81 protein-coding genes and 1 pseudogene are annotated in these 95,627 nt (G+C 33.8%); 40 read left to right on the top strand and 42 right to left on the bottom strand.

The genetic code is table 11. The annotated features are described in order from the left end of the window. The 13 genes from QO200_RS14050 to QO200_RS13990 form a co-directional block, all read right to left on the bottom strand. Nucleotides 1-2,114, bottom strand: a 2,114-nt coding sequence (locus QO200_RS14050) for a hypothetical protein (RefSeq protein ID WP_371541085.1), incomplete at its 3' end; no start/stop codon positions are given. Nucleotides 2,115-2,344: 230 nt separating this feature from the next. Next, the gene (locus QO200_RS14045) at nucleotides 2,345-2,746 is read right to left on the bottom strand and encodes a hypothetical protein (protein WP_371541083.1); all 402 of its coding nucleotides are present in this window, start codon (nucleotides 2,744-2,746) and stop codon (nucleotides 2,345-2,347) included. Nucleotides 2,747-2,923: 177 nt separating this feature from the next. After that, a complete protein-coding gene (locus QO200_RS14040) occupies nucleotides 2,924-3,490 on the bottom strand; it encodes a TIR domain-containing protein (RefSeq protein ID WP_371541081.1) in 567 nt (188 codons plus the stop codon). A 760-nt stretch (nucleotides 3,491-4,250) separates the two neighbouring features. Next, complete coding sequence (locus QO200_RS14035) at nucleotides 4,251-4,910, bottom strand: hypothetical protein (RefSeq protein WP_371541080.1); 660 nt, start codon at nucleotides 4,908-4,910, stop codon at nucleotides 4,251-4,253. A gap of 148 nt (nucleotides 4,911-5,058) precedes the next feature. Next, on the bottom strand, nucleotides 5,059-5,451 hold the full coding sequence (locus QO200_RS14030) for a hypothetical protein (RefSeq protein ID WP_371541078.1): 393 nt from the start codon (nucleotides 5,449-5,451) through the stop codon (nucleotides 5,059-5,061). 4 nt (nucleotides 5,452-5,455) lie between these two features. Further along, nucleotides 5,456-6,013 (bottom strand): hypothetical protein, encoded by a 558-nt coding sequence (locus QO200_RS14025; RefSeq protein WP_371541076.1) that lies wholly within the window; start codon nucleotides 6,011-6,013, stop codon nucleotides 5,456-5,458. A 169-nt stretch (nucleotides 6,014-6,182) separates the two neighbouring features. Further along, nucleotides 6,183-6,893 (bottom strand): hypothetical protein, encoded by a 711-nt coding sequence (locus QO200_RS14020; RefSeq protein WP_371541074.1) that lies wholly within the window; start codon nucleotides 6,891-6,893, stop codon nucleotides 6,183-6,185. Nucleotides 6,894-7,090: 197 nt separating this feature from the next. Continuing rightward, a complete protein-coding gene (locus QO200_RS14015) occupies nucleotides 7,091-8,356 on the bottom strand; it encodes a hypothetical protein (RefSeq protein ID WP_371541072.1) in 1,266 nt (421 codons plus the stop codon). Then, nucleotides 8,356-9,369 (bottom strand): nucleoid-associated protein, encoded by a 1,014-nt coding sequence (locus tag QO200_RS14010; RefSeq protein ID WP_371541070.1) that lies wholly within the window; start codon nucleotides 9,367-9,369, stop codon nucleotides 8,356-8,358. Before QO200_RS14010 ends, QO200_RS14015 begins: the two co-directional genes overlap by 1 nt. An 846-nt stretch (nucleotides 9,370-10,215) precedes the next feature. Beyond that, the gene (locus tag QO200_RS14005) at nucleotides 10,216-10,830 is read right to left on the bottom strand and encodes an HNH endonuclease (protein WP_371541068.1); all 615 of its coding nucleotides are present in this window, start codon (nucleotides 10,828-10,830) and stop codon (nucleotides 10,216-10,218) included. Continuing rightward, nucleotides 10,831-11,988 (bottom strand): AAA family ATPase, encoded by a 1,158-nt coding sequence (locus QO200_RS14000; RefSeq protein WP_371541067.1) that lies wholly within the window; start codon nucleotides 11,986-11,988, stop codon nucleotides 10,831-10,833. A 172-nt stretch (nucleotides 11,989-12,160) separates the two neighbouring features. After that, nucleotides 12,161-12,715, bottom strand: coding sequence for a toxin-antitoxin system YwqK family antitoxin (locus tag QO200_RS13995; RefSeq protein ID WP_371541066.1), 555 nt, complete (start codon nucleotides 12,713-12,715; stop codon nucleotides 12,161-12,163). 168 nt (nucleotides 12,716-12,883) lie between these two features. Further along, a complete protein-coding gene (locus QO200_RS13990; RefSeq protein WP_371541065.1) occupies nucleotides 12,884-15,304 on the bottom strand; it encodes an RNA-binding domain-containing protein in 2,421 nt (806 codons plus the stop codon). Between the two features lie 322 nt (nucleotides 15,305-15,626). Here QO200_RS13990 and QO200_RS13985 point away from each other — a divergent pair, with 322 nt between their 5' ends. Further along, the gene (locus QO200_RS13985) at nucleotides 15,627-16,466 is read left to right on the top strand and encodes a tyrosine-type recombinase/integrase (protein WP_371541064.1); all 840 of its coding nucleotides are present in this window, start codon (nucleotides 15,627-15,629) and stop codon (nucleotides 16,464-16,466) included. Then, the gene (locus tag QO200_RS13980) at nucleotides 16,451-17,572 is read left to right on the top strand and encodes an IS91 family transposase (protein ID WP_371541063.1); all 1,122 of its coding nucleotides are present in this window, start codon (nucleotides 16,451-16,453) and stop codon (nucleotides 17,570-17,572) included. The genes QO200_RS13985 and QO200_RS13980 overlap by 16 nt, the downstream gene beginning before the upstream one ends. Nucleotides 17,573-17,806: 234 nt before the next feature. Here QO200_RS13980 and QO200_RS13975 read toward each other — a convergent pair whose 3' ends face one another. The 3 genes from QO200_RS13975 to QO200_RS13965 all read right to left on the bottom strand — a co-directional run bounded on the left by QO200_RS13975 (nucleotide 17,807) and on the right by QO200_RS13965 (nucleotide 19,666). After that, nucleotides 17,807-18,640, bottom strand: a complete 834-nt coding sequence (locus QO200_RS13975; RefSeq protein WP_371541062.1) for a TlpA family protein disulfide reductase — start codon at nucleotides 18,638-18,640, stop codon at nucleotides 17,807-17,809. Between the two features lie 456 nt (nucleotides 18,641-19,096). Further along, nucleotides 19,097-19,363, bottom strand: a complete 267-nt coding sequence (locus tag QO200_RS13970; protein ID WP_371541061.1) for a helix-turn-helix domain-containing protein — start codon at nucleotides 19,361-19,363, stop codon at nucleotides 19,097-19,099. 129 nt (nucleotides 19,364-19,492) lie between these two features. Beyond that, the gene (locus QO200_RS13965) at nucleotides 19,493-19,666 is read right to left on the bottom strand and encodes a hypothetical protein (protein ID WP_371541060.1); all 174 of its coding nucleotides are present in this window, start codon (nucleotides 19,664-19,666) and stop codon (nucleotides 19,493-19,495) included. A gap of 607 nt (nucleotides 19,667-20,273) precedes the next feature. Between QO200_RS13965 and QO200_RS13960 the strand changes: the two genes are divergently transcribed. From QO200_RS13960 to QO200_RS13950, 3 genes are read left to right on the top strand one after another with little or no spacing between them, the layout of a single operon-like run. Beyond that, nucleotides 20,274-23,357 (top strand): SusC/RagA family TonB-linked outer membrane protein, encoded by a 3,084-nt coding sequence (locus QO200_RS13960; RefSeq protein ID WP_371541059.1) that lies wholly within the window; start codon nucleotides 20,274-20,276, stop codon nucleotides 23,355-23,357. A gap of 18 nt (nucleotides 23,358-23,375) precedes the next feature. Further along, nucleotides 23,376-24,770, top strand: coding sequence for a RagB/SusD family nutrient uptake outer membrane protein (locus QO200_RS13955; protein ID WP_371541058.1), 1,395 nt, complete (start codon nucleotides 23,376-23,378; stop codon nucleotides 24,768-24,770). A gap of 1 nt (nucleotide 24,771) precedes the next feature. After that, a complete protein-coding gene (locus QO200_RS13950; protein WP_371541057.1) occupies nucleotides 24,772-27,441 on the top strand; it encodes an alpha/beta hydrolase family protein in 2,670 nt (889 codons plus the stop codon). 54 nt (nucleotides 27,442-27,495) lie between these two features. On the opposite strand, the gene QO200_RS13945 is transcribed toward QO200_RS13950, so the two are convergent. From QO200_RS13945 to QO200_RS13930, 4 genes are all read right to left on the bottom strand, one after another. After that, the gene (locus QO200_RS13945) at nucleotides 27,496-27,759 is read right to left on the bottom strand and encodes a DUF6520 family protein (RefSeq protein ID WP_132109417.1); all 264 of its coding nucleotides are present in this window, start codon (nucleotides 27,757-27,759) and stop codon (nucleotides 27,496-27,498) included. 90 nt (nucleotides 27,760-27,849) lie between these two features. After that, nucleotides 27,850-29,346, bottom strand: a complete 1,497-nt coding sequence (locus QO200_RS13940) for a MauE/DoxX family redox-associated membrane protein (protein ID WP_371541056.1) — start codon at nucleotides 29,344-29,346, stop codon at nucleotides 27,850-27,852. A 101-nt stretch (nucleotides 29,347-29,447) separates the two neighbouring features. Continuing rightward, the gene (locus QO200_RS13935; RefSeq protein ID WP_371541055.1) at nucleotides 29,448-30,353 is read right to left on the bottom strand and encodes a helix-turn-helix domain-containing protein; all 906 of its coding nucleotides are present in this window, start codon (nucleotides 30,351-30,353) and stop codon (nucleotides 29,448-29,450) included. A 280-nt stretch (nucleotides 30,354-30,633) separates the two neighbouring features. Further along, a complete protein-coding gene (locus QO200_RS13930) occupies nucleotides 30,634-31,506 on the bottom strand; it encodes a tyrosine-type recombinase/integrase (RefSeq protein ID WP_371541054.1) in 873 nt (290 codons plus the stop codon). Between the two features lie 374 nt (nucleotides 31,507-31,880). Between QO200_RS13930 and QO200_RS13925 the strand changes: the two genes are divergently transcribed. The 3 genes and pseudogenes from QO200_RS13925 to QO200_RS13915 all read left to right on the top strand — a co-directional run bounded on the left by QO200_RS13925 (nucleotide 31,881) and on the right by QO200_RS13915 (nucleotide 35,798). Beyond that, complete coding sequence (locus QO200_RS13925; protein ID WP_371541053.1) at nucleotides 31,881-32,204, top strand: helix-turn-helix domain-containing protein; 324 nt, start codon at nucleotides 31,881-31,883, stop codon at nucleotides 32,202-32,204. A gap of 68 nt (nucleotides 32,205-32,272) precedes the next feature. Then, a pseudogene (locus QO200_RS13920) lies at nucleotides 32,273-33,695 on the top strand (DUF3945 domain-containing protein). A 21-nt stretch (nucleotides 33,696-33,716) separates the two neighbouring features. Beyond that, nucleotides 33,717-35,798, top strand: coding sequence for a DNA topoisomerase (locus tag QO200_RS13915; protein ID WP_371541052.1), 2,082 nt, complete (start codon nucleotides 33,717-33,719; stop codon nucleotides 35,796-35,798). Between the two features lie 415 nt (nucleotides 35,799-36,213). Here the strand turns inward: QO200_RS13915 and QO200_RS13910 are convergent, their stop codons facing one another. The 5 genes from QO200_RS13910 to mobA all read right to left on the bottom strand — a co-directional run bounded on the left by QO200_RS13910 (nucleotide 36,214) and on the right by mobA (nucleotide 41,764). After that, nucleotides 36,214-37,464: a type II toxin-antitoxin system HipA family toxin gene (locus QO200_RS13910; RefSeq protein WP_371541051.1), complete on the bottom strand. Its 1,251-nt coding sequence runs from the start codon at nucleotides 37,462-37,464 to the stop codon at nucleotides 36,214-36,216. A gap of 49 nt (nucleotides 37,465-37,513) precedes the next feature. Then, nucleotides 37,514-37,804: a helix-turn-helix domain-containing protein gene (locus QO200_RS13905; RefSeq protein ID WP_371541050.1), complete on the bottom strand. Its 291-nt coding sequence runs from the start codon at nucleotides 37,802-37,804 to the stop codon at nucleotides 37,514-37,516. Between the two features lie 86 nt (nucleotides 37,805-37,890). Further along, nucleotides 37,891-39,900: a conjugal transfer protein MobC gene (mobC, locus tag QO200_RS13900; RefSeq protein WP_371541049.1), complete on the bottom strand. Its 2,010-nt coding sequence runs from the start codon at nucleotides 39,898-39,900 to the stop codon at nucleotides 37,891-37,893. A 104-nt stretch (nucleotides 39,901-40,004) separates the two neighbouring features. After that, nucleotides 40,005-41,321: a conjugal transfer protein MobB gene (gene mobB, locus QO200_RS13895; protein WP_371541048.1), complete on the bottom strand. Its 1,317-nt coding sequence runs from the start codon at nucleotides 41,319-41,321 to the stop codon at nucleotides 40,005-40,007. Beyond that, nucleotides 41,318-41,764 carry a conjugal transfer protein MobA gene (gene mobA, locus QO200_RS13890; RefSeq protein WP_371541047.1) on the bottom strand — a complete coding sequence of 149 codons (447 nt, stop codon included), beginning with the start codon at nucleotides 41,762-41,764 and terminating at the stop codon, nucleotides 41,318-41,320. The genes mobB and mobA overlap by 4 nt, the downstream gene beginning before the upstream one ends. 709 nt (nucleotides 41,765-42,473) lie before the next feature. Here mobA and QO200_RS13885 point away from each other — a divergent pair. From QO200_RS13885 to QO200_RS13875, 3 genes are read left to right on the top strand one after another with little or no spacing between them, the layout of a single operon-like run. Continuing rightward, entirely contained in the window at nucleotides 42,474-43,241 is a 768-nt protein-coding gene (locus QO200_RS13885) for a ParA family protein (RefSeq protein ID WP_371541046.1), read from the top strand. A gap of 12 nt (nucleotides 43,242-43,253) precedes the next feature. After that, complete coding sequence (locus QO200_RS13880; RefSeq protein WP_371541045.1) at nucleotides 43,254-43,658, top strand: DUF3408 domain-containing protein; 405 nt, start codon at nucleotides 43,254-43,256, stop codon at nucleotides 43,656-43,658. Between the two features lie 22 nt (nucleotides 43,659-43,680). Further along, complete coding sequence (locus QO200_RS13875; RefSeq protein WP_371541044.1) at nucleotides 43,681-44,313, top strand: conjugal transfer protein TraD; 633 nt, start codon at nucleotides 43,681-43,683, stop codon at nucleotides 44,311-44,313. A gap of 33 nt (nucleotides 44,314-44,346) precedes the next feature. Here QO200_RS13875 and QO200_RS13870 read toward each other — a convergent pair whose 3' ends face one another. Genes QO200_RS13870 through QO200_RS13855 form a run of 4 tightly spaced genes read right to left on the bottom strand, consistent with a single transcriptional unit; the run spans nucleotide 44,347 to nucleotide 49,060 of the window. After that, a complete protein-coding gene (locus tag QO200_RS13870; protein ID WP_371541043.1) occupies nucleotides 44,347-46,482 on the bottom strand; it encodes an AAA family ATPase in 2,136 nt (711 codons plus the stop codon). After that, the gene (locus QO200_RS13865) at nucleotides 46,467-46,922 is read right to left on the bottom strand and encodes a hypothetical protein (RefSeq protein WP_371541042.1); all 456 of its coding nucleotides are present in this window, start codon (nucleotides 46,920-46,922) and stop codon (nucleotides 46,467-46,469) included. Before QO200_RS13865 ends, QO200_RS13870 begins: the two co-directional genes overlap by 16 nt. Beyond that, complete coding sequence (locus QO200_RS13860; RefSeq protein WP_371541041.1) at nucleotides 46,915-48,009, bottom strand: trypsin-like serine protease; 1,095 nt, start codon at nucleotides 48,007-48,009, stop codon at nucleotides 46,915-46,917. The genes QO200_RS13865 and QO200_RS13860 overlap by 8 nt, the downstream gene beginning before the upstream one ends. 7 nt (nucleotides 48,010-48,016) lie before the next feature. Further along, nucleotides 48,017-49,060: a ComEC/Rec2 family competence protein gene (locus QO200_RS13855; protein WP_371541040.1), complete on the bottom strand. Its 1,044-nt coding sequence runs from the start codon at nucleotides 49,058-49,060 to the stop codon at nucleotides 48,017-48,019. A 423-nt stretch (nucleotides 49,061-49,483) separates the two neighbouring features. On the opposite strand from QO200_RS13855, the gene QO200_RS13850 reads away from it, so the two are divergent. The 20 genes from QO200_RS13850 (at nucleotide 49,484) to QO200_RS13755 (ending at nucleotide 69,103) form a co-directional block, all read left to right on the top strand. Then, the gene (locus QO200_RS13850; protein ID WP_371541039.1) at nucleotides 49,484-49,789 is read left to right on the top strand and encodes a DUF4134 domain-containing protein; all 306 of its coding nucleotides are present in this window, start codon (nucleotides 49,484-49,486) and stop codon (nucleotides 49,787-49,789) included. Nucleotides 49,790-49,799: 10 nt separating this feature from the next. Beyond that, nucleotides 49,800-50,132: a DUF4133 domain-containing protein gene (locus QO200_RS13845; RefSeq protein WP_371541038.1), complete on the top strand. Its 333-nt coding sequence runs from the start codon at nucleotides 49,800-49,802 to the stop codon at nucleotides 50,130-50,132. Further along, nucleotides 50,129-52,633 (top strand): TraG family conjugative transposon ATPase, encoded by a 2,505-nt coding sequence (locus QO200_RS13840; protein WP_371541037.1) that lies wholly within the window; start codon nucleotides 50,129-50,131, stop codon nucleotides 52,631-52,633. Before QO200_RS13845 ends, QO200_RS13840 begins: the two co-directional genes overlap by 4 nt. A gap of 24 nt (nucleotides 52,634-52,657) precedes the next feature. Continuing rightward, complete coding sequence (locus QO200_RS13835) at nucleotides 52,658-53,290, top strand: DUF4141 domain-containing protein (protein WP_371541036.1); 633 nt, start codon at nucleotides 52,658-52,660, stop codon at nucleotides 53,288-53,290. 2 nt (nucleotides 53,291-53,292) lie between these two features. After that, complete coding sequence (traJ, locus tag QO200_RS13830; protein ID WP_371541035.1) at nucleotides 53,293-54,288, top strand: conjugative transposon protein TraJ; 996 nt, start codon at nucleotides 53,293-53,295, stop codon at nucleotides 54,286-54,288. A 17-nt stretch (nucleotides 54,289-54,305) separates the two neighbouring features. Beyond that, complete coding sequence (gene traK / locus QO200_RS13825; RefSeq protein ID WP_007139561.1) at nucleotides 54,306-54,929, top strand: conjugative transposon protein TraK; 624 nt, start codon at nucleotides 54,306-54,308, stop codon at nucleotides 54,927-54,929. Nucleotides 54,930-54,940: 11 nt separating this feature from the next. Further along, the gene (locus QO200_RS13820) at nucleotides 54,941-55,096 is read left to right on the top strand and encodes a hypothetical protein (RefSeq protein ID WP_371541034.1); all 156 of its coding nucleotides are present in this window, start codon (nucleotides 54,941-54,943) and stop codon (nucleotides 55,094-55,096) included. A gap of 59 nt (nucleotides 55,097-55,155) precedes the next feature. After that, nucleotides 55,156-56,415: a conjugative transposon protein TraM gene (gene traM / locus QO200_RS13815; RefSeq protein ID WP_371541033.1), complete on the top strand. Its 1,260-nt coding sequence runs from the start codon at nucleotides 55,156-55,158 to the stop codon at nucleotides 56,413-56,415. Nucleotides 56,416-56,440: 25 nt separating this feature from the next. Further along, complete coding sequence (gene traN, locus QO200_RS13810) at nucleotides 56,441-57,376, top strand: conjugative transposon protein TraN (protein WP_371541032.1); 936 nt, start codon at nucleotides 56,441-56,443, stop codon at nucleotides 57,374-57,376. Nucleotides 57,377-57,555: 179 nt separating this feature from the next. Continuing rightward, complete coding sequence (locus QO200_RS13805) at nucleotides 57,556-57,840, top strand: molybdenum ABC transporter permease (protein ID WP_371541031.1); 285 nt, start codon at nucleotides 57,556-57,558, stop codon at nucleotides 57,838-57,840. A 92-nt stretch (nucleotides 57,841-57,932) separates the two neighbouring features. Next, nucleotides 57,933-59,273: a sigma-54-dependent transcriptional regulator gene (locus QO200_RS13800; RefSeq protein WP_371541030.1), complete on the top strand. Its 1,341-nt coding sequence runs from the start codon at nucleotides 57,933-57,935 to the stop codon at nucleotides 59,271-59,273. A 162-nt stretch (nucleotides 59,274-59,435) separates the two neighbouring features. Beyond that, the gene (locus QO200_RS13795; RefSeq protein ID WP_371541029.1) at nucleotides 59,436-59,720 is read left to right on the top strand and encodes a hypothetical protein; all 285 of its coding nucleotides are present in this window, start codon (nucleotides 59,436-59,438) and stop codon (nucleotides 59,718-59,720) included. 97 nt (nucleotides 59,721-59,817) lie between these two features. Next, nucleotides 59,818-59,895 (top strand): K(+)-transporting ATPase subunit F, encoded by a 78-nt coding sequence (gene kdpF / locus QO200_RS13790; RefSeq protein ID WP_157510391.1) that lies wholly within the window; start codon nucleotides 59,818-59,820, stop codon nucleotides 59,893-59,895. A gap of 120 nt (nucleotides 59,896-60,015) precedes the next feature. Then, a complete protein-coding gene (gene kdpA, locus QO200_RS13785) occupies nucleotides 60,016-61,704 on the top strand; it encodes a potassium-transporting ATPase subunit KdpA (protein WP_371541028.1) in 1,689 nt (562 codons plus the stop codon). Nucleotides 61,705-61,717: 13 nt separating this feature from the next. Further along, nucleotides 61,718-63,727 carry a potassium-transporting ATPase subunit KdpB gene (kdpB, locus tag QO200_RS13780; protein ID WP_371541027.1) on the top strand — a complete coding sequence of 670 codons (2,010 nt, stop codon included), beginning with the start codon at nucleotides 61,718-61,720 and terminating at the stop codon, nucleotides 63,725-63,727. A gap of 13 nt (nucleotides 63,728-63,740) precedes the next feature. Beyond that, entirely contained in the window at nucleotides 63,741-64,301 is a 561-nt protein-coding gene (locus tag QO200_RS13775) for a K(+)-transporting ATPase subunit C (protein ID WP_371541026.1), read from the top strand. Nucleotides 64,302-64,367: 66 nt separating this feature from the next. Further along, entirely contained in the window at nucleotides 64,368-65,450 is a 1,083-nt protein-coding gene (locus QO200_RS13770; RefSeq protein ID WP_371541025.1) for a porin, read from the top strand. A 112-nt stretch (nucleotides 65,451-65,562) separates the two neighbouring features. Then, entirely contained in the window at nucleotides 65,563-66,126 is a 564-nt protein-coding gene (locus QO200_RS13765; RefSeq protein ID WP_371541024.1) for a potassium-transporting ATPase subunit C, read from the top strand. A gap of 134 nt (nucleotides 66,127-66,260) precedes the next feature. Then, nucleotides 66,261-67,388, top strand: coding sequence for a histidine kinase (locus QO200_RS13760; RefSeq protein ID WP_026707080.1), 1,128 nt, complete (start codon nucleotides 66,261-66,263; stop codon nucleotides 67,386-67,388). After that, complete coding sequence (locus QO200_RS13755) at nucleotides 67,388-69,103, top strand: ATP-binding protein (protein WP_371541023.1); 1,716 nt, start codon at nucleotides 67,388-67,390, stop codon at nucleotides 69,101-69,103. Before QO200_RS13760 ends, QO200_RS13755 begins: the two co-directional genes overlap by 1 nt. 353 nt (nucleotides 69,104-69,456) lie before the next feature. On the opposite strand, the gene QO200_RS13750 is transcribed toward QO200_RS13755, so the two are convergent. The 5 genes from QO200_RS13750 to mnmE form a co-directional block, all read right to left on the bottom strand. After that, on the bottom strand, nucleotides 69,457-70,524 hold the full coding sequence (locus QO200_RS13750) for a DUF932 domain-containing protein (RefSeq protein ID WP_371541022.1): 1,068 nt from the start codon (nucleotides 70,522-70,524) through the stop codon (nucleotides 69,457-69,459). A gap of 68 nt (nucleotides 70,525-70,592) precedes the next feature. Next, nucleotides 70,593-70,961, bottom strand: coding sequence for a single-stranded DNA-binding protein (locus tag QO200_RS13745; RefSeq protein WP_371541021.1), 369 nt, complete (start codon nucleotides 70,959-70,961; stop codon nucleotides 70,593-70,595). Nucleotides 70,962-71,739: 778 nt separating this feature from the next. Then, complete coding sequence (locus QO200_RS13740) at nucleotides 71,740-72,882, bottom strand: tyrosine-type recombinase/integrase (RefSeq protein ID WP_371541020.1); 1,143 nt, start codon at nucleotides 72,880-72,882, stop codon at nucleotides 71,740-71,742. Then, nucleotides 72,879-73,442 (bottom strand): helix-turn-helix domain-containing protein, encoded by a 564-nt coding sequence (locus QO200_RS13735; protein WP_371541019.1) that lies wholly within the window; start codon nucleotides 73,440-73,442, stop codon nucleotides 72,879-72,881. Before QO200_RS13735 ends, QO200_RS13740 begins: the two co-directional genes overlap by 4 nt. Nucleotides 73,443-73,674: 232 nt before the next feature. Beyond that, the gene (gene mnmE, locus QO200_RS13730) at nucleotides 73,675-75,075 is read right to left on the bottom strand and encodes a tRNA uridine-5-carboxymethylaminomethyl(34) synthesis GTPase MnmE (RefSeq protein WP_371541018.1); all 1,401 of its coding nucleotides are present in this window, start codon (nucleotides 75,073-75,075) and stop codon (nucleotides 73,675-73,677) included. Between the two features lie 277 nt (nucleotides 75,076-75,352). Between mnmE and QO200_RS13725 the strand changes: the two genes are divergently transcribed. The 3 genes from QO200_RS13725 to QO200_RS13715 all read left to right on the top strand — a co-directional run bounded on the left by QO200_RS13725 (nucleotide 75,353) and on the right by QO200_RS13715 (nucleotide 79,095). Beyond that, nucleotides 75,353-76,186 carry a universal stress protein gene (locus QO200_RS13725; RefSeq protein WP_371541017.1) on the top strand — a complete coding sequence of 278 codons (834 nt, stop codon included), beginning with the start codon at nucleotides 75,353-75,355 and terminating at the stop codon, nucleotides 76,184-76,186. A 214-nt stretch (nucleotides 76,187-76,400) separates the two neighbouring features. After that, a complete protein-coding gene (locus QO200_RS13720; protein ID WP_371541016.1) occupies nucleotides 76,401-77,237 on the top strand; it encodes a universal stress protein in 837 nt (278 codons plus the stop codon). Between the two features lie 85 nt (nucleotides 77,238-77,322). Then, nucleotides 77,323-79,095, top strand: a complete 1,773-nt coding sequence (locus tag QO200_RS13715) for a DNA mismatch repair protein (protein WP_371541015.1) — start codon at nucleotides 77,323-77,325, stop codon at nucleotides 79,093-79,095. Nucleotides 79,096-79,517: 422 nt separating this feature from the next. Here QO200_RS13715 and dnaN read toward each other — a convergent pair whose 3' ends face one another. The 5 genes from dnaN to QO200_RS13690 form a co-directional block, all read right to left on the bottom strand. Then, nucleotides 79,518-80,636 carry a DNA polymerase III subunit beta gene (gene dnaN, locus QO200_RS13710; RefSeq protein ID WP_091093412.1) on the bottom strand — a complete coding sequence of 373 codons (1,119 nt, stop codon included), beginning with the start codon at nucleotides 80,634-80,636 and terminating at the stop codon, nucleotides 79,518-79,520. 109 nt (nucleotides 80,637-80,745) lie between these two features. Continuing rightward, nucleotides 80,746-82,431, bottom strand: a complete 1,686-nt coding sequence (gene gldG / locus QO200_RS13705) for a gliding motility-associated ABC transporter substrate-binding protein GldG (protein ID WP_371541014.1) — start codon at nucleotides 82,429-82,431, stop codon at nucleotides 80,746-80,748. Further along, nucleotides 82,431-83,156: a gliding motility-associated ABC transporter permease subunit GldF gene (gene gldF, locus QO200_RS13700; RefSeq protein ID WP_371541013.1), complete on the bottom strand. Its 726-nt coding sequence runs from the start codon at nucleotides 83,154-83,156 to the stop codon at nucleotides 82,431-82,433. The genes gldG and gldF overlap by 1 nt, the downstream gene beginning before the upstream one ends. Nucleotides 83,157-83,213: 57 nt before the next feature. Beyond that, nucleotides 83,214-83,510, bottom strand: coding sequence for a putative quinol monooxygenase (locus QO200_RS13695; RefSeq protein ID WP_371541012.1), 297 nt, complete (start codon nucleotides 83,508-83,510; stop codon nucleotides 83,214-83,216). A gap of 26 nt (nucleotides 83,511-83,536) precedes the next feature. Continuing rightward, nucleotides 83,537-84,367 carry an S-adenosyl-l-methionine hydroxide adenosyltransferase family protein gene (locus QO200_RS13690; protein ID WP_371541011.1) on the bottom strand — a complete coding sequence of 277 codons (831 nt, stop codon included), beginning with the start codon at nucleotides 84,365-84,367 and terminating at the stop codon, nucleotides 83,537-83,539. 195 nt (nucleotides 84,368-84,562) lie between these two features. Between QO200_RS13690 and QO200_RS13685 the strand changes: the two genes are divergently transcribed. Beyond that, nucleotides 84,563-85,513 (top strand): PhoH family protein, encoded by a 951-nt coding sequence (locus QO200_RS13685; protein WP_371541010.1) that lies wholly within the window; start codon nucleotides 84,563-84,565, stop codon nucleotides 85,511-85,513. A 150-nt stretch (nucleotides 85,514-85,663) separates the two neighbouring features. Further along, nucleotides 85,664-86,479 (top strand): SDR family NAD(P)-dependent oxidoreductase, encoded by an 816-nt coding sequence (locus QO200_RS13680; RefSeq protein ID WP_371541009.1) that lies wholly within the window; start codon nucleotides 85,664-85,666, stop codon nucleotides 86,477-86,479. Between the two features lie 79 nt (nucleotides 86,480-86,558). Here the strand turns inward: QO200_RS13680 and QO200_RS13675 are convergent, their stop codons facing one another. Both QO200_RS13675 and hmpA read right to left on the bottom strand, forming a co-directional pair. After that, nucleotides 86,559-87,008, bottom strand: coding sequence for an Rrf2 family transcriptional regulator (locus QO200_RS13675; RefSeq protein WP_371541008.1), 450 nt, complete (start codon nucleotides 87,006-87,008; stop codon nucleotides 86,559-86,561). A 9-nt stretch (nucleotides 87,009-87,017) separates the two neighbouring features. After that, nucleotides 87,018-88,217, bottom strand: coding sequence for an NO-inducible flavohemoprotein (gene hmpA, locus QO200_RS13670; RefSeq protein WP_371541007.1), 1,200 nt, complete (start codon nucleotides 88,215-88,217; stop codon nucleotides 87,018-87,020). A 241-nt stretch (nucleotides 88,218-88,458) separates the two neighbouring features. Here hmpA and QO200_RS13665 point away from each other — a divergent pair, with 241 nt between their 5' ends. The 3 genes from QO200_RS13665 (at nucleotide 88,459) to QO200_RS13655 (ending at nucleotide 92,777) form a co-directional block, all read left to right on the top strand. Continuing rightward, nucleotides 88,459-89,319, top strand: a complete 861-nt coding sequence (locus QO200_RS13665; RefSeq protein WP_371541006.1) for a Cof-type HAD-IIB family hydrolase — start codon at nucleotides 88,459-88,461, stop codon at nucleotides 89,317-89,319. Nucleotides 89,320-89,382: 63 nt separating this feature from the next. Further along, complete coding sequence (locus tag QO200_RS13660) at nucleotides 89,383-91,731, top strand: prolyl oligopeptidase family serine peptidase (protein WP_371541005.1); 2,349 nt, start codon at nucleotides 89,383-89,385, stop codon at nucleotides 91,729-91,731. A gap of 92 nt (nucleotides 91,732-91,823) precedes the next feature. Next, entirely contained in the window at nucleotides 91,824-92,777 is a 954-nt protein-coding gene (locus QO200_RS13655; RefSeq protein ID WP_371541087.1) for a phosphoribosylaminoimidazolesuccinocarboxamide synthase, read from the top strand. A gap of 146 nt (nucleotides 92,778-92,923) precedes the next feature. On the opposite strand, the gene QO200_RS13650 is transcribed toward QO200_RS13655, so the two are convergent. Continuing rightward, nucleotides 92,924-94,012 carry a M42 family metallopeptidase gene (locus tag QO200_RS13650; protein ID WP_371541004.1) on the bottom strand — a complete coding sequence of 363 codons (1,089 nt, stop codon included), beginning with the start codon at nucleotides 94,010-94,012 and terminating at the stop codon, nucleotides 92,924-92,926. A gap of 81 nt (nucleotides 94,013-94,093) precedes the next feature. Here QO200_RS13650 and QO200_RS13645 point away from each other — a divergent pair, with 81 nt between their 5' ends. Continuing rightward, complete coding sequence (locus QO200_RS13645; protein WP_371541003.1) at nucleotides 94,094-94,771, top strand: DUF4294 domain-containing protein; 678 nt, start codon at nucleotides 94,094-94,096, stop codon at nucleotides 94,769-94,771. The last annotated feature ends 856 nt before the right edge of the window (nucleotides 94,772-95,627 follow it).

Raw genomic sequence — 95,627 nt, 5'->3', positions numbered from 1 at the left:
ATGGATGGTGTACTTTGCAGCGGAATCGTGGTGCACTTTGTAGCGGAATCGTGGCGACCTTTGCAGCGGAATATCCATAATTCAGAAAACAGTCTCAATTTTGGTCTGGGGATATGAAATGCAGTATCATTACCACTTCCTATCATACCAACAAGAAGATTATATAATGTGTCAGGATACTTTTTTAAAATTATTTCTAATATTTTTTTTCTATCCTCAGCATTTGCATTAGTCTGGGGATACCAAACTCTATAAATACTTTTTAATGTTTCATAAGGAGTATTTGTGGTTGGAAATTTATCAGGAGATGAATTTATAAGTTCGCATAGAGCTAAAGTAACCCGCATTAAATTTTCTGGCATCCAGCCAATAATATTTAAGCACCATAATAAGGGAGCTAAATCATTTGAAGTATGCAAAAATCCTTGTTGTTCTTCAAAGAATGCTACAACTGATTTGTCTTTTATTATTCTTTCTAAATTATTTAGGAAAACTGGTGGAGATGCTTCTGCAAGTATCATAAGATTACTTGATAAAGACCTCCAAACAACTATATCTTTTTCGAGTATAAATTGGATTGTACTATCAACAAATTTGTCAGGGGTAATGCTACCAATTCCGTATTTTTCACCCAATATTGATATTATTGCCAAAGTCTCACATAAGCCTTCTTTAAGATTGGATGAATATATAGGGGCTACATCTGGAGTTTGAATAAAATTACCCCTGTCGTTTAATGGAATTGAATATTTATAGGCAATCTCACTTAAAACATCTAAACATATTTTTTGTAGTTTTTCAAAATCATCATTGGAAACATATTTTGCGATATAAAGCCAAATATCTGTTGGAGAAATTAATCTCCAAACTCCATTAATATGATAGACAGGTGTATCTTCTTGATTTAATAAACTCTTTAGGAATTTTTCATATTCAGAGTATGACTTCCCGCTTATTCTTTCTATTATCTCTTTATCTCCGTCTTTGTATTCTGAGAATCTATTTACTAAAAGAATTGCAATAATATCAGCAATACTTATGTTATCAAGCCATTTGGGTTGCATATAGTCCAACTCCAATGTTCTTCTAAGAACTGAAATATTTCGACCAGTATTCTTTGTTAGTAATCGAGCCTGTTCATAGTCAATTCCCATATTCTTTAATCCATTTTCAAAATCATCCAATGAAACGATAGGTAAATCGATTTTATCTGAATTTATCTCATCAGAAGGACTCAGCGGCACTATAAGTTTATGTCCTTTGTGTATTGCAGCACTAATATCTGTACTATCTGCTTGAAATTTGGTGATAATAATTAGAGGGCAGCTACTTTGTATTAATCTGCTAAATGAATCTCTATTATCAATTATAAGAGTCTTTGATGATAAATTATTTTTTTCGTGTGCATCAATTTGTTCTAAAATGGCCACGGGAAAAATTAATGCTTCATCTTTTGTAATGGATTTTATATATAAAACGCCACTTTCGCTATTTAAGAACTGTTTTACTTTTTCAACTGCTTTCTTTCGGCTCGATCCAGCAATTATTTCAGGTAGAATCTTAACTTTCTTATTATCGCTCCATCTTTTCCAATATTCCTCGGCAGTAAATATTCCATTAGTAGGTTTTCCTAGTTTTTCTGCAAGCCAAATTTCTACCTGTGGTGCCAATTCGAGCCATTGATCTATGTCAATTGCATCTAAATATTTTACATCCTTCCAAAAATTTTCTTCTTTTTTTTCAGCGACCCACTTTTTTTTATCACGATATTTTTTACCATTAATATTAATATAAGTAGTCTCACTCGGTACTTTATTTAATGGGTTTAATTTTCTTTTTTCATAGTCTTCGTCTGCTTTCGCTTTTTTATTATTGGTTGTTCCGAATTCCCATACAGTTTCTCCAAAGGGCACAAATAAATTTTCAGACTCTGTTAATAACTCGCCATCATAACCTCCAGTATTCACATCCTCTCCATAAGAGAATTCCAAATGTCTTATAGAATTAAAATCTATTGTTGCTACAATTAGTTTCCTTATCAGTTGCGGAAGATAATATTTGCATTCTATCGTGTCCGCCCAATTCTCAATTTCTCCTGTAGTAATAAGTCTCATAGTAGGTTTTATATATATTTATACTAATTTATTTAGGTTTATTGATTGCTATCAATTACAAAATAGTAAATTTTGATTTGTGAATAATTTACAACTTACTAAAAACAAATAACTTTTTCGTGCGGCGGTTAGTTATGGTTGTTTGATAATAAGTATTCTTTTATTTCATTATTTAATTCAAAAAATCCGGTTATTAATTCCTGTGAATTCTTCATTTTTAATTCACCATTTTAATTCATAACTTCCATTTGGCTTATTATTTTAGAAACTTCTGAACTTTTAAATTCACCATTTTTATCTTTAGTAATATTTATATGGACAAGTTCTGTAACCTGAAGATGCGCAAAATCTTTTCTTATTGAAGAAATTTTTTGAATTTTATCTATTACTTTTTTATCGAAGTATTTAATATTTCTCCTAATTTTGATTTTCCCACCAATAGAAATAATTGAAGAATTCAGTACTATTTTTTTAAACGCATTTTTATTTTTAGGATCAAAGTAATCACAAATTAAAAAATCTATTTGAGATTCAATATTATACATTTGATCGATAATCCAGCCTCTAATTTCTTCAATTGTGAATTCTGATAATTTTGATTTAGGGGTTTTATTTATTCTCTGATTTTCCATTGTTGCTCGAATGTTCTTGTCAATGTCAGTTCGCATAAAATCTCTAAATGGATTGATCTTGTTTAATTTGAATTTACACTATGATTTTTTTTTAAACTCATCTAATTCCGTGTAACACAGCTTTCATTATTCGTTCTGTGCACGCAGCGATACCTTTGCTGTTAGTTGTAGTATTTTTTACAACTTCCCGTCAGTATAAATATTATTGTATAGATGGTCTTGGTAAATTGAAGAAGAGTATGAAGGAATATTATTATGGTTATAATCTTGAATTGCTCTATTTAAAATTCTCTCTCTAAAAGGAATGTGAATTGTTTTAGCTGTCCCATTATCCATTCTATCTTTTAATGATTTTGGTAATAAATTCAGTAAATTCTGAGGAATATTATTAGAAATTCTTTTATCATAATTTACATAACACACAATTACAGGAAGCTTACATGTGTCAATTGCATATCGAATCTCATATGGGACAAAATCATCATCGAATCGTGTTGTGTTTCCCACTAATAATAATAATCTAGTACTATTGTCTAATCTTCCTCTCAATGTTCTTTTAATCGTTTCATCTAAACTTCCTTTTCTCAATATTGATCCTTTTTCGTGGGAATCGATAATATTAAAATCTTTACCCTTCATAAGTTTCCAACCTTGTAATAATCTGTAATACTTAATATCAGAAGTTAAAATATTTGTCGCTCCATCAGCGGCGAACGCAACATATGTTCCATTTCTATAAGCCATAGTTTAATTGTTGTTAGTTTTAGGAATTGAGTTTCCTAATATCATTGTTAGAAAAATAAAGCTAATTATTAATTGAGTTATCGTTAAATCGACACCATCCTTATTTATTGGTCTAACAAATTCATAATTTGCTGTCAGCGAGTTAGCGAAACTAAACCAAAGAGCTTTTGTTGTTAATGGTATTTTTTCGCTCCATTCAAAGTTTAGTAGATATGGAAAGCGGTACAAGTATGCAAAACAGAGATTTGAAAAACCTACTGAAGTTAGTAAATTAACAAATCTTCGTCTTATTCTTATTGGTGTATTGTGTTGGTCGTTAGCCGTATCATTAAACCAAATATGATAGTAGAAATATGTATACAAGTTAGAATAAAGCAAATACCAGACAATTACAGTTATTAAACAATTATTTATTTGAAATTTTATTAGAATAACTAATAGAATCCATTTCAATATTATGAATGAGTCAATTGCAATTCTATTAACTGACAATTTATCTCCTTTACGAAATATTTTCACAAGCAGTAGCTTATATAATTCAACTAAATTGAAATATTTTAGATTTGTAATTACAAAATTAATTATTGGATAAAGTAATCCGTTTTTCATTTGTGATTGTTTTTAATATTACAGTATAAAATTTCGCCACTTTGAGATGGCTGAAAAATCGTAAACGCTCAATTTTCGGCGTAACGAAAACGTGATGCGAAACGGTAATTCCACTAAATTCCAGCTAGCTCAAAGCTGTTATACACTGGTTTTATATTTTCCAACATAATAAAAAGTCTTTAATTTTAATTAATTTATCAAAATTATTCCTAGCATTCTTCCAATATTCAGAACTCTCTATACTTAGTTTAAGTAAATTAAAAAGTTCACTTGAGTTTTCTCTATTTTCATCTTTTACAGTACTTAAACTTTCAATTGCAGTTTTAATGATTTGTTTCATTTCAATAAATGCGTCTTCAATTCTATCTTCGCGGATTTGTGCAAAGGTATGGTCAGTAATAATATTATCAATTACTTGAAAGAATAAGATTGAGGGAGATGGAAGATTTTCTCTATTTAATAAATTTTGCACTAAATATTTTGGAGAATAATTGCCAGGAGCATCAACTCTCTCAATCCCAAATTCAAATCTGATAATATCCGATTTCCCTGCTTTATTAATCGTTTCATCTACATAATCATTATTCAGATAAAAAACCGTCAAGTATCTACTCGAAATTTTATTTAAAGCTTGAAGATAATCTTTATCTCTTAGTAATTTAATGATTTGTGGATCATCTAAATCAGATACAATAAAAGCAAAAGCCATTGCTCTATTTTCTGTTTTATGTTGATGACAAATCTGCAGGATATATTCTTCTAATGATTCTGAATGTCCGTCTTCTAAATTTGGATATATTATTTGATGCATAGTTTTTTTTTAGCTTGTGTACTACGTTATGCCACTTTGAGATGGCTGGAAGTTCGTAACCGCTCAATTTTCGGCTTAACGAAAACTTAATGCGAAACGATAATTCCACTAAATTCCAGCTATATCAAAGCTGTTGTGCGACGTACTATTATTTATTTCCAACTTTATTTAACTCGTATGAAAAGTCATTTAGGTCTCCAACTTTCTCCCTTAAAATTAATTTGGTATCTGAAATATATTCAATAAAATAATGGTCTTTTCTGGAATCTGAATCTATTGTTACTAATGAGTCACCTTTGATAATATAATCTTTTAACACAGCTTTATTTTTTTCTAAACGTTGTATATCTGAATTTATGTTAAAAAACTTACCTTCTTCTGTAAATTCCATTTCACAATAACGAGGTTCTATATTACTAAAAGCTTTATTTGTATTTGTTCCCTCCCAATTGCCAATAATTTTATTTTCATTTGGTGATTTACAATTTACAAATACTAATATGAATAATATAAATATTGATTTTAGATTTTTTCTTTCCATTATTTTAATTTTTATAAGTCCAACCAAATTCAGATTCGAATTTTCTACGTAAATCGGTTTCAATTTGTTTTGGTGCTCGTCTAATATATTCTTCTGCTCTTGATTTTTTATTTACGTCCAAATTATTTAGGTAATCAACGGCTTCTTCCAAGGAAGGTTCGTTATGACTCTTTTTATTAAATTTAGTTGGCAAATTTGTCCATATTACAGCATCTATCTTTAAATCTAAAGCCCAATCTCTAAGAACAATTTTTAATTTATCATTTGTTATTATTTCATCGCTTTTGACACATCCAATTAAACTTGAAATATTCTTTTCTGCAATTCCTTCACGAATTGATAAAGATTTTTTAGCTATTTCTAAATTGGTAGTTGACATTTCCGCCCATAAAGTTCTAATAGGTTTTGCAGATTTAGTAATTACAAGTGTTAATCTACCATCATTTGATTGTCTTGCGAATTCAATTGGCAAAAACGGACCATTTTCAAACCATTCGCGTTTAATTAATAAATCTTCAGGATTCCATATTAATGAACCCCAGCCTAAACATACAATTTTCATTTTTCTTCTGTTTTATTTTATCCCAGTTTTTTGTTAGTATGTCGCACAACGGAAGGCCTCTTTGAGATGGCTGGAGATTCGTAACCTTTCAGTTTTCGGTTAAACGAAAACTTGATGTGAAACGATAATTCCACTAAATTCCAGCTAGCTCAACTGTTATATGCCGTTTCTATTTTACTATAAATAGTTTTATCATTTCAAATAGTCCAGAAGAAGTTAGTCCAGTGAATATTGGTAATCCAACATTTTTTATAAGTTCTCCTATACTTAGCAATTGAGGTTGAATGTCTTTTTCTTTTGAAAGTTGCTTAACTGCGTAATTCATTTCTAACTCAAAATCTTCACGAATATCCTTGTCTAATTTCTCAATATCTTTCCTAATTAATGAGAACAATTCATTTACACTTTCTTTCGTTTGTTTTATTTTCTGTATTTGACTCGAGTAATTTGAATCTTGTTGAATTTGCAATGGAGCATTTATGTCACCTGTTGAAATTGTATAACTTTTTGACTCAGATTTAGGATTCTTAACATTGAGCCAATCTTGAATTATTTTTGCGTAAGATTTACGACTTCCACGGTCAACTAGGGGTAAAATAGTGTAATTTATTTGAGAAAAAAATTCAGTTGGATTTCCTAAATATCTTTCCAAGTGATAATCCAAAAATAGAGGAACTTTATAAATTGGTTTTAGAGAATACATTACCTTTCGAAACTTTATATCGTACTCTCGGTCAGTAGCTGTTTTAAATACTTTATTAATCTGAATGGAACCACCAGTAGGATTTATTTGATTTTGACTCATTACATCATCAAAATACGGAATTTCAAATTCATTTACTTCTTTTCCTTCTTTTGAAATTGCGTAAAATGTGTTCATTTTTTAATTTTTTATAATGAAAGTATAAATTATTTAAGTTCTATTTTCGCCAATTTTCATTTAAATGGCATATAACATTTTGCCACTTTGAGATGGCTGGAAGTTCGTAGACGCTTAGTTTTCGGATTAACGAAAACGTGATGCGAAACGGTAATTCCACTAAACTCCAGCTAGCTCAAAGCTGTTATGCGACGCTTTTATTTTTCTGTTTGTTCTAAAATAATATTTCTAGTAAATGCAAATATACCAAAGGAGATTACACTAATCATAAAAACAAGTCCTGTGGATAATTCTAATTTATTAAAAATCAATATATTTAATCCGATGTTTGTTATTCCAATAATCCAAAAATAAGTTTCGCAAATGTTTTTTAACTGCTTAACTCTCATATTTAATCTTGTTTTTATTTCTGTAAAATATGTTTTTTCTTCTGGGAAGACTGTAAAAAATTTATTTGAAATTAGTTTTTTATAATCTCTTTCAGAAACTGTTTTTATGTATGCTAAATCGTTGAAATTTATTTTTAATAGAAGAATTAAGTAAATGTTAGTTATTAGTATTGTTATGATAATCATTGCTGAAAATTGTACAGAAATTTGAATTTTTTCTAACGCAAATAATGTTGTTGCAATAACAATCGGCAAACCAATTATTTTTTGAGTTATGTTAGATAGTATTTCTGAAATTTCTTTGAAGTATTTAGTTTTATATTCATCATATTCCTTTTTAATTGAATCAATGGATAAATTATTCAAATAAATTTCAAAATTTATTTTTGCATTTTTTATTATTTTATCTAAATTTTCGAAGAACTCATTAACTCTTATTTCTTTTTTACTTTTTGAAGAAAATTCAATAATTGAGTTTTTTAAAAATTTCGGTAAATGCAAATTTTCTTTAATAAAACAAGATTTAAATTCTTCTAATGGAATACTATAATTATTATTACTATCGAAATTATGTATTTCATTAAAGTAATTTATGATTAACCGTCCTTTTTCACTCAAACTTGTAAATACAATTTTTCTGTTGGTTTTGTTTACATAATCTACAAAATGGAATGCTTCATCAGAATCCATTTCTTGTGATTTTATAAATTCAATGAATTCGTTGAATGATATTGAATTTGAAAAGAAAAAGTTATTTTCATCTTCAATAAAATTAGTAAAAGTTTTGCCATCAATTAAAGAGAGCGGAACGCTTTCTTTATTGATTATTAAAACGTTTCCCTTTTTTACTACTTCATTTAATTTTAGATAATCATTTGATTTTTCAAAAATATAAAAATCTAAATCGTTTTTTTCAACAGTTAGAGATTCTTCTCTAATTTTTAGAAAATTTAGATTTAAATCAGATAATTCTCTTTCAATATCTGCAGAATATTGAAAAACAATATCGTCTGGATTTATAGAAAATGCAGATTTTTTAAATATCTCAAATATATGTTTATGATTATCTATCATTAGTTGTTATCTATTTCAACTCTTAATGCATTTGCAAAACTTTCTGATTCAATTATAACAATATTTGGATCCTCTTCTGAAATTCTAATTTTATCGTTTAAAGTTCCTCGCGAAAATTTTAAATTTATTCCATCTCGATTAACTTCAAGTTTGATGAATTTTCTAAGCTGTCTTTTGTTATATCTAAATTCTGTATCTAATGATATATCGTTTTCATTTGCATAATCTGAAACTGTATTAGGATTTCCATAGAAATGTTGGCTCAAATCTCTAATGTTGACAGTGTTATTTGGACTTGAAGAAGTATAACTATAAACTAAATTTCTAAAAGTTTCAATTGGGTATTGCACATTAGTTTCTGGGTTAATTGGGGGAACAATTTGGCTGATTATTGTGTATAATGCTTTAGTATAATCACTACTACTTTCAAGTTGTTGAATAGAAACCCAAGTTTTAAAATATTCAGAAACTTCTTGTTGTCTTAATTGTGTAAAAGAAATGTAATTTATTTCTTCATCATCAATTCGATTTTCATTTATCCGACAAGCCATAGCAAGATTTTTGGTGTCTACATATTCAACCGTTTGAATTGAAAATGAATTTTGTGTTCTCCTTAAAATTCTACCTTCAACGTCACGAATTAAAAAAATTGAAACAAAGTTATAACCATTTTCACTATATTCTGCAAAAACAAAATACCCACCCGTTGCAAAAATAACGGGTCTTATAAATTCAACTAAATTACCCATGACAAGTCTCGTAAAAGTAATGAAATCATCATTATTTCTATGAGTTTCTCTGTATTCTGAAAATTTTTCTGGAAAATATTTGCCTTCTGAATTGTCAAAGATTGCATATAAAATTCTATCGCTTTTATAACTATCTGAAAGTGCTGACACCAAAGCTGTTGATTCTTCATTAATTGGAATTAATTCCTCTGACAGCTCTATTGCAACTTCTCTGCTTTCTTTTTCTTTTATTAATTCGTGAATTATTATTTTCCTTAATTCCATTTATTGTCTTTTTTGGTTATTTTGGTTTTTCGTAGGTTTATATCTTTTCGGTGGTTTTTTCGTATGTTTTTAGGTAAAGTGTCGCATAACATGTATATAGCATCAACAAGTAACGGTTTTTTTTAAAGTTTTACCATATTTCAAGCTATATATTCTAGTTCGTAAATAAAGTCTTTTTTAACTATTATTACAATACCTACATTTAGTGATATTTTGACTTAAATTGAATGTACAATAGAAAGCTAATTCTAGCACGTCATATCTTTCATTTCTGTCGTCTAGTTCACCAGATATTTTTATAAAAATGATCCTTAATGGACTCATAAAACCTACCTATCAGTTAAATAACTAAAATTTAGATCATAATAAGCCCAATTATTTCATAGCACTGAAGACCTTAAATCTATAATTTTACTGAGTTTGCGACAAAGAGTACAGCGTGTGATTCGCGAATTGAATAATTAAGTTTGAGTGATAACAGATATTTTAATCTTATGGATTAAAAACCCCAAGATATCCCTTAAAGCAACAAAAGCAGCCCAGTTAAGAGGTTGCTTTTTTTGTTTATATTGCAGTAAATACTGAGTTTGTGGGCACGAGCGGGACGCATCGCGCCAGCATCAGTGATATTTAATGCTCAAGCCAGCAGGGGAATTGGATTTGTAATAATATAAAAGAACCGTAAAAAGCTTTAAAAAGAGGCATTTTTGCCTCTTGTAACATCTCCAATAATTTTACGATAACTCCATAGTGTTGACAGCATGTAATCGGTTCCGTTCAACGCAGGCTTCATTGTTGGCTTTTCAAGTCCAACGAACCCTTACCTATTAGCGGCTGTTTTTTTTACTAGATTTTGGATAGAATTTTTATTATTTGATTTCTTAAATAATCTGGAATTTCACGGGATAATGTTGATAAATTTTTAATTCCTTGAGCTTCATTTAAATTATTCATCTCAAATTCTTTGAGTTCAAAATAATCATATGTAAATTGACCTTTATTCTTAGTTAAAATAACATATTTATTGAAAACAATATTTCCATTTCTCCCCGTAATTATTCTTAAATGTTCATCATATTTGTCAACATTTGGATGAACTAATTTATAATGCTGGGATTGATAATAATTTGTTCCTATTTTGGTTTCATCTACTATAAAATCTAACCTAGCTTTTTTAATTTCCATATTACATCTTTTGCAAGCAACATTTAAGTTTAGTTCTTCGAATCTAAGACTTGAATATTTACTTTGCGGTAAAATATGCTCAATGTCAATGACCATTCGAAATTCATCAACAAATAATCTACTACAATAGCAACATTTGGGCAATTCATTTTCAATATAGTAATCTTTTATTTTTCTTTTAACTTCCTTGAGAACTGGGTTTTTCCAAACGTTTCCACCTGCCGTAATGGCGGTTGCAATATTTTCATTATCTTGATTTTCAAAAATTATTGGCATCTATTCTAAATCATTAATTATTTTTCTTCCCATTACTAAAACTTCGTCTAGTAATTTTATCTGCTTATCATCGTATGAGTTATCCTGAATGTTTTTTATTTCTTCTGTAAATTTATCTAATCCAATATCTTTAGAAGCTAACAAATTCATTTTGTCTATTAAGTTTTCTGATAAATAGCGATTCTCTGGCGTTGTTACATCAAAATATTCTTGATAAATTTCTTCAACATTAATTTTTTCGTTTTCTTCAAGAATAAAATTACCATTCGCACCTTTAAAAATTTTTATATTTTGGATATTAATTTCTGCACCATTTATTATTAATGGAGAATGTGTCGCAACAATAATTTTTGGCTGATAAAAATAAAATAGCTCGTTAAGTCTTGTTATGTATTCTATTTGCCATTTTGGATGCAAGCTATTTTCAGGTTCATCTATTAATATAACACAATTTTCAGTAATCACAGAAGTCAAATAAATAAGAGATGTTACCAAAGTTAATTCTCCTGAACTTGCTTTGTTTAAAGGTATATGTTGATTATTTTTATGTAGATATATGTTTATTCCACTAATTAGCTTCAAAGACTTTAATTGTTTTTCATATAAAAACATTGTAAGTAGATAAGAGTTTTTGAGATCTTCAAACTTTTCATTAGTGAAATTTATATCTACAATGTTTTCTTTGTGAAACGCTCTGTCTATATATCTATTTAAATAATACAACAAGTGCTCTTTTTCTTCACTCGTCAATTCTGAATCTATTAATTTTTCTCGAAATTCTGGATTAACACCTTTTATTTTTAAACTTATTACAGGATCAAATCCAATATATACCAATGTATTTGCTACGTTTCGTAATCTTTTTAAATCATCTTTAGCTAAGATTTTAAATGCATTGACAATTGTATTTCTTGCTAATGTTTTGCCTGTAGATGATCTGAGTATTTTAAAGCGTGAATTCCGTGAATTGAATTTGTCATAAATTGTGTTTGCAATTGCAATTACTTTAGAATTTTGACTTAGATGAAATTTTGAAATGTCGTTTAATAAAGTACTTTTTCCGCTACCATTTTCGCCTATTAATATGTTAATATCCTCATCTGAATTAGAGGGGAATAATAATTGTGAAGGAATGTTTTTAATATTAAATATAGACATATTATTAATGATTTTTTATGTGCAATTTTTGACAGCTTGCCGCTAACGTTTCCCTCGCTTGTACTTGCTGTGGACTTCGTAACCTTTCAATTTTCTGCTTAACGAAAATATGATGCGAAACGGTAATTCCACTAAATTCCAGCTAGCTCAAAGCATCTCTGTTGGCAGATCGTTATTTTATAAATTTTCCATCTTTAAAGTTTTGTACTTCTAATAAATTCCCTTCTATATCATATACATTTAGTGTTCCATTTCCATCTTTTAGAGTGCCTTTATCTAATTGCTTTCCATTGCCATTAAAACAATTAATTATATTCATTAGTTTTCCATCAGTGTATAATCTTTCACTATAAATTTTTCCATTAGTATGGTACCAATTCCATTGACCAATTAATTTTCCATTATCTAATTTTCCAATTCCTTCTTTATTTCCGTTTTCGTGGAAAAACTTCCACTCTCCGTCTTGTTTTCCATTATTAAATTTACCGATCTGGTGTAAATTGCCATTTTCGTGAAAAATTTTCCAAAAACCAATTTCTGCTCCATCAAGGTATTTTCCTTTTTGAAATATCCTTCCGTTTTTATGATAAAATTTCCATTTTCCATTTTTTAAATCACTAGATGTTCTTCCGATTTTTTTTAATTCACCACTGTCATAAGTTTCTTTTGTCATTTTACAAGAAACTAGTAATAAAGTCGTAATAATTACGATAACAATTTTTTTCATTAATTCATTCTTAATTTTTCCACGTTTAGTTTTATAATGTTTGCAACGTTATGCCACTTTGAGATGGCTGGAAGTTCGTAACCGCTCAGTTTTCGGCTGAACGTAAACGTTATAAAAAACGTTAATTCCACTAAAACCACAATCTCGCTAAATGGCGGTTATGCCCAGTTATTTTACCCAGCCTTTTTCTTTAAATATTTCTTTAGCATAATTAGAAGGATTTAATTTAAATTCAAGTTCTTTTTCTAAACTTTGTAAAATTAAATTATCTGACTCATAATCTAAACCAACTTTACATAATTTTAAAGCATCCTCATCATTTCTAATATTGTTTTTGTAATTAAGAGCGTAACCATAGGCTGTAATGGCGTTCGAATGCTTCTCTGTATAAGTGAGGTCTTCACTAAGGTAAAAAGCTTTTTGAAAATACACATTAGCTTTCTCGGCAACTTGTTTTTTGGTTTCCTTGTGATGATAATAACTAATTGATGATGCTTGTTTAGAATACCCTTGCGCTAACCCTAAACAAACTCGTTGATCATCAGGTGCTATTTTATATGCTTTCTCAAAATAATTAATACTTGAATTGATAAATTCCTTGGCATTTTCTTTATTACCTATTCTACTTTTATATTCGATATATCCTAATTCTATAAGTGGTTCAAGATAATTTTCATTTAATTGTATTGCAAATAAAAATTCCTTTTTTGCTTTCTCAACAGAATCTTTAAAAATTCCATTTTCTTCTATTTTACCCTTAATCAGATATAGGAATGGGAATTTGTTGTTTTGTGTAATCAGATTGTTTATTAATGATATAGCTAGATCATAGTCATAACTTGCAACTGTAAGAGCTCTTAAAGCACCATCTGCTAAAACTTTTTCATTATGGTTTTTTGCTTGTGAACGATAAAATAGATTAATTACTGAATTATCAGAAGAACTAAATTTTAATTTTTCTTGAAGAAAGTTTTCATATTTAGATATGATTTCCTCTTCATTATCTATATTCAAAAATTGTTTTGAATATATTTTAGCTAAGTATGGTATTGAATACCCGATTATACCTGTTTCAGTTTTTTTCTTGAAACAAAGTGAAATAGTGGTTAATTTAGGAATTGCTTGTAATCCGATTTCATCATTAGAAAAACCGCTAATATAAATTAAATCATCAGTTGATAATAGCGATTCTTTTTCAGATAATGAAAAAATGAACAAAATGGTTTTCTCTATAATTGATAGTTTTTCGATAGAGCCTTTAAAACAGAATGTTAAAATATCTTCATAAGCTTTTCCATTTTTAAGATTTTCAATAACATTTTCAATAGGGGTTCCTTGTGCTAATTGGTGAGTGATTAGTTGACCTGCTAAAGGCATACCTTTTGTGTATAAAAATAACTCACCTATATATGTTTCGTAAAGCTCTAAGAAATTACCTTCACCATTAAAATTTTTGTATTGTGAAACTAAAAAATCAGGGAATTCTTTCTCCCGTGTAAAACCATTTAAGTTTATTCTTGACAAATAAAAATCACCTAGAGTTTCTCGTGTTGTTAGTATTGCTTTAGATTTAAGAGGAAAGTGTTCAAGAAAATCTATTAAATCAGCATCATTTAAAGTTTCTAAATTATCGACAATTAGTAAAGTTTTATTTTGGTTTAAAAAGTCTTTAACTACGTCAACTATATCTTTTTCTGTTTCGTGGTCTAAGCTAATAAGTTGATTGTTTATTATAAAATTATATATTTCTTGAATTAAATCTGAAAAATTAGAAATAAATTCTGACAGTTCTTTAATACCGCTTGGAGTGTATTTATTTCTTTTCGAACTTGTCCATATTATAAAATCAAAATTATTTTTAAAAACTTTATTCTCGATTAATTGAGAAACAAAGTAATGAACAAAACTTGTTTTTCCAATTCCACCAATTCCATCAATTTGAATAATTCTATTATTTTGATTTTCGATTTTTTGATGTAAATCAGTTAAATATTCATTTCTACCAATAAATTCAGAATACATAATTGGTTGAATTGATACATTTTCAATAATTTTAAAATTATTACTTTTAAGTTTATAAAATAAGTTATCTGCTTTTATAGATCGACTACCTCTTCTACAATAAACATCTCCAGATTTAAAAACTGTCACATTTGTATTTTTACCTCCTTTCCATTTATTTTTTGAATATTGTCCATCTTTCCTAAATGGAATTATTTGACTTGAAGGGAAAATATAAATAATAAAAAAGAAATCACCATCGATTTCAACAGTATTTGTAACAAATTCTATATGACCATCAGAATAAGTATCTAATATATTGGAAATATTTGCTTCATCCACGTCTGAATCACTTCTTTCATCTAAACCAATCCAATCATAGGATTTATTAACTCCAAAAATAATATATCCACCTTTTGAATTTGCAAAAGCTAGAATGTCTTTTACAAATTCGACTTTACTTATTGTATCGGATATTTTATAAATCTCCTTGAAGTCTAATTCTTCTGTTTCTGATTTAATTTCAATATCTTTTAAATTATGAATTAATTCCTTTCTAACAAAGCTGATTTTTTCAGTTACTGTCATATTTTTATATATAGGTTTTTATAATTGGGCATAACGTTATGCCACTTTGAGATGGCTGGAAGTTCGTAACCGCTCAATTTTCGGCTTAACGAAAACTTGATGCGAAACGGTAATTCCACTAAACTCCAGCTAGCTCAAAATGGTGGTTGAACTAAACCTTCGGTAGTGTATTGTGTAAAATATAGTTCTTTGTAAAAATAATTAAAAACCTTTACAATGATAAAAAAAAGAGGATGAAGTAGTAAAATACGTTACTATCATCAATCGAGCTATCGCAGAAGTTCCCGATTTCGGTAATTTATTTCATCGCTTTAAGCGAACAATGTCAGTTCTAGGTAGAAGTGAGAGTACCTGTAGAAACTACGGTCAGCATGTTGCCTCTATGGCGCTTCATTTTGGAAAACTCCCTACTGAGCTAGATGTAGAACAAGTGCAAGAATACTTATTTCTACTTCAAAAACGTTCTAAAACACCTTCTCAAACCTACTTTAAGCACTGTGTTTATGGACTTAGATTCTTACTTAAATCCGAAGGGTTGCCTTATGAGTACCTACATTTACCTTCGATAAAACACGACAAAAAACTACCTACAGTACTCAGTAAAGAAGAAGTTTGGCGATTACTTCAACATTGTCAACTGCTTAAACACAAAATACTCATTGGTTTGTTGTACGGTTGTGGTTTGCGTTGTATGGAAGTGCGAAGTGTACGCTTGCAAGATCTTGATTTTGACCGTGAACAACTCAAAGTAGTACAAGGAAAAGGTAAAAAAGACCGCTACGTTCCCTTATCAAAACATTTAATTCGAGGACTCAAAACCTACATTGAAGCCGAAAAGCCAAAAACGTATCTCTTCAACGGACAACCCCAAGGCATAGCAGGTGGTGATTTTGATAGTCGTTATTCCCAACGTGGCGTGCAATGGGCAGTCAAACAAGCCAGTAAGGCAGCTGGGATTACCAAGGAGGTTTGTGTGCATACGCTTCGGCACACTTTTGCTACGCATTTACTCGAAGACGGACTCGATATTATCACACTTAAAAATCTCTTAGGACATGAAAATATAGAGACGACGATGGACTATTTGCATATTGCCCAACTCGACACCATAAAAGCCTTTAGTCCACTTGATACTTTGTTTGCCAAGTGCAGCACGAAGTAGCTCATGTACTGGGTAAACTAGGGCAAAACATTGAAAATTTAGGATTCAATACTTGGCAATTACGCACCTTATCGGCAGTTAGAAGATGTCGGACATCCGCTTTGGGTGGGCATATTGATGGTTGTGATACATGTGGGAACATCAGCATTAGCTATAACTCCTGTCGCAATAGACACTGTCCCAAATGTCAGGGTAAAAACCGAGAAGATTGGATACAAGCTAGACAAAGCGAACTTTTACCAGTGCCCTATTTTCATGTGGTTTTTACCTTGCCCGATAGCATCAATGTTTTAGCCATGCAAGATCCTAGATTGGTTTATGATTTGCTTTTTGAGTCGGCCTGGGCAACTTTGAAAAGTTTTGGAAAAGCCAAAGAAATCCAAACTGGGATGATTGCGGTTTTGCACACTTGGGGACAGAACCTGTCCCTGCATCCGCACTTACACTGCATCGTACCGGGCGGCGGGGTTGATAAAAATGGCAATTGGAAGAATATAAGAGGCGATGGCAAATTCTTGTTTCCAGTCAAGGCGTTGTCCAAGGTTTTTAGGGCTAAATATTGTGCGGCTTTACAAGCGAAAAGCCCCGATAATTATACTAGAGTCAAGAAACAACTTTGGGAGAAACAGTGGGTATTTTTTGCCAAAAAGCCTTTCGGAAGTCCTAAATCGGTGGTGGAATATTTGGGAAGATACACCCACAAAATAGCCATTAGCAACCATAGAATAAAAAGCATCGATACCCAAAATGTAACTTTTGATTATAAGGATTATCGTGTGGCAGGAGTAAAGAAGCAAATGACACTCACACATCAGGAGTTTATCCGCCGGTTTTCATTGCATATATTGCCCAAACGGTTTGTGAAAATACGGCATTATGGCTTTTTGAGCAGTACTTGGAAACGTCAAAAGTTAAAGCTTTTACAAGAAAAACTAAAGGTAAAAGTACTAGATAAAGTAGAGAAAAAGCCTTTTTTACCCAAATGTCCCTGTTGTAAAACAGGGAATTTACATCGAATAGCGGTTTTTGATCAACGTGGTCCGCCTGCTTGGTATCTTGGCAATAGCCAAAACTCTCCCGATACGTATCGGCACTGTGAAAGTTAATTTTACGGGTAAGGGCACTTATGCTCAAAAGTGACCGAAAACACTCAAAAACAAAGCAGAAACTACTCCAAAAAAAAGAGGACCATAAATCCTCTTGATATTCTCTCTATTTTTTTTACGATAAGTGCATAGGTTGCGGAAGTGGAAACGGTTCCGTTCAACCGGAGTTTCATTGTTCGTGCTTCGCACGCAACGAAACTCTAGCTGTTATGCGTAGTTCTATCTGAGTCCAGTTTATAATTTAGATTTACGAATAAATGCAATTAAATCGTCAACATTATTTACAACCTTTTGAATTTTGCCATTTTCGTCTACAAAAAGATGTGTTGGATATAATTGAACCCCTAAAGACTGTTTCATATAAATATCCGAATTTGGTATTACAGCATAGTTAAACTGCTTTTTTTTAAGAAAATTTATTAAATCATTTTTGTTGTCACTTGCCAAGCTTAAAAATATAACATTCTTGTCTTGTTTATAGTCTTTTACTAATTGATTTAATTCGGGAAATTCTTTTACACAAGCTACACAATGTATAAACCAACACTTTAGAATAAGAATTTTTCCCTTTGTATTTGCCCTGTTATACACGACTCCATTCAAATCAGTAAAATTAAAATCTGGTAGCTTTTTACCTTCCATTTTATAATTTGAAATCTCGGATGAAGCCGATTGCATAATTGTTGAAGTAATAGCAGAATCTTTATTATTAAGTTTAAATAGCTTATAACTTGGGATACTGTCTTTAAGAGCTGTTTTGATAGCAAAAAATTTGCCAGTAAGTAACTTATTCAAAAATTGAGTCTTATATAAAACTGTAGAATTTGTGTCTAATGCAATAAAGTCTTGGGCTAATCGAATATTGTAATAATCGTAATCATACCATGTTATAAAATCCTTTAAGATGTCCTCAGGTTTGGTGTCATATGAGATGTCTTCAGGCTTGGTAACATCGTTTTTATTTTTTAGCTCTAGTTTTGCTTTTTTTTGGGTTTGTTTACTACTATTATTACACGCTGATGTGAATATCAGAGTGCCTAAAATTAATGACTTAATAATTGTTTTCATCTTATGATTTTTATTGTACTGCGTGCTGCGAATTACGCATAACTTGTATATAACATCAACAAGTAACGCTTTTTTTAAGTTTTACCATATTTCAAGCTATATATTCTAGTTCGTAAATAAAGACTTTTAAAACTATTGTTACAATACCCACATTTAGTGATATTTTGACTTTATTTAAATAGGATAATAGTAAGCTAATTCTATTGCGGCATTTTTTCATTTCTTTCTTCTAGTTCTCCAGCTATCATTATAATGCCTATTCCTCATACATTCATAAAACTTCCCTCTCAGATATAGACCTAAAACCCATACCACAACAAACCCAATGATTTCATACCATTCCATATTTTGAATCTTTAAGTAAGGTCAAAATAGGGGTTTAAATTTTTATATAATATGCATTTTGGAAAATTCAATATGCAATTTGGGAATATTTCTTAAATCAAAAAAAGATGCCTAAGCATCTTTTTTTATTTTTTCAAAATCAAATAATGAAATAATTTCTTCTCTGAATTCTTTAGCGATACCGTATAAAACGTCAACTGTTGTGTTTGTTTTACCACGTTCAATTAACCCAATGTGATTTTTCGCCAAACCAAGCCTGAGTGCTAGTTCCTCTTGAGAAATTTTCTTTCCCGTTATTTCATTTATACAATTATTTCTTAGCTGAGCAATTCTTTTCCCCAGTAGTTTTCGTTCCTTTAAAAAAACAAGCTTATCCATTTTATAAAATTCGTACTTTGAAAAAACAATAACGGCAACATATATATTGCTTTTAATAAAAAAATTATTATATTTGTTATTGAATACATATATTTGCGATTCTTCTTATAAAACATTTGAAGCATTCGCTTAGAATCTCGCGTTAGAAAACTGGTAATTTTGCAACGAGATAATAAGTAAGATGCTCACGTCCCATGGCGTGGGCTCACTTATTGTTGCTCGGTATACCAGTACCTCTAACGCAGTAAGCTGAGTTCCATGCCATTTTTTATGCTCGATATTTTGGTATTTACTCCACTTCATTCTTAGCGTTATATCTTCATTTTTATAGTCTCGCAGCAGTTTAACCCGCTAAAACTTGTATGCCTATGATTGAATAAATGAATACTCCCTATAAAACGCCTGCACCGAAAGGTCCATTGAATAATCGCCTAGTTAATTTATTTTGAATTTGTTAGTAAAAGGTGCAGGCTTGTTTTTTTGATGGTGAATTAAGACCAAAGGAAATAGATCCACTTATTTGAAATAACTCATAACCTAAAAAACAAAACCCATGACCCAAAACCCATTTTATAACCCCCATAAATTAATAAGATGAAATACTACAGACAAATTCAAGCTGCATTAATAGTGGCATTAATAGTATTGATATGTCTTTGGATTTATGGTTGCCACAGTTGTACCTAGTAAAGAAAAAATAACAAAATATAAATCCAATTAAAACCCTGCCTATGATAGAATAAAAAGTAAACACAAAAAGCCCTTCGACTGTACTTCGGCTTCGCTCAGTATAAACTAAATCAGGGTGACAAAAAGTAAGTGCAAAAAAAAGGCCCTCTAACCGTCTGGACAACTGAAAAGAGGACCAATGCTAACAAAAACATTCATTTACATTAACTAAACCAATATTATGAAAAATATTTCATTAAACAAGGGTAGGGCGGTATTGTGGTATCTGCTTATTTGCATACTACTGAATACTAGTGTTACTCTTGCTAATACGCCCATAATCCCTACGACTTTGCTCAAAGTGGGCAATAGCTTGCGAAAGGAGAATCTGAAACAAGTTCAGATTGAACAAGTTCAGATTAAACAAATTACGGGAACAGTAACGGATAAAGGAAATCCTTTACCTGGAGTTACCGTACATTTAAAGAGAAATAATACGACAGTCCTTACTGATTTTGATGGACACTACTCCATAAATGCTTTACCTACAGATGTACTTGTGTTCTCCTTTATAGGATACAAAACGATTGCTGTCGCTGTCAATAATCAAACAATACTTAATATCCAGCTTCAAGAGGACGCTACCAACTTACAGGAAGTTCGTGTCAATGCAGGTTATTACAGCGTAAAAGAAAGTGAGCGTACAGGAAGTATTGCTAGAATTACGGCGGCGGCTATTGAAACGCAACCGGTCACAAATGTGCTTGCGACTATGCAAGGAAGGATGGCGGGTGTGAATATTGTACAGGAAAGTGGGATTGCAGGTGGCGGATTCAGTATCAACATTCGGGGGTTAAACAGTCTTCGTGAGGGTGCGAATGCTCCACTCTTTATTATTGATGGCGTGCCCTATTCGTCTGATCCTATTAGCGACCGCCAAACGTCTACGTCTATTCCTGGGGATGGCAACCCATTAGGGAGTATTAATCCTGGCGATATTGAAAGCCTTGATATATTAAAGGATGCAGATGCCACAGCAATTTATGGTTCTCGTGGTGCCAACGGCGTAGTGCTGATTACCACTAAAAAAGGCAAAACGGGTAAGACAACCTTCACAATTAACAGCAATCACAGTAGCGGAACGGTCAGCAAGATGATGCCTATGATGAATACCTCGCAGTATTTAGCGATGCGTCAGGAAGCTTTTGCCAATGATGGCATTGTTAGCTATCCCGCAAATGCCTATGATGTGAACGGTACTTGGGATCCGAGCCGATATACCGATTGGCAAAAGAAACTGATAGGAGGGACGTCTGAAGTCATGGGATTGCAGGCTTCGGTTAGTGGTGGTTCTGAACAAACTAAATATCTCTTTAGTGGTAATTATCGAACGGAAAGCAGCGTATTCCCCGGAGATTTTTTATATAAAAGAGGAGGTGCTCGACTTAGTTTTGACCATGCTTCCGAGGACAAAAAGTTTCGCATTACTTTTTCGGGAAGCTATACCGCGCAGCACAACGACTTACCATGGATTGACTTTGTAACCTTATCGAGGCAAGTTGCACCGAATGCTCCCGCACTTTATGATGCGGATAACAAGCTGAACTGGGAGAACAGTACTTGGGAAAACCCATTGGCCAATTTAGAAAGCAAAAATATCGCTCAAACCACTGACCTTATAGTGAATAGTTTACTTTCTTATACAGTGGCCAAAAACTTGGAATTTAAGACGAGTCTTGGTTTTACCGACCTTCATAATGAGGACAATCGTTCTATACCCTCTACTGTGTATAATCCTGCTTATAATTTAGGCAGTCAGTATTCCTCCATTTATAGCAATATCTTGAGCAGGCGGTCTTGGATTATTGAGCCGCAATTGAACTGGTGGGGGGATTTTGGGAAATCAAAAATTGATGTATTGGTAGGAGCCAGCTATCAAAACCAAGATAGCAAAAAGCTACTTAGCCTCGCCAGTGGATTTACAAGTAATAGCTTGCTATCTGACTTGGCGTCGGCATCGGTGACACTGATTTTGAATAATAATGCTATACTTTATAAATATCAAGCTTTTTTTGGACGAGCTAATTACACCTTTGTCGACAAGTATATTGTAAATTTCACCGGTAGGAGGGATGGTTCTAGCCGTTTTGGACCAGGAAAGCAGTTTGCTACTTTTGGAGCCATAGGCGGGGCTTGGTTGTTTTATAAAGAGCCACTGCTAGCTGAAAATAGTTTATGGCTCAGTTTTGGAAAACTACGATCTAGTTATGGTACAACTGGAAATGATCAAATAGGGGATTACCAATTTCTAAACACCTACAGTTCCTCTGGATATCAATATGGAGGTACCAATGGTTTGCAGCCTGCGCGACTTTATAATGCTGATTTTGGTTGGGAAACTAATAAAAAATTTGAAGCTGCGCTAGAGCTTGGATTTTTTAATGATCGTATTTTTTTGACAACCGCTTGGTATCAAAATCGTTCCTCCAACCAGCTGGTTGGTTTACCTTTAGCAGGAACCACAGGTTTTAGTAGCATCCAAGCCAATTTAGACGCGACTGTTGAAAATACTGGTTTTGAAGCTACGCTGCGCTTAGTACCGATTAAAACTAATAATTTTTCGTGGACGACTAATTTTAATATAACCAGCGCGACCAATAGATTGGTTTCTTTTCCTGATTTAGAATCTTCTGGCTACAGAAGCGATTATGTAATAGGACAACCTACGACAATAAGAAAACTATTTCATTTTACTGGAGTCGATCCACAAACTGGACTGTATCAATTTAAAGATGTGAATGGCGATGGTGCTATATCGTATGAAAATGACCGTGAAACAGTTAGGGATTTTAACCCAAAATACTATGGTGGACTGCAAAACCTATTTGTTTTCAAAAGCTTACAATTGGATTTTCTATTCCAGTTTGTTAAACAAGAGAATTTCAATTTTGCCAATACGCAGCGCTTTGCTGGATTATTGAGTAATCAACCATCAGCTTATGTCAACAGCTGGCATCAGGCTGGGGATTTGGCTCCATATCAGAGGTATACTACTGGCACTGACCAACAAGTTATGCAGGCTAGTGAATATTTTGGTTTGAGTGACGGTGCTGTAAGTGATGCCTCTTATATACGGCTTAAAAACATTTCGCTCTCTTACGATTTTCCACGTGAATTGTTGCCACAGTTGGGGTGTCGTTTGTCACTACAGGCACAAAATCTCCTAACTATCACTTCTTACAAAGGTGGAGATCCTGAGTTTACCCAAGGCGGTACTTTACCTCCTTTACGTGTTATTTCAGCTGGAGTGCAACTTACTTTTTAATATTTAAAATCCAAACACATGAAAAATCAAATAAGAATTCGGAACTATTCTATAAAACTACTGGCTCTGTCTAGTTTTCTTTTCATTGTAAGCTGTGATGATTTTGTTGCAGTCGACCGACCTAATTCGCAGTTGACCACGGACGCGGTTTTTGAGAACGCGACCACGGCCAATGCAGCTATGGTTGATGTTTATGCACAAATGAGAGAGAACGGACTGTTAACCGGAAAGTCTTTTGGGATTTCTTGCCTGTTGGGTACGTATGCTGATGAACTAGTTTCTTATGAAAATGGTGCTTACACGACAGCCGATTTTTATAATAATTCTTTACTAGCTTCAGATGCTTTTGTTTCCCTATTATGGAACAGTTCCTATAATCAGATTTATGCTGCCAATGCTATTTTTGAAGGAGTAGGTAATTCTGCTTCATTAGCGCCAAGTGATAAAAATCAATTACAGGGTGAGGCACTTTTTGCAAGAGCCATAACGCACTTTTACCTCGTAAATCTTTTTGGGGATGTGCCTTATGTAAGTACAACCGATTATGTTTACAACAGTACAGTGCCGAGAATGGCGACCGAAGTCGTTTATAAAAACATCATTGCCGATCTTGAAGTCGCTATTACCTTACTACCTTCAGACTATAGTAAAGCAGACCGAACTCGCCCCAATAAGGCGACAGCTCAGGCATTGCTTGCACGCGTGTACTTGTACCATGGTGATTTTGCAGAAGCAGCGAATATGGCCTCAGCAGTATTGAATGATACTTCGCTTTATATATGGGATGATAATCTTGACTCCGTATTTCTAAAAGAAAGTACTAGCACTATATGGCAACTTGCTTCTGGAAGTGAAGGTGCGAATACAGATGAAGGCAGCACCTTTATTTTCTTTTCCGGTCCGCCAGAGTTGGTTGCCTTGTCAGATAATTTTGTATCCCAATTTGAGACCAACGATTTGAGAAAGAGTCATTGGATAAAGACGGTTACCGAAGGAGGTGGCCTTTGGTATCATCCTTATAAATACAAGCAAGACATTGCTAGCGGTTCCTCATTAGAATACTCCATTATTTTCAGACTAGCAGAGCAGTACCTGATTCGGTCAGAAGCACGTGCTAGGCAAGGAGACATGATAGGTGCCAAAGAAGATTTAAACAAGATAAGACATACGGCAGGCCTACCAGATACGGATGCTACTACTCAAACAACCTTACTCGAAGCCATCTTACAAGAACGCAAGGTTGAATTATTTACCGAGTACGGGCATCGTTTTTTTGATCTGAAGCGTTTTGGGAAGCTGGATGCTGTCTTGGGTACGAAACCTGGATGGAATGCAACCGACCAATTATGGCCTTTGCCACAGTCTGAATTACTAGTAAATCCATTTCTAAAACCTCAAAATACTGGATATTAATATGATCAATTATAACAACGGTACTCTACGGTTAATCGATAGAAAGACCAATACGACACTATTTGGCAGTATTTGCCGATGGGTTAATTTTTTAATTTTTTTGTTAGTTGCTTGCCCGAATTACGGGCAGGTACTACCAAAAAAAGCAGTTACAGAAAGCGATTATCATTTGTGGGGAACGCTTTATACTGACAAAATATCTGATAAAGGGAACTGGGTAAGCTATGCAATGCGCTATGACGAAAGCCCTGATACGCTTTTTGTGAAGCGAAGTGATGGAAAGAAGATGTATACTTTTGCAAAATCCAATGCGGGAGCATTTAGCGGGGAACGTCAATTTGTCTGCCTTGATACTGATGGACGACTATCTCTTCTTGATTTGGAAAAGGATAAGATCAACGTAATTGAAGAAGTGGAAACGTATTCCTTTTCGGGAAATGGTAACTATTTGATTACTGTGGAAGGAAAAGCGAAGCAGCGGGTATTACAGCTCAGGAATAGTGGAGGAGAGCTATTGCAAAGTATTGCTGGGATTGATCAATTCCGTATGAGTAGTTCCAAGGATGCGCTTGTCTGTACCATTGAAAACGGTGGCGTTTACCAAGTACTGATGGTGACCTTTGGGTCAACTATATCGAAATCAGTAGTAGCTGAAAGTGGTAGTGGGAAATTTTCGCAACTGATATGGAATGCTGATGGTCAATCTGTTGCTTTTCTAAGAGAAAATAAAGATAGTATCAGTGGAATTAATCGTCCGGCTGTTTTCTGTTTTTCTGTAAAGAATACTATATTATTTCAGTTGGAGCCCAATAAAATTCCAGATAGTTTCTATGTGGAAAGCGAATTCGCGAGTGGTTTGACGCTTTCTCCTGATGGTAAAAGGGTATTTTTTACTATTAGAAAGGAGGTTGCCATAGCAGAAAAATTTGATGGGGCACAGGTATGGAATGGCAATGATGCGGTTGTTTATTCTGAAAGGCAGACTGTGGAAGATCTCGAATTTAATACCAGAATCGCTGCATGGTGGCCGGAGCAAGATCGTTTTATGCTAATTACCGATCAAAGTAAACCCTTCGGTTTTCTGAATGCCAGTCAAGATTTTGCTATTACTTATAATAAAAACGATTTAGGACCGCAATATATAATGGAGCGGAATGTAAACTTCTTTGTTACTGATCTAGAAACGGGACAGAGAAATTTACTTTTAGAAAACCAGTCTACACAACTAGAAACATTAAGTTTGTCACCTGGCGGAAAATATTTTGCTTATTTTAAAGATAACGATTGGTGGGTTTATAATTTTTTGACTGGTGCCCATTCTAATGTTACAGGGCGGCACGAGCTTCAATTAGCGGACTGGGAAGATAAAATTTGGCCAATTAACTACCGGATTGTAGGCTGGGGTGTTCATGACGAATATATTCTACTTTATGATCAGTTTGATATTTGGCAAATAGATTTTAAAGGAAATAAAGCTGTTCGACTTACTAGAGGGAAGGAGTCGGGAATTACATTTCGGATAGCTCCGCCAGTTGATAGGGAATTTTTTGTACCCTATTTTACTGGACATATTGATGCAGCGATCAATACTAAAAATAAAATAATGTTAAGTGCGAAAAGGAATAATGAAAGTGGTTACTTTATTCTTGGTCCAAAAAAGAACGTAGAACCGATTTTTTTTGGTGATTTTCTTACTACAAAAATACTAAAAGCCAGCAAAGCGAATGTGTATGTTTATGAATCACAAAAATATAATAGTCCGCCAGAATTAAGCATAAGCATGGGCAAGGAAGAAACGAATACAAAACTCTATCAGAGTAATTTACAGCATTATAAATATGCGTGGGCAAAGCAGGAAAAGATCTATTATCGGGATTCAAAAAACTCTCTTTTAACTGGGATCTTGTACTACCCTGCAGCTTATAGTCCAGAAAAGAAGTATCCAATGATTGTACATATTTATGAAAAGCAATCCTATTTACTTCATTATTACATCAATCCATCGCTCCATAATATGGCAGGATTTAATACCTCTAACCTAACTGCTCAAGGTTATTTTGTGCTGCTCCCTGATATTGAATATGAGTTGGGAAATCCAGGGGTATCAGCTGCAGATTGTGTCATTGCTGCCACCAAAGCGGTTGTAAGTAAAGACTTAGTCGACAATTCTAAAATTGGCTTAATTGGACACTCTTTTGGAGGATATGAAACCAATTTTATACTGGGGCAGACCAATTTGTTTGCAAGTGCTATATCAGGGGCTTCTGTTTTTGATCTTGCTGGATGGTATCTTTCTATCGGTTGGACTTTTGGAAGACCAGAGATGTGGCGATTTGAGAGCCAGCAGTGGCGTATGGGAAAATCTTTGTTTGAAGATAGGAAAGGATACGAGCGTAATTCGCCGCTCAACTTTGTCGATAAAATAGAAACGCCTGTACTCATTTGGACAGGAGAAGAAGACAGGCAAATCCATTATTATCAAAGTATTGCTTTTTATCTTGCGATGCAACGATTGAAAAAAAGCGCCATCTTACTAGTGTATCGCGGAGATGGTCATGCATTGGTAAAAAAGGAGAATCAACAGAACTTTGCTCATCGAATAGAAGATTGGTTTGGCTATTATTTAAAAGGAGAATCACCCAAAAAATGGATTGCTGAAGGAGTACAATAAGAAATGCAGGTCATAAGAAATTATGACCTGCATTAATTTTACCTTAAATATTTTTTAAGGTTTGTGGGTCAATATCTCTGTACAGTCCGATGTTGGCGAAGGTTTCGCATACATTTGATCTGTTCCGTCAACACAAAGCACAGTTCCGATGTTATTACAGATTTTTTGTGGCTGACAATTGAATGGCGCCGTACGTTTAAAACCTTGCACGCTCGCGATTTCAGATTTAGTTGTCGAATCACTGGTGCTTACCGCACCTGCCGATGCCAACACAAAGGCGACAACGGGAAACATCATTTTAATTGCTAAAGATTTCATAATATTAAAATTTAAAAATTAACTAATGTGATCTACTCTTTTTTACAGGTTTTCGATCTGACCCCTGATACTGGCCGGTATGTCTTTCATTTAATTATTGTATTTATTTTTCAATGCTGCAGCTAGTTTGTAAGAAACAATGTTGGACCCTATTATTGCAAAAAAATGGGTATTGGTTACTATAAAATCATCAATTTTTTCACCGTCAATTTTGTAGATGTAAAAGCTCATTAAATAGGATTTCGTTAGAATGTCGTATACATCGATAACATTTGCATTTTTCCACATTTTTATTTCATCATATCTCCCAGGTAATGTTGAGTTTACGAACAACAGGTTATTATGGATTGCGCTAACTCTGTTTACCAATAATGGGGGTGCTGAAAATACCCTCTGCTTCTTCGCCTTTACATATGCAATTTTGATTTTAGCTTTAGAAGTGGTATCAATTGTGTTTCCGCGATGCACAAGGTTAAGATATTGATCTGTAACCGTATATTGATTGCGGTAGTAGTATAAGTAAACAAATTTTCTTTGCTGTTGACTGTACTGCATTATTCCATCTGTATCGAATAATCCATCAATTTGTTTCTGAAGAAGTTCATGAGCCGATTTTTTAATTTGGCCATCGTTGAGGTTTACAGTTGCTAAAAGATTTTCTCGAGTATTGCTGAGCGTTCGAATTATGATGGTTGCGGAATCAATGAGTACTGCTTTTGTGAAACCGGGGATTTTTCTGGATTGTAAAACGGCTTTTCCATCACTTAAATTTCCTTTAAAAATTATGGGAACTGTACCGTCGAATAAATAAAAGTGGGGTGGAAGTACTCGTAATTGAATATTATGGAATTTGAACAACGTATCCGTAATCTTGATGTGCTGGGTTATGATCACTTGAAGTGCTGTATCCAATGTAGTTATCAATGCTGGTGCCGAAGTATTTCCCAGAAATAGCTTACCATTGCTTTCGCCAGCAAAGTAAAAGGAATTGAATTTCAGGTTTTCTACAGTAATTCGTTTGGCAGGAAAGGGAGGAAACCTTCTCACAAAGTTATTGCGATGTTGCACCATGTCTTCAGAAACAAGAAACAGCCCAGCCATTAAAACTACACTTAGTAGCGATATTGCTACAAGACGTATGCTGATATAAAATCGCGGTTTATTCTGCCAATCATTGGAAAGATACAAAGCTGTCGCTGCAAGTATTACCATTGCAATATTGAAGATAAGATGCTCTGTCCAGTTCATGTTTTCAAGGATGCCTCCGCAAGAGCAGGGTACAAATGAGCTGTAATTGAGTATTATGTAGATATAAATTGTAAATAGTAGCATCAGTCCAAATGCCGAGAACAATCCGATTATTCTGGTGTTTGGTATTGATAGCAAAATAGCTATTGCAAATTCTACTGTTAGTACTGCATAAGAAATATATGTAGCAAAGGCAGTAAGTAAAGGAGATTGAGCAAGCTGTATCTGAAAGTTGTGAAAATCCAGTAGTTTACTGACTGCTGAATAGACGAAAAGCAGTATGAATAAGTAACTAATACTGATCGTGAATTTCTCTTTGAATGTAGCAGTTACTTTCATTGTACTGTTTTTTTTAGTACTGTAAAATTGTAAATAAAAAACATATAACATTATGCAAATCAGGCATTTCGTTATTCAAAAAATAAAACAGTGCAAAAGTATTAGGGTAGAAGATCTTCTTCGGGTCTTGATAGATCACTTGGTTTGTAGCCAAATCTTTTTTTGAAGGCTTTATAGAAGTTAAGATAGCCCTTAAAGCCGTTCAGATATGCAATTTCTTTTAAAGAAACAGCTGTTTGCCGGATCATTAGATTTGCTCTTTTCAAGCGTTCCTCTTGATAAAAGTTATAGACACTTGTTTTGAAAAAAGTTCTAAAACCATTTTTTAATATGTGTTCTTCAATAGCAAATATTTGTGCCAAGTGATGTAAAGTGGGTAAAGGTTCATCCAGATGACTTAGAATATAGTCATGTAAATTTTGTACCGCAGTCACTTCATTGTGTTTGCGAATTTTTGAACCAGAGAGACGGTCATTAATGTCACGCATCTCTTCAAGTATGGTTGATACTGAACTTACAATTATTTCATCGCTATATAGTAATCGTGATACTGTGCAAAATGATGGCAGTAGGTGATTATCACCAGTAATGAAAATTAATTGCAAAGTAGTGGTGTAATTGGAGTTTTTATCTAATTCATCAAGAATACCATTCCAAAGATCTTTCGATTGCTGATCAATCAATTTTCCAAAGTCGGTATTGACAATTATATCTGGTTTATATTTAAGAGTGTGTGGCACCTCATTATTAAAACTCAATAAAACAAAATCATTATCCAATACAAATGTTAATTGAATTAGATTTTGGTACGGATAGTAAGCACTGTTATGTCCTGATGCCAAATTTATTTTTTGGAGATCTTCTGCAATTTTATTTAATGCTGCGGCAATATTTTTTAATTCATCATTACTATTATCCTCGATGCGGAAGGTCATATTTCCAGTTGCCATTTCGAACAGCATTTGGTAAATACGTTTAATCCGGACCTGATTAAATTGGTCTGACATAAATATATAATTTGAAGTGATTTGCTGGTGGAAGAAAAGGAAAAAACTTTACAAACGTATCAAAATAAATTATTTGAAGCTAAAAGTATAGTGTTCAATTCGGGAATTGAATAGGTGTTTTTTAGAAAAAAGTGAGCGGTAAATCGTTTTTTAATTTCATAATTAAATAATAATATATCGTTGTGATCTTTTTATAAGGGCAAAAAGGAAGTTGTACTGAACCTTTATATCGTTGCTAATTTCCTTTAGCATTAGGAAAATCTAAAGGGGATAGAAAATATCAGATTGTTTTTTGTTCCTTTTTTGCTTTAATCGTACAGAATTTGTCTCTTAGAATTTTCATGTCTTCACCTACTTTTTTATCTAAAACTTTGGCATAATGTTGTGTGGTTCTCAAGTTTTTATGACCAAGCATTTTGCTAACACTTTCAATTGGGACGCCATTTGTAAGTGTTACAGTGGTTGCAAAAGTATGACGGGCAATATGGAAAGTGAGTTCTTTATCAATCCCGCAAACGCCCGCAATCTCTTTCAGATAGGAATTCATTTTCTGATTGCTCAAAATAGGGAGAAGTTTGTCTTGGTTACAGCATTCTGGATGATTTTCGTATTTATCGATAATCATTTGCGTAACCGGAAGAATTGGGATTTTGGATGCGGTTTCTGTTTTCTGTCTGTGAGTGAAGATCCATTTCTCCCCATCTATACCCAAGCTTATATGTGATTTTGTCAAGTTTTTGACATCAATGTACGCTAATCCCGTAAAGCAGCTGAAAAGAAAGATATCGCGTACGAGGGATAGTCGTTCCGTTTTGAAATCTTTGTTGATGACGGTCTCGATTTCGTCCTCTGATAAATACACACGTTCGACTTCTTTTACTTTGTAATTGCTGAAAGGGGTTCTATATAGCCAATGATTGGCTAAACAGATCTTGATTATTTTACTGAATTTCTTGATGTATTTCAGTGCGGTATTGTTTGTACAATTACGCACGCTTCGTAAAAAGAATTCATACTCCATTATAAAGGCATGATCTATTTGCTTGATGTTGATATCTGATACTTTGTATTTCCATTCCAGAAATTCGACCGTATGCTTTAAAGAAGTGTTGTAATGTTCGAATGTTCCAAGAGGATATTCCTTTCCTAGCAAGTCCAGGCTTATTTTTTTTAGAGGAAATATGTTTTATTACTTTTTTGATTTAAAATATTCTTTTCCGTCCTAAAATAAATCTATCACAACTTGTGAAGTGCTTGTGAAACTCATCCATTTTTTATAATAAAATTTGCTCCATCAAAAAAATATTGAAGCAGTTTAGAACCTAGTAGGTCATTAATATTTATCTAGAGAATTTTAAAATTTTAAGTTAATTAAAAGATGTTTTTTTTAATCAAATAAACATAGTTAAACAGCAAATTCAAATGTGATAGCTAATAATGATCTTGTTGCGAGTAAGAATATTTTTGAAATGCATCCTTCAAAAATATATTGGGATTTATAAGTTTTAACCTTTATAAGATAGGCTCATGAATATAGATAGAATGGAATTTATAGCGTGGATGGAACGAATCATGGATCGTTTTGATGTTTTGAATGAAAATATGAATGAAAATCAAAAGAAACGAAATAACATTGACGGAGAGGAATTGCTTGATAATCAGGACCTTTTGCAGATGCTGAAAATTAGTAGTCGTTCACTTCAACGTTACCGTTCATCAGGTAAGTTACCTTATTACACAATCAGTGGGAAGATTTATTATAAACTAAGTGATGTCCATCAATTTATAAGGGATAGTTTTAGTGCCCCTCTCAAAGAAAATAGACAAAACAGGACAAGTCAAGCCAGATGAAGTCATTATTTGATTAGAAGTTTCCTGTCTCATTATTTTCGGATAATGAAATTTTAAATAATGTTGTAATGAACGAACAACCAATTGATAAACCAAAATTTATAGGACAACTTTCAGATGTCTTATTAGTAATCGATACCAAAAAAAAAGAAAATTGAAGAGTCCAAGGATATTGGAAAGGATCAAGAGCGGCAAACGGTAGCGCCTAAAAAAAAGAATGAAAACCAGTTCGTGCGTATAGACAAACACGGAGATGTGTTTACTAATTTTTTCACCAATTTCTACCATCAATTTAAAGATCCTACTCATTTTTCCTTTTTTAGCTTTTCAGCACAGCAAGCAATTGCTGTAGCTAACGAGATAAAAAAAATGACTAAAAATCTTAGCAAAGATGTAGAAAAAATAAAACCCAAAAATGAAATAAAAATAAATTATAAACAAGAAAATAAGAATACTATGGAAACAACAAAATCAACAACGGAAACGGAAAACCGTTACAAATTAGAACAAATCGATTGGAAATCAATGGCTAATCTCGGATTAACTAAAGAACGACTTGAGAAAATGAATGTCCTTGAACCTTTACTAAAAGGCTACAAAACAAATGAATTAGTTCCTGTTACTCTTGATTTAGGGACATCAATTACTAAAATGGATGCTAGGCTTTCGCTACAAGCAAAAGAAGATGGGCAAGTAGTATTGGCAATCCACGGAATTCGAAAAGAACCTCAACTGCATTTTAAATTCTTTGGTCATGAATTTACAAAGGAAGACAAAGATAATTTGCTGAAAAATGGAAATATGGGGAGAGTTGTTGACTTGACAAATCCCAAAACTGGCGAGACAATTCCATCCATTATCAGCGTTGACAAGTTAACCAATGAGCTCATTGCGCTACGTACAACACTCATTAAAATTCCAGAAGAAATCAAGGGAATTAAGCTTGATGATCAACAAAAACATACATTGTCAGAAGGTAAATCGTTGTATCTAGAAGGTATGATTTCTAAAAAGGGAGAGCCATTTAATGCTTCAGTACAGTTTAATGCAGACAAGCGATATGTAGAGTTTTTGTTCGATAGAGGAAATAGCAACAAGCAAACAGAAAAGCAAGATATTGAAGCTCCAAAAGCTTTTCGAGGGAAAGAATTGGATACTGCGCAATTTGAAAAATTCAAAGAAGGACAGACCGTGTATGTAAACGGATTGGTTGATAAGAAAGGCAAAGAATACCAAGGTTATATCACATTCGATAAAGATACAGGAAAAACAGATTTTTCTTTTGACAATCCTAATAAATTAAAAGAGAAAGCACAACCAAAAGAGGAAAATAAAACACAAGTTGCTGTAAATTCAGAAGGTAAAACCAACGAGGCCACTAAAAATAGTAAAGAGCCTCTGAAAAGCAAACAGAGTAGCCCTGAAACTGAAAAGCAACAAGAACTGCAGGAGAAACCCAAAGAAGCCAAATCAAAAGTGCGAAAAATGTAATTACGCTAAAGACTTGTTCAGATGAAAGTAGTAATTGCAGAAAAACCAAGTGTTGCTCGGGAGATTGCTCTCTTGTTAGGAGCTACAGAAAAGGAAGAAGGTTACTTGATGGGAAATGGGTATCAGGTAACCTGGGCGTTCGGGCATTTAGTGGCTTTAGCTATGCCGGAAGATTATGGAATTAGTGGGTTTCAAAGAGAAGCTTTGCCTATACTGCCTAATCCATTCTTATTGACAGTACGTAAAGTAAAAAAAGACAAGACTTATACTCGTGATCTTGGGGCATTGAAACAACTCAAAACAATTGATCAACTATTTAAAAACTGCGATAGTATAATTGTGGCTACCGATGCAGGACGAGAGGGAGAGCTTATTTTTCGATACATCTATGAATATTTAAACTGCTCTAAACCTTTCGAACGATTATGGATTAGTTCGTTAACCGAAAAGGCAATTCTTAATGGATTTGAAAATCTAAAATCAGGAAAAGACTTTGATAGTTTGCATGATGCGGGAGTAGGAAGGAGTCGTGCAGATTGGTTAGTAGGAATCAATGCATCGCAAGCACTAACTGTTGCGAGTGGAAGTGGTATTTTTTCGCTGGGTCGGGTTCAAACTCCAACATTAGCATTAATTTGCAAACGTTTTTTAGAAAATCAGTCATTCAAAATTGAAGACTATTGGCAAATTGAATTGGAGCATAACAAAGAGTACGTTGATTTTAAAAGTCTTTCTACACTTAAATGGGATGAAGTTAAAAAGGCTGAGTATGTATTGAAAACAGTATTTAAGCATGGAAAGGCTTCAGTAATAGACACAGAAACCAAAACCATAAGTGAGCAGTCACCATTATTATTTGATCTTACTGCATTACAGAAAGAGGCTAACACAAGGTTAAGTCTAACAGCCGAAGAAACGCTCAATATCGCTCAAAGTCTTTATGAAAAGAAATTCATTAGTTACCCACGTACTGGGAGTAAATATATTCCTGAGGACATGTGGGAAGAAATTCCTAAGCTGATAAGGATAGTGGAAGAGCTGGAGAAATTCAAAGCTGTAGTTGCTAAGATGAAATTAAATCGTTTGAATAAACGGATCGTCAACGATTTAAAAGTGACCGATCATCATGGTATATTGATCACCGATAAAATACCATCGGCTTTATCAGCCAGAGAGAAGGCAATTTATGAAATGATTGTCTATCGATTGTTAGAGTCAGTTTCTCCTGTTTGTACTAAAGAAATAACAAACATTGTGCTACAGGTTGCACACTATGATTTTGGATTAAAAGGAATCAAAATTCTAGATGCTGGTTGGAGAGTTATCAAAGGTGATTTTAGCGATGAAGATAAAGATCCAATTCAAGAATTACCAACTCTAAAAATTGGTGATGAAGTAAAGATTAAGACAGCAAAAATAGTAGCAAAGAAAACCAAACCACCAGGTATTTATACGGAAGCAAGCTTATTATCTGCAATGGAGAACGCAGGGAATCAGATTGAAAATGAGCAGGAACGCAAAATAATACAAGGTGTAGGAATTGGTACTCCTGCCACTAGAGCAGCCATTATTGAAACACTTTTTAACAGGGAATATGTTAAACGCGATAAAAAATTACTACTGCCGACAGCAAAAGGATTAAAGGTCTATGAATTGGTAAAAGACAAAAATATTGCTAATGTGATGTTGACTGCAAACTGGGAACTAGCTTTGCAAAAGATAGAGAATAATGAATCTAATTTAGCAACCTTCCAAAAAGAAATAGAAACTTATACAAAGTCTTTAACTCATGAAATACTTGATTTAGCAATAGAAGTAGAGCGACAACCGGAGCTTATTTGTCCAAAATGTAAGGTCCAAAAATTGATTCTTCGAGACAAGTTGGTTAAATGCAAGGACGAAAACTGTAATTGGGTTCAGTTCAGAAATATATGCGGCATACAACTCAATCTTGTAGATTTGGAAGCATTGATAACTAAAGGAAAGACCAGTCTCTTAAAAGGAATGACAAGTAAATCAGGTAAGAAATTCGATGCTTTTATCGCTATGGATGAAGGAGGAGAGACCTCTTTTATATTTCCCCAAAAGAAGAAAGGAAAATAAACTGGTTGACAGATCTTTGGTTACTTTTTAGTAAAACTTACTTATAGAGAAAAATATGAATCTAAGAGATTTGAGTACCAACTCAAATTAATAAAAGGAAGGCTATAAGTAGGATAGGGCTGGAATGCAGTGGAGCGTAGGCACGGAGCGTAAAGTAATGAAGCTTTATCCTGCTTATATAAGCCTGACCGAACGCAAGGAATGAACATGTGGAGCTGAGGAACGGAACAGCCTAAAAATAACAGTTGCTTATTTTCAAGCTGCTGTTTTTTTTATGGGCTGTGAAGTGCCTGCGAAGGGTAGGGATGCCGAAAAACAGTTTTTCGCTTACACCTTAATCATTAAGGCATACCGACGGCAGCAGCCGAACGGAGCAAAGAGAATGATTGGAGTGAGACTGATTTTTAAAGTATCTCTAATAAATAAAAGCCTTTTCCATCATTTCCAACTCTGCTCTAGAAATTCCTATTTCGGTGGCTATTGTTTTCCAGTTGGTTGTAACTTGTATGATTTCTTGAATAATGTTTTCCATTTGTAAAGTATTCAATCTAAAATACTCCCCAACACTTTTAGCGAATTCAAAATCCAACGCATTATTATCCATATCAATATTTAGAGCCAAACCATCTTTGTCTATGGAAGGGTTAAGGTCGTAAGCCGGGGAGAGGATCCAGCCCTCTTTAGTTAAAATAAAACCATGGTTTCGCAAATGGTCATCGGTGTTTGAAATGGCTATATTAAAAACGATTCTGCGCCATAGTTGGTGTAGATTTTCTTCTACGTTGGCACCTTGATTGCTGATGAATTCAGCAATATCTAAATAACTTGCGGGATTGTCTCTTATAGTATCTTCATTGTTACCTGTCATAGTCATAGCCGAAGCAAAATGAATTCTTTTACCTTTTCCTCTATCAAAACGTTTGGTAAAGAAAGTATTGTGCTTGCCCATGATTTTTTCTATTCGACAGGGCGCCATATTAATACCAGCATTGGTAGCCAATTTATAGGCCAGAAACTCCCAAGCTGCTTTATCTCCAGTATCTGTTTTGGAGGGGAATTTAGCAATCCAAAGACTATTGTCATTGTCTAAAATATTAGCTTTGGGTCTAGCGCCTCCTAATGAGGATCCAGGCGCCATAAGAACCGATAGCCATTTGTTGACCTCTTCATTATCTTTGTCATTTTCGAAATTAGCTGCTGCATTTTGCAGTTCTCGAATAGAGGACCAGGGCGGAGTAGAAGTGTTTTTATTGTTATCTAAGAAATCTCCATTCGGATCGGTTTTAAATCGTAATGCTCCCATACGACTTTCATCATATACACCTAACAGAAAATCAATATCATAGAGTGTTTTTGACTTTTCGTTCCTTTCTCTAGCAAGTTGCGCTTCTCGACGTTTCATTAAGGTGCGTCCCCAAGTGTCAGGCATGCTGTCTAAAAAAATGCCAAAGTTTTCTTTTTGATTCGGGTATTGTGGTCCACTATATAATTGGATGTCTGGATCCAAAAGGAATTTTTGTTCAGTTTTGAGCCAGTTTCTATCGTATTCAAAACTAAATGCTTTTTTACCTTTGGCTTGTTGTGCAGATAAGACACCTATTAATTTTGGTTCCTGCATTTCTTGCCAATGGGCGTATACGTAGATGTCGGTTTTACTTTGTGACATGTTGTGTGTTTTGAATAAGAGATCAGTTTAATTTGCTTCTAGTAAGTCATTACTTTAATAGGTCGAGGTCTTGAAGTTTTCTTCCAAGTTCGTCGTCAGCAGCTAATTTTAAAAAATCGTCTTGCAAACCGAGTACTCTCAGTACATTAAAATAGGCACCTATTGCCACACTAGAATTTCCTTTTTCTATTTGGTATAAAGTGGTTCTAGCAATATCGGCTCTTTCAGCAATTTGTATTGCAGTGAGTTTTCTTCTTTTTCGAGCCAATTTAATATTCTCCCCCATTTGCTCTAAAAGGAGTTGGTGTTTAGGGAATAAGATTTGCTTTTTTGCACTCATATTTATAATATGTTCATTAATATGAACAAAAATAGCAAATATGTACATAATAACAAACACTAACTAAAGGTTTATTCTATTTAAGGTTATTGATTTCGCCCCTCTTGCACCAAATGTTGCAAATCAGGATCGTTTTTAATGCGTTCCAATTCACTTTCTATAATAAAAACAATATCTCGTTTTATCTGTTTATAATTAGCCTCAATTTCGATTTTCATATTATCTTGACCGTTTTCATCAACGAAAGGTAAAATAACGGGTATCTTTTTATAAGCTTTAGTTTCTGAAGCTACTTTTTCATTGTCTACCACAATTTCAGAATGGAAAATTTTCTGTTCTATGCGTTCGTCAAAGTTATCTGAAACAGCTCCCACAAACACACCCTGCGTAAGCGTGGAGATTTTTGATGATGGTATCAAGCTGTCTAATTGTGTAGAAATTGAGGTTGATTTGTCATTTCGATTGATAGTTAAACTCTGGCGTTTCTGTAATACTTTACCAAACCGTTCGGATAAGCTTTTGGCCGTTTCTCCTACAACCTGACCACTAAAGATGTTGCCCACCGTATTTTGAATGACCTTACTTTCCTTATCACCATAATCACGAGTCAATTGCGAATAATCTTGAAATCCCAAACATACCGCTACTTTATTGCTTCTAGCTGTGGCAATTAAATTATCTAAGCCTCTAAAATAAATCGTTGGTAACTCATCGATTATCACCGAACTTTTTAATTTTCCTTTCTTATTGATTAGTTTTATGATTCTCGAATTGTACAAACCCAAGGCAGCAGAATAAATATTTTGTCTGTCGGGATTGTTTCCTACGCAAAGAATTTTAGGTTCATCTGGATTATTGATGTCCAACGAAAAGTCATCTCCAGTCATCACCCAATAAAGTTGAGGTGAAATCATTCTAGACAACGGAATTTTTGCGGAAGCGATTTGTCCTTGCAATTGATCTTGAGCGCCACCTTGCCAAGCATCCATAAACGGTGACAAATAATTTTCGAGATCAGGGTAGGAAGTAAGGATAGTAAAAACATCAACATATTTCTTGTTTAGTAACTCTATGGCATGTGGAAACGTACAATGCTTTCCATTGTCATAAATTTTTAGAAACCAGATGATAGCGGCTAGTAATATAATGGGAGACTCCACAAAGAAATCGCCTTGTTTTTGTATCCAACTGCGGTTAAGATTCAACATAATGGTATAGGCAGATTCATAAGCATCTGAGATGTCTGTCATAAAATCTGGATTGATGGGATTGCAACGATGGCTTCTGCTAGGATCATCAAAGTTGATAATGTAGAATTTTGGTTTAACGGTATACTTGTCCGAATGCTTAAGTAAATGATTGTATGCAATGGTAGAAAGATCATCGAATTTGAAATCATAGATGTACATCGAAAATCCTTTCTCGATATGCTGCTTGATATAGTTGTTTATAATGGCATAACTCTTACCAGATCCTGGTGTTCCTAAAACTATGGAAGCTCGAAAAGGATTTACCACATTAATCCATCCTTCATTCCATTTGCCTTTGTAATAAAATTTGGTTGGCAGGTTAACGGAATATTCGTTTTGCATCAATTTGGTTTCTTGCATGAAGCTTTCATTCTCATTATTAAAAACATCGCTCATAAGATTGGTTCGTAGTATTCGACTGGTCCAAACTCCAGCCATCATTAGGGAAATGTAACCAACTGAAGTAGTAAGAATATACAACGAAATAGCTAAATCAGCAGATAACTTTAGCAATGGTGTGTTGAGGAAGAAAAGTATAAATCCAATGACTAAGGCAATGGATATTTTAGACCAGCTAATTTTTTCGTTTTTCACACCTTTTGTCCCCAAACAACTTAATGCTAACAATACCAAAGCAAAAATCTTGGTGTAGATGGTATGAGAGAATAGACTTGCAGTACGTTGAAAATTACCTAGAATCTTGTTAATGACTTGCAACGTCCAGCCCTTTTCTAAGAAAAAACTATAACAAAACCAGTAAAAGTGCATGAGTACTAGAAGGATACTCACAGCGCGCATGAAAGCCATTATTTTGGCGAGTCCTCTTAAATCATCTTCTCCTTGCATAATTAAAAAGTTAAAAATGTAACGAGCGAAAGTAGATCGAACGTAAAAGAACCTAAGTCAATTGACTTCCGTTGGCATCAGTTGGCGTTGGTTGTCTCGCTAAACTATTTCTTGCCTCGTTGATTGTTGCGTATTGTCCTTTTCTTTATTTGATTCGCAAATACTTGTTCTTCATAATCTTCACCTTGAGCATTTGGTAATAAAGTTCCAAGGCTTTCTATAAGTCCGAAATTAGTATTAGAATGGGTTGAATGATTTCCATTAAGAAAATCAAAAAGAGCATGCGGTTTTTCTGTTTGAGGTTTGGATTCAGTTTTATTGTTTTTTGATGAAATTGTTTTGGTATGCGGTCTCTCATTCTGAACTTTTTGAGTCCCTTCATTTTTCCATAAATCATTAAAAATGTTGGCAGATAAATTTTTACTTAATTGGGATCCATTCCACACAGTACGAGATTCATGGTCAATAAAAGTCATTCCGTATACACGGCCTTGATCATTTCTTCGAACAATTGTATTAACTCCTTGATCGACTAGTTGTTTTTTAAAATCAGTTTCATTATTCGTGGTATGCGTAGCCACCTCTATCGAATTTTTCAGGATGTCTTTAGAAGGTGCTGTTTTCATCTTCTCTTTAGCTTGTTCGAAATTCTTTTGCAAATTATCCATACCGGCCTGTTTTCCAAAAAGAGAGGATTTGAAAGGATTAGTTACCTTTTTTCCTTTCTCATTCACTGCAAAATAAACAAGTCCTTGCTTAGACTGACCGTGTATTTCTCCGGTTATTTGCTCAGCGGTAATATTAAAAAGAGAAAGTAGTGCATTATAAGCTCCTAAACTTTGATACTGATAATACCTTGGCAGATGTCGAATTACCGATGCTATTTGACTTTTTATATTGGCTACTTTGTAATCAACTGGTTTAAAAATTACTTCCTTCGGTTTTTGATTCTGTTCAGTTGCAGGAAGTAATTGATGTTTTTGCTCCAATGCACGGCACGCATTCATGGAACGTAATTTCTCATAGGAATCAGATAACTTTTTTCCGTAACGATCAACGCAGGTCGAAACGATATGAATGTGAGTTCGTTCAATATCGGTATGCTTAAAAACAACATAAGGCTGGTCGCCATAGCCCATAAGCTCCATATAGTCTTGTGCGATTTTTTTAAAGTCTTCATCACTTACACTATCTTTTGGGTTTGGGTTAAGAGAAATATGCAAAACAGGTTTTTCTGTTCGCTTGTTTGCCATTAAATACGGTTCGAAGGAACTATATAATTGGTTAACAGTAAACTCTCCATTGACTGTTTCTCTTATTCTATTAGTCATTAATATTGATCCATTTTCTTGATCTACTTTAAGTTGGTTATAAGAAAGTGCACCAATTACGTTTGCTCCACGACCAATTTTTGCTATCATTTTTCTCCTTTTTTCAGATGTGTTAATTCGAATTCTTCTGTTAATTGCGTTATGGAACGGCATAACTGAGCCAACTCGATTGTTTGTTTTTCCAATTTAAAGAGATAGGCTGCAGCTTTCTTTTCAGAAAAATTGCGGTACAATATCTTGACAATTTGATTGTAATTAACACCAATAGCACGAAACTGACCGTACAAAGTGGTTAAGCGCATGTAATAATCCATTGCTGCTAGATCTACTTTTACCGTTTTTATTTGCTTTTCAAATAACAGAGAAGTGATAAATAGTGCTTTATTATCCGCTCCCGAAGCTTCAAAAAGAGAAAGGAATTTAGCATTTTCCTGGTCTGTTAGTCGAAATACATAACGGTGGATGCTAGGATCCTTTTTAGGATTCCTACCGCCTTTGTGCTGCTTTTTGTTTTGTTGATTCTCCATCATCATTCTAATTTTAATTTTTAGAAAACCCCGACTTCGGAGGGTGTTTTAGCCCCGCGGCGGCGGCAAGTTGTTTTCAGGCACGGAATTCATTTCGAGTGCCTCAAAACACAACTTGCTCTGTTCTGGTGAACAGATAATCCGTTCGCCTGTCGGCGGAACAGATTTAATACAGCAGGGAAAAACGGCTTTAAGCCGTTCCAGTTCTTATTCAAATGTAGATTTGGGACTTTCATACTCTCATTTATTTACTTCTATAACAAAGTAAATCATTGATTTTTAGAATGGTGTAGTAGTAAGTATTGCCAAACATTGCCTTTGAACGCCAATGAGTTCATCGTTCTGAGATGGTTTGGAGTTACCAGCTTTCTTTGTTTCAAAGTTGTAAAAGGATATTTAAAAACAATTCTATATCCAATTTCAAACACAAATATCAAGGTTTAAGAGTAAGCAAGTATTTAGTAAAATAGTAAAGTATAAAACGATACAGTTGTACAACCATAAAAATGTAAAAGCATAAAAGCAGTAAAACAAATGAGCTTACATAATACCAATAAACAAGGCATAACTGTTGAAAATTGTATGAATCTACAATTGTAGATAAGTACATACTTAAGGCAAATTAATAGGGCAAAAACTTGTAAAGAAATACAAGAAGGTATGCAGCCGTACAGCAAAGCAATTTAGTAAATAGATAATTTTAAAATTATAAGTAATGGAAACAATAAATAAAACTTTCAAAATTAGTTTCTCAACTCAAAAGGGTGGAGTAGGGAAATCAACAATGACAACCTTGTTAGCTAGCGTGCTTCATTATCGATTGGGATTTAATGTATTGGTTTTGGACTGTGATTTTCCGCAGCATAGTCTCAGCAATATGAGAGATAGAGATCTTAAAACGGTGATGCAAAATGAACATCATAAGAGAGCGGCTATGAAGCAGTTTCAGTCGATTGATAAAAAAGCATTTCCTGTCATTCGTTGTAAGGCCGAGAATGCGCTAGAAAAAGCGTCAGAATATATAGATCAATCGAATAGTGATTGGAATATTATTTTGTTTGATCTTCCAGGAACTGCCAACACCAAAGGAGTTTTGACCACTCTAAAAGCAATGGACTTTATCTTTTCTCCCATTACTGCCGACCGTTTGGTAGTAGAAAGTACTTTGGGATTTGCCAAAGCATTTTTACAACTTCCAGAAACAGATGGAGGGAACAAGAACTTACAATTTTGGTTGTTTTGGAATCAAGTAGATAGGAGGGAAAAGACTAGTTTGTATAAGGCCTATCAAAGTGTAATAGAAGCATTAGGCCTTTCTATAATGGAATCAAAAATAATGGATAGTAAACGTTTCCGAAAGGAAACGGATGACACTAGTAATTATATCTTTAGATCTAGCCTGCTTCCTGCTGAGCCTAATTTGATGAAGATAACTAAGCTTGATCTCTTTGTAAATGAATTTCTCAAAATCATAAACACTTAAATCTTTTCTTATATGGAATCTGATAAAAAGCACAACCGTTTTCAAAAACCAGTTGTAGATGAGGATTACCTCATGAATATTATGAGTGGGGATGAAGCGATCAACAAAGATAAAAACACAAGCCAAAGTGTCGAAGCTACCGAAAATAAGCCCAAAGAGAAAATTCGTGTAAGCGCTTCAAAGAAACGGAATTATGAAGAAGTATTTCTCACTAACAGATATCCATCCGGTCGCAGTGGTAAAGTGGTGTATATAAGGCCTGAATATCATGAAAGACTCCTTCGAATTGTTCAATTGACAAGGGAAGAGAAAACAACATTGTATTCCTATATTGATAATATTTTAGAACAGCATTTTAATGATTTTGGAACCGAAATTCAGGAATTTTTTAATGAGAGAAACAAGCCGATTTTTTAATCAATGTATAATACTAAATAGAATGGAAACTGTAATTGTAATTTGTTTGCTCATCGTCATTTTCCTTTTGGCAAAGGATAAAATTGTCATTAAAAAATATAAGGAACAACAGCCAAGACAAGAGAAAAATAACTCGAGTCTCCCTGATATTATGGGGCAGCCTAAGCCTCAAAGAAGCCTTTCTGTTCCAAAGAAGTCCAATGACAGTCAAGAGCAAAAAGAGGTTCGTTTTAATGATAATTTTGATATAGAAATCGACGAAGATAAAGTCGAATTACAAATTCGAAAAGAAGAGCTAGAGGAAGTTTTTGGGAATGTACCTGATTTTGAGAATGAGGAGGAAGAACGGAATAGTTATGGACTATCCGATGGCGATAATGGTTTTGCCCAAGGGGTTACCTTTGAAGAGTTAAGTACTGTAAAAACGTTGTTAAATAAAGAGAAAATGAGACCCTCTCAAAAGGAAACAGCAACAGTCCTACTTCAGAAAATACAAGGAACCGAATTATTCGACCTATTGGAAAATTCCATCGAAGATGCTTCTCAAAAAATAGCCAAGCTGCTAGATGGTACACTTTCTTCAGAGACGGATTCTGGTTCTTCTATTTTGCTGAAAAATGATTTAGAGGAGTTTGATATTGGGGAGTTTGTGTGAACTACCCAATATCATTTTAACTTTTGGAAAGATTTATAATTTCTTGATTACTTTATGGAGGTTATCCAATCGTATAAGTTTATATTTATCACTTTCTATATTTTCTATAAGCATATCTAAATCAATTCGTTCATCATCATTTAACTTCTTATCAATTGAAGTAAAAATTATTATTTGTCTTTCTTCTATTTCTGAGCATGTCTTTAATAATGCTTTTAAACTATTTAAATTAGTTCTGTGTTGCCCTGGTTCATCAAACATGATTATACCGGGGTGGTTAATTCCATTTTGCAATAAAGCTAAAGTATAAGCCCAAATATTACGTACAAAATCAGAAGCTGAGGAGTTTATACGGACAGACTGAGGAACATTATCTTTTCTGTGATTTTTATAGACTGGAAAATATTTGAAAGGTTCTTTCCTATTAATAGATATCTGGTATTTTTCATTGCTTTCATAACCAAATCCGAAGAGAAAATCCTTGTATTGTGTCTCAAAACTAAATAGTTTATCCTCATCCTCTTGTTCTGATTTTCCTAGACCTCCCATCTTAAGATCATTATTATGGGACTTATTTGCGAGTTCAATTAATTCTGCTTTTAATTCTGCAATGGATTCTTTAAGCATTTTTAAATTTTCAATCTCTCTTTCAAGTTGAAGCTTTCTAACAATCTCTGATTCTGAGAAAGCTCTATCATCAGAAATTAAATCTTTTGAAATTGATTTAATTAATATTTCTTTTTGACGTAAGTTGTTTTTAAAATATGTAAGAAGTACTTCTTTTTCATTAATTATTTCGATTAAACTTTTAATTGAGGTTTGTATTATTTTTTTTTGACTTCTTAAAAAATTAGTATTCTCAGAAAGAGTAAGCTGTGGTATTTTTATATTTTTAGTGTTGATCAGATTTGTTGATACTGGCTGCGTACAAGTCGGACATTGATTTGTCCCATATTCATTAATAATATTTTCACTAAAAACTTTTTGTAGATTTATATGATCTATTATCTCAACTTCAACAATATTTAATTGGTTTTTTAAACTATAATCCTGCTGTTTATCAATACGTAGTTTACTTTCAAATTTTTCAATATACTCTTTTAGTTCAAAGTACTCTTGCTTTTGTTTATTGAATTCTAATACTGTTTCTTCACGATTTTCTTTTATAGTAGAAATTGGCCTGTTTTCTAATTCTTTGACCAATTCTGTTTTTCCCGTAATAAATTGATTAAAAGTAACTTTTTCATTTTCAGAGGTAGAAAAAACAACATTTATTTTGTCAATTTCTGATAAGTCTGTTGTCAATTCTTCGGGAACATTTATAATACTTGAACTTGTTTGTTTTTCTAAATATGAAAACGCTTTTATTTTTCTTTTCCAATCTTCTATTATAAGATTCTTTTCCTTATTAAGGATATCTTTTTCTGTAGAGAGGTGAATTTCATTTAAACCTAATAAAAATTCAACTATTTTTTCTTTTGCTTTAGTAATACCAAAGAAAGGCATTGTAGCAAAAAAGTCAGACCAACCTTTTGTTTGTTCAATGAATAATGCAGAGAATATTGTTTGAAGGTAGAGAGGGCTATAATTATCTGTTCGCGAACTATTACTTACGATAGGAAGTTCTACATTCATAAAACTACTTAACCAATTATAGAACCCATTTGCAGCTTCATTATTTCCCCTTGAATTGACAAAATAAACAAATTGTTGGATAACATTATTCTCATCATCTTTTAAATCTATAGATGAATTGTAAACGGTGATATTAGATGTTTTTACATCTTCTGAATTTGTTGTGATATATCTTTCTAAGTAAACAATCTCATTATTTTCATTTTCAATCTCTAATAAAATTTTAGATGATAGTACTTTATAATTTATTCCTTCATCCTCATCATTGAGCTTAATTGTAAATTCTTCTTTTAGAGCTTTATCTAATGCTTTTTCATTATGAGCACCGAGTAATTCCTCCATTCCTAAAGCATAATAAATACAAGTATTGATTGTTGTTTTTCCTCTGGAATTGGGTCCTGCAATTATATTTAAACCTCTTTTAAATTCAAACTCAAACCCATATAAATCTGCAATGTCTTCACTTCTGTCTGATAGAATTTCTGCTTTTAATTTATTTATTTTAAACATATATCTTTCTATAATAGTTTCCAATTAGCGTTTGCTGCTGTTAATCTTGATTTGGGTAATATTCCAATATCTCTTATTTTCTGTAATTCATCTTGAAAAAGTTCAAACTTATTTATTGAATTAATAATATCAATGCCCACATTTGTTATTTTTATCTCTAGTGCTTGACTTACAATAACCCTCTCAATATATCCATTAATTAAACCCAAAGCTAAAACCTCTTCTATTCCGTGTTCAAAAGTCCATGGGATCAGATCTTTTCTTACTTGATTTGATAAATCAAGTAAAATTTGATAATTATTTTCATTACGTAAACTCCAAAAAACAATATGTATTAATTCTAAACTGGCTTTTTTGGCAGTCGCGCAATGGTTAATTATAGCCAACAGTAAAACAACTTTATAATATCCATTATATCTTATGGATACAGAGATTGGCTTTTGATCTAATTTAATATCAATCATTATTCGTGAAATTTAAAGTACACATTCCTAACCATTCAATAATTTGGTATTCAGATAAATCTAGATTTGTATAATTTGGTAATATTTCTAATTCTCCCTTCAATTCATTTTGTAACTCTCTTTTTAAATCGATAGCCTCAGTATTTATATTTACAGCTCTTGAATATTCATCTTCAACTTGATCAACAAATCTTTGAACAATATTTTTGAAATTTGTGTAAAGTAGAGGATAATCATTTTCCATAGTTCTAATATTGTCTTTCATCGCAAGGAATTTTCTAATCTGCTTTGCTGTAACGCTATTTGCTTTTGCAATCTCAGGATACAATACTTGATTTTTTCTGTAAAGTTTCTCGAAAAAATCACTATTTTCAAATTTAAATGCGTCGATTTCTCGTTCTGTGCGTTGAGTTTCTATATTTTCATTCCATTTCTTTAAATTTTCAAAATCAGATAAATCAACATATTCCGAGATGTATTTTGCAATGTGTTTTATTGAACAGCACTCGATATCATCGTTCCACGCTTTATTAGAAATTACAGATTTTAATATTCCAATTAAAAAAGGGGAATTATGTCTATAAATAAATACTCCACTTCCTGATAGTCCTTTTGCTACGTAATGTCCTTCTTCTCCTGCTTGATCAAATGTTTCATTTTGTAAGGTAATTTTAAATCTACCTAAGTAATCACTCACGGATAAAACCTTTCCATTAAAAGGTCGATATTGATTAATATTTAATCCTTGGTAACCACAAAATTTTATTTCATTTTCAGCTAAAACACCCGTCCCTAATTTATACTGGTAAAGATGCTTCTCTTCGTCAAAGAAATCAATTTCTATTACGGCAAAGTCATGCTCTTGATTAAATTCTTTGATTTCTACACTTGTTATTTGATTAAAATCTGAAGAATAGTCATTTTGTTTTTCAATTATTATGTCTTCGATATTAGGCATACTGTCGCCAAGACAATGAGCTGCAGTTAATACATAAAAAGTTTCTATACCAGGAAGAAGAACTCCACTGCCAGTATGTCCATTACATTTAATTCGAACACAATATTTTTCAGTTTGATTATGTATCATATAAGTTCTAAAATCTATTTTGATTTATAGCATTCCAATTTCCATGCTCTAGATCATTTTCATTAATAAAATCACCAATTTTTTCTCTTAAACCTTTTAAATCATAATTAAAAAAGATGTTCAATTTTTTCTCATTTCTATTGCGATTATATACTATTCGAGAGATAGTTTCTCTTGATGGATGACGATGATTAGCAGATCCACCATTTGTAGATATTAAATAATTATTACTCATGATTAAATCCATGAGTTCTTGAGAAGTATTATTTAAGCTTCCATGATGCGAAACTTTTACATAGTCAACAAAAAGAGGATTGTCGTTATTGATCCCAATTCCCTTTAAACTCTGTGTTATAATTTCTGGACGAGAATCAGCTAGTAGTAATATTGAAATATCAGGACATTTCAATAAAAAAGAAATGGAAGAGGCGTTAAATATATCTTCGTTAATCCTTTTATCAGGAGAGAAAGGTGTTTTACTTAAATCTTCTAATGATTGCAAATAAGAATTTCGTACTGAAGAGATATTTGATCTATTTTCTTGCTTTTCTAATTCTTTTAGTGCTCCCCACTGTACATATAACTCATTTACAATATCAGTTGTGGGAGATAGAATAGTAAATTCAATTCCTGAGTGATTAATAACATTATCTAAGGTAGAAATTTGAATGAGTTTCGTTTTTGGCTGCTTCTCTAAAATTAAATTTTTTAAATTTCCTCCTTGTTTTACGCTAATAAGCTCTCCATTATTTATTTCAACTAAATCAGGATTATTCATCCATATTTCATCAATCTGAATTTCATTAATTAAGCTGTTTTTGAAAAAAGCTATTAGTCCAGCAATATGATCTGAATCAATATGTGTAAGAATAAGAAGATTTATCCTAGAAATATTTTTAAGTTCGTCCTTTAAAGAATAACGAAAGGTTTGAGAAGTTCCTCCATCAATAAGAATGATAAATTCATCATGCTCAATGTCATATGTCTTAATTAGAATACAATCACCATGGAATGCAGGTAAGACCACAAAGTCAGTTTTATTTCTTTTCATAAGCTTACAAATCAATTCTAAAGCCTTGTCTAAAAGTTAAGCTAAAAAAGCTAATGTAATATATTTCTTTTTTTAATTGATATTTAAAGAGAAATAATTCCACTGATTACTAATTAAATGACACATTTACTCATAAAACTTGTAGGTTAATTTAAATCAATATTGCAAACTTCTAATTTGTTCTATTTTCTCCACAAACAATTGAAATCGGTCCTCTCAAATTGCATATTGCGATTTGTAATATAGGAGATGTTTATTTGCTTAAATAAGTGATTTTATTATCCCAAACTAAGTTATCAAGTCTTCTTCTGCCAAACAATTCCACTTAACGACAACTTATTAAACGACAACGGTTTCCACATGATATTTGTTCTTAAATCCTGCAAAGTGCGGGAATATAGAACATTTTAATCTATTTAAATCATGGAAAATCAAAGAAAAAAAGTAATGTTGGTAGCAGTGACTATGCTGTCAGCAATTAGTGTAATTGCACAAGGAAACGGAACAGCAGGAATTACGGAAGCGACGCAAATGGTCACTTCTTATTTTGATCCTGCTACCCAACTTATTTATGCTATTGGAGCAGTAGTAGGCCTCATTGGTGGGGTGAAGGTATATAACAAGTTTAGTAGCGGTGATCCAGATACTAGCAAGACTGCTGCGAGTTGGTTTGGAGCTTGTATCTTTTTGATTGTAGCGGCAACTGTTTTACGTTCGTTCTTTTTATAGTATTTGCTTTATGAATAAGTATAATATTAATAAAGGTATTGGAAGAACGGTGGAGTTCAAAGGACTGAAAGCACAGTACTTGTTCCTCTTCGCAGGTGGTTTGCTCGGGATGCTTATCCTGATAATGATCTTGTACATGACTGGAGTCAATTCTTATCTGTGTCTGTTTATAGGACTCGGTGGAGGATCGCTATTAGTATGGCAAACTTTTTCACTGAACAAAAAATACGGTGAACATGGTTTGATGAAAGTGGGAGCGAACAAAAGACATCCTCGATATATTATCTGTCGTAAGCCTGTACATCGCTATTTTCAGTTGAATTCCAAAATGCATCAGCTATGAGAAATAAATCAAAATCGACAACCTTGGAAAGTAAGTTTCCGTTGCTAGCAGTAGAAAATAATTGTATTATCTCTAAGGATGCTGATATCACCGCGTGCTTTCGAGTGCAGCTTCCAGAGCTTTTTACAGTAGCCTCTGCGGAATATGAAGCCATTCATTCTGCTTGGCACAAAGCAATCAAAACCTTGCCTGATTATACGGTGGTTCATAAACAAGATTGGTACATCAAGGAAAATTATGCTCCTGATATTGCTAAAGAAGATTTGAGTTTTTTGGCAAAGTCCTACCAACAACATTTTAATGAGCGTCCGTTTCTGAATCATTATTGTTATCTGTTCTTAACTAAAACGTCCAAAGAGCGTATGCGAATGCAGAGCAATTTCTCTTCGCTTTGCAAAGGAGTGCTCATCCCAAAAGAGCTAAGAGATAAGGAAACCATTTCTCGCTTTATGGAATCGGTGGCGCAATTTGAGCGGATCGTGAACGATTCCGATTTTATAAAACTAGAACGATTAAGCGAGGATGATATCATTGGAACAGCTAGTAAACAAGGATTATTGGAACAATACCTAAGCCTTTCAAGAGAGGAGGGGACACCGATGCAGGATATCGCTTTGGGCGGAGAAGAAGTTCGCATAGGAAATAAAAGACTTTGTTTGCATACGTTGTCCGATACCGATGATTTGCCTAGTTCAGTATCAGCAGAAACCCGTTATGAAAAATTGTCTACCGATAGAAGTGACTGTCTTTTGTCTTTTGCTGCACCAGTTGGATTGTTGTTAAGCTGCAATCACATCTACAACCAGTATCTTTTTTTAGATAACAGTGAAGACAACCTACGTAAGTTTGAGAAGTCAGCAAGAAACATGCATTCCTTGGCACGGTATAGCCGAGCCAATCAAATTAATAAGGAATGGATCGAACGCTATTTGAATGAAGCACATTCTTTTGGACATGCTTCTATTCGGGCACACTTCAATGTAATGGCATGGTCAGATAATCCAGCGGAATTAAAACAACTAAAGAACGACACCGGTAGTGCTTTGGCATTGATGGAATGTAAACCAAGGCACAACACCACAGACGTGGCGACGCTCTATTGGGCAGGAATGCCAGGTAATGCAGGAGACTTTCCGAGTGAAGAAAGCTTTTACACTTTTATCGCACCTGCACTTTGTTTTTTCACTGAAGAAACCAATTATAAAAGTTCGCCTTCACCTTTTGGAATCAAGATGGCCGACCGACTAACCGGGAAACCCATTCATTTGGATATTTCTGATTTGCCCATGAAGCGCGGTATTATTACTAACAGGAATAAGTTCATACTAGGACCATCAGGATCAGGGAAGTCATTTTTTACCAATCACATGGTCAGGCAATATTACGAACAAGGGGCTCATGTTTTATTGGTAGATACAGGTAATTCGTATCAAGGATTGTGTGAATTAATCAAAGGAAAAACCAAAGGAGAAGATGGTGTTTATTTCACCTATACCGAAAACAATCCGATTGCCTTTAACCCTTTCTACACCGATGATGGCGTATTCGATATTGAAAAAAGAGAAAGTGTTAAAACTTTGATATTGACCTTATGGAAAAGGGATGATGAGCCACCAACACGCTCAGAAGAAGTGGCACTTTCAAATGCGGTGAGTGGTTACATTGAGCGAATCAAGGAGCAGGATGAATTTCCTTCATTCAATGGGTTTTATGAATTTGTACAAGGAGATTATAGACAAGTCTTAGAAGATAAAAAGGTACGTGAAAAAGACTTTGATATTGCCAACTTCTTAAATGTATTAGAGCCTTACTACAAAGGAGGTGAATACGATTATCTATTGAATTCTGAAAAGCAACTGGATTTACTTTCTAAACGATTTATTGTTTTCGAAATAGATGCGATCAAGGATCATAAAATCCTGTTTCCAATTGTGACTATCATCATTATGGAGGTTTTTATCAATAAGATGCGTCGTTTGAAAGGAGTACGAAAACTAATTCTGATTGAAGAAGCTTGGAAAGCTATCGCGAAAGAAGGGATGGCAGAGTATATCAAATACCTTTTTAAAACGGTGCGAAAGTTTTTTGGAGAAGCCATTGTTGTAACGCAAGAAGTAGATGATATCATCCAATCTCCCATTGTAAAAGAAAGCATTATTAATAATTCGGATTGTAAAATACTGCTGGATCAAAGGAAGTACATGAACAAATTTGACGATATCCAGGCCATGCTTGGTCTGACTGAAAAAGAAAAAGCACAGGTACTTTCCATCAACATGAACAATGATCCCAAGCGACTTTACAAAGAAGTTTGGATTGGGCTAGGAGGTACGCATTCGGCAGTATATGCTACAGAAGTTAGTTTCGAGGAATATTTAGCCTATACCACTGAAGAAACAGAAAAGTTGGAAGTGATGCAACTGGCAAGCCAATTAGGTGGAAATGTAGAACAGGCTATCAAAAGGATTGCCCTTGAGAAAAGGGAAAAAGAAAACAATTAGTAAACATTTTAAAAACAAATAGCAATGAAAAATTTAAAAATTATGGTGTGTATGGTGATACTATTTGCTGTCATGCCGACTGCTAAAGCACAGTGGGTGGTCACAGATCCTACAAATTTGGCACAAGGAATAGTCAATTCTGCAAGACAGATTATACAGACTTCGACCACAGCGACCAACATGATTAACAACTTTAAGGAAGTCCAAAAAGTCTATAATCAAGGAAAAGAATATTATGATAAGCTAAAGGCGGTAAACAATTTGGTAAAAGATGCTCGAAAAGTGCAACAGACTGTTTTACTTGTTGGTGATGTCTCTGAAATGTATGTACACAATTTTGGAAAAATGTTGAACGATCCCAATTTCAATGAGCAGGAATTAACAGCAATTGCTAATGGGTATTCAATATTACTCAACGAAAGCACAGAACTTTTGAAAGAGTTAAAACAAATTGTAAACTCTTCCAGCTTGTCACTCAATGATAAAGAACGAATGGACATTATTGACCAAGTGTATGTAAAAGTAAAAGAGTACCACAATTTGGTTCGTTATTTTACGAATAAAAATATTTCAGTTAGTTATCTGCGAGCCAAGAAAGCCAATAACAGCCAAAGAGTATTGGATCTTTACGGAACCGCTAACCAGAAATACTGGTAATCATGGAATTTAGTAACCTTCATGAAGTACTGCGCTCGCTTTATGACGAGATGATGCCGTTATCAGCAGATATGGCAGCGGTTGCTAAGGGTTTGGCTGGATTGGGTGCATTGTTTTATGTAGCATTAAAAGTCTGGCAAGCCCTAAGTAGTGCCGAACCGATAGATGTCTTCCCCTTACTAAGACCTTTTGCTTTGGGTATTTGTATTACATTTTTCCCAACGATTGTTTTAGGAACACTTAACGGTGTATTGAGTCCAGTGGTGCAGGGAACGCACAGCATCTTAGAAAGTCAAGTTTTAGATTTGAATGCTTTACAACAGCAGAAAGACCTATTGGAGAGAGAAGCGATGCTTCGTAATCCTGAAACTGCCTATTTAGCATCGGATGAAGAATTTGATAAAAAATTGGAGGAACTCGGATGGACCCCTTCCGACTTGGTCACCATGTCAAGCATGTTCGCGGAAAGGCAGATCTACAGTCTAAAGAAAATGTTTCGAGATGGATTTCGTGAATTTGTAGAAGTTATTTTTCAAGCGGCTGCATTAGTCATAGATACGATACGAACCTTCTTCTTAATAGTGCTTTCAATATTGGGCCCTATAGCATTTGCGATTTCAGTCTGGGATGGATTTCAGTCTACTTTAACGCAATGGCTGACTCGGTACATTAGTGTGTATCTCTGGTTACCCGTTTCAGATCTTTTTAGTGCGATGTTGTCCAAGATTCAATCCTTAATACTCCAAAAGGATATCGACAGTTTAACTGATCCCAATTTTATTCCCGATTCATCGAGTACTGTTTATATCATTTTTATGATTATTGGCATCATAGGGTATTTTACCATACCTACGGTGACTGGATGGATCATTCAGGCTGGTGGCGCAGGGAATTTTGTTCGAAATATAAATCAAACAAGTTCTAAAACAGGAAACATCGTGGGGGCAGGTACTAGCACTATTGCAAGAACCATTGGCGGTAAACTAATGAAGAAATAATTTTAAACTAAGATGAAATGGAATTTAAAACTTTAAGAAACATCGAAAACAGTTTTAGTCAAATTAGGCTTTATGCTCTTGTATTTGCAGTACTGTGTGTGGGTATATCTGGTTATGCTGTTTGGGAATCTTACCGGTTCGCTGAACTGCAACGTCAGAAGGTCTATGTATTAGATAATGGAAAATCACTTATGTTGGCTCTTGCTCAAGATGCTTCTATTAATCGCCCTGTAGAGGCTCGTGAGCATGTACGTCGATTTCACGAACTTTTCTTTACACTAGCTCCGGATAAAAACGCCATTGAGAATAATATGAAAAGAGCATTTAATCTTGCTGATAAAAGTGCTTTTGATTATTACAAAGACTTAGCAGAAAAAGGATATTACAATAGGATCATTTCAGGTAATGTTCAGCAACGACTTGAAGTTGATAGTGTGGTATGTGATTTTGAAACCTATCCGTATGCTGTGAAAACGTACTCTAAGCAGTTCATCATTCGATCCAGTAATGTGACAAAAAGAAATCTAGTCACTTCTTGCTACCTGGTTAATTCCGTTCGTTCAGATAACAATCCACAAGGCTTCAATATGGAGAAGTTTACGGTTTTGGAAAATAAGGATTTAGAAATTATAGAACGCTAAAAATTGTAACGATGAAACAGATTCGAACAAATATTGATCTATGGATCAATGAAGTTGAGGTGAAATGGAGGATGCTTCCATTACAAGTCCAGTATACATACATCATGGTTTGTTTTACCGCCTATCTAATAATCAGCATAGTTGGTATTCTTATCAGTTTGTTTTAATTCCTGTAGTGAGCAATCGCTAGAGGGATCATTAGTCCTAATTATAAAAAAGAAAAGACATGAAAGAAAATGAAAACAAGAAAAATGCGGTCTATGTTACAGATGGCAGTATAAATACAGCTTCTGATGGACTGGAAGTGAGTAGGGAGGGTAAAGCCGAAAAAATTAAAAAGGCAATAATCTTATCATTGATGGCGATCGTATTTTTGGGCTGCTTGTATTTGATCTTTAAACCAGTAGAAAATGTAAAAAATATTGAGATTATGGGGCTTAATGATTCTGTTCCTCAAGCGACAACTATTGATTTAGAGAATGACAAACAAAAAGCCTATGAACAGGAATTAGTAGAACAGAAAAATCTAGAAAAACAAAATGCCTTGACATCGCTATCTGATTACTGGAATGAAGGGAGTACAGCAGAATCGTTGCAAGATGTTCCTGAAAATGAAGCGAATACTAACGCTTCATTAAGTAGTTATCGTAATGCCCAAAACACATTGGGCAGTTTTTACAATAATGATAATTCTGAAACGCAGGAATTACGCAAACAATTGGAGGAACTAAAAAAAGAACTGGCAAAAAAGGAAGAACCACCAACTAATGTTGTTGATCATCAATTGGAGTTAATGGAGAAATCGTATCAGATGGCGGCTAAATATTTGCCGATCAATTTAGCTTCGCCTGAAAGCAAAGTAACTGGACCTTCTTCACCATCAAAGGAAATATTTGTTTCCATTATTCCAGAAAGACACAATGTTGTTTCTAACCTACAGCAAAGAGTTGAGGAACATCCATTAGTAGCGGCTAGCAATAGCACAGTCACCAGTACTAATCAACAACAACAAGCAAAGAATAGTATCCGTGCTGTTGTTCAAGAAACACAACTCGTCTCCGAAGAAAGTAGTGTTAGCTTGCGTTTATTGGAACCCGCAAGGATACAGTACAAAACGATTCCTGTCGGAACTGTAGTAACTGCAAATTCGAAGTTTCAACAAGGTAGGTTACAACTAAAAATTAGCTCCATTGAGTTGGAGGGAAATATTCTGCCCATTGAGCTCACTATTTATGGTTTGGACGGGCAACAAGGATTGGCAGTTCCATATTCTCCAGAACGTACCGCTATGACCGACATGGCAGCCAATATGGGACAAACTTCTGGTAGTAGTATCATGTTGTCAACTTCTGCAGGACAACAGATCGCAGGGGATTTAAGCCGAGGATTAGTCCAAGGTGTATCAAATTATTTCTCAAAAAAAATTAAGACTCCGAAAGTTACCCTAAAAGCAGGACTGCAAGTGCTGCTAGTATCAAAAAAATAATTGTTCAAAAAATAAATGGTAAAAAATGAAAACAGCTGTAAAAAATACTTTGGTGATCCTTATTTTAATGTTAGGATACACATCAATTACGCACGGGCAAGCGGCCTTGTGCACGAATGCAAAGAAAAATCTAACGATAATAGAGCCATACGATATAGAAGTAACATTCGATAAAACTTCGCATCTATTATTTCCCTCTGGTATACGTTACGTAGATTTAGGTAGTACTAACTTAGTTGCCAGTAAGGCTGATGATGCTGGCAATGTTTTACGTGTTAAAGCTTCAGTTCGTGATTTTGAAGAAGAAACCAATTTTTCAGTAATCACAGAAGACGGAACTTTTTATAGTTTTAATGTCTCCTACAATTCATGTCCTAGGGTTACTAATTACAGTTTAACTAAAACCCTCAAAAGTGATCGTGAATGGAATTCGAAACCAATTTTGTTTAAAGAACTTGGAACGAATTCGCCCAACATGGTCGACGAATTAATGGAGGAGATTTATAAGCAAGACAAGCACTTTATAAAACAAATTGGCACCAGAAAATTTGGAATAGAATTTCTACTGAAAGGCATTTATATTAACGATAATAAATTTTATTTTCATACACAAATTAGGAATTCAAGCTTCGTTTCATTTCCAATTGATTTCATCAATTTTAAAGTGATAGATAAAAAGAAAGCGAAACGCACGGTTGTACAAGAAGTAATTAAACATCCAATACGAGTTTATAAATCTATCGATGAGGTACAAGGAAAAACGGTTTCCAGAAATGTTTTTGTTTTGGATCAATTTACGATCGCTGATGACAAAGTACTTCGCATAGAACTCCATGAAAAAAATGGTAGCCGATTACAGATATTAGAAATTAAGAACTCAGATTTACTTAAATCTAAACTAATCCAGCAGGAGGATGTTAGGAAAGATAAAGAGAGATACATCGAAAGAGATGTCAAATAAAAAAACTGTATAGGATCAAAACGGTTTGATGAAGTGATTGTTTTACTATTTATAGTTTAACAATCACTTTCATTTTAGTTGATTAAAAATTTAATTTAACTACTTAAAAATGAGTCGTTTATTTTTTAAATATTAGTTTTTTTGTACATTTATATTGTTGAATTTTTAAATATTTGCATATGAATCCTGCATTGTTTTTAAGTATAGTTTCTCTCTTTATAGGTTTAAGCCTTCGGTACTGGATCAACAGACGAAAGTTTTACAGACGGAGTCCGATGGGAGTAGAGGGGTTTTCGAGTTATGAAAAAGCAGTAGTAATAACATTCTTTGAAAGAGTGACCAAATGGATTTCTATTGGATTTATTATTTTTGGACTACTTATGTTATGGAGTTATTCGAAAAATAATAAGGATAGAAAAGAGCAAACTGAAAAAAAAGGTAAAATCATAAATTCAGTACGATAAATTGTTTTGATCCAGACACTCTATTGCTTCACTATTATTTTTTATTGTAATTAAATAATAACTAGTTTTACATAAATAAAATTGCACATCTTTTGAAAAATATTTTAATAATTGATGACGAAGAAAAACTTCGTGGTTTACTCGCAAGGATAATAAAATCAGAGGGATTTGAAGTAGTTGAAGCTCCAGATTTGAAGTTGGGATTCAAAAAATTAGAGCAGAATGATATTGATGTTGTGCTATGTGATGTCAAACTTCCTGACGGTAATGGAGTAGATTTTCTTCAAAAGATAAAAACTAATTTCCCATTAACAGAAGTGATTTTGCTAACCGCTTATGGAAACATATCTGACGGCGTTCAAGCAATGAAAAATGGCGCTTTTGATTATATTGTCAAAGGGGATGACAATGATAAAATCATTCCGCTTTTATACAAGGCTTTAGAAAAAGTCCAACTTCAGAAGAAAGTGAAGCAGTTGGAAAAGCGCATTATGAATAAATATTCTTTTGACGCTATTATAGGAAAGTCTAAAGCTTTGTTACAAGTTATTGAATTGGCAAAAAAAGTCGCCATAACTGATTCCACCGTTTTATTAACTGGAGAGACAGGAACGGGTAAAGAAGTTTTTGCTCAAGCCATTCATGAAAATAGTACTCGCGTAGGAAAATCATTTGTGGCGCTGAACTGCAGTACTTTTAGTAAAGAATTATTAGAAAGCGAACTGTTTGGACACCGTCAAGGTGCTTTTACAGGAGCTGTAAAAGACAAAAAGGGTTTTATTGAAGAAGCAAATGGTGGTACTTTATTCTTGGACGAGATAGGAGAAATGCCTCTTGATTTGCAAGCAAAATTACTAAGAGTATTAGAAACCAATGAATATATCACCGTTGGTGATAGTACCCCTAAAAAATCCAATTTTAGATTAATTGCAGCTACTAATCGGAATTTAAAAACCGAAAGTGAGGCTCATCGTTTCCGTTCTGATTTATATTATAGGTTGAATATTTTCGAAATAAATTTGCCGCCTTTGCGTGCGCGTGTCAAGGATATACGTGCTCTTACTGTTTTTTTTGTTGAAAAATTTTCAGTTGCGACAAACAAGAAGGCACTAGAAATTGAGGACGATTTTTTGGAGCACTTAGAAAAATACTCTTGGTCAGGAAATGTGCGTGAGCTTAAAAACGTAATTGAAAGAGCAGTGATTTTAGCTTCTTCGAATTCTTTAACTGCCGCCGATTTACCCTATGAAATTGTAAATTATAAAGAGAATAGTGGTGATACTGTACTATCCGCTTTTGCTATCAATAGCATGGAAAAACTACACATCCAAAAAGTTTTAAATTACACAAATGGCAATAAAGCAGAAGCTGCAAGGTTGTTAGAAATTGGAATTGCTACTTTGTATCGAAAGGTAGAAGAGTATAGAATTTAATAAAACCTATCATTTTAATAAAAAGCCTATCATTTTGATAGGCTTTTTTTGTGCTCTAAAATTATGTTTGCGTGTTAATATGTTGATATTTAGTTGATTAATTATTTTTTTCCTTTTTTGGAATGTCTTTTGGCATTGCACTACAAAACAAATAACATTCAAATGAAAAATCAAATTACTAATGTATTCAAAAATGCAGAACGATTTGCTGAGATTACTAAAAAAGCACTAATCGCTGGCAATGTGCTAAGGGCAAAAAAATGCCTCAATATAGCTGAAAAACTATTTGTTACAGGTAGCACAGAAACAAGGGGTATTATTTCCAATGTGTATCTCTATTCTATTGCTTCCTTCTTAAAAGTGAAGCATTGCACCATTTCAAATTTATTTCCCGAAGTATTGAAAACAGAATATGCAAAGCAAATTCACCAACCAAATTACAATTAAATTATGATGACTGAAACAATTTTATTGCTCGGACTAGCCATTTTATTATTTGGCATTTGTTTTTTAACCATTGACTTTTTTGAAAAAATCTAAAATTATGATCGCACTTTTTATTGTCGCAATAGCCGTTTTTGGCTATATGGTTTACGTATTGCTTAAGCCAGAAAAATTCTAAAATGATCAAGGTAAAAAATAGGCAAGTGCTGATAATTGTATCATAGTGGATTTTCGCAATTACAGTTTTAGTTCTTACCTCTTTAAAAACCAAAATTTATTTAACCCTTAATACATAAAAATGAATACAGAAATATTTGGAATTATAGCGATGTTTTTGCTCACATTAGCACTCGCTATTCCATTAGGAAAATATATTTCCAAGGTTTACGGACTCGAGAAAACGTGGCTGGATTTTTTATTCAATCCGCTTGAAAAAATGCTTTTCAAACTGAGTGGTGTTAATCCGGTGCAAGAAATGAACTGGAAACAACACATGAAAGCTTTACTAATGATTAATGTAGTATGGTTTTTCATAGGAATGATCATCATGATGACCATGGGAAGCTTACCCATGAATCCAGATGGAAATCCAAGTATGTCCGCCGATTTAGCTTTCAACACCGTGATTTCTTTTGTAGTGAATTGTAACCTGCAGCATTATTCAGGTGAAACAGGACTTAGTTATCTAGGACAGTTCTATCTAATGTTTTTACAGTTTGTAAGTGCCGCGACGGGAATGGCCGCTGCAGTAGTAGTTTTTAGAGCATTTCGAGATAAAACCACTACTGAATTAGGTAATTTTTATACGTATTTCATGAAATCATGTACACGTATCTTACTTCCGATTTCATTTGTAGTGGCAATTTTACTAGCTTTTCAAGGAACTCCAATGACTTTTGAGGGAAAAGATACTATAACTACTTTACAAGGCAGTTCACAAGATGTTTCTCGTGGTCCTGCTGCTGCTTTTGTAGCGATAAAACATGTAGGTACGAATGGAGGCGGATTTTTTGGAACCAATTCTGCACATCCTTTTGAAAATCCAACGTACTTCTCCAATATGGTCGAAATGATTGCTCAAATGTTAATTCCATTCGCAATGATATTCGCTTTCGGATATTTCATCAAAAGGAAGAAATTCTCGTGGATGATTTTTGGCGTGATGACTGTTGGATTTTTGGGATTAACCATTCCGAATGTTATCGCAGAGATGCAAGGAAATCCTATGATTCAAAAAATGGGAATTGATACCTCTCTGGGTGCTATGGAAGGAAAAGAATCAAGAATTGGTGCAGCAGCAACAGGATACTGGAGTATTGCAACTACAGTAATTTCAACAGGTTCGGTAAATTCAATGCACGACAGCACGATGCCTCTTTCGGGTATGAATGAATTACTAGCAATGATGATCAATAGCTTTTATGGTGGAGTGGGAGTCGGAATTTTGAACTTCTTTATTTTCATCATTTTGGCGGTATTTATTAGTGGATTAATGGTTGGAAGGACACCTGAATTTTTCGGGAAGAAGGTTGAAGCTAGAGAAATGAAGATAGCGATGATTATTGCTTTGATTCACCCATTCTTAATATTAGTGGGTACTGCAATAACGGCTGCTATGCCTCAATATGGCACAGCAACGTTAAATAATCCTGGATTTCATGGACTTAGTGAAATGTTATACGAATTCACATCTGCATCCGCAAATAACGGAAGTGGGTTTGAAGGTTTGGGAGACAATACTTTCTGGTGGAATGTTTCTACAGGAATTGTACTGCTTCTTGCACGTTTTCTGCCAATCATAGGGCCTGTAGCCATTGCTGGACTCTTAGCACAAAAGAAATACATACCTGAAAATGATGGAACGCTCAAGACAGATACAGCCACATTTGGGGTAGTGACCTTAACTGTTATTGTAATTATAGCTGCCTTAGCTTTCTTTCCTGTACTAGCATTAGGACCTATAGCTGAATATTTTACTATCTACTAAAAAGAATTTAAAAATGAATAAAGATCAATCATTGTTTCAAAAGGAGATTGTGCAACAAGCATTAGTGCAGTCTTTTGTGAAATTGAATCCGAAGTTACTATTTAAAAATCCTGTAATGTTTACGGTAGAAATCGGGACAATCGTTATGCTATTTGTCTCTTTTTGGACATTAACGGGTGAAACATCGCAAGGTAGTTTTGGGTATAATTTTGTTGTATTCCTAGTGCTTTTATTTACACTGTTGTTTGCCAATTTTGCAGAAGCAATTGCCGAAGCACGAGGAAAAGCTCAAGCTGACAGTTTACGAAAAACAAGAGAAGAAACACCAGCAACCTTAAAAAATGGAGAAAAGATTTCTTCTTCGCAACTGAAAAAAGGAGATTTGTTTGTTTGTGAAGCGGGTGATACCATCCCAACGGATGGGGAAATCATAGAAGGTCTCGCAACAATAGATGAAAGTGCCATAACAGGCGAATCAGCACCAGTTATCCGCGAGTCAGGCGGAGATAAAAGTTCAGTTACTGGTGGTACGAAAGTATTGTCAGACCGCATCGTTGTGGAAGTGACCAATGAGCCAGGAGAGAGTTTCTTAGACAAAATGATTGCTTTGGTAGAAGGTGCCTCACGACAAAAAACGCCAAACGAAATTGCCTTAACGATATTGCTTGCAGGATTTACGTTAGTATTTATAATCGTTTGTATAACGTTAAAACCATTTGCTGATTATTCGAATGTAAATATTACGATAGCTTCATTTATCGCATTATTTGTTTGCCTGATACCAACTACCATTGGAGGGTTATTATCTGCGATTGGAATAGCAGGTATGGACAGAGCATTAAGAGCCAATGTAATTACAAAAAGCGGTAGAGCGGTGGAGACTGCAGGAGATATTGATGTATTGTTACTGGATAAAACAGGAACAATCACCATTGGTAATAGGAAAGCAACTCAGTTCTATGCTGCTCCAGGTATTTCACGAGAGCAATTGGTTAAAGCAGCCGTTTTAAGTTCTATGTCGGATGATACTCCTGAAGGAAAATCAATTGTAGAATTAGCACAAATAGATCCTTTAACGCTGCAAGTGAATAATGCACAATTTATCAAGTTTACAGCGGAGACGAGAAGTTCAGGAATCAATTTTGACGGAACTCGAATTAGAAAGGGTGCAACTGATGCTATAAAAAGTATAGTCATAAATGCTGGAAATCCTTTTCCAACCGAGCTTTTAGATCAAGTAAAAATGATTGCTGAAAACGGAGGTACCCCTTTAGTAGTTTCTGAAAATGAAGTGGCACTTGGAGTGATTGAATTGCAAGATATTATCAAAACGGGAATGTTTGAACGATTTGAACGCCTTCGTAAAATGGGTATAAAAACGGTCATGGTGACGGGAGATAATCCTTTGACTGCAAAATTTATAGCCGAAAAAGCAGGGGTTGATGACTTTATTGCCGAAGCCAAACCAGAAGATAAGATGAATTACATCATAGAGGAACAATTAGCAGGAAGATTAGTTGCCATGATGGGAGATGGTACAAATGATGCACCGGCTTTAGCTCAGGCAGATGTTGGTGTTGCTATGAACAGTGGAACGCAAGCAGCAAAGGAAGCAGGAAATATGGTTGATTTAGACAATGACCCAACCAAGTTAATTGAGATTGTCGAAATTGGGAAACAGTTATTAATGACCCGCGGTACGCTTACTACTTTTAGTATTGCTAATGATGTTGCCAAATATTTTGCCATCATTCCAGCATTATTCATTACTGCAATTCCAGCGCTTCAAGGATTAAATATTATGCATTTACACAGTCCTGAAAGTGCCATACTTTCGGCAGTAATTTTCAATGCCATCATTATTCCGTTCTTGATTCCGTTAGCGTTAAAAGGAGTGAGCTACAAACCAATAGGCGCAAGTGCTTTGTTGAGAAGAAATCTGTTACTTTTTGGTGTAGGAGGAATTATTGTACCGTTCATAGGTATCAAATTGATTGACATTGTTGTTGCATTATTCATTTAAAAAAATAGAAATTATGAAAAATAATTTAATAATCGGAATCAGAATGACTGTTGTCCTGCTGGTACTTTTCATGGTAATTTATCCCTTATCGGTTTGGGCAGTTGCTCAATTAGCACCCAATAATGGTAAAGGTGAAGTGGTAGTATACAAACAAAACATAGGATACTCCAACATTGGTCAAAATTTTACGGCTGACAAATACTTTTGGGGAAGACCATCTGCTGTAGATTATAACGCCGCTGGCTCAGGAGCTAGTAATAAAGGAGCTTCTAACGAAGAATATTTAGCTGTACTTCAAGGTCGTATTGATACTTTTTTATTAAAGAATCCTACGGTGAAAAAATTAGATATTCCAATTGATTTAGTGACCGCTAGTGCAAGCGGATTAGATCCTAACATATCTGTTGCAAGTGCCGAAGTACAGATTGCGAGAGTTCAAAAAACGAGGAAAATTAGTAGCGAAAAATTAAATTCTTTAATAGATGCAAATACAGAACATCCCTTTCTAGGCATTTTTGGACCTACAAAAGTGAATGTTTTAAAACTAAATATTGCGCTTGACCAACTGAATTAAAATATAGAAAAATCAGGGAGATGAAACGCTGTCTCCCTTTTTTTTAATCAAACTAAATGAATTATAATGAATACTAAAATAGTTACTCTCGCCTTATCACTTGTTTTATCGAGTGCTGCTTTTGCGCAAGAAGAGAAAAAAAATCCGCTGACATTTTCAGGATATGTTGAAACCTACTTTCAATACGATGCCAATAATCCTGAAACGAATACACGTCCAAGCTTTATTTACAGTCACAACCGAAACAATGAGGTCAATTTAAACCTGGGTTTACTAAAAGCCACTTATGATACCGAATTAGTTCGCGCCAATTTGGCTTTAGCAGCTGGTTCTTATATGAATGCAAATTATTCCGCTGAGCCTGGAGTTTTAAAAAATGTTTATGAAGCAAACGTAGGATTCAAAGTTTTAAAAAATCAAAATTTATGGATTACCGCTGGGATTTTACCTTCACATATCGGTTTTGAAAGTGCTGTTGGCGTAGACTGCATTACCTTAACTAGAAGTATAATGGCCGAGAATTCTCCCTATTTTGAGGCTGGAGCCAAAATCACTTATGTTTCTCCAAGTGGCCAATGGGAATTCTCCGGATTGTATTTAAATGGTTGGCAAAGAATTCAGCGCGTAGATGGAAATACCACTCCTGCTTTTGGGCATCAACTAATTTACAAGCCAACAAACAAAATAACCTTAAACAGCAGTTCTTTTATTGGAAATGATAAACCAGACGATGTACGTCAAAGGCGTTATTTTCATGATTTTTACGGACAATTTGAGCTAACAAGTAAAGTGAAATTGATGGCAGGATTCGATTTAGGTTGGGAAGAGAATAGCTCTCAAGGCGATCAATACAACAAATGGTATGGAGCTTCAGCAATGACACAAATTGCGGTAACTGACAAATTAAATTTGGCAGTAAGAGCAGAATATTATCAAGATAAAAAAGGAGTAATTATCGTAACAGGAACTCCAGATGGGTTTGAAACCTATGGTGCATCCGTGAATTCAGATTATAGAATAGGTTCAAATTTAGTTTGGAGAGTAGAAGCGAAGAATTACTCTAGCAAAGACGTTATTTATGTTAAACGAGGAGGAGGAACTGCTAATGAAAGTTTAGTCCTGTCAACATCCTTAGCGGCGAAATTTTAAAACTTGATAATAGCCTTTACTTAATAAAAATGTGTCTACAATCCATTGCAAGAGACTTAAAAATAGAGTCTACAGGGTAATAGACTGTAACATTGTCTTAACCTTAATAATTATGATGAAAACAATAATTTTAAAACGAAGTAATACATTTTTGAGTATTCCATTTTTTGGATTAGCAAGTTTAGTCCTATTTGTGGGATGCCAGAAAAGCAATTCAGATCAATCAATACGAGATCCTAAATCTATTTATAAACTTGAAGTTACTACTCCCACAATAGACAAGCAATTCAGTGCTGATGTTTATTTTTGGAGTACAGCTTTGGGAGAAGAGTTTGATAAAGTAGGGGCAATAGATAGCAGTAAAGTAACACGGCATTCCGAATTGTTTTATCCCATTGCAGTAACAGAAAAACTCGTTTCTGAAAAAAAAATAACGGTGCACAGAAAAGGAAAATCACAATCTATCCTGACCGAATCTAAGTTTATGAGTCCAAACATTACTATAGATTGTGCCAAAAAGCAAGTGGCACGAATCGCAAAAGCTAGAAATATTTCGACAAAAATTATAGATTCTATCATTGTAGACCATACCGAAAAAAGATTAATAACATGTCTAGGGCCGAAAACTATTAACATTGTCATGCTGAATTCCGAATTAGACAAAATAACTAAATAATAGCAGTAGGTTTATTTATAAATCATTTAGTTATCAAAATCTTTGTTAAAGGGAAGTGTACAATCGAGAAGGCCATTCATTACTGAAATATAAAAAGGGTAGAAGCTCAAATCATTTGAAGCATCAAAGCGAATATGGAACAAGAAAGGGAGAATAACGCACAGCATTTTTTGGATTTGATTCAAAAATCCAGGAAAGGAAAGTTTAAAATCTATATTGGAATGAGCGCTGGAGTAGGCAAAACATATAGGATGCTACAAGAAGCTCATACTTTATTAAAAAAAGGGATTGATGTTAAAATAGGTTATATAGAGACACATGCTAGAAAAGAAACTCAGGAATTAATAACTGGTTTGCCTATAATACCAAGGCGAACAATTTTCTATAAAGGTAAAGAACTAGAGGAACTAGATGTTCAAGCTATAATTAATCTGAGGCCAGAGGTCGTAATTGTAGATGAACTAGCACACTCTAATATTCAGGGTAGTAAAAATGAAAAACGGTGGCAGGATGTTTTGGAAGTTTTAGAAGCTGGTATTAACGTTATTTCTGCTGTAAATATTCAACATATAGAGAGTTTAAATACGGTGGTAAAGGAAATTACGGGCGTGGAAGTACAAGAGCGCGTACCTGATAATGTTATAAGTATGGCAGATGAAGTAGTCAATATTGATCTAACCGCAGAGGAATTGATAAACAGATTGAAGGAAGGTAAAATTTATGCAGAAGACAAAATACAAATGGCTTTGACTAATTTTTTTAAATCAGATCAAATTCTTCAATTACGTGAATTAGCACTAAAAGAAGTAGCAAGTCAAGTAGTACGAAAAGTAGAGCATGAAAAGCCTAAAAACACCAATTTTAGACAAGATAAATTATTGGCCTGTATTAGCAGTAATGACAAAACGGCCAAAATTGTGATTAGAAAAACGGCGCGTTTAGCAAGTTATTATAACAGCAAGTGGATGGTTTTGTATGTGCAGACACCGAAAGAGAGTAGTGTTAGAATTCCGCTTGCTAAACAGCGCTATCTCATCAATAATTTAAAATTAGCAACTCAATTAGGCGCCGAAGTAATAAAAAAAGAAAACGGTAAAATTACCGATGCTATTCTCGAAGTAGTAGAGCAAAAACAGATTACAACGGTTTGCATCGGAAAACCACATTTCAATTTATTTAAAGTAATTTTGTCTTCAAGTATATTTAATAAATTATTAAATAAGTTGGCTTCATCAAATGTTGACCTTATAATTTTATCCTAATGAGAATTAAAACTAAATTAAACTTAAGTGTAGGCTTATTATTTTCATTAATAATTTTACTTTCAGTTGTTAGTGTCTATTATATCAATTCGATAAAACAAGATACTCAAAATATCCTTAAAGCCAATTATGATTCTTTAGAGTATTCTAGGAATATGTTAATGGCAATGGAGGACATTGGCGAGAATAATACGGATGCTACTGTGGTTTTTGGTCAAAATTTAGAGTTACAGCTTCGGAATATTACGGAGAAAAACGAAGCTAATATGACCAATAAGCTTAAAATAGCTTTTCAGTCATTAAAAGAGGGCAATGGATCAGTTGGAGCTAAAGCCGAGATGCATGATGTGATTTTACAGATCATGCATCTCAATACCGATGCAATAAAACTAAAAAGTGATATCGCTCAGAAGACCGCTGAAACAGCAAATTTTTATATCATGATACTGGGAACTTTATGTTTCCTGATAGCCTTTAATCTATTAGTAAATTTACCCAATAATATTGCTAATCCTATTAAGGAGTTAACAACAAGTATTCAAGAAATTGCCAACAAAAACTACTCTGAAAGGGTACATTTTTTACAACACAATGAATTTGGAGACTTGGCTCGTTCCTTCAATGTCATGGCCGAAAAGTTACAGGAATACAACAACAGTAATTTGTATAGTTTATCTTTCGAAAAGAAAAGATTAGAAACATTAATTAATAAAATGCATGATCCTATTATAGGATTAGACACGAGCAATAGTATCTTATTCGTTAATGATGAAGCTCTGACTATATTTGGTTTAAAGCAAAGTGAGGTTGTAGGCAAAAATGTAGCCGCTTTGGCTGTAAATAATGATTTAATACGATTGCTAATCACCTTAGAAACTAATGAAAAGATATTACCAATAAAAATATTTGCAGATGATAGAGAAAGCTATTTCGAAAAAGAAGTGGTCGATATTACGATTACGCCAACGGGTGAGGAGAAAGAGATCGCTATTGGAAATGTAATTATCCTGAGAAACGTTACTTTCTTCAAAGAATTAGATTTTGCTAAAACCAACTTTATAGCGACAGTATCACATGAACTAAAAACGCCAATATCCTCTATAAAATTTAGTCTCCAGCTGCTAGAAAAAGAAGCAACTGGAGTAATTAACAAGGAACAAAAGCAACTCTTAGACAGTATAAAAGAGGATAGCCAAAGGCTACTTAAATTAACGGGAGAGCTACTTGATATTTCACAATTAGAAACTGGAAAGATAAATTTGAAAATTGAGAAAACAAGTCCTTATTTAATAGTACATCATGCGGTGGAGGCAGTAAAAATGCAAGCAGAAAATAAACAAATTGAAATTGTTATTGATGAGGAAGAAAATCTACCATTTATAACTGCAGATAGTGAAAAAACGGCTTGGGTCTTAATTAATTTTTTAACCAATGCCATTACTTATTCTAATATAGAGAGTGAAATTGTCGTGCAAATAAGTCAATCAGATAGTCAAGTTGTATTTCAAGTTATCGATACGGGAAAAGGAATTGATTCTCGATACAAGTATAAAGTGTTTGATAAGTATTTTCAAATTCCAGGAAGCAGTAAATCTGGAACAGGTTTGGGATTAGCAATAAGTAAAGAATTCATTGAAGCCCAAGGTGGTAAAATAGCAGTAGAAAGCGAACTAGGTTTAGGGAGTACATTTAGTATAATGATGAATGTAGATTAGTTATTTTAAACTGAATACTATAGTTAAACAGAAGTAAATAATCAAAGTCCAAAAGATTGTCCTAATACTTTAGGTTCAAATAAAAGTTCAACTAAAATAGATAGGATAATGGATATTCTATAATTTAACGCGAACCTTTTTAGGAAAAATAGAAGGAAGCGTTGCGTACTGATTACTTTTTTCTGAAGTGGTTCAACCAACTTCTTCAAAAAGACTTTCCCGACCATTTGGAAGGGAAGGTCTTTTTGAAGTTCAAGATTTCAAGATATGTATTCCGTAAAACTAAAAAACGATACTAATTAAAATAGACGGCCACTATCAAAGTGGGCCGTCTATAGTTTTTAAAAGGATTATTAATTAAAGCAATTCACACCCATTTTTTGAAAATTAGTACAGATTTCAAAAGCTTTTTGAGATTTTAATTGTGCAGTACCACCCAAAATAATGGATTGTAGTTTGGCTTCACTATCCTTATAGCTACGGACATTTTGGTAGTAGCCTGTTACAGCGTTGTACGCTCCAAACAAAGTTCCTTTTGTCGTGTTCATTTGTTGTGAGTCGCTTGTCATAGCATAGGCAAAAGCATCTTCGACGGTGTTTTTAAATACGGTTGATATTTCGTCCTCATTTCCAGCTTTAAGATGTTGTAAGGTTTCTTTGTTAGGGCAAAGTGCGAATTGTATCATTTTTTTAACCTCATGATCTTGCACTTTCACTTTTGCCCAATTATTAAAAATATCCTTTAATTGATTGCTAAATTCATTTGCTAATCCCATTAATTTGTGCGCATTGTCCAAACGTTGTTTAGCTCCCGAAGTATGGCGTATGCGTACTACATTACTCATATTACGTAGAGAAGCGTTGAGTGTATTTTGGCAAACTATTCTAACGGGTGTAAAAGCTGCCGTAATGCTTCCGCTACCATCATGTGAAGTAGTGAGGAAAATATATTTTTCTGTAACATCATCACCATTGCCCACACGAATATAGTCTGGTAATTTAGCCGTAATAAAAATACGTTCTCCATTTCCTAAAGCGCCTGCAGTCTCGTACAAAATCCCATCAGTACCACCTACAATAGCATCAAAGAAACTAAATGCTTCACGATTTTGTACAATGTGATAGTCTTTACCTACGACACCCAAAACAGCATTGTTATCCGTGCGTATAGTAGCAAAATAATTGGGTACGTTGACCTCGTTATTTCCTATCTCTAAATTGTCAGTAGGATCAATTATGTTTGACGCCTTGGTATAAAGCGGACTTTTTATCACTTCATAATCAAGTCCTGCGTGTTTAATTGCTTGCGCGCTTGTTGGATAGTCTGTTACTATTTGACCTAAACCGTGCCAAGCTTTTTGTTGCACGCTAAAAAAGGAATAACGTCCTGTTCTTTCGTTGAAATTTAAATTGTGTGCCATGATATTAAAATTTAAGAGTTAAAAAAATGATTAAATATTTAGTGTTAAAATGGTAGGTCATCTGCAGGCTACTCTATAATGACCTTTGTCTTTTCTTGTTTTATGATAATCTGTGCCTGCTCTATTTTCTTATAACTTCCATGTAATTTAATAGTAGCCGTGTGAAAATTTAAGCTCGATCTTAGTTCTCCGTTATTAGCAGTCCAGGCTCTTGTACTCACTCTCCCTGTTAGCTCTACTAAAGCCCCTTTAAGGAGTATCTTTGCTACATTTGGACTTATCCAGTAGGAGCAATCAAAATAGCTAGTTTGCTCTATGCGTTCGCCTTGCTTATTTCGATAACTATCATTCATAGCTACTGAAAAATTCACCACTTTTTTGTCCTGCGGTGTTGTGTGTACTTCCGCATCCCTTGTCAATCCGCCGATGATATTCATAATTTTTACTTTTTAGATTTATTTTTTAAATTAATTTATTCGGTAATGAAAGGAGGTGCTGTTTTGTTTCACTCTAATTCCAATATAAATAGTATTAAATTTCATTGTTGACATTTTTTTTATTCGTCCAAAGAGCCGGAGTATGCTATGTTTCGTTTCGAGAGCATAAAAGGTTAGTGTTTAGTAAAAACAAGGTTTTGTCAAATAAATACTACCCGAATGGGTGGAGATTTTTTGATAAACCCGTAGGGCTTAACCTTTTTTTTGCGTTAAAAACACTAGAATACCTTTGCTCTTGAAATGGAACAATTTAGCATACTGGTTTTTGAATATTAATAGGCTGGAAGCAAGGTTGTAAAGAGGATTATTTGGGATTATAAAGAAAAAAGTGACTCTTCAAACAAATACTGTGTAATGTTAGGCATCCACTATTTCTCCAAGATAATGCTATGGCTATATAAGCCATGTAAAAGGATCTTGAAAATTATAAGTAGGTAGTGGCTTAAATTTTCAAGATTCTTTTATTGATTATCCGACTAAGCTCTTTTATGCTGAAGCAGAGCGGAAGTATAAATGTGCTTTGAGGATTGGAATTGAGGTTAAATTTAGGGAAGAATAGATTAGACTACTTTAAAATATAATTTTCTTACTTTCAAAAAATCCGTGTAACGAAACTTAAAAAAAATTCGCATAAGCCTTCGACTTTAAAGTGGTTAATAAAGCCACCTTAAAGTAAAAGACTGCAATTCATTTTCTTACTATAATTAAAAACTTTAATTTATTTAAATGAAATTTTATTAGTTGTTTCCCTTTTTTTCTCGTCGATGATTTTCGTATATATCTGCGTGGTTTTTATGTTTTTGTGTCCCAGCATTTTAGATACAGTAAAAATGTCGGTACCTGCCGCCATCTGTAATGTTGCATAGGTATGGCGAAAGCAGTGAAAAGTGATATGTTTCTCAATAGCTGCATCTTTAATCCAAATGGGTATCAAACGGTCAAAATCCCATTTTTTTAAATTTAAAAAGATTTTACCATGCTCCATTCTTTGTTCACCTAAGAATTCAAGCGCTTCCACAGAAATAGGTAGGGTGACTGGCCTATCAGTTTTCTGCTGTTTAAATCTTATATAATACCCTTCTTGTTTGCTGTATTGTACTTCTTCCCATGTAAGTTTTGATATGTCGGAATAGCGCATGCCTGTGAGCAGAGAAAAAAGACTGACACGTTTAACAATTTCTTTTTTACAAGGGGTTTTAAATAACCTTAAAGCTTCTTCCATGGTTAGAAAATTCCTTTGAGACTCTTGTTCCTTTATGCTTTCAATTGCAGCATTGACATCGGTCTGCAGTAATCCTTTTTTGTATGCTTTTCGAAGAGTAGCTTTGATCTTGTTAAAATAGGATAGGGCAGTGTTTTGAGCCAGAAACTGGTTTTTTTTTCTTAGACATTTTGCCTTCAAGATGTACGCCCTAAAGTCCTCAATAATTGTCACGTCAATGTCCTGCATTAATATATCCTCATTTTTTAAAAACATTTCAAAGTGAATAATTGCGTACTTCCAAATATCTGCATTATTGCCAGTCCGGCTTTCTGCCGTATGCTTTAGATAATGTATAAATGATTTTTCACCAACCTCCTTGAGATGAATGCGCTCAAGCTCAAATGGAGTATAGATCTGCTCCTTATTTACTTCATTAAACCTGTTGCCACGAATGATCTCGGCCTTGAACAAGTTCTCGGAATTTAAAGATTTTTCAATAGCACTTTTTGGTTTAGGAACGAGGTATAAACTTAAATACTCTCTACGGTAAAGTTTATGAGTCTTAGGGTTGCATACGGGAGGGAAAAAATCAAGATATAGTGTAATCTTACCACTTGGCAGTTTCCTCTTTCTTAGCGTAACATTTATATTTTTCATCTTCCCACAGCATTAAAAATTATATCAATATCCTGTTTGGCAACACAGGTGAATTTTCCAACGGAATATTTTACTATACCCTGCCGTTGAATCAATAGATAGAGCGCTCCTGAAGAAATATTATACTTCTGTTGAATTTCCGTTATAGTATAGCAATTATCAAAACCAGGAAATTGCTGTCCCGTTTTCAAGGTTACATCCTGTACAGGAATTGCAAAAAAAGCTTCAAGATCGCATCTGCGGATAACAGTTCGTTTGCCAAACTTTGCAATGTCCAGCTGTCCATTGTTAACTAACCTGTAAAGCGTACTTCTGCTGATTCCAAAAAGAACGGTTGCTTGAGTAATTTTTAAAAACTCAAGTGGCTTTATTTTTTCCAAATCTGTGTTTAAAAGCTGAACGATCTCGTTATTGCTTTTTTCTACTTTTCCTTTGCGTACCAGTGATTTATAACCACGGCTGTTGCAAATGTGCGAACAATACCGTGTGCGCGTTGTTCTGGCTGTGAACTGTTTTTTGCAGTGCTCACAAATTCTGATAACCTCAATGTTAGAACTCATAATGTGACTGATTTTGTGTCCCATTGTGTCTATGTGTGTCTCTATGTGTCATCATTTCGCCAAAAAAAAATCCAATACGGAAAATTATTTTCGTGGTACAATAATGGTACAAAAAGGAACAAACTATCTGCAAATAAAGCTAAATAAACAGAAAGAAGAATCCCAGTTAAAATGCCGTTTTATGACATTTTAACTGGGATTCTTTGTTTTATTTTATGATGTTTTGTGAAATCTATTTTCCGATACAGAAATTAGCAAATATATTCCCCAATAATTCATCGTTCGTTACCTGGCCCGTAATCGTTCCAAAATGGTACAAGGCTTCCTTGATATCGATGGCCATTAAATCGCTTGGTAAATTGGTTTCCAGTCCGTATTTTACTTTAGTTATTTCCTCCAACGCTTTTAGCAGGGAGTCGTAATGTCTTGTATTAGTTACAATCGTTTCGTTATTTCTTAATGCTCCAGTATTTACAAAGGACAGTAATTGATTCTTTAATTCTTCGACACCAATATTTTCTTTGGCACTTAAGAAAATTAGTTTAATGTTTAATGTTTCAAGTTCTTGGCGAATGCTTGTAATTTCTTGATCTGTTAGTAAATCCAATTTATTGATAACAACAACCAAAGGTTTTAAAGGAAATTGATTCTTTATTTTCTCAATTTCTATGATGTATTCAGAACTTTGAACTTTAAATTTTAAACTTTCAAAGAGATAAAGAACAACCTGTGACTGTTCGATTTTTTCGAAGGTTTTACGAATACCGATGCTTTCTACCACATCTTGCGTTTCACGAATTCCCGCCGTATCAATAAATCGAAATCCGATTCCGCCAATGACTAATTCGTCTTCAATTGTATCACGGGTTGTTCCAGCAATTTCCGAAACGATGGCGCGTTCTTCATTCAATAAAGCATTCAATAAAGTCGATTTTCCCACATTGGGTTCACCCACAATGGCGACGGGAATCCCATTTTTGATTACGTTTCCTACTGCAAAGGAATCGATAAGTCGTTTGAGTACAAACTCGATTCGGTTCAGTAATTCATGAAACTGGGTACGATCTGCAAATTCCACATCTTCCTCGGCAAAGTCAAGTTCGAGTTCGATAAGCGAAGCAAAATTCAATAGTTCTTCCCGCAACTTGGCTATTTCATTAGAGAAACCACCACGCATTTGCTGCATGGCAATTTGGTGAGAGGCTTCATTATCTGACGAAATCAAATCAGCTACGGCTTCGGCTTGTGATAAATCGAGTTTTCCGTTTAAGAAAGCCCTAAGCGTAAATTCACCAGGATCAGCCATACGGCAACCTTTACGCAGTAATAGCTGTATAATCTGCTGTTGGATATAGGTAGAACCGTGACAAGATATTTCAATTGTATTTTCGCCGGTATAAGAGTTGGGCCCTTTAAAAAGAGACACTAATACTTCGTCCAGTGTTTTCTGGTCGTCCATAATGTGCCCCAGATGTAGAGTATGTGTTTTTTGCTTGGTTAAATCTTTGTCTTTAATGGATTTAAAAACATTATTACCAATAGTAATTGCTTCAGCGCCTGAAATTCTGATCACTGCAATAGCTCCAGCTCCAGAAGGGGTCGCTAAGGCTACTATCGAATCGTTGTATAACATAATTGTATTGTATAAGTTGCAAAGGTACTAAATCTAGTTAAGTATCTATTTATTTAAGGAACCGCGTTTTTGCTATTAAAATCGAATGTTTTTAGCCACGAATTCTCAAGAATAAATTAGCACTTCGAATAAAATATTTGGTCACATATTTTATTTTTTTTTGAGAAAAATTAAAAGTAAATGCCTTGATTTAAGGGTTGTTGCGGTATGTATCTGAGTTTTATTCCGTAATTTTATGATTGTACTTGTTGCCATTTTCAATTTAAACTTATAAAATATGAAACGTATTCTATTTCCAACCGATTTTTCTGAAGCTGCCACTAATGCTTTTGTTCACGCCTTAGCATTTGCAAAAATAATTCAAGGGGAACTTATTGTATTGCATTCTTACCCGTTACTACCTATTGATCAGCAATTTTTTCCTGAAAACTTTGCGATGGTTTATGATACTGTTGCGTTAACGGAGTTTGATATGTTTAAAGAGGAAATACCAAAACTTCGTGCGATCGCAGAAGCTTGTAATTTAGACAATATAAAAATGACGCATCGTTTAATGGAAGGCGAATTAATTGATAATATCAAAGAGGTTGTTGATGCTGATAAAATTGATTATGTAGTTATGGGTACCTCTGGGGTAACAGATTGGGATGCGGTTTTTGTAGGTTCTAATTCAGGAGATGTTATTATTAGGATAGCGGTTCCTGTGTTATGTATACCATTGGAAGCAAAATATAAAGCAATTAAAACAATTGGTTTTACAACACGTTATCGAGCCAAAGATAAAATAGCAATTAAAACAGTTTTAAGTTTCGCTAAAAATATAAATGCGGATGTAAAGTGTCTCTATGTAAAAACCAGTGATTCTGATGTTTCAAAAGAAACAATTGAGGAATGGAAAATTGAATTTAAGGATCATCCTATCGAATTTGTAGTTTTAGAAAGCGAGGAAATTAATACGGCGGTTTTAGATTTTATTGCTAGTAAAAATGTGGATGTGTTGACTATGTTAATCTATAAAAGAGGTTTTTTTAAAGGGCTTTTTCAGCCTAGTTATACAAAAAAGTCACATCCTGAATTTCATATCCCAATTTTAGCCATTCAAATTGATTAAAGATATAGGCGTAGTTAGGCAATGATTTCGGTTTTAAAATAGTAGATACCTTCGTAACGGTGAACTTATTGATAGTATAAACATAAAAAAAAAGCGGTCTAAATTATATAGAAATTTATTTGTTAAAATAAATGAAACTCACTGATATTTATCATATTATAATTGTATTTTTAAGTATAAATTTGATTATTGTATAACTTTTAAACTATTAAAAATGAAACGTATATTATTCCCAACCGATTTTTCAGACGCCGCCACAAATGCATTTCTTCATGCGCTGGAATTTGCAAAAATAGTACAGGGCGAATTGGTGTTACTACACACCTTTGACTTGCCAGTATTTGACAATCAGTTTTTTCCTGAAAATTATATGGTTATCTATGAATCAGTAGAGTTATCACAATTTGAAATGTTTAAAGAAGAAATTCCAAAGCTTCGTGCTATAGCAGAACAGCACAATTTAGATAAAATTAGAATGACCCATCGTCTTATGGATGGAAATTTAATTTATAATATTAACAAATCGATCAAAGACGATAAAATTGATTATGTCGTTATGGGTACTGATGGTGCTTCTGGATGGTCTGAGTTTTTTTCTGGGACAAATACAGGTAACGTTTTAGGAGATGTTGATGTGCCAATGCTTTGTATTCCTGTTGATGCCAAATTTAAAAAAACAAAAACGATAGGTTTTACTACACGTTTTAGAACTAAAGATAAAAAAGCGCTTAAAAACACTTTGAAATTGGCAAAATTGGCCAATGCAGTTGTAAAATGCCTTTATGTGAAAACCAGTAAATCAGATGTTGATAAAGAGATAGTTAAGAAATGGGAACAGGATTTTGAGAATGAACCTATTGAATTTTTTATAATAAACAGCGATGAAGTTAAAGAGACTATTTTAGACTTTATCTTGTACCAAGAAATTGACATATTGACAATGGTGACCTATAAAAGATCGTTTTTTAAAGATTTGTTCCATTCTAGTCTAACTAAGAAATTTGCTAATAATTTTGATATTCCTATTTTGGCAATTCCTATGGAAGAGTAAATCTTTGACCTTGCTATATTGTTTCTTATTCTAATAGTATATTTATTACTGTACACCTATATTTGTATTTCAATTTAATCGAAATATGGAATCATACAGTACAAGGAGTAAAAGCTATTCGCAGGAATTAAGCAAAATCAATAAAAAATACAATACAATCAGTTTATTTAGACTGTTGTCTATTGTTCTTTTTTTAGGATCTCTTTATTTTTACATAAAAAACAGCGAAATTATTTTTATAGTTTCAGCTGTTTTCTTTTTTGCAGGCTTTATAGTTTTAATGCGCATTCATTCCAAGTTGCTTTTCGAAAAAAAGATAAACTCGGCTCTAGTAGAAATTAATGAAAATGAAATTTCGTATCTAGAGAAAAAGGCCATTCCATTTGAAAACGGACAGGAGTTTAATGATTTTCATCATCCTTACGCGTATGATCTGGATATTTTTGGAGAGCATTCGTTATTTCAAAACTTAAATAGAACAGCCACTTTTATAGGAAAGAAAAAGTTAGCAAATCAACTACTTACTTTATCGCCAAATGAAGAAATTATAAGAAATCAAACGGCTGTAAAAGAGCTTTCGGAAAAGTTAGATTGGCGTCAGAATTTCTTGGCGTTAGCCAAAATAAGCCTGGATTCTAAAGCTAGTTATGAAGGATTAATGAAATGGAGTAAATTTGAAAGTGCACCATTATCTAAAGGTGCAATTGTACTTTCTTACCTTACGCCACTATTATTTCTGGGAATTCTTGCTTCGTATATAATTACTAATGAGACTTTTTTACTTTCGTACCTGTCTTATGCGTTTATATTGAATTTAGTAATCATGGGTGCTTTTTTTAAACGCATCCAAATAGAAATTGCTAATGCCGAAGATATCGATAAGGTAATCAGTCAATATGGTTTATTGCTTAAAAAAATAGAAGAGGAGTCTTTTCATTCTGAGAAGTTGGTAGATTTACAACAGAAACTGAAATTTAAAACAGAAAATGCAAGTCTTCATCTTAAAAAATTATCCGAGTTGTTTTCTAATATGGATACTATTGGGAATTTATTGACGGCTTCTTTGTTCAACGGAACCTTTCTTTTTAATCTTCATGTGTTAAAAAAATTACTGAACTGGAAAAAAGAGCATGCTGCGGCAATGGAAGAATGGATGGATGTAATAGGCGAATTCGAAATGCTGAATAGCCTGGCTAATTTTGCTTATAACAATACTGAGTTTGTATACCCTACGTTAAACACTGAATTTAAAATCGACTTCTCAGACCTGAGCCATCCTTTATTGAATGCCAAAACTAGAGTGGGGAACGAGGTACGTTTTCATCCTCAATCTTTTATGATCTTGACCGGTTCTAATATGTCAGGTAAAAGTACTTTTCTACGTAGTTTGGGAATAAACATGGTTTTATCAGGAATGGGATCAGTAGTTTGTGCTAATGAAGCTAACGTGCATCCTTTGCCTGTGTTAGTTTCGATGCGTTTGTCTGATTCCTTGTCTGATAGTGAATCTTATTTTTTTGCCGAAATAAAGCGCTTAAAACAGATTATGGATGAATTAGAAGGTAATGCTGCTTTTGTATTATTGGATGAAATCCTCAGAGGAACTAATTCTGATGATAAAAGAAACGGAACTATAGAAGTTGTTAAGAAAGTAATTGCTCATAAAGCGATTGGTGCGATTGCAACCCATGATATCGAAGTTTGCCTGACCACAAATGAATATCCAGATATTCTTACTAACAAATGCTTTGAAGTCGAAATTGTAAATGATGAATTGCATTTTGATTACAAACTTCGTGACGGTATCTGTAGAAATAAAAGTGCTACGTTCCTGATGAAAAAAATGGGGGTGATCTAGCAAGTGTAAGAAAGGTATTAAATTAGTGTTACCACGAATTCACTAAATCTATTTTTTGATTAATTCCTTTTCTCCTATACATAGAAACAACTATTTAAGTAATTGAGGTAGCTCAAATTATTAGTAATGGCATCACCTTCATGCTGGTGATTAAACTCAAAGAATAGAGAAAAATAATTAGGGAATTCGTGGCAAAAAGAATGATGTAGTAAAACCCAAAAAAATCTATCAAGCATCTTGCACTCTCCAGATAGCTATTGGGACGGAGGGAGGATAAACAAAAAAAAACCGCATATCCTGGTTAGGAAATAGCGGTTTTTTTAAATATAAAAAATGGTTTGGTTAATAGCGTAATCGTTTCACAATGATAGGTATTATATTTGAATCTTAAAAATTAAATACAACAAAATCACAATTTATTGTTAACTATTCAGCATTACCGGCATAACCAGCATCGTTACAGTTTCACCTTCTTCTAATCCGTCAACAGGAGTAAGAATTCCAGCTCTGTTAGGTAATGACATTTCAAGCATGATCATATCTGATTGAAGATTTGTCAACATTTCAGTAAGAAAACGAGAGTTATATCCTATTTGCATATCGTCTCCTTGATAATCACAAGTCAATCTTTCCTCTGCTTTGTTAGAGTAATCAATATCTTCAGCCGAAACATTCAATTCAGCACCTGCAATTTTTAAACGAATTTGGTGTGTTGTTTTATTAGAGAAAATAGCAACACGACGTACTGAACTCAAAAATTGAGAACGGTCAATCATTAATTTATTTGGATTCTCTTTTGGAATAACCGCTTCATAGTTTGGATATTTTCCATCTATTAAACGACACATTAAAATATAATTATCAAAAGAAAAAGTAGCATTAGAATCGTTGTATTCAATTTTTACTTCAGCATCTGAAGTAGAAAGAATATTTTTTAGGATAGTTAAAGGTTTCTTTGGCATGATAAAATCAGCTACTTGAGATGCTTTTACATCTGTACGTGCATATTTTACCAATTTGTGTGCATCAGTTGCAACAAAGGTTAAACCTTCTGGAGAGAACTGAAAAAATACACCAGACATTACTGGTCGTAAATCATCATTACCAGCAGCAAAGATAGTTTTACTTATGGCTGTTGCCAATACATCAGCAGGAACTAAAGTTACAGAAGGCTCTTCTAGATTAACAGATTTTGGAAATTCATCACCTGGAGCATATGCCAATGCATATTTACCAGAGTTTGAACTAATTTCTATCGTGCTGTTTTCTTCAACAGTAAAAGTTAAAGGTTGCTCTGGAAAAGTTTTAAGGATCTCCAATAGCAGTTTTGCAGGTACTGCAACACTTCCTTTACTCGTGGAATCAATAGCTAAATTAGCAGACATGGTTGTCTCTAAATCACTTGCCGAAACCGTTAATTCGTTATTGTCTAATTCAAATAGGAAGTTGTCCAAAATGGGCAAAGTATTGCTACTATTGATAACATTACCTAAAACCTGTAATTGTTTTAATAAGTACGAACTCGATACTATAAATTTCATCTGTTTTATTTTATTTTTTTTGGTATCTATTTTAGTTTGATTTTAAAATACAATACATTTTACAAATATATCGTAAACTATTCTAGTATTGAAACTTTTTTATTAACATCTATCGAGCGTATTTTCTTTTTCTGAGGTACGTAAATAAAGCGCCAAATAACACTAAGATTAGGAGTGGCAGCCCGATAGTTATGACTTGCGTCTTGGTATAGTTTTCAAAAACTTTTTCTTTGTCTAATAAAGGTAAATCAAGATCCTTGCTTCGAATGTTAATAAGTCCAGTATCGTCTAAAAGATAATTGACACAATTTAGCAAGAAATCCTTATTGTCGTATAAATTTCCGGAACGTTGATCATATCCCAGTTCTACCGGTTGAAAGTTTTTATCTAGTTGGTTTTTTATCAAGTCTCCATCAGAAATTACAATCATTTTATTCTTCTTTCCTAAGACTTCAAACGTAGTTTGTTCAAAAGGCAAAACCCTATTTTCAAACATAGAATGAAAGGATCCTTCGAGTAACACGGCAAGCGGAATATTTCCAGTTTTAATATAATGATTCGGGCTTGTTTCTTCGGCAACAATATCTAAATTTATTTCTACTGGAGCTCCTATTTTTTTAGAATATTGAGATGATTTTAGCAAAATGGTTTTCTTAATTCCGTTTTTCAACGTATCAATTGGATTTGCAAAATCAAATTTAATTCCGCCTAAATTTTTCACGATAGGATGTGTGCTTTCTGGATAAACCAATGGAGCAAATTTCCAGTTGAATTCTTGGTATTGGGTTGCGCTTCCTTGTTCGCCTGTCGCTAATTTTATTGGACTTCCTTGTTCGTCTTTGACGATATCTGGGTTAATACGGAAACCGTATTTAAAGAACATATCGTTCAAATTCAGATCCCTGGGGAAAGCTAATGTTGATCCTGATTCATTGTAAAGACTGTCCATCTCGATATTTACCTGATCTACTAACCAAAGTGTTTTTCCTCCGTTAATAATGAATTGGTCTAAGACCTGTTTTTCGGCATCAGAGAACATTTCGGTAGGTTTAACTATAATTGCTAAATCGTATTTTTCTAATGCGTTTAAACTGCCTGTAGGGTCTTTTGCAACCGAATCTAACGTAAAAGGGCCTATGTGATAACTTTCTCTTATTTGCAACAAGAATTTGGCCATCAATACATCCTGAAGCTCACCGTTACCTTTGATTACGGCAACCGTTTTTTGCTTGGCTGTTGTAATTTTATGTAAGGCATCCGAAATTGAATATTCGAGATGTTGCACGGAACCAATTACTTTTTCAGTAGTAGAAGCCCCCATTCTATTTTTTAATAATGGAATATTTACTTCTTTGTTTTGGTAAACTGCGATAGCCCATGGAAAAACCATTGCTTGCGATTGTTTTCCTTTGTCATCAACGGTTATGTTTATAGGTGTTAATCCCTTTCTATACAACTCTTTGATGTTATCCATACTGCTGTCTTCGTTTTCCAATGGATTGATGAATTCGAAAACTATATTTTTGTTATATGCTTGATATTCCTCCAATAGCTGCTGTGTTTCTTGCTGTAGTCTTTTAAACTCAGCTGGCAAGTCCCCTTGTAGGTATATTTTGATGTACAACGGTTCTTTTACTTCCTCAATTATTTTCAAAGAAGTATTAGAAAGAGTGTATCTTTTATCCTTTGTTAAATCAAAACGATGAAAAAACTGGCTCCCAATACTATTTACAATCAGCAAAATTGCGATTGTAATTAATACCGATTTCAGGTTGCTTTTTTTAATTGGTACCATTACAATTTAAAAGATTTAAGTTTATAAACAGTCAACGAAAGAAACAACACCGTTATACTGATAAAATAGAGCACGTCTCTGGTGTCGATTACGCCACGTCCCATACTTTTAAAGTGATCTTGCATTCCAAAAGCGGAGATTAATGTCGAGAAAGAAGAGCTAAGTGAGGCAATACCTTCAAAACCAAAATAGAAAAAGAAACATAAGAATACAGATACTATAAAAGCCACAATTTGATTATCGGATAGGGTAGAAGTAAAAACACCAATGGAAGAATACGCACTAATAAGGAACAAGAGACCTACATAAGATCCAATGGTACTGCCCATGTCGAGATTTCCCTCCGGCATTCCCAAACTAGAGATTACTTCGACATAAATGAACGTTGGAATAATAGCCATTACTATTAGCAATACTGCGCCAAGAAATTTTCCGTTCACAATTTGCCACTGGCTCAAGGGTTTTGTTAAAAGCAATTCAAGAGTTCCTTGCTTTTTCTCATCCGAAAAACTGCGCATGGTTACGGCAGGAATTAGGAAAATTAAAATCCAGGGTGCTAAAGTGAAAAAGGGAGTCATATCAGCAAAACCGGTATTCAGAATGTTGTAGTCACCGTCAAAGACCCAAAGAAATAATCCGTTGAGAATAAGAAAAAGAGCAATGACTAAATAACCTATTGGCGAACCAAAAAAGGATTTAATTTCTCGTAATAATATGGCTTTCATTTAAATTTTTTGTTTAAAGTTTCAGGTTTCCGGTTTCAAGTTTAAAGTTGAGTAACTTTAAACTAAACAAACTAATTTATCAACGCTCCAGGCCTCAGGTTTATCGTTGAATAATTTTTTGGTAAAACTCCAAACTTCGTTAAACAATGCAGACTTTCTGTAGTTCTCCAAATCGTCTTCGGTTTCCCAATAGCTGTAAGTAAAAAAAATACTCTTATTGTTTTTATCTTGATACAATTCTAAAAAACGATTCCCATCAGCATTTCGGATTTTGTCTTTATTGGCCTCAAAATTTTCCATGAATGCGGGAATGTTTTCTTCGTGAAAACTCAATTTTACTATTCGTACAAACATTTAGATTTTCTATTTATGTTACTCTTCTAATTCTTAAATTGGATCGAAACCACATCTCTGTAATTTAATCCTAACAAGCTATTTGCTGAGCCCACGTTAGAAGGGTTGCTTCTAAAAACAGCAATTTCGAGAAAACCAGCTTCATTAAAAATGGCTAATTTTTCTCCTTCATAATTCTTAATCGGATATTTTTCAGAACTGGCAATTGCAGAGTAATTCGGCAAAATGGTTTTGATGTTTTTAGTTTTCATGATAATCTCATAGGGTCTGCCTTTGGCCGCTTCTACAAACTGTCTTTTGCTAATGTTAGTCACCACATTACCAAAATGGTCAATATAGATAACATGTCCTTTCAATATATTATTATCGTCAGAAATAACAGCTTTTAATTCGGTTATCTGTTTGATGCTATTAATCTCTTTACCAATAACGTTTAATAATCCGCCCTTGGCGATATGACAGGCGACCATAACAAAAACGTCCATGCCAGTTGCTTCACTAGATAGTCGATCATGAATGTTGATAGCAACCATTCTTTGAGGAACAATTTTCTGCGAAAGCATACTAAGAATACCATTATCGGCAGCAATAAAGTAGGAATCGTTCCATTGCATGACAATATGTTGATTCTCTTTATTCAATTCCATATCTACTCCTATCAAGTGAACGGTACCTTTTGGAAAACTCGAATAGGCCGCACTAATAATGTAACTTGCTTCAACTGTGTTGAATGGGTCAATATGATGCGAAATGTCGATAATTGAAGCTTCTGGATGCTCAGATAATATTTTCCCTTTCAACGCACCAACAAAGTGGTCTTTCAAGCCGTAATCGGTAGTAAGGGTAATTATTGACATATATTTTTTATAAATATTGGTGGATTCTAAAACTAATTTTCATTAAATTTGAGAAATGCAAATCTAATAATAGTAAATTCAAAAAAGCAAAAAACGAAAAACAAATTCCAAATAATAAGACAAATAATACGGAGGTTTAAAACCAAAACGGATTAGATTTATTAATTGATTAATTTTAATATAAAACTACAACTTTTGAACGAAAGAATAATCGAGCTCATAGACATCGCTCCAAAAGATTTTTGGGGCGCTCAAGACACTCATCTTGAAATGATTAAAAAATATTATCCAAAGCTTAAGATTGTTGCTCGTGGAACTACTTTAAAAGCATTTGGAGAAAAAGAAATACTAGACGAGTTCGAAAAACGTTTTCAACGGTTAATGCTGCATTTTACACGCTACAATAATATAGATAATAATGTAATTGAACGTGTCATTTTAGGCGAGAGCCAGGACGATAAAAGAACTCTGGTTAACGATAAAATTCTGGTGCACGGTGTTGGTGGTAAAATCATTAAAGCCATGACGCCTAACCAGCAATTATTGGTTGATACGATAAATAAAAACGACATGGTTTTTGCGGTAGGGCCAGCAGGAACAGGCAAAACCTATACAGGCGTTGCGATGGCTGTAAAAGCATTAAAAGAAAAACAGGTAAAACGAATCATCCTTACTCGTCCGGCAGTAGAAGCTGGCGAAAACTTAGGTTTCCTTCCTGGAGACATGAAAGAAAAACTGGATCCTTATATGCAGCCGTTATATGATGCATTAAGGGATATGTTGCCTAATGAAAAACTGGAAGATTATATTCTCAAGGGGATTATACAAATTGCTCCGCTTGCTTTTATGCGTGGACGAACGCTTGATCATGCTTTTGTGATTTTGGATGAGGCACAGAATACGACACATTCCCAAATGAAAATGTTTTTGACCCGTATGGGCAAAAGTGCAAAATTTATGGTAACCGGAGATCCCGGGCAAGTTGATTTACCTAGAAGAACCATTTCAGGTCTTAAAGAAGCTTTATTGGTTTTGAAGGATATTGAAGGAATTGGAATTATATATCTGGATGATAAAGACATTGTAAGACACAGATTAGTTAAAAAGGTGTTAGATGCGTATAAATACACAGAGAATCCAGACTAAAATAAAAATTGTATTTTTGACAGACAGTAAAATTACTACTATTTACGACCCCACTATGGGGTCGTACTTTTTAAACCAATAGTCAGTTTATTTGGTTGTAAGAAGATTCTAAGGAGTTGTTAGTTTATAATAGATTAAAAAAAATAAATATTGAAGAACGTACTCATAACGGGAGCTTCCGGAGGCATTGGAAAAGAAATAGCATTTCATTTTGCTGAAAATGGATGGAATGTCATAGCCACCATGATTCATCTGGACCATGGTAAAGAACTGCAAGGAGTAAAGAACATCAGCTGTTATTTGCTGGATGTTACTTCAACAGAAAGCATAACCCGCGCCAAGAAAAAAATAATTGAAGACTTTAAAAAAGTTGATGTTGTAATAAATAATGCAGGAGTAGGGTATCGCAGTTTTGTAGAACTAGCCGAAGATGCTGAAATCGATACTATTGTAGATGTTAACTGGCTTGGAGTGGTAAAAATATGCAGGGCATTTATTCCTGAATTTAGAGCTCAACAAAAGGGTCATTTTATAAATATTACTTCTATTGCGGGTTTAGTTAATTTGCCATTAGGGAGTTTTTACCATTCTACAAAACATGCCGTTGAAAGTTTTTCTGAATGTATGGCCTATGAACTAATTGATTTTAATATCAGCGTTTCTACGGTTCAATTTGGAAATACACCTTCTAGTTTTCAAAAAAATGTAGTTAAATCGGGTCGTTCTTCTTTGCCTTCGTATAATAATTTAATGGAGAAAATAAGTAATATATTGGAAAATAAAACCAATAAAAACACAGATTTAAAGCCGCAAATTATTCGGGAACTATTAAAAATTGCCGAAAATCCGCCTAAAAATTTTAAAAGATTTACGATTGGTTTTGATGCCAATAGTCTGATTTTCCTTAGATCTGGAATCGGCTACCGTTTATTTGGCAGGATAATTAGACAATCTATTTTTAAATAAACGTAAGCTGTTTTCAATAATAAATGACTTAAAGATGCGGGAAATAAAAGCGGCGATTAAGCAACTAATAAGTATGTTATTAAGAGTTATTTTGCGTATTTGGATTATCTCCAAAAATGGAATTCCAATCATTGAATTCAAGATCTGTCAAATTTGATTCGTTTAAACTCTCAATAAACAGGAGATAAGCTTTGTTGAATAACGATTTTAATTTGCAATTATGGGATTTAAAAATACAGGGTTTAGCATCGCAATTAATAATAGGAGATTCATCTTGTTCTAATAAATGGATTAGATCTCCCAAAGGAATTTGTTTCGCTTTTTCGGAAATTGTGATTCCCCCGCTTTTCCCTCTTTTTGTTAGTACTAATTGATTTGCCGCTAAAAATTGGACCACTTTAACGAGATGGTTTCGTGAGATTTTGAAAGCATTGGCTAAATCGTCCAAAGAGCTTTGCGAGCTGTCTTTTTTTTGATTCAAATACATCAAAACACGCATACTAAAATCGGTAAAATGGTTTAATTTCATACTGTTTTTTTAATTTAAAGCTAATAATTGGGGACCGAACTCTTCGTAAAAGATAGCGTCTTTTGTAACACCAAGTTCAATTAAAGATTGATATTGTTTTTTGATAAACAATTCAGGTCCGCAAATATAATATTTTGCATCGTTAATAATTATTTCTTCTTTATATTGATGCAGTTCTGCTCTTCCTTCGATAGCATTAGTTTCATGATCAGGTAGTGTTTCGTAAAAAACAAAAGAAGTTAACCAGTTACCCTTACGGTTCAGATCCTCGATTGCGTCTTTAAAGGCGTGTACATTTTCATTGCGACAGCTATGTATCCAAATCGTTTTATTTTTTTGAAGAGAATGGCTATTAGCCTCAACCATGCTCATCAAAGGAGTTACGCCAACACCACCACTAATCAGGACTAATGGATTTACCGATTCAGGATCAGCGTAGAAAAGTCCTGCAGGGGCGGTAACATCAATCGTTTCTCCGACTTTTTTAGTATGTAGCACATTCGAAACAAATCCATCAGGAGTAGAACGTCCTTTTTCGCTTTTAACTGATATACGATAGTATTCTTCGTTAAAACTACTGGATAAGCTATATTGCCTGGGTTGTTCATGCCCTAATTCAGGTATAAATGTTTTAACAGAAATATATTGTCCCGGAAAAAAAGTGGCAATAGCGTTTCCGTCTTTAGGTTTTAGATAGAAAGATTTAATCTCATCACTTTCGATTACTATTTTATCAATTACAAACGTTCTCCAGCCAATCCAACCTCCTTTTAAATCTGCTGTTTTTTGATACATTTCGGCTTCGATAGAAATCATTATTTGAGCCAATTCTGAATACGCACAGGTCCATGCATCTACTAATTCATCAGTTGCTGCTTCTCCTAGAACTTCTTTTATAGATTCGATTAAGTTATGTCCTACGATATCGTATTGCTCAGGGAGTATGTGTAAGCTAACATGTTTATTCCCAATGGACTTTAAAACATTTATTAAGACTGTTGGGTCGTCAATATTTTCGGCATAGGCCAATACAGCTCCAGTTAATGCATTCTGTTGTTTTCCATTGGCTTGGTTAGCCATATTAAAAATGTTTTTTAGTTCTGGATTGTTTGTCAACATTCTTTGATAAAAATAAGTCACCAAGGCATTACCACTTGACTTTAAGACAGGAACGGTAGCTTTTACTAGTTCTTTTTGTGTAGTATTCATGATTTTTTTATTTTAAATTTTTACAAAGGTAGCATAAAACACTTATTGTTGTATTTTAAATGCAACAATAAAAAAGTAGGCTAATTTTGTTTTAAAAAGCGAAGGGAAAGTTGTCTAAAAATTATGGGGGAAGGAGTAAGGATTCATTTTTTTTAAAGTATTAGAACCCCATCATAATTATATGCAAAGATTTTGTGAAGTATTGAATTAGTGTTGGAAGTTTCTTTAAAATTCGATATTTTTGAAAAGATTACAAATGAATATGAAAATTAGAATGTTAGAAGAGAAAATAAAAGTAGTAATAAGTGATTTAGATGGAACACTATTAAATAGAGAACACCGAATATCAGAATATACCAAAACAGTTTTTGCAGAACTTCACAATCAAGGATACCTTATTATTGTTGCTACAGGTCGTCATCATCTCGATGCCATGCCTATTGTTGAAGGCTTGGGTTTTCCGGTATACTTAGTAACATCAAACGGGGCACGCATTCACTCCCCAAAAAAAGAGCTCCTTTTTTCTCATAACATCAGTAGTGAAGCGATAAAATCTGTTTTATCCCTTGACATCAGTGAAGACTTTACCACTGTTGTATTTAAGGAGGATGTTTGGTTTACTAATAAACACAATGAAGCTTTAAACAGTTTTCAGACAGAATTGAATTATTTGCCTGAGCTTGTGAATTATGCTACCATGGAAGATTTAAGTGCCATAAAAATGTTTTTTACCCATGAGCGTCATTCAAAACTCATAGAACTAAGGGATAAAATAATAGAAAAGCATTCAGATGATTTTAGTCACGCTTTTAGTTTACCACTTTGTTTAGAATTTATGGACAAGACGGTCGATAAAAGTGTGGCTATTGCCAAGATTCTAGAAATAGAAAATCTAGATTTTCATGAGACTATTTCTTTTGGCGATGGTTATAACGATGAAAATATGTTAAATGCTACAGCCAAAGGATTACTGATGGGAAATGCTCCTGATAGTTTAAAAAGTAAGCTTTCTCACCTTGAAGTAATTTCAGCTAATTATGATAATGGCGTAGCTACTTATTTATCTGAAAAACTATTGAAACGAACTATTTTAAGTATCTAAGGTCATGATATTTTTTTAAATACGTTTCAAAGTGTATTTTTGTTTGGAAAAAACCACACAAAAATGATCAGAACTATTTTTATTGTAGTATTTATATTTTTCTCTTTTACGTCTCAAAGTCAAGTACTTCAGCTCGAAGACATCATGAAAGGAGATACCTTTATAGGAGAGCAGCCCTTTTCTGGAAGATGGTCTTTAGACAACAAAAAAGTCTATTTTGAATGGAATCCCAATAATGAGTTGGGAGCAAGTACTTATTTTTGGGAAAAAGGAATGTCAAAACCTCTATTAGTTGCAGCGCCTGAAGCTGCGTTCTCTAAACTAGATTTTAAAGGTAAACCGAATGCAGATATAGTATATTATATTGATAAAGGGGCTTTGTATTCGTATTCAATCCAAAATAAAACTAAGAAAAAACTATTGCAACAATCTAATCCAATTTCTAATTTACAATTAGGAACAGATGCGGGAATGTTGTTTTTTGAGCAAAATGAAAACATCCTTAAATTTGACACGAAACAAGGAACAGTTGTCCAACTCACTAATTTTAAACAAGGGAAAGAAAAGGAAAAAGAAGACGAGAAAGACAGTTTTTTAAAAACCCAGCAAAAAAAATTGTTTCAATTTGTTCGTGATCAAGAAGCAAAGAAAAATTGGAATAAGGCAAGAGCTGATGAAAATAAATCTGACTTTCCTAAAGCGTATTATTACGGGAAAAATTCTTTTGAAAGTCTGAAGATGGATCCAAAAGGGAATTACGCCGCTTTTAGACTAGTAGATGCTACGGAAAGTAAAAGCGAAATAATGGAAAATTTCATTACAAAAGACGGTTATAATCAGTCTGTAGACACAAAAAGAAAAGTGTCGGTAGCAAATTTAAACAAATCAAAATTCGGAATTTATTCGGTGGCGCAAGATTCAGTTTACTTTGTAAATTTTTCGTCATTAAGCCACATTCAAGACAAGCCAGACTACTACAACGAATACGAGAATTTAAAAAACAAAGAAAAGGAAGATAAGTTGCTTTTTGTTCAAGAACCTACCTACAGTCAAGATGGAACTTATGTCATTACAGAGATTAGAAGTCTGGACAATAAAGACCGCTGGATTGTGCAATTGAATTTAGAGAAAGCTACTTTTAAAGAGATTGATTATCAGCACGATGAATCTTGGATTGGTGGTCCGGGTATTCCGTCATATGCTTACAGTTCAGGAACTTTAGATTTTTTAGGGGATAACGAAACTATTTATTTCCAGTCAGAAGAAACAGGGTATTCACATTTATACACCTATAACTTAAAGACAAATAAGAAAAATCAACTCACAAAGGGAAATTGGGAAGTACGAGAAGTAACGCTTTCTAAGGATAAAAAATCTTTTTATTTAACTACAAATACAACACATCCAGGAAATAGGGGATTTTATAAGTTGGGAGTTTCTGGTGGTGAATTACAACCAATTCTTACTAAAGATGGAGCGCATGAAGTGACACTTTCTCCTGATGAAAATACATTGCTAGTTCGTTATTCTTATAAAAATAAACCTTGGGAGTTTTATACGGCACTAAATAAAAAAGAGGCTATTTTAACCCCTATAACACATTCTACTTCCAAAGAGTTTGAGGCTTATTCTTGGCGCACTCCTGAAGTAATTACTTTCAAGGCTCAGGATGGTACTAATGTTAATGCGAGACTGTACAAACCTGAAGCAGACAAATCAAATAAAGCTGCAATTCTCTTTGTTCATGGTGCTGGTTATTTGCAAAACGCCCATAATTATTGGAGTAGCTACCATAGAGAATACATGTTTCATAATTTATTAACGGACTTAGGATACACCGTTTTAGATATCGATTATAGAGGGAGTGATGGCTACGGACGTGATTTCAGAACAGGTATTTACCGTTTTATGGGCGGAAAAGATTTATCAGATCAAATTGACGGTAAAAAGTACTTAGTGGAAAACTTAGGAATTAACCCTGAAAAAGTAGGTATGTATGGTGGATCATATGGCGGTTTTATTACCCTAATGGCCATGTTGACAGAACCAAATGAATTTAAGTCGGGAGCAGCACTTCGTTCGGTAACAGATTGGGCGCATTACAATCATGGATATACGGGTAACATTCTTAATTTCCCGGAGACAGATCCTGATGCCTACAAGAAAAGTTCGCCAATTTATTTTGCGGATAATCTACAAGGAAACTTGTTGATGCTTCATGGAATGGTAGACAATAATGTGGAGTACAAAGACGTGGTGCGTTTGTCACAACGTTTTATAGAACTGGGAAAGAAAAACTGGAGTCTATCATCATTTCCTGTTGAAGCTCATGGCTTTAAAGAAACCTATTCATGGGTTGATGAGTATAGCCGAATATTGAATTTATTTAATACTACGCTTCTTGAAAAATAGTGTGTTTTATCCTCTTAATAATGTTTCAACAATTTTGTGTATCTCTGTGAAACAACCTATTTTTGCAAAACAACAACGCAACACTAATCATGATGAGTAATACAATTACAACCACTAATTTTAATTTCCCAAATCAAAAATCGGTTTACCGAGGTAAAGTTAGGGAAGTGTACAATATCAATGACGATCTTTTAGTAATGGTAGCTACAGACAGGCTTTCAGCTTTTGATGTAGTTTTGCCAAAGGGAATCCCTTACAAAGGACAGATTCTAAATCAAATTGCTACTAAATTCATGGAATTAACACAAGACATTGTTCCGAATTGGTTGATTGCGACTCCAGATCCTAGTGTAGCTGTAGGTCATTTATGTGTGCCTTTTAAAGTAGAAATGGTTATTCGTGGATACCTATCGGGTCATGCAGCTCGCGAATATGCGCTTGGTAAAAGAGAAATTTGTGGTGTAGCGATGCCAGAAGGATTAAAAGAGAACGATAAGTTCCCTACGCCAATTATAACACCAACTACAAAAGCGGATAACGGAGAACACGATGCCGATATATCAAGAGAGGACATTCTTTCAAAAGGAATCGTTTCTGAAGAGGATTATTTAGTATTAGAAAAATATACGAGAGCTTTATTTCAAAGAGGAACTGAAATTGCTGCAAGCCGTGGGTTAATCTTGGTGGACACCAAATATGAATTTGGTAAAAATAAAGACGGAGTTATTGTTCTTATAGACGAAATCCATACGCCGGATTCTTCTCGCTATTTTTATTCAGAAGGATATCAAGAAAGACAAGATAAAGGAGAAGAGCAAAAACAATTGTCAAAAGAATTTGTACGTCGTTGGTTAATTCAGAATGGTTTTCAAGGTTTAGAGGGACAGCAAATTCCTGATATGACAGAGGAATATATTGAAACTGTATCCGAAAGATATATTGAATTATATGAAAAAATCCTTGGTGAAAAATTTGTGAAGGCTGACATTTCAAATATCAATGAGCGAATTGAAAAAAACGTTCTGACATATTTAGAAAACAGATAATAAAGCAAAAACATCGATATAAAAGAAAACCGCAACCCTTGATGGAATTGCGGTTTTTTTTAGCCCTGATAGAAGCGATATCCTTTTTCTAGTTTCGTTTAGAAACCAGAAAAAGATAAAGCAGATAGCAGGAATAGCTACTAATCTTATTTAAAATAAGAAAAAGTTTCATTGTTCTCTAACTTCAATAGTGTTTCATATATTAATTTGATGACATTTTCTACATCATCACGGTGTACCATTTCGACAGTCGTATGCATGTAACGCAAAGGAAGTGAAATCAAAGCCGAAGCAACACCACCATTGCTATACGCAAATGCATCCGTGTCTGTTCCAGTAACTCTTGAAGAAGCGAGACGCTGAAAAGGAATTTTCTTCTCTTCGGCAGTGTCTAGAATTAGTTCTCTCAGGTTATTTTGAACTGCGGGTGCATAAGTAACAACAGGTCCTTTCCCTATTTTTGTCTCTCCTTCAACCTTCTTTTCAATCATTGGAGTCGTAGAGTCATGACATACGTCAGTAACAATAGCTACGTTTGGTTTGATGGTTTTAGTAATCATCTCTGCACCACGAAGACCTACTTCTTCCTGAACTGAATTAGTAATGTACAATCCAAACGGCAATTTTACTTTGTTTTCATGTAGTAAACGTGCTACTTCGGCAATCATAAAACCACCCATGCGGTTGTCAATGGCGCGACAAACGAATTTATTCTCGTTTAGAATCATGAATTCGTCAGGATAAGTGATCACGCATCCTACATGAACCCCCATTTTATCAACCTCTTCTTTTGTTTCACAACCTATGTCGATGAACAAATTACTAATTTTTGGAGTTTCTTCTTTTTCGCCTTTTCGGGTGTGGATAGCTGGCCATCCAAAAACACCTTTTACAATTCCTTTTTTAGTATGAATGTTAACGCGTTTTGAAGGGGCAATCTGGTGATCTGAACCTCCATTACGAATAACGTATATCAAACCATCGTCAGTGATGTAATTAACATACCACGAAATTTCATCGGCATGCCCTTCAATAACTACTTTATAAGGAGCGTCAGGATTAATAATCCCTACTGCTGTTCCGTAAGTGTCCGTTATAAATGTATCAACATAAGGTTTTAAGTACTCCATCCATAATTTCTGTCCTTCAGCTTCAAAGCCAGTAGGGGAGGCGTTGTTTAAATATTGCTCTAAAAATGTAATAGAGGATTTCTTTAATATCGATTTAGTGCTCATAAAATATATTTTTTGCTAAATTATAGAATTGGCATTACACTTGCGTATACAATGTATAATTTTACGCTAAATTTTTTCTTTATGCATTTTATTAGATTTTCTATTTTATTTCTTTTTCTAACAGTAATGGCACATGGTCAGGTTATTTCTAGAGACACTACAAAAATGGGTTACGTTTTACGGGATACTGATGAAGTGCTGAATGACACTATTGAACTGGAAGAAATTATTGTATCAAAAGAAAAGTTGGATCCCGATGCTAAGAAACAATTTCTGATTTTGCAAAGTAGAGTCTATAGAACCTATCCTTATGCCAAAATGGCTTCTGAAAGATTAACGCTTTTAAATAGAGGTATGGAAAGGCTTTCTACCAATAAAGAAAAGAAGAAGTATTTTAAGATAGTAGAAAGTTACCTCAATGACGAATTTGAGGCAAAACTTAAAAAATTGTCGCGCAGTCAAGGACGAATATTGGTAAAGTTAATCCATCGTCAAACGGGAACTACAACTTTCGACCTGGTAAAAACACTAAAAAGTGGATGGAAAGCCTTTTGGTCTAATACTGCAGCTAGCATGTTTGATATTAATTTGAAAACAGAATATGCTCCTTTTGAATCTAATGAAGACTTTTTGATAGAAACTATACTAGCAAGAGCCTTCGAATCGGGAAGATTGCAAAATCAAATGCCGGCACATCCTGTAGATATTGATAAGCTGAATGATTTCTGGGAATCAAAAGCACAGCAACCAAAACGATAAATACTATTTGGGCGTTTCCCATTATAAAAAAAAGAGGCTATACCTATATATAAGGATTAGCCTCTTTTTTTTTTATAATCGGTCGGGCTATTCGCTACAAGTCCTCGTCTCGTCCCAAAAGACGAGACTGTGGGCTTTTCGCTACTATCCCTAACGCAAAGAAAGAAGGTTAGGGTAAAATATGCAACGAAAAAAAAAACTGTTTTTGAATACGAAGACTTATAGAGGGTGTTTAATATTATCTAAAAAAAAAGTGTTTACTAATAGTTATAATTACAAAACAATTGTAAAAACGCTGTATTTGCATAGAAACTCCACAAACCTCGTCCATAAAGTCCCCCTCTCCTTGGGAGAGGGCCGGGGAGATGAAAAAACTTTCGTATTCAAAGAGCATATTTCCAGCGAGTTAAACCCACGGCTAAGAAACGCGTAAAAAAAAGGCGATAAAAAAGCTTGAAGTAGTGTATAAAGGAGTTACTTTTGCACCCGCAACAACGGCAAAGTTCATTAAAAGATTGGCAAGTAATTAAGGGGTTTAGGACTGGGAATTATTTCTAAAAATAAATCAAAAAAAGCTTGTGAGATTTGAATTAGCTTATTACTTTTGCACCCCGCAAAACATGCAAAGTTCCTTGATAGACTGGTAAGAAAAGATAAAGAAATAGAGATTTAAATCTTGAAAAAAACTTTAAATTTTTCTTGCGAGAAAGAAAAGAAATTGTATTTTTGCACCCGCTTCGAGAAACATGTTTAGCATGATAATTGAGGGGATAGATAAGAAAAGAACACGTTCCTAGACATATTGAATTGACAGCCGTTTTAACAGAGATGTTAGAACAAAAGAATAAAGAGTAAT

The organism is Flavobacterium sp. Arc3, from assembly GCF_041431375.1.
In the GTDB taxonomy this organism is placed as follows: domain Bacteria; phylum Bacteroidota; class Bacteroidia; order Flavobacteriales; family Flavobacteriaceae; genus Flavobacterium.
Note: the sequence above shows the minus strand (reverse complement) of the source record. Positions and strands in the feature narration are given on the sequence as shown.

Bases quoted from the DNA above. Each gene is read 5' to 3' on its own strand.
- QO200_RS14045 (WP_371541083.1), bottom strand. From the start codon at position 2,746: ATGGAAAATCAGAGAATAAATAAAACCCCTAAATCAAAATTATCAGAA.
- QO200_RS14040 (WP_371541081.1), bottom strand. From the start codon at position 3,490: ATGGCTTATAGAAATGGAACATATGTTGCGTTCGCCGCTGATGGAGCG.
- QO200_RS14035 (WP_371541080.1), bottom strand. From the start codon at position 4,910: ATGCATCAAATAATATATCCAAATTTAGAAGACGGACATTCAGAATCA.
- QO200_RS14030 (WP_371541078.1), bottom strand. From the start codon at position 5,451: ATGGAAAGAAAAAATCTAAAATCAATATTTATATTATTCATATTAGTA.
- QO200_RS14025 (WP_371541076.1), bottom strand. From the start codon at position 6,013: ATGAAAATTGTATGTTTAGGCTGGGGTTCATTAATATGGAATCCTGAA.
- QO200_RS14020 (WP_371541074.1), bottom strand. From the start codon at position 6,893: ATGAACACATTTTACGCAATTTCAAAAGAAGGAAAAGAAGTAAATGAA.
- QO200_RS14015 (WP_371541072.1), bottom strand. From the start codon at position 8,356: ATGATAGATAATCATAAACATATATTTGAGATATTTAAAAAATCTGCA.
- QO200_RS14010 (WP_371541070.1), bottom strand. From the start codon at position 9,369: ATGGAATTAAGGAAAATAATAATTCACGAATTAATAAAAGAAAAAGAA.
- QO200_RS14005 (WP_371541068.1), bottom strand. From the start codon at position 10,830: ATGCCAATAATTTTTGAAAATCAAGATAATGAAAATATTGCAACCGCC.
- QO200_RS14000 (WP_371541067.1), bottom strand. From the start codon at position 11,988: ATGTCTATATTTAATATTAAAAACATTCCTTCACAATTATTATTCCCC.
- QO200_RS13995 (WP_371541066.1), bottom strand. From the start codon at position 12,715: ATGAAAAAAATTGTTATCGTAATTATTACGACTTTATTACTAGTTTCT.
- QO200_RS13990 (WP_371541065.1), bottom strand. From the start codon at position 15,304: ATGACAGTAACTGAAAAAATCAGCTTTGTTAGAAAGGAATTAATTCAT.
- QO200_RS13985 (WP_371541064.1), top strand. From the start codon at position 15,627: ATGTCAGTTCTAGGTAGAAGTGAGAGTACCTGTAGAAACTACGGTCAG.
- QO200_RS13975 (WP_371541062.1), bottom strand. From the start codon at position 18,640: ATGAAAACAATTATTAAGTCATTAATTTTAGGCACTCTGATATTCACA.
- QO200_RS13970 (WP_371541061.1), bottom strand. From the start codon at position 19,363: ATGGATAAGCTTGTTTTTTTAAAGGAACGAAAACTACTGGGGAAAAGA.
- QO200_RS13965 (WP_371541060.1), bottom strand. From the start codon at position 19,666: ATGAAGTGGAGTAAATACCAAAATATCGAGCATAAAAAATGGCATGGA.
- QO200_RS13960 (WP_371541059.1), top strand. From the start codon at position 20,274: ATGAAAAATATTTCATTAAACAAGGGTAGGGCGGTATTGTGGTATCTG.
- QO200_RS13955 (WP_371541058.1), top strand. From the start codon at position 23,376: ATGAAAAATCAAATAAGAATTCGGAACTATTCTATAAAACTACTGGCT.
- QO200_RS13950 (WP_371541057.1), top strand. From the start codon at position 24,772: ATGATCAATTATAACAACGGTACTCTACGGTTAATCGATAGAAAGACC.
- QO200_RS13945 (WP_132109417.1), bottom strand. From the start codon at position 27,759: ATGAAATCTTTAGCAATTAAAATGATGTTTCCCGTTGTCGCCTTTGTG.
- QO200_RS13940 (WP_371541056.1), bottom strand. From the start codon at position 29,346: ATGAAAGTAACTGCTACATTCAAAGAGAAATTCACGATCAGTATTAGT.
- QO200_RS13935 (WP_371541055.1), bottom strand. From the start codon at position 30,353: ATGTCAGACCAATTTAATCAGGTCCGGATTAAACGTATTTACCAAATG.
- QO200_RS13925 (WP_371541053.1), top strand. From the start codon at position 31,881: ATGAATATAGATAGAATGGAATTTATAGCGTGGATGGAACGAATCATG.
- QO200_RS13915 (WP_371541052.1), top strand. From the start codon at position 33,717: ATGAAAGTAGTAATTGCAGAAAAACCAAGTGTTGCTCGGGAGATTGCT.
- QO200_RS13910 (WP_371541051.1), bottom strand. From the start codon at position 37,464: ATGTCACAAAGTAAAACCGACATCTACGTATACGCCCATTGGCAAGAA.
- QO200_RS13905 (WP_371541050.1), bottom strand. From the start codon at position 37,804: ATGAGTGCAAAAAAGCAAATCTTATTCCCTAAACACCAACTCCTTTTA.
- mobC (WP_371541049.1), bottom strand. From the start codon at position 39,900: ATGCAAGGAGAAGATGATTTAAGAGGACTCGCCAAAATAATGGCTTTC.
- mobB (WP_371541048.1), bottom strand. From the start codon at position 41,321: ATGATAGCAAAAATTGGTCGTGGAGCAAACGTAATTGGTGCACTTTCT.
- mobA (WP_371541047.1), bottom strand. From the start codon at position 41,764: ATGATGATGGAGAATCAACAAAACAAAAAGCAGCACAAAGGCGGTAGG.
- QO200_RS13885 (WP_371541046.1), top strand. From the start codon at position 42,474: ATGGAAACAATAAATAAAACTTTCAAAATTAGTTTCTCAACTCAAAAG.
- QO200_RS13880 (WP_371541045.1), top strand. From the start codon at position 43,254: ATGGAATCTGATAAAAAGCACAACCGTTTTCAAAAACCAGTTGTAGAT.
- QO200_RS13875 (WP_371541044.1), top strand. From the start codon at position 43,681: ATGGAAACTGTAATTGTAATTTGTTTGCTCATCGTCATTTTCCTTTTG.
- QO200_RS13865 (WP_371541042.1), bottom strand. From the start codon at position 46,922: ATGATTGATATTAAATTAGATCAAAAGCCAATCTCTGTATCCATAAGA.
- QO200_RS13860 (WP_371541041.1), bottom strand. From the start codon at position 48,009: ATGATACATAATCAAACTGAAAAATATTGTGTTCGAATTAAATGTAAT.
- QO200_RS13855 (WP_371541040.1), bottom strand. From the start codon at position 49,060: ATGAAAAGAAATAAAACTGACTTTGTGGTCTTACCTGCATTCCATGGT.
- QO200_RS13850 (WP_371541039.1), top strand. From the start codon at position 49,484: ATGGAAAATCAAAGAAAAAAAGTAATGTTGGTAGCAGTGACTATGCTG.
- QO200_RS13845 (WP_371541038.1), top strand. From the start codon at position 49,800: ATGAATAAGTATAATATTAATAAAGGTATTGGAAGAACGGTGGAGTTC.
- QO200_RS13840 (WP_371541037.1), top strand. From the start codon at position 50,129: ATGAGAAATAAATCAAAATCGACAACCTTGGAAAGTAAGTTTCCGTTG.
- QO200_RS13835 (WP_371541036.1), top strand. From the start codon at position 52,658: ATGAAAAATTTAAAAATTATGGTGTGTATGGTGATACTATTTGCTGTC.
- traJ (WP_371541035.1), top strand. From the start codon at position 53,293: ATGGAATTTAGTAACCTTCATGAAGTACTGCGCTCGCTTTATGACGAG.
- traK (WP_007139561.1), top strand. From the start codon at position 54,306: ATGGAATTTAAAACTTTAAGAAACATCGAAAACAGTTTTAGTCAAATT.
- QO200_RS13820 (WP_371541034.1), top strand. From the start codon at position 54,941: ATGAAACAGATTCGAACAAATATTGATCTATGGATCAATGAAGTTGAG.
- traM (WP_371541033.1), top strand. From the start codon at position 55,156: ATGAAAGAAAATGAAAACAAGAAAAATGCGGTCTATGTTACAGATGGC.
- traN (WP_371541032.1), top strand. From the start codon at position 56,441: ATGAAAACAGCTGTAAAAAATACTTTGGTGATCCTTATTTTAATGTTA.
- QO200_RS13805 (WP_371541031.1), top strand. From the start codon at position 57,556: ATGAATCCTGCATTGTTTTTAAGTATAGTTTCTCTCTTTATAGGTTTA.
- QO200_RS13795 (WP_371541029.1), top strand. From the start codon at position 59,436: ATGAAAAATCAAATTACTAATGTATTCAAAAATGCAGAACGATTTGCT.
- kdpF (WP_157510391.1), top strand. From the start codon at position 59,818: ATGATCGCACTTTTTATTGTCGCAATAGCCGTTTTTGGCTATATGGTT.
- kdpA (WP_371541028.1), top strand. From the start codon at position 60,016: ATGAATACAGAAATATTTGGAATTATAGCGATGTTTTTGCTCACATTA.
- kdpB (WP_371541027.1), top strand. From the start codon at position 61,718: ATGAATAAAGATCAATCATTGTTTCAAAAGGAGATTGTGCAACAAGCA.
- QO200_RS13775 (WP_371541026.1), top strand. From the start codon at position 63,741: ATGAAAAATAATTTAATAATCGGAATCAGAATGACTGTTGTCCTGCTG.
- QO200_RS13770 (WP_371541025.1), top strand. From the start codon at position 64,368: ATGAATACTAAAATAGTTACTCTCGCCTTATCACTTGTTTTATCGAGT.
- QO200_RS13765 (WP_371541024.1), top strand. From the start codon at position 65,563: ATGATGAAAACAATAATTTTAAAACGAAGTAATACATTTTTGAGTATT.
- QO200_RS13760 (WP_026707080.1), top strand. From the start codon at position 66,261: ATGGAACAAGAAAGGGAGAATAACGCACAGCATTTTTTGGATTTGATT.
- QO200_RS13755 (WP_371541023.1), top strand. From the start codon at position 67,388: ATGAGAATTAAAACTAAATTAAACTTAAGTGTAGGCTTATTATTTTCA.
- QO200_RS13750 (WP_371541022.1), bottom strand. From the start codon at position 70,524: ATGGCACACAATTTAAATTTCAACGAAAGAACAGGACGTTATTCCTTT.
- QO200_RS13745 (WP_371541021.1), bottom strand. From the start codon at position 70,961: ATGAATATCATCGGCGGATTGACAAGGGATGCGGAAGTACACACAACA.
- QO200_RS13740 (WP_371541020.1), bottom strand. From the start codon at position 72,882: ATGAAAAATATAAATGTTACGCTAAGAAAGAGGAAACTGCCAAGTGGT.
- QO200_RS13735 (WP_371541019.1), bottom strand. From the start codon at position 73,442: ATGAGTTCTAACATTGAGGTTATCAGAATTTGTGAGCACTGCAAAAAA.
- mnmE (WP_371541018.1), bottom strand. From the start codon at position 75,075: ATGTTATACAACGATTCGATAGTAGCCTTAGCGACCCCTTCTGGAGCT.
- QO200_RS13725 (WP_371541017.1), top strand. From the start codon at position 75,353: ATGAAACGTATTCTATTTCCAACCGATTTTTCTGAAGCTGCCACTAAT.
- QO200_RS13720 (WP_371541016.1), top strand. From the start codon at position 76,401: ATGAAACGTATATTATTCCCAACCGATTTTTCAGACGCCGCCACAAAT.
- QO200_RS13715 (WP_371541015.1), top strand. From the start codon at position 77,323: ATGGAATCATACAGTACAAGGAGTAAAAGCTATTCGCAGGAATTAAGC.
- dnaN (WP_091093412.1), bottom strand. From the start codon at position 80,636: ATGAAATTTATAGTATCGAGTTCGTACTTATTAAAACAATTACAGGTT.
- gldG (WP_371541014.1), bottom strand. From the start codon at position 82,431: ATGGTACCAATTAAAAAAAGCAACCTGAAATCGGTATTAATTACAATC.
- gldF (WP_371541013.1), bottom strand. From the start codon at position 83,156: ATGAAAGCCATATTATTACGAGAAATTAAATCCTTTTTTGGTTCGCCA.
- QO200_RS13695 (WP_371541012.1), bottom strand. From the start codon at position 83,510: ATGTTTGTACGAATAGTAAAATTGAGTTTTCACGAAGAAAACATTCCC.
- QO200_RS13690 (WP_371541011.1), bottom strand. From the start codon at position 84,367: ATGTCAATAATTACCCTTACTACCGATTACGGCTTGAAAGACCACTTT.
- QO200_RS13675 (WP_371541008.1), bottom strand. From the start codon at position 87,008: ATGAAATTAAACCATTTTACCGATTTTAGTATGCGTGTTTTGATGTAT.
- hmpA (WP_371541007.1), bottom strand. From the start codon at position 88,217: ATGAATACTACACAAAAAGAACTAGTAAAAGCTACCGTTCCTGTCTTA.
- QO200_RS13660 (WP_371541005.1), top strand. From the start codon at position 89,383: ATGATCAGAACTATTTTTATTGTAGTATTTATATTTTTCTCTTTTACG.
- QO200_RS13655 (WP_371541087.1), top strand. From the start codon at position 91,824: ATGAGTAATACAATTACAACCACTAATTTTAATTTCCCAAATCAAAAA.
- QO200_RS13650 (WP_371541004.1), bottom strand. From the start codon at position 94,012: ATGAGCACTAAATCGATATTAAAGAAATCCTCTATTACATTTTTAGAG.
- QO200_RS13645 (WP_371541003.1), top strand. From the start codon at position 94,094: ATGCATTTTATTAGATTTTCTATTTTATTTCTTTTTCTAACAGTAATG.